At 55.1% G+C, this 113,988-nt stretch carries 107 protein-coding genes and 1 pseudogene (1 of these 108 only partly in view); 75 read left to right on the top strand and 33 right to left on the bottom strand.

Translation table 11 applies throughout. The annotated features are described in order from the left end of the window. From livK to ugpQ, 12 genes and pseudogenes are all read left to right on the top strand, one after another. Positions 1-1,046, top strand: the 3' portion of a protein-coding gene (gene livK, locus AAIG26_RS16300; protein WP_343180971.1) for a high-affinity branched-chain amino acid ABC transporter substrate-binding protein LivK. It extends 64 nt beyond the left edge of the window; 1,046 of the gene's 1,110 nt are visible here — the last part of the coding sequence; the start codon falls outside the window, past its left edge; its stop codon occupies positions 1,044-1,046. A gap of 54 nt (positions 1,047-1,100) precedes the next feature. Continuing rightward, a complete protein-coding gene (gene livH, locus AAIG26_RS16295) occupies positions 1,101-2,027 on the top strand; it encodes a high-affinity branched-chain amino acid ABC transporter permease LivH (RefSeq protein ID WP_020455590.1) in 927 nt (308 codons plus the stop codon). After that, positions 2,024-3,301 carry a high-affinity branched-chain amino acid ABC transporter permease LivM gene (locus AAIG26_RS16290; protein WP_045507767.1) on the top strand — a complete coding sequence of 426 codons (1,278 nt, stop codon included), beginning with the start codon at positions 2,024-2,026 and terminating at the stop codon, positions 3,299-3,301. Before livH ends, AAIG26_RS16290 begins: the two co-directional genes overlap by 4 nt. Beyond that, on the top strand, positions 3,298-4,065 hold the full coding sequence (gene livG, locus AAIG26_RS16285) for a high-affinity branched-chain amino acid ABC transporter ATP-binding protein LivG (RefSeq protein WP_020455588.1): 768 nt from the start codon (positions 3,298-3,300) through the stop codon (positions 4,063-4,065). The genes AAIG26_RS16290 and livG overlap by 4 nt, the downstream gene beginning before the upstream one ends. A 1-nt stretch (position 4,066) precedes the next feature. After that, positions 4,067-4,780: a high-affinity branched-chain amino acid ABC transporter ATP-binding protein LivF gene (gene livF, locus AAIG26_RS16280; protein ID WP_044489515.1), complete on the top strand. Its 714-nt coding sequence runs from the start codon at positions 4,067-4,069 to the stop codon at positions 4,778-4,780. Positions 4,781-5,068: 288 nt separating this feature from the next. Continuing rightward, positions 5,069-5,137, top strand: a pseudogene (locus AAIG26_RS16275) (DUF5431 family protein); the annotation flags it as partial. Continuing rightward, on the top strand, positions 5,106-5,204 hold the full coding sequence (locus AAIG26_RS16270; RefSeq protein WP_231943034.1) for a Hok/Gef family protein: 99 nt from the start codon (positions 5,106-5,108) through the stop codon (positions 5,202-5,204). The pseudogene AAIG26_RS16275 and the gene AAIG26_RS16270, both read left to right, overlap by 32 nt. Positions 5,205-5,511: 307 nt before the next feature. Beyond that, the gene (gene ugpB / locus AAIG26_RS16265) at positions 5,512-6,828 is read left to right on the top strand and encodes a sn-glycerol-3-phosphate ABC transporter substrate-binding protein UgpB (protein ID WP_017459565.1); all 1,317 of its coding nucleotides are present in this window, start codon (positions 5,512-5,514) and stop codon (positions 6,826-6,828) included. Positions 6,829-6,927: 99 nt separating this feature from the next. Beyond that, a complete protein-coding gene (gene ugpA / locus AAIG26_RS16260; protein WP_020455584.1) occupies positions 6,928-7,815 on the top strand; it encodes a sn-glycerol-3-phosphate ABC transporter permease UgpA in 888 nt (295 codons plus the stop codon). Further along, complete coding sequence (gene ugpE, locus AAIG26_RS16255) at positions 7,812-8,657, top strand: sn-glycerol-3-phosphate ABC transporter permease UgpE (RefSeq protein ID WP_045507774.1); 846 nt, start codon at positions 7,812-7,814, stop codon at positions 8,655-8,657. The genes ugpA and ugpE overlap by 4 nt, the downstream gene beginning before the upstream one ends. Before the next feature lie 269 nt (positions 8,658-8,926). Beyond that, positions 8,927-10,000, top strand: coding sequence for a sn-glycerol-3-phosphate import ATP-binding protein UgpC (locus AAIG26_RS16250; RefSeq protein ID WP_017459562.1), 1,074 nt, complete (start codon positions 8,927-8,929; stop codon positions 9,998-10,000). Then, entirely contained in the window at positions 9,997-10,737 is a 741-nt protein-coding gene (gene ugpQ / locus AAIG26_RS16245) for a glycerophosphodiester phosphodiesterase (RefSeq protein ID WP_343180970.1), read from the top strand. The genes AAIG26_RS16250 and ugpQ overlap by 4 nt, the downstream gene beginning before the upstream one ends. Here ugpQ and AAIG26_RS16240 read toward each other — a convergent pair. Next, entirely contained in the window at positions 10,734-11,147 is a 414-nt protein-coding gene (locus AAIG26_RS16240; protein WP_343180969.1) for a DUF2756 family protein, read from the bottom strand. The two genes, ugpQ and AAIG26_RS16240, sit on opposite strands and share 4 nt — an antisense overlap. 120 nt (positions 11,148-11,267) lie before the next feature. Between AAIG26_RS16240 and ggt the strand changes: the two genes are divergently transcribed. Next, positions 11,268-13,028: a gamma-glutamyltransferase gene (ggt, locus tag AAIG26_RS16235; RefSeq protein ID WP_343180968.1), complete on the top strand. Its 1,761-nt coding sequence runs from the start codon at positions 11,268-11,270 to the stop codon at positions 13,026-13,028. Positions 13,029-13,062: 34 nt separating this feature from the next. Here the strand turns inward: ggt and yhhY are convergent, their stop codons facing one another. Beyond that, complete coding sequence (yhhY, locus tag AAIG26_RS16230) at positions 13,063-13,554, bottom strand: N-acetyltransferase (protein WP_020455578.1); 492 nt, start codon at positions 13,552-13,554, stop codon at positions 13,063-13,065. 320 nt (positions 13,555-13,874) lie between these two features. On the opposite strand from yhhY, the gene AAIG26_RS16225 reads away from it, so the two are divergent. From AAIG26_RS16225 to gntU, 5 genes are all read left to right on the top strand, one after another. Further along, positions 13,875-14,912 carry an oxidoreductase gene (locus AAIG26_RS16225; protein WP_020455577.1) on the top strand — a complete coding sequence of 346 codons (1,038 nt, stop codon included), beginning with the start codon at positions 13,875-13,877 and terminating at the stop codon, positions 14,910-14,912. A 123-nt stretch (positions 14,913-15,035) separates the two neighbouring features. Continuing rightward, on the top strand, positions 15,036-15,731 hold the full coding sequence (locus AAIG26_RS16220) for a pirin family protein (RefSeq protein ID WP_343180967.1): 696 nt from the start codon (positions 15,036-15,038) through the stop codon (positions 15,729-15,731). 102 nt (positions 15,732-15,833) lie between these two features. Next, entirely contained in the window at positions 15,834-16,829 is a 996-nt protein-coding gene (gene gntR, locus AAIG26_RS16215; RefSeq protein ID WP_045507789.1) for a gluconate operon transcriptional repressor GntR, read from the top strand. Between the two features lie 136 nt (positions 16,830-16,965). Beyond that, entirely contained in the window at positions 16,966-17,499 is a 534-nt protein-coding gene (gene gntK, locus AAIG26_RS16210; RefSeq protein ID WP_343180966.1) for a gluconokinase, read from the top strand. Continuing rightward, complete coding sequence (gene gntU / locus AAIG26_RS16205; RefSeq protein ID WP_045507792.1) at positions 17,496-18,836, top strand: gluconate transporter; 1,341 nt, start codon at positions 17,496-17,498, stop codon at positions 18,834-18,836. Before gntK ends, gntU begins: the two co-directional genes overlap by 4 nt. A gap of 36 nt (positions 18,837-18,872) precedes the next feature. Here the strand turns inward: gntU and AAIG26_RS16200 are convergent, their stop codons facing one another. Then, positions 18,873-19,466, bottom strand: a complete 594-nt coding sequence (locus AAIG26_RS16200; RefSeq protein ID WP_017459552.1) for a YhgN family NAAT transporter — start codon at positions 19,464-19,466, stop codon at positions 18,873-18,875. A gap of 172 nt (positions 19,467-19,638) precedes the next feature. Here AAIG26_RS16200 and asd point away from each other — a divergent pair, with 172 nt between their 5' ends. The 6 genes from asd to glgP all read left to right on the top strand — a co-directional run bounded on the left by asd (position 19,639) and on the right by glgP (position 30,454). Next, a complete protein-coding gene (gene asd, locus AAIG26_RS16195; RefSeq protein ID WP_020455572.1) occupies positions 19,639-20,745 on the top strand; it encodes an aspartate-semialdehyde dehydrogenase in 1,107 nt (368 codons plus the stop codon). A gap of 259 nt (positions 20,746-21,004) precedes the next feature. Further along, positions 21,005-23,191 (top strand): 1,4-alpha-glucan branching enzyme, encoded by a 2,187-nt coding sequence (glgB, locus tag AAIG26_RS16190; protein ID WP_045507795.1) that lies wholly within the window; start codon positions 21,005-21,007, stop codon positions 23,189-23,191. Beyond that, positions 23,188-25,164, top strand: a complete 1,977-nt coding sequence (gene glgX / locus AAIG26_RS16185; RefSeq protein WP_343180965.1) for a glycogen debranching protein GlgX — start codon at positions 23,188-23,190, stop codon at positions 25,162-25,164. Before glgB ends, glgX begins: the two co-directional genes overlap by 4 nt. A 14-nt stretch (positions 25,165-25,178) precedes the next feature. Further along, a complete protein-coding gene (gene glgC, locus AAIG26_RS16180) occupies positions 25,179-26,471 on the top strand; it encodes a glucose-1-phosphate adenylyltransferase (protein WP_020455569.1) in 1,293 nt (430 codons plus the stop codon). Positions 26,472-26,553: 82 nt separating this feature from the next. After that, positions 26,554-27,987: a glycogen synthase GlgA gene (gene glgA, locus AAIG26_RS16175; RefSeq protein ID WP_017459547.1), complete on the top strand. Its 1,434-nt coding sequence runs from the start codon at positions 26,554-26,556 to the stop codon at positions 27,985-27,987. Positions 27,988-28,006: 19 nt separating this feature from the next. Further along, positions 28,007-30,454, top strand: a complete 2,448-nt coding sequence (gene glgP / locus AAIG26_RS16170) for a glycogen phosphorylase (protein ID WP_020455568.1) — start codon at positions 28,007-28,009, stop codon at positions 30,452-30,454. A 114-nt stretch (positions 30,455-30,568) separates the two neighbouring features. Here the strand turns inward: glgP and glpD are convergent, their stop codons facing one another. Next, on the bottom strand, positions 30,569-32,074 hold the full coding sequence (gene glpD, locus AAIG26_RS16165; RefSeq protein WP_020455567.1) for a glycerol-3-phosphate dehydrogenase: 1,506 nt from the start codon (positions 32,072-32,074) through the stop codon (positions 30,569-30,571). Positions 32,075-32,263: 189 nt separating this feature from the next. Between glpD and glpE the strand changes: the two genes are divergently transcribed. Genes glpE through AAIG26_RS16150 form a run of 3 tightly spaced genes read left to right on the top strand, consistent with a single transcriptional unit; the run spans position 32,264 to position 34,257 of the window. Continuing rightward, entirely contained in the window at positions 32,264-32,593 is a 330-nt protein-coding gene (gene glpE / locus AAIG26_RS16160) for a thiosulfate sulfurtransferase GlpE (RefSeq protein WP_017459544.1), read from the top strand. A 57-nt stretch (positions 32,594-32,650) separates the two neighbouring features. Beyond that, on the top strand, positions 32,651-33,481 hold the full coding sequence (gene glpG, locus AAIG26_RS16155; RefSeq protein ID WP_020455565.1) for a rhomboid family intramembrane serine protease GlpG: 831 nt from the start codon (positions 32,651-32,653) through the stop codon (positions 33,479-33,481). 17 nt (positions 33,482-33,498) lie between these two features. Then, positions 33,499-34,257 (top strand): DeoR/GlpR family transcriptional regulator, encoded by a 759-nt coding sequence (locus AAIG26_RS16150; protein ID WP_017459542.1) that lies wholly within the window; start codon positions 33,499-33,501, stop codon positions 34,255-34,257. Between the two features lie 18 nt (positions 34,258-34,275). Here AAIG26_RS16150 and malT read toward each other — a convergent pair whose 3' ends face one another. Then, positions 34,276-36,981 (bottom strand): HTH-type transcriptional regulator MalT, encoded by a 2,706-nt coding sequence (gene malT, locus AAIG26_RS16145; RefSeq protein WP_020455564.1) that lies wholly within the window; start codon positions 36,979-36,981, stop codon positions 34,276-34,278. A gap of 605 nt (positions 36,982-37,586) precedes the next feature. Here malT and malP point away from each other — a divergent pair. Together malP and malQ are read left to right on the top strand one after the other, a co-directional pair. Continuing rightward, a complete protein-coding gene (gene malP / locus AAIG26_RS16140; protein WP_020455562.1) occupies positions 37,587-39,980 on the top strand; it encodes a maltodextrin phosphorylase in 2,394 nt (797 codons plus the stop codon). A gap of 9 nt (positions 39,981-39,989) precedes the next feature. Continuing rightward, positions 39,990-42,080 (top strand): 4-alpha-glucanotransferase, encoded by a 2,091-nt coding sequence (malQ, locus tag AAIG26_RS16135; protein ID WP_343180964.1) that lies wholly within the window; start codon positions 39,990-39,992, stop codon positions 42,078-42,080. 43 nt (positions 42,081-42,123) lie between these two features. Here malQ and gntT read toward each other — a convergent pair whose 3' ends face one another. The 4 genes from gntT to gntX all read right to left on the bottom strand — a co-directional run bounded on the left by gntT (position 42,124) and on the right by gntX (position 45,117). Further along, entirely contained in the window at positions 42,124-43,440 is a 1,317-nt protein-coding gene (gene gntT / locus AAIG26_RS16130; protein ID WP_020455560.1) for a gluconate transporter, read from the bottom strand. 3 nt (positions 43,441-43,443) lie between these two features. Beyond that, the gene (locus AAIG26_RS16125) at positions 43,444-43,665 is read right to left on the bottom strand and encodes a hypothetical protein (RefSeq protein ID WP_147271695.1); all 222 of its coding nucleotides are present in this window, start codon (positions 43,663-43,665) and stop codon (positions 43,444-43,446) included. Positions 43,666-43,799: 134 nt separating this feature from the next. Beyond that, positions 43,800-44,375, bottom strand: coding sequence for a Fe-S biogenesis protein NfuA (nfuA, locus tag AAIG26_RS16120; RefSeq protein WP_017459535.1), 576 nt, complete (start codon positions 44,373-44,375; stop codon positions 43,800-43,802). Positions 44,376-44,433: 58 nt separating this feature from the next. Beyond that, positions 44,434-45,117, bottom strand: coding sequence for a DNA utilization protein GntX (gntX, locus tag AAIG26_RS16115; RefSeq protein WP_045507819.1), 684 nt, complete (start codon positions 45,115-45,117; stop codon positions 44,434-44,436). A 38-nt stretch (positions 45,118-45,155) separates the two neighbouring features. On the opposite strand from gntX, the gene bioH reads away from it, so the two are divergent. Next, positions 45,156-45,929 (top strand): pimeloyl-ACP methyl ester esterase BioH, encoded by a 774-nt coding sequence (bioH, locus tag AAIG26_RS16110; protein WP_343180963.1) that lies wholly within the window; start codon positions 45,156-45,158, stop codon positions 45,927-45,929. Here bioH and feoC read toward each other — a convergent pair. The 5 genes from feoC to greB form a co-directional block, all read right to left on the bottom strand. Beyond that, positions 45,926-46,165 (bottom strand): [Fe-S]-dependent transcriptional repressor FeoC, encoded by a 240-nt coding sequence (gene feoC, locus AAIG26_RS16105; RefSeq protein ID WP_020455557.1) that lies wholly within the window; start codon positions 46,163-46,165, stop codon positions 45,926-45,928. The two genes, bioH and feoC, sit on opposite strands and share 4 nt — an antisense overlap. 12 nt (positions 46,166-46,177) lie before the next feature. Continuing rightward, positions 46,178-48,496: a Fe(2+) transporter permease subunit FeoB gene (gene feoB / locus AAIG26_RS16100; RefSeq protein WP_343180962.1), complete on the bottom strand. Its 2,319-nt coding sequence runs from the start codon at positions 48,494-48,496 to the stop codon at positions 46,178-46,180. A gap of 33 nt (positions 48,497-48,529) precedes the next feature. Continuing rightward, entirely contained in the window at positions 48,530-48,757 is a 228-nt protein-coding gene (gene feoA, locus AAIG26_RS16095; RefSeq protein WP_017459530.1) for a ferrous iron transporter A, read from the bottom strand. A gap of 493 nt (positions 48,758-49,250) precedes the next feature. Further along, positions 49,251-51,590 (bottom strand): Tex family protein, encoded by a 2,340-nt coding sequence (locus tag AAIG26_RS16090; protein WP_343180961.1) that lies wholly within the window; start codon positions 51,588-51,590, stop codon positions 49,251-49,253. Positions 51,591-51,685: 95 nt separating this feature from the next. Beyond that, positions 51,686-52,159 carry a transcription elongation factor GreB gene (gene greB, locus AAIG26_RS16085; RefSeq protein ID WP_017459528.1) on the bottom strand — a complete coding sequence of 158 codons (474 nt, stop codon included), beginning with the start codon at positions 52,157-52,159 and terminating at the stop codon, positions 51,686-51,688. Positions 52,160-52,386: 227 nt separating this feature from the next. Here greB and ompR point away from each other — a divergent pair, with 227 nt between their 5' ends. Both ompR and envZ read left to right on the top strand, forming a co-directional pair. Next, positions 52,387-53,106, top strand: a complete 720-nt coding sequence (gene ompR / locus AAIG26_RS16080; protein WP_001157751.1) for a two-component system response regulator OmpR — start codon at positions 52,387-52,389, stop codon at positions 53,104-53,106. Continuing rightward, on the top strand, positions 53,103-54,455 hold the full coding sequence (envZ, locus tag AAIG26_RS16075) for a two-component system sensor histidine kinase EnvZ (protein ID WP_017459527.1): 1,353 nt from the start codon (positions 53,103-53,105) through the stop codon (positions 54,453-54,455). The genes ompR and envZ overlap by 4 nt, the downstream gene beginning before the upstream one ends. Before the next feature lie 45 nt (positions 54,456-54,500). Here envZ and pckA read toward each other — a convergent pair whose 3' ends face one another. From pckA to AAIG26_RS16050, 5 genes are all read right to left on the bottom strand, one after another. Then, positions 54,501-56,120, bottom strand: coding sequence for a phosphoenolpyruvate carboxykinase (ATP) (gene pckA, locus AAIG26_RS16070; protein ID WP_160268457.1), 1,620 nt, complete (start codon positions 56,118-56,120; stop codon positions 54,501-54,503). Between the two features lie 337 nt (positions 56,121-56,457). After that, positions 56,458-57,336, bottom strand: coding sequence for an Hsp33 family molecular chaperone HslO (hslO, locus tag AAIG26_RS16065; protein ID WP_045507837.1), 879 nt, complete (start codon positions 57,334-57,336; stop codon positions 56,458-56,460). Between the two features lie 24 nt (positions 57,337-57,360). After that, positions 57,361-57,762, bottom strand: a complete 402-nt coding sequence (gene hslR / locus AAIG26_RS16060; protein ID WP_020455549.1) for a ribosome-associated heat shock protein Hsp15 — start codon at positions 57,760-57,762, stop codon at positions 57,361-57,363. Then, entirely contained in the window at positions 57,762-58,439 is a 678-nt protein-coding gene (gene yrfG / locus AAIG26_RS16055; protein ID WP_045507969.1) for a GMP/IMP nucleotidase, read from the bottom strand. Before yrfG ends, hslR begins: the two co-directional genes overlap by 1 nt. A 60-nt stretch (positions 58,440-58,499) precedes the next feature. Then, a complete protein-coding gene (locus tag AAIG26_RS16050) occupies positions 58,500-60,638 on the bottom strand; it encodes an intracellular growth attenuator family protein (RefSeq protein ID WP_343180960.1) in 2,139 nt (712 codons plus the stop codon). A gap of 316 nt (positions 60,639-60,954) precedes the next feature. Here AAIG26_RS16050 and nudE point away from each other — a divergent pair, with 316 nt between their 5' ends. After that, positions 60,955-61,515 carry an ADP compounds hydrolase NudE gene (gene nudE / locus AAIG26_RS16045; RefSeq protein WP_343180959.1) on the top strand — a complete coding sequence of 187 codons (561 nt, stop codon included), beginning with the start codon at positions 60,955-60,957 and terminating at the stop codon, positions 61,513-61,515. A gap of 78 nt (positions 61,516-61,593) precedes the next feature. Here nudE and mrcA read toward each other — a convergent pair whose 3' ends face one another. Further along, positions 61,594-64,146, bottom strand: coding sequence for a peptidoglycan glycosyltransferase/peptidoglycan DD-transpeptidase MrcA (gene mrcA, locus AAIG26_RS16040; RefSeq protein ID WP_020455545.1), 2,553 nt, complete (start codon positions 64,144-64,146; stop codon positions 61,594-61,596). 119 nt (positions 64,147-64,265) lie between these two features. On the opposite strand from mrcA, the gene AAIG26_RS16035 reads away from it, so the two are divergent. The 12 genes from AAIG26_RS16035 to trpS all read left to right on the top strand — a co-directional run bounded on the left by AAIG26_RS16035 (position 64,266) and on the right by trpS (position 74,279). After that, positions 64,266-65,051, top strand: coding sequence for a DNA utilization protein HofM (locus tag AAIG26_RS16035; RefSeq protein WP_097406495.1), 786 nt, complete (start codon positions 64,266-64,268; stop codon positions 65,049-65,051). Next, complete coding sequence (locus AAIG26_RS16030) at positions 65,051-65,587, top strand: PilN domain-containing protein (protein WP_343180958.1); 537 nt, start codon at positions 65,051-65,053, stop codon at positions 65,585-65,587. Before AAIG26_RS16035 ends, AAIG26_RS16030 begins: the two co-directional genes overlap by 1 nt. Further along, positions 65,571-66,032: a hypothetical protein gene (locus tag AAIG26_RS16025; RefSeq protein ID WP_343180957.1), complete on the top strand. Its 462-nt coding sequence runs from the start codon at positions 65,571-65,573 to the stop codon at positions 66,030-66,032. The genes AAIG26_RS16030 and AAIG26_RS16025 overlap by 17 nt, the downstream gene beginning before the upstream one ends. Next, complete coding sequence (locus AAIG26_RS16020; RefSeq protein ID WP_343180956.1) at positions 66,022-66,369, top strand: HofP DNA utilization family protein; 348 nt, start codon at positions 66,022-66,024, stop codon at positions 66,367-66,369. Before AAIG26_RS16025 ends, AAIG26_RS16020 begins: the two co-directional genes overlap by 11 nt. After that, positions 66,335-67,570: a DNA uptake porin HofQ gene (gene hofQ, locus AAIG26_RS16015; RefSeq protein ID WP_343180955.1), complete on the top strand. Its 1,236-nt coding sequence runs from the start codon at positions 66,335-66,337 to the stop codon at positions 67,568-67,570. The genes AAIG26_RS16020 and hofQ overlap by 35 nt, the downstream gene beginning before the upstream one ends. A 287-nt stretch (positions 67,571-67,857) precedes the next feature. Next, positions 67,858-68,379, top strand: coding sequence for a shikimate kinase AroK (aroK, locus tag AAIG26_RS16010; protein WP_017459852.1), 522 nt, complete (start codon positions 67,858-67,860; stop codon positions 68,377-68,379). Between the two features lie 55 nt (positions 68,380-68,434). Next, on the top strand, positions 68,435-69,523 hold the full coding sequence (gene aroB, locus AAIG26_RS16005) for a 3-dehydroquinate synthase (protein ID WP_097406500.1): 1,089 nt from the start codon (positions 68,435-68,437) through the stop codon (positions 69,521-69,523). 88 nt (positions 69,524-69,611) lie between these two features. Further along, the gene (gene damX / locus AAIG26_RS16000; protein WP_343180954.1) at positions 69,612-70,913 is read left to right on the top strand and encodes a cell division protein DamX; all 1,302 of its coding nucleotides are present in this window, start codon (positions 69,612-69,614) and stop codon (positions 70,911-70,913) included. A 67-nt stretch (positions 70,914-70,980) separates the two neighbouring features. Then, a complete protein-coding gene (gene dam / locus AAIG26_RS15995) occupies positions 70,981-71,802 on the top strand; it encodes an adenine-specific DNA-methyltransferase (protein ID WP_020455537.1) in 822 nt (273 codons plus the stop codon). Between the two features lie 51 nt (positions 71,803-71,853). Then, positions 71,854-72,531, top strand: a complete 678-nt coding sequence (rpe, locus tag AAIG26_RS15990) for a ribulose-phosphate 3-epimerase (RefSeq protein WP_020455536.1) — start codon at positions 71,854-71,856, stop codon at positions 72,529-72,531. Further along, positions 72,524-73,282 carry a phosphoglycolate phosphatase gene (gene gph / locus AAIG26_RS15985; RefSeq protein WP_269232174.1) on the top strand — a complete coding sequence of 253 codons (759 nt, stop codon included), beginning with the start codon at positions 72,524-72,526 and terminating at the stop codon, positions 73,280-73,282. The genes rpe and gph overlap by 8 nt, the downstream gene beginning before the upstream one ends. Further along, entirely contained in the window at positions 73,275-74,279 is a 1,005-nt protein-coding gene (trpS, locus tag AAIG26_RS15980) for a tryptophan--tRNA ligase (RefSeq protein WP_020455534.1), read from the top strand. The genes gph and trpS overlap by 8 nt, the downstream gene beginning before the upstream one ends. A gap of 48 nt (positions 74,280-74,327) precedes the next feature. On the opposite strand, the gene cysG is transcribed toward trpS, so the two are convergent. The 4 genes from cysG to nirB all read right to left on the bottom strand — a co-directional run bounded on the left by cysG (position 74,328) and on the right by nirB (position 79,481). After that, positions 74,328-75,692 carry a siroheme synthase CysG gene (gene cysG / locus AAIG26_RS15975; RefSeq protein ID WP_343180953.1) on the bottom strand — a complete coding sequence of 455 codons (1,365 nt, stop codon included), beginning with the start codon at positions 75,690-75,692 and terminating at the stop codon, positions 74,328-74,330. A 17-nt stretch (positions 75,693-75,709) separates the two neighbouring features. Beyond that, the gene (nirC, locus tag AAIG26_RS15970; RefSeq protein ID WP_044489510.1) at positions 75,710-76,519 is read right to left on the bottom strand and encodes a nitrite transporter NirC; all 810 of its coding nucleotides are present in this window, start codon (positions 76,517-76,519) and stop codon (positions 75,710-75,712) included. A gap of 95 nt (positions 76,520-76,614) precedes the next feature. Further along, on the bottom strand, positions 76,615-76,941 hold the full coding sequence (gene nirD, locus AAIG26_RS15965) for a nitrite reductase small subunit NirD (RefSeq protein WP_020455530.1): 327 nt from the start codon (positions 76,939-76,941) through the stop codon (positions 76,615-76,617). Continuing rightward, a complete protein-coding gene (gene nirB, locus AAIG26_RS15960) occupies positions 76,938-79,481 on the bottom strand; it encodes a nitrite reductase large subunit NirB (RefSeq protein ID WP_020455529.1) in 2,544 nt (847 codons plus the stop codon). Before nirB ends, nirD begins: the two co-directional genes overlap by 4 nt. A 240-nt stretch (positions 79,482-79,721) precedes the next feature. Here nirB and AAIG26_RS15955 point away from each other — a divergent pair, with 240 nt between their 5' ends. The 6 genes from AAIG26_RS15955 (at position 79,722) to AAIG26_RS15930 (ending at position 84,510) form a co-directional block, all read left to right on the top strand. Next, positions 79,722-81,023 carry a cytosine deaminase gene (locus AAIG26_RS15955; protein WP_343180952.1) on the top strand — a complete coding sequence of 434 codons (1,302 nt, stop codon included), beginning with the start codon at positions 79,722-79,724 and terminating at the stop codon, positions 81,021-81,023. Between the two features lie 143 nt (positions 81,024-81,166). Continuing rightward, positions 81,167-81,739, top strand: coding sequence for a peptidylprolyl isomerase A (ppiA, locus tag AAIG26_RS15950; RefSeq protein WP_017459864.1), 573 nt, complete (start codon positions 81,167-81,169; stop codon positions 81,737-81,739). Positions 81,740-81,844: 105 nt separating this feature from the next. Next, positions 81,845-82,015, top strand: a complete 171-nt coding sequence (locus AAIG26_RS15945) for a YhfG family protein (RefSeq protein ID WP_017459865.1) — start codon at positions 81,845-81,847, stop codon at positions 82,013-82,015. Further along, positions 82,005-82,607: a putative adenosine monophosphate-protein transferase Fic gene (locus tag AAIG26_RS15940; RefSeq protein ID WP_020455526.1), complete on the top strand. Its 603-nt coding sequence runs from the start codon at positions 82,005-82,007 to the stop codon at positions 82,605-82,607. The genes AAIG26_RS15945 and AAIG26_RS15940 overlap by 11 nt, the downstream gene beginning before the upstream one ends. 31 nt (positions 82,608-82,638) lie before the next feature. Beyond that, on the top strand, positions 82,639-83,202 hold the full coding sequence (gene pabA / locus AAIG26_RS15935; RefSeq protein ID WP_343180951.1) for an aminodeoxychorismate synthase component 2: 564 nt from the start codon (positions 82,639-82,641) through the stop codon (positions 83,200-83,202). Between the two features lie 87 nt (positions 83,203-83,289). After that, complete coding sequence (locus AAIG26_RS15930) at positions 83,290-84,510, top strand: aspartate aminotransferase family protein (RefSeq protein WP_343180950.1); 1,221 nt, start codon at positions 83,290-83,292, stop codon at positions 84,508-84,510. Here AAIG26_RS15930 and AAIG26_RS15925 read toward each other — a convergent pair. Further along, positions 84,500-86,578 carry a YccS/YhfK family putative transporter gene (locus AAIG26_RS15925; RefSeq protein ID WP_343180949.1) on the bottom strand — a complete coding sequence of 693 codons (2,079 nt, stop codon included), beginning with the start codon at positions 86,576-86,578 and terminating at the stop codon, positions 84,500-84,502. The genes AAIG26_RS15930 and AAIG26_RS15925 overlap by 11 nt on opposite strands. 46 nt (positions 86,579-86,624) lie before the next feature. Next, positions 86,625-87,257 (bottom strand): cAMP-activated global transcriptional regulator CRP, encoded by a 633-nt coding sequence (gene crp, locus AAIG26_RS15920; RefSeq protein WP_000242758.1) that lies wholly within the window; start codon positions 87,255-87,257, stop codon positions 86,625-86,627. Positions 87,258-87,561: 304 nt separating this feature from the next. Here crp and AAIG26_RS15915 point away from each other — a divergent pair, with 304 nt between their 5' ends. Continuing rightward, on the top strand, positions 87,562-87,966 hold the full coding sequence (locus AAIG26_RS15915; protein ID WP_020455522.1) for an OsmC family protein: 405 nt from the start codon (positions 87,562-87,564) through the stop codon (positions 87,964-87,966). A 42-nt stretch (positions 87,967-88,008) separates the two neighbouring features. Here the strand turns inward: AAIG26_RS15915 and AAIG26_RS15910 are convergent, their stop codons facing one another. The 4 genes from AAIG26_RS15910 to AAIG26_RS15895 form a co-directional block, all read right to left on the bottom strand. Beyond that, entirely contained in the window at positions 88,009-88,878 is an 870-nt protein-coding gene (locus AAIG26_RS15910) for a phosphoribulokinase (RefSeq protein ID WP_020455521.1), read from the bottom strand. 54 nt (positions 88,879-88,932) lie between these two features. Next, positions 88,933-89,151: a YheU family protein gene (locus AAIG26_RS15905; RefSeq protein ID WP_017459872.1), complete on the bottom strand. Its 219-nt coding sequence runs from the start codon at positions 89,149-89,151 to the stop codon at positions 88,933-88,935. Beyond that, positions 89,148-90,167, bottom strand: coding sequence for a hydrolase (locus tag AAIG26_RS15900; RefSeq protein ID WP_343180948.1), 1,020 nt, complete (start codon positions 90,165-90,167; stop codon positions 89,148-89,150). The genes AAIG26_RS15905 and AAIG26_RS15900 overlap by 4 nt, the downstream gene beginning before the upstream one ends. Positions 90,168-90,259: 92 nt before the next feature. Then, the gene (locus tag AAIG26_RS15895) at positions 90,260-90,979 is read right to left on the bottom strand and encodes an NUDIX domain-containing protein (protein WP_343180947.1); all 720 of its coding nucleotides are present in this window, start codon (positions 90,977-90,979) and stop codon (positions 90,260-90,262) included. 195 nt (positions 90,980-91,174) lie between these two features. Here AAIG26_RS15895 and prs point away from each other — a divergent pair, with 195 nt between their 5' ends. From prs to mdcH, 10 genes are all read left to right on the top strand, one after another. Further along, positions 91,175-92,035: a ribose-phosphate diphosphokinase gene (prs, locus tag AAIG26_RS15890; RefSeq protein WP_343180946.1), complete on the top strand. Its 861-nt coding sequence runs from the start codon at positions 91,175-91,177 to the stop codon at positions 92,033-92,035. A 13-nt stretch (positions 92,036-92,048) separates the two neighbouring features. Continuing rightward, positions 92,049-93,539: a nicotinate phosphoribosyltransferase gene (locus AAIG26_RS15885; protein WP_343180945.1), complete on the top strand. Its 1,491-nt coding sequence runs from the start codon at positions 92,049-92,051 to the stop codon at positions 93,537-93,539. A 208-nt stretch (positions 93,540-93,747) separates the two neighbouring features. After that, complete coding sequence (mdcA, locus tag AAIG26_RS15880; protein ID WP_045507892.1) at positions 93,748-95,403, top strand: malonate decarboxylase subunit alpha; 1,656 nt, start codon at positions 93,748-93,750, stop codon at positions 95,401-95,403. Then, positions 95,403-96,260, top strand: a complete 858-nt coding sequence (locus AAIG26_RS15875; protein ID WP_343180944.1) for a triphosphoribosyl-dephospho-CoA synthase — start codon at positions 95,403-95,405, stop codon at positions 96,258-96,260. The genes mdcA and AAIG26_RS15875 overlap by 1 nt, the downstream gene beginning before the upstream one ends. A 9-nt stretch (positions 96,261-96,269) precedes the next feature. Then, positions 96,270-96,569 carry a malonate decarboxylase acyl carrier protein gene (gene mdcC, locus AAIG26_RS15870; protein ID WP_020455512.1) on the top strand — a complete coding sequence of 100 codons (300 nt, stop codon included), beginning with the start codon at positions 96,270-96,272 and terminating at the stop codon, positions 96,567-96,569. Then, positions 96,562-97,398 carry a biotin-independent malonate decarboxylase subunit beta gene (locus AAIG26_RS15865; protein WP_097406518.1) on the top strand — a complete coding sequence of 279 codons (837 nt, stop codon included), beginning with the start codon at positions 96,562-96,564 and terminating at the stop codon, positions 97,396-97,398. The genes mdcC and AAIG26_RS15865 overlap by 8 nt, the downstream gene beginning before the upstream one ends. Beyond that, positions 97,395-98,195: a biotin-independent malonate decarboxylase subunit gamma gene (gene mdcE / locus AAIG26_RS15860; RefSeq protein WP_343180943.1), complete on the top strand. Its 801-nt coding sequence runs from the start codon at positions 97,395-97,397 to the stop codon at positions 98,193-98,195. Before AAIG26_RS15865 ends, mdcE begins: the two co-directional genes overlap by 4 nt. Positions 98,196-98,316: 121 nt before the next feature. Continuing rightward, complete coding sequence (locus AAIG26_RS15855) at positions 98,317-99,276, top strand: AEC family transporter (RefSeq protein WP_020455509.1); 960 nt, start codon at positions 98,317-98,319, stop codon at positions 99,274-99,276. A gap of 2 nt (positions 99,277-99,278) precedes the next feature. Beyond that, entirely contained in the window at positions 99,279-99,899 is a 621-nt protein-coding gene (locus AAIG26_RS15850) for a malonate decarboxylase holo-ACP synthase (protein ID WP_343180942.1), read from the top strand. Further along, positions 99,896-100,798 (top strand): malonate decarboxylase subunit epsilon, encoded by a 903-nt coding sequence (gene mdcH / locus AAIG26_RS15845; protein WP_343180941.1) that lies wholly within the window; start codon positions 99,896-99,898, stop codon positions 100,796-100,798. Before AAIG26_RS15850 ends, mdcH begins: the two co-directional genes overlap by 4 nt. Here mdcH and AAIG26_RS15840 read toward each other — a convergent pair. Together AAIG26_RS15840 and AAIG26_RS15835 are read right to left on the bottom strand one after the other, a co-directional pair. Then, entirely contained in the window at positions 100,782-101,726 is a 945-nt protein-coding gene (locus tag AAIG26_RS15840) for a LysR family transcriptional regulator (protein ID WP_343180940.1), read from the bottom strand. The genes mdcH and AAIG26_RS15840 overlap by 17 nt on opposite strands. Positions 101,727-101,753: 27 nt before the next feature. Next, positions 101,754-103,658, bottom strand: coding sequence for an ABC transporter ATP-binding protein (locus AAIG26_RS15835; RefSeq protein WP_343180939.1), 1,905 nt, complete (start codon positions 103,656-103,658; stop codon positions 101,754-101,756). A 166-nt stretch (positions 103,659-103,824) separates the two neighbouring features. Here AAIG26_RS15835 and kefG point away from each other — a divergent pair, with 166 nt between their 5' ends. The 4 genes from kefG (at position 103,825) to slyD (ending at position 107,077) form a co-directional block, all read left to right on the top strand. Continuing rightward, complete coding sequence (gene kefG, locus AAIG26_RS15830; protein ID WP_071925236.1) at positions 103,825-104,379, top strand: glutathione-regulated potassium-efflux system ancillary protein KefG; 555 nt, start codon at positions 103,825-103,827, stop codon at positions 104,377-104,379. Beyond that, complete coding sequence (gene kefB, locus AAIG26_RS15825; RefSeq protein WP_045507920.1) at positions 104,379-106,184, top strand: glutathione-regulated potassium-efflux system protein KefB; 1,806 nt, start codon at positions 104,379-104,381, stop codon at positions 106,182-106,184. The genes kefG and kefB overlap by 1 nt, the downstream gene beginning before the upstream one ends. A gap of 10 nt (positions 106,185-106,194) precedes the next feature. Then, positions 106,195-106,395 (top strand): putative zinc ribbon protein YheV, encoded by a 201-nt coding sequence (locus AAIG26_RS15820; RefSeq protein WP_343180938.1) that lies wholly within the window; start codon positions 106,195-106,197, stop codon positions 106,393-106,395. A gap of 94 nt (positions 106,396-106,489) precedes the next feature. Beyond that, complete coding sequence (gene slyD / locus AAIG26_RS15815) at positions 106,490-107,077, top strand: peptidylprolyl isomerase (RefSeq protein ID WP_343180937.1); 588 nt, start codon at positions 106,490-106,492, stop codon at positions 107,075-107,077. A 157-nt stretch (positions 107,078-107,234) separates the two neighbouring features. Here the strand turns inward: slyD and AAIG26_RS15810 are convergent, their stop codons facing one another. Continuing rightward, positions 107,235-107,453 carry a protein SlyX gene (locus AAIG26_RS15810; RefSeq protein ID WP_020455503.1) on the bottom strand — a complete coding sequence of 73 codons (219 nt, stop codon included), beginning with the start codon at positions 107,451-107,453 and terminating at the stop codon, positions 107,235-107,237. Between the two features lie 237 nt (positions 107,454-107,690). On the opposite strand from AAIG26_RS15810, the gene fkpA reads away from it, so the two are divergent. From fkpA to AAIG26_RS15765, 9 genes are all read left to right on the top strand, one after another. Further along, positions 107,691-108,563, top strand: coding sequence for an FKBP-type peptidyl-prolyl cis-trans isomerase (gene fkpA, locus AAIG26_RS15805; protein WP_020455502.1), 873 nt, complete (start codon positions 107,691-107,693; stop codon positions 108,561-108,563). Between the two features lie 159 nt (positions 108,564-108,722). Beyond that, positions 108,723-109,445 carry a transcriptional regulator gene (locus AAIG26_RS15800; RefSeq protein ID WP_017459895.1) on the top strand — a complete coding sequence of 241 codons (723 nt, stop codon included), beginning with the start codon at positions 108,723-108,725 and terminating at the stop codon, positions 109,443-109,445. Next, on the top strand, positions 109,445-109,831 hold the full coding sequence (gene tusD / locus AAIG26_RS15795; RefSeq protein WP_160268495.1) for a sulfurtransferase complex subunit TusD: 387 nt from the start codon (positions 109,445-109,447) through the stop codon (positions 109,829-109,831). The genes AAIG26_RS15800 and tusD overlap by 1 nt, the downstream gene beginning before the upstream one ends. Continuing rightward, the gene (gene tusC / locus AAIG26_RS15790; RefSeq protein WP_097406529.1) at positions 109,831-110,190 is read left to right on the top strand and encodes a sulfurtransferase complex subunit TusC; all 360 of its coding nucleotides are present in this window, start codon (positions 109,831-109,833) and stop codon (positions 110,188-110,190) included. Before tusD ends, tusC begins: the two co-directional genes overlap by 1 nt. 7 nt (positions 110,191-110,197) lie before the next feature. Beyond that, positions 110,198-110,485: a sulfurtransferase complex subunit TusB gene (gene tusB / locus AAIG26_RS15785; RefSeq protein WP_343180936.1), complete on the top strand. Its 288-nt coding sequence runs from the start codon at positions 110,198-110,200 to the stop codon at positions 110,483-110,485. 124 nt (positions 110,486-110,609) lie between these two features. After that, positions 110,610-110,984 carry a 30S ribosomal protein S12 gene (gene rpsL, locus AAIG26_RS15780; protein ID WP_003023654.1) on the top strand — a complete coding sequence of 125 codons (375 nt, stop codon included), beginning with the start codon at positions 110,610-110,612 and terminating at the stop codon, positions 110,982-110,984. 97 nt (positions 110,985-111,081) lie between these two features. After that, the gene (gene rpsG / locus AAIG26_RS15775) at positions 111,082-111,552 is read left to right on the top strand and encodes a 30S ribosomal protein S7 (protein WP_007369802.1); all 471 of its coding nucleotides are present in this window, start codon (positions 111,082-111,084) and stop codon (positions 111,550-111,552) included. Positions 111,553-111,651: 99 nt separating this feature from the next. Next, positions 111,652-113,766, top strand: a complete 2,115-nt coding sequence (gene fusA / locus AAIG26_RS15770) for an elongation factor G (RefSeq protein WP_020455498.1) — start codon at positions 111,652-111,654, stop codon at positions 113,764-113,766. A 70-nt stretch (positions 113,767-113,836) separates the two neighbouring features. After that, a partial coding sequence (locus AAIG26_RS15765; protein WP_004208042.1) for a GTP-binding protein occupies positions 113,837-113,988 on the top strand: 152 nt, incomplete at its 3' end.

The following is a 113,988-nucleotide window of genomic DNA, read 5'->3' as shown; positions in this document are numbered from 1 at the left end:
TGGCGAAGGATATTAAGGTAGCGGTTGTCGGTGCGATGTCCGGTCCGGTTGCCCAGTGGGGCGATATGGAATTCAACGGTGCGCGCCAGGCTATCCACGATATCAACGCTAAGGGCGGGATCAAGGGCGATAAACTGGTCGCCGAGGAATATGACGACGCCTGTGACCCAAAACAAGCCGTTGCCGTGGCGAACAAAATCGTCAATGACGGTGTGAAATATGTAATTGGCCATCTTTGCTCATCATCAACACAGCCCGCATCGGACATCTACGAAGACGAAGGTATCCTGATGATCACGCCCGGTGCGACCAACCCGGAGCTGACGCAGCGCGGCTATCAACACATTATGCGTACCGCCGGGCTGGACTCCTCGCAGGGGCCGACCGCCGCGAAGTACATCCTGAACACCCTGAAACCGCAGCGTATTGCCATTATTCACGATAAGCAGCAGTACGGCGAAGGCCTTGCTCGCTCCGTGCAGGAAGGGCTGAAAGCGGGCGGTGCGAATGTGGTGTTCTTCGATGGCATCACCGCCGGTGAGAAGGATTTTTCTGCGCTGGTGTCGCGTTTGCAAAAAGAAAATATCGACTTTGTCTACTACGGTGGTTACTACCCGGAGATGGGACAAATCCTGCGCCAGGCGCGCGCCAGCGGTCTGAAAACCCAGTTTATGGGACCGGAAGGCGTGGGCAACGCCTCGCTGTCGAATATCGCAGGGGCTGCGGCAGAAGGCATGCTGGTGACGATGCCGAAGCGTTATGACCAGGATCCGGCGAACCAGAGTATTGTCGATGCGCTGAAAGCCGAGAAGAAAGATCCGAGCGGCCCGTATGTGTGGATCACCTACGCCGCCATGCAATCGCTGGCCACCGCGCTGGAACGCACCGGCAGCAGTGAGCCGCTGGCGCTGATTAAAGATTTAAAAGCCAACGGGGCTAAAACCGTGATTGGGCCGCTGAACTGGGATGAAAAAGGCGATCTGAAAGGATTTGAATTCGGTGTCTTCCAATGGCACGCCGATGGTTCGTCGTCCGTGGCGAAATAACTGTCATCCCTCTCCCGGGGCGCAATGTTCCGGGAGATTTTAGAAGGTTACGTTATGTCCGAGCAGTTTCTCTATTTCTTGCAGCAGATGTTTAACGGCGTCACGCTGGGAAGCACCTACGCATTGATCGCCATTGGTTACACCATGGTTTACGGCATTATCGGCATGATCAACTTCGCCCACGGCGAGGTTTATATGATCGGCAGTTATGTCTCCTTTATGATCATCGCCGCGCTGATGATGATGGGTATCGACTCCAGCTGGCTGCTGGTCGCGGCCGGTTTCGTCGGTGCCATTATCATTGCCAGCGCTTACGGCTGGAGTATCGAGCGAGTGGCCTATCGGCCGGTGCGCAACTCCAAACGCCTGATTGCGCTAATTTCCGCCATCGGCATGTCTATTTTCCTGCAAAACTACGTCAGCCTGACCGAAGGCTCCCGCGATGTGGCGCTACCAAGCCTGTTTAACGGGCAGTGGGTTGTCGGCAGCAGCGAAAACTTCTCTGCGGCGATCACCACTATGCAACTGGTTATCTGGATTGTGACCTTCGTTGCCATGCTGGCGCTGACGCTGTTCATCCGCTATTCCCGTATGGGGCGCGCCTGTCGCGCCTGTGCGGAAGACCTGAAAATGGCAAGTCTGTTGGGTATCAACACTGATCGTGTTATCGCGCTGACTTTTGTGATCGGCGCGGCTATGGCGGCGGTGGCGGGCGTGCTGCTTGGCCAGTTCTATGGCGTTATCAACCCGTATATCGGTTTTATGGCCGGGATGAAAGCATTTACCGCCGCGGTGCTGGGCGGTATCGGTAGCATTCCGGGCGCGATGATCGGCGGCCTGATCCTGGGTGTCGCAGAATCCCTCTCTTCGGCGTATCTGAGCACCGAATACAAAGATGTGGTGTCGTTCGCGCTGTTGATTGTGGTGCTGCTGGTGATGCCGACCGGCATCCTCGGTCGCCCGGAGGTTGAAAAAGTATGAAACCGATGCATTTTGCGATGGCGCTGCTCTCAGCGGCGATGTTTTTCGTCCTGGCGAGCGTCTTTATGGGCGTGCAACTGGAGCTGAACGGCACCAAACTGGTGGTCGATACCGCGGCGGATATCCGCTGGCAGTGGATCTTTATCGGCACGGCAGTGGTGTTTTTCTTCCAGTTGCTGCGGCCTGTATTCCAGAAAAGCCTGAAGGGTGTTTCCGGTCCGAAATTCGTGCTGCCGGCGATTGATGGCTCTACGCTCAAACAGAAGTTGTTCCTGTTGGCGCTGCTGGTGATTGCGGTGGCGTGGCCGTTTGTTGTTTCGCGCGGCACGGTAGATATCGCCACCATGACGATGATCTATATCATCCTTGGCCTCGGCCTGAACGTGGTGGTCGGGCTTTCCGGTTTGCTGGTGCTGGGTTACGGCGGTTTCTACGCCATCGGCGCATATACCTTCGCGCTGCTCAACCATTATTACGGTCTGGGGTTCTGGACGTGCCTGCCGCTGGCGGGGCTGGTTTCTGCCGCCGCCGGTTTCCTGCTCGGTTTCCCGGTGCTGCGTCTGCGCGGCGATTACCTGGCGATTGTGACGCTGGGCTTCGGCGAAATCGTCCGTATCCTGTTGTTGAATAACACCGAAATCACCGGCGGCCCGAACGGCATTAGCCAGATCCCCAAACCGACCCTGTTCGGTCTGGAGTTCAGCCGTACTGCCCGTGAAGGTGGCTGGGACACGTTCAGCAACTTCTTCCATGTGGAATACGATCCCAGTGACCGCGTGGTGTTCCTCTACCTGGTTGCGTTGCTGCTGGTGGTGCTGACGCTGTTTGTGATTAACCGTCTGCTACGCATGCCGCTGGGGCGCGCGTGGGAAGCGCTGCGTGAAGATGAAATCGCCTGTCGCTCGCTCGGCCTGAACCCGACACGCATTAAGCTGACGGCTTTTACCATCAGCGCCGCGTTCGCCGGTTTTGCCGGTACGCTTTTTGCCGCGCGCCAGGGCTTTGTCAGCCCGGAATCGTTCACTTTCGCCGAATCGGCGTTTGTGCTGGCGATTGTGGTATTGGGCGGTATGGGCTCGCAGTTTGCGGTGATCCTTGCGGCTATCCTGTTGGTGGTTTCCCGTGAGTTAATGCGTGATTTCAATGAATACAGCATGTTGATGCTGGGTGGTTTGATGGTACTGATGATGATCTGGCGTCCGCAAGGCTTGCTGCCGATGACCCGTCCGCAGTTGAAATTGAAAAACGGGCAAGCGAAAGGAGAGCAGGCATGAGTCAGCCACTGTTATCCGTAAACGGTTTGATGATGCGCTTTGGCGGTCTGCTGGCTGTCAACAATGTGTCGTTAGAGCTGCGCCCGCAGGAGATCGTTTCGCTGATTGGCCCGAACGGCGCGGGCAAAACCACCGTGTTTAACTGCCTGACCGGTTTCTATAAACCGACGGGCGGCACCATTATGCTGCGTGACCAGCACCTGGAAGGGTTGCCGGGGCAGCAAATCGCCCGTATGGGCGTGGTGCGGACTTTCCAGCATGTGCGTCTGTTTCGCGAAATGACGGTGATTGAGAATCTGCTGGTGGGGCAACATCAGCAGCTCAAAACCGGGGTTTTCTCTGGCCTGTTGAAAACGCCGGCGTTTCGTCGTGCGCAGAGTGAAGCGCTGGACCGCGCCGCAACCTGGCTGGAACGTATTGGTTTGTTAGCGCACGCTAACCGCCAGGCCAGCAACCTGGCTTACGGCGATCAGCGCCGTCTGGAGATTGTGCGCTGCATGGTGACGCAGCCGGAAATCCTGATGCTTGATGAACCGGCGGCCGGTCTGAACCCGAAAGAGACCAAAGAGCTGGACGAGCTGATTGTCGAGCTGCGTAACCATCACAACACCACCATCCTGCTGATCGAGCATGATATGAAGCTGGTGATGGGGATTTCCGACCGGATTTATGTAGTGAACCAGGGCACGCCGCTGGCGAACGGGACGCCGGAAGAGATTCGTAATAACCCGGACGTGATCCGCGCATACCTTGGTGAGGCATAAGATGGAAAAGGCGATGTTATCTTTTGACAAAGTTAGCGCTCACTACGGCAAAATCCAGGCGCTGCATGATGTCAGCCTGCATATTAACCAGGGCGAAATCGTGACGCTGATTGGTGCCAACGGCGCGGGGAAAACCACGTTGCTCGGTACGCTGTGCGGCGATCCGCGCGCCAGCAGCGGGCGCATTGTATTTGATGGCAAAGATATTACCGACTGGCAGACCGCGAAGATCATGCGCGAAGCCGTGGCAATTGTGCCGGAAGGTCGCCGTGTCTTTTCGCGGATGACCGTGGAAGAGAACCTGGCGATGGGCGGTTTTTTCGCCGATCGTGAGCAGTATCAGTCGCGTATTCAAAGGGTTTATGAACTGTTTCCACGCCTGCATGAGCGCCGCATCCAGCGGGCTGGCACCATGTCCGGCGGGGAGCAGCAGATGCTGGCGATTGGGCGCGCGCTGATGAGTCAGCCGCGTTTGTTACTGCTGGATGAACCCTCGCTGGGTCTTGCGCCGATCATTATTCAGCAAATTTTCGACACCATTGAGCAACTGCGAAAAGAGGGCATGACCATCTTCCTGGTGGAGCAGAACGCTAACCAGGCGCTGAAGCTCGCCGATCGCGGATATGTGCTGGAAAACGGCCATGTTGTGCTGGAAGACACCGGCGACGCGTTACTAGCGAACGAAGCGGTGCGCAGCGCTTACCTGGGCGGGTAACTTGTTGATGTAATAGCATTTAGACCGGTCTCGCAAGGGCCGGTTTTTTTGTCTTAAAAACGTTTTCCTGCGATGCGACCAGACGGCTTGATGGGATATGATGCGGGTGGCGCTTGAGGCTTTTTGCCTCATGACGGTAAAAAGTTGTGCGGCAGAAAGAAGAAAGCCCCGAAGGTCATTTTTCAATTAACCAACGAGGCCTGTCTATATGCTCGACACATGTAGAGTAGCCTCTTACCCGCCGAAAGGCAAGGAGCCGCAGGTTATGAAGCTACCGCAAGGAACCCTTATCTGGTGCGTATTTATCGTGTGTTTCACACTGCTGATATTCACTTATCTGACACGGAAATCGCTGTGCGAAATTCGTTACAAAGATGGGTTCCGCGAGGTCGCGGCTTTCATGGCTTACGAATCCGGTAAGTAGCAACCTGGAGGCAGGGAGAAATCCCTGCCTTTTCAGGGGAAACGGTAATGTGCATACCTCTAAGCGCCTTTACAAAGGGCTTCTCTGTTTAACAGGGAAGCCCTTTTTCCTTTCTAAAGCGCGACGGCCGCCCCATTAACCGCCATTTTTCCTTCACCGTACCATCATCCTGGCGACATTTTGCTGACGCCTGGCTGTCATCTATTTGTAATTAAATGGTTATTTTTCTGTAATTCGAGCATGTCATGTTACCTCGCGAGCATAAAAACGCGTGAAATCGCGCATCCGCATAACAAGAGAGAGCACAATGACAACGTTACGACATACAGCTTTGGGTCTGGCGATGGGGTTAGTCTTTGCAGGTAACGCCATGGCGGTAACCACCATTCCGTTCTGGCATTCGATGGAAGGGGAGTTAGGTAAAGAAGTTGACTCCCTGGCGCAACGTTTCAATGACACCCACCCGGATTACAAAATCGTACCGATCTATAAAGGCAACTACGAGCAGAGCCTGAGCGCGGGTATCGCTGCCTTCCGTACTGGTAACGCACCGGCGATTTTGCAGGTTTACGAAGTCGGTACCGCCACCATGATGGCGTCTAAAGCGATCAAACCGGTCTACCAGGTGTTTAAAGACGCGGGCATCAACTTTGATGAAAGCCAGTTTGTGCCGACCGTTGCGGGTTACTACACCGATTCTAAAACGGGTCATTTGCTCTCTCAGCCGTTCAACAGCTCTACACCCGTGCTGTATTACAACAAAGACGCCTTTAAAAAAGCGGGTCTGAATCCGGATCAGCCGCCGAAAACCTGGCAGGATCTGGCCGAATACACCGCCAAACTGAAAGCGGCCGGGATGAAATGCGGCTACGCCAGCGGCTGGCAGGGCTGGATCCAGATTGAGAACTTCAGCGCCTGGCATGGTCTGCCGGTTGCGACCAAAAACAACGGCTTTGACGGTACTGACGCGGTACTGGAGTTCAATAAGCCGGAGCAGGTGAAACACATCGCCATGCTGGAAGAGCTGAACAAAAAAGGCGATTTCAGCTACTTCGGGCGTAAAGATGAGTCCACTGAGAAGTTCTATAACGGCGACTGCGCCATTACTACTGCCTCTTCTGGTTCGCTGGCAGATATTCGCCATTACGCCAAATTCAATTATGGCGTTGGCATGATGCCGTATGACGCCACCGTGAAAGGTGCGCCGCAGAACGCCATTATCGGCGGCGCAAGCCTGTGGGTGATGCAGGGTAAAGACAATGCCACTTACAAAGGCGTTGCCCAGTTCCTCGACTTCCTGGCGAAACCGGAAAACGCAGCGGAGTGGCACCAGAAAACTGGCTACCTGCCGATCACTACCGCAGCGTACGATCTGACGCGTAAAGAGGGCTTCTATGACAAGAACCCGGGCGCAGATATCGCTACGCGTCAGATGCTGAACAAGCCGCCGTTGGCGTTCACCAAAGGTCTGCGTCTGGGCAACATGCCGCAGATCCGTACCATTGTTGATGAAGAGCTGGAAAGCGTATGGACCGGTAAGAAAACCCCGCAACAGGCGCTCGATTCCGCCGTTGAGCGTGGTAACCAGCTGCTGCGCCGCTTCGAGCAGTCCACCAAGTCTTGATGTAGTGTTTTGCCGGGAGAAAAGAGCTTATCCGGCAGACAAAGACGGCCTACTTAACGGTAGGCCGTTGCTATCCGGCCTATCTGAAAAGAGTTGCTTATGTCCTCATCCCGTCCGGTGTTTCGTTCGCGCTGGCTCCCATACGTGTTAGTAGCGCCGCAGCTGGCTATCACCATTATTTTCTTTATCTGGCCTGCGGCTGAAGCGCTGTGGTATTCGGTACAAAGTGTCGATCCGTTCGGCCTCTCCAGCCAGTTTGTTGGGCTGGATAATTTCGTCGCGCTGTTTCACGACAGCTATTACCTGGACTCTTTCTGGACCACCATGCGCTTTAGCGCGTGGGTGACGTTTAGCGGCCTGCTGGTTTCCCTGTTTTTTGCCGCGCTGGTGGATAACGTGGTGCGCGGCAGTCGCATTTATCAAACGCTCATGCTGCTGCCCTACGCCGTTGCGCCAGCGGTTGCCGCTGTGCTGTGGATTTTTCTCTTTAACCCCGGCCGCGGCTTGCTTACCCATTTTCTGGCGCAGTTTGGCTATGACTGGAACCATGCGCAAAACAGTGGCCAGGCCATGTTCCTCGTGGTTTTTGCTTCGGTATGGAAGCAGATCAGCTACAACTTCCTGTTCTTCTTTGCCGCTTTGCAGTCAATTCCGCGCTCACTGGTTGAAGCCGCCGCCATTGACGGTGCCGGGCCGATCCGTCGCTTCTTCAAATTGTCGCTGCCGCTCATTGCGCCGGTGAGTTTTTTCCTGCTGGTGGTTAACCTGGTGTACGCCTTTTTCGACACGTTCCCGGTGATCGACGCCGCGACAGCCGGTGGCCCGGTTCAGGCGACGACGACGCTGATTTATAAAATTTACCGCGAAGGTTTCGCCGGGTTGGATCTCTCCACGTCTGCGGCACAGTCGGTGGTGCTGATGTTTTTGGTGATAGTGCTGACGGTGGTCCAGTTCCGTTATGTTGAAAGTAAGGTGCGCTACCAATGATTGAGAATCGCCCCGGGCTGACATTATTCAGCCATATCATGCTTATTCTCGGGATTGCGGTGGTGCTGTTCCCACTGTATGTCGCCTTCGTAACGGCGACGCTGGATATCAACGCCGTGTACGACACGCCCATGACGCTGATCCCCGGCACCCACTTGTGGGAGAACCTGCGCAACATCTGGGTCAAGGGTATTGGCGCGAATAGCGCGCCGTTCTGGTTGATGCTGACCAACAGCTTCATCATGGCGTTTGTCATCACCGTCGGCAAAATCGCCGTATCGATGCTCTCTGCCTTCGCCATTGTCTGGTTCCGTTTTCCGCTGCGTAACCTCTTCTTCTGGATGATCTTCTGCACGCTGATGCTGCCGGTTGAGGTGCGTATTTTCCCAACGGTGGAAGTGATTGCAAACCTGAAAATGCTCGACAGCTACACCGGTTTGACGCTGCCGCTGATGGCCTCCGCAACAGCAACGTTTTTGTTCCGCCAGTTCTTTATGACCTTGCCGGACGAGTTGATGGAAGCCGCGCGAATTGATGGCGCATCGCCAATGCGTTTTTTCCGCGACATCGTGTTGCCGTTGTCAAAAACCAACCTCGCGGCGCTGTTCGTCATCACCTTTATCTACGGCTGGAACCAGTATTTATGGCCGCTGCTAATTATCAGCGACGTCAATCTTGGCACCGCCGTGGCGGGGGTAAAAAGCATGATTGCCAGCGGTGAAAGCACCACGCAATGGAACCAGGTCATGGCAGCGATGTTGCTGACGTTGATCCCCCCGGTCGTTATCGTTTTAGCCATGCAGCGCGCCTTTGTGCGTGGCCTGGTCGACAGTGAGAAGTAGGCTGTATCCCTTGATTGTGCGTGACGTCGACGCTGAGCCGAAACCGCGTAATCAAGGCGGAGGATGATGGACATAGTGGGCCTATGTCCAAATCCGACAACGCAGAGTACGCGGTTTCGGCACGCGTCCCGAAGGGCTGGGGCCATTTTTGCCCAAAGCTGCGTTACTCGCGTTTTATTTGGGCCCACCAAACTTCGCCGCTCGCGCCTTGCCTTGGGCAAAAATGGCCGCCAGCGACGTTCACGAACAATCAAGAGATGCAACCTTATATGGCAGGATTAAAATTACAAGCGGTCACCAAGAGTTGGGACAGCGGCAAAACCCAGGTGATCCAGCCGCTGACGCTGGATGTCGCAGACGGTGAGTTTATTGTGATGGTTGGCCCGTCGGGCTGTGGTAAATCAACGCTGCTGCGCATGGTCGCAGGCCTGGAGCGCGTAACCAGCGGGGATATCTGGATTGATACCCAGCGCGTCACCGAAATGGAACCCAAAGATCGCGGTATCGCGATGGTGTTCCAGAACTATGCGCTCTACCCGCACATGAGTGTGGAAGAGAATATGGCGTGGGGGCTGAAAATTCGCGGCATGGGTAAAGAGCATATCGCCGGGCGTGTCGCGGAAGCGGCGCGTATTCTTGAATTAGAGGGCCTGTTAAAACGCCGCCCGCGCGAACTCTCTGGCGGCCAGCGCCAGCGTGTGGCGATGGGCCGCGCGATTGTCCGCGATCCAGCGGTGTTTCTCTTCGATGAACCGCTTTCCAACCTTGACGCCAAGCTGCGTGTGCAAATGCGCCTTGAGCTGCAACAACTGCATCGTCGTCTGAACACTACTTCACTGTACGTTACCCACGATCAGGTGGAAGCAATGACGCTGGCGCAGCGCGTGCTGGTGATGAATAAAGGCGTGGCGGAGCAAATTGGTACGCCGGTTGAGGTGTATGAAAAACCCGCCAGCCGCTTTGTGGCGAGCTTTATCGGTAGCCCGGCGATGAACCTGCTTGATGGCCGTATCAGCAGCGCCGGTACGCACTTTGAACTGGAGAGCGGCATGGCACTGCCGATCAACTGGTACTATCGCGGGTATGCAGGCCGCAAGATGACGCTGGGTATCCGCCCGGAACATATTGCGCTAAGCTCACAGGCCGCAGGCGGTGTACCGCTGGTGATGGACACGCTGGAGATCCTCGGCGCGGATAACTTAGCGCATGGTCGCTGGGGCGAGCAGAAACTGGTGGTGCGTTTGTCGCATCAGGATCGCCCGACGGCAGGCAGCACGCTGTGGCTCCATTTGCCGGAAAATCACCTGCACTTATTTGATGGTGAAACAGGACAACGAGTATGAGCAACTGGCCATATCCCCACATTGTCGCCCATCGCGGCGGCGGTAAACTGGCACCGGAAAACACACTGGCTGCCATTGATGTTGGCGCGCGTTACGGGCACACGATGATTGAGTTCGATGCCAAGCTGTCGAAAGATGGGCAGATTTTCCTGCTGCATGACGACAATCTGGAGCGTACCAGTAACGGTTGGGGCGTCGCGGGCGAACTGGCGTGGAATGATCTGCTGAAAGTGGATGCAGGTGGCTGGTTCAGCGGTGAATTCAAAGGCGAACCGCTGCCGCTGCTCTCCCAGGTGGCCGAGCGCTGTCGCCAGCACGGCATGATGGCGAATATCGAAATTAAACCGACCACCGGCACCGGGCCGCTCACCGGTAAAGTGGTGGCGCTGGCCGCGCGCGAGTTGTGGGCCGGGATGACACCGCCGCTGCTTTCATCGTTTGAAATTGATGCGCTGGAAGCGGCGCAGCAAGCCGCGCCGGAACTGCCGCGCGGCCTGCTGCTCGATGAGTGGCGTGATGACTGGCAGGTGCTCACAGAACGGCTGGGCTGCGTATCGATCCATCTGAACCATAAACTGCTGGATGAAGCCCGCGTACGCATGTTGCGCGATGCGGGCTTGCGCATCCTGGTCTATACCGTCAACCAGCCCGCACGGGCGGCGGAACTGTTGCGCTGGGGCGTCGACTGTATCTGCACCGATAAAATTGACGATATCGGGCCGCACTTCCAGTACTAAGGTGTTGTCGACGGCGATGTGCTTTGCAGCATGTCGCCGTTTTGCGTTTGCGGCATCATATGTTGCTGCGTCATACCGCTGCTAGTTGTTCCCCCGCTGAGCATCCCGGGGCTGTTGTTGGGGAGCACTTGCTGGCCGCCGGGATTGAGCTCCCCCGGCTGCGCCTGCCTTACCCGTTGGGAATTGTTGTTCATCTGCATCTGCAATTGTTGCTGTTGCAGCTGGGTTTGCGTTTGCATCTGCTGTTTCAGCATTCCTTGATGCTGTTGCTGCTGGTTGAGCATCTGCGTCTGCATTCGCTGCTGGCTTGGGATCACATACCCCGGCTGGTGCGGATCATTGGTGGTGTTTAATGGCTGTGCGAAGGCGCTAAAGGGCAGCAGCGCCGCCAGAATCAGTAATCGTTTCATCGTCCTGTCCTCCATTGAGGTTTCCTATCAGTTTACTCGCTTTCATTCGTGACAATGCATTTTTAAGAGTTGTGAACCAGGCTTAAGCGGGGACTGTAGCCCTTACTCGGGAGAACGACGATGATGAAACAGAAGTTTGCGCGTTGGCTGGCGATTGCCGCGCTGATGGCGGGAGGATGTTTTGGCGTTGCGGCGGCGCCGCCAGAAGGGCAGGCGACCGCGCCGCCTCCGGTGTCTTACGGGGTTGAAGCCGATGTCTTTCATCCTGTTGTAGCGAAACAGGGCATGGTTGCCTCGGTGGATGAAACTGCCACGCGCGTCGGTGTCGATATTCTCAAGCAGGGCGGTAACGCGGTGGATGCAGCGGTGGCGGTTGGTTACGCACTGGCGGTCACGCATCCGCAGGCTGGTAACCTCGGCGGTGGCGGTTTCATGCTGATTCGTAGCAAAGAAGGGAACGTCACGGCGATTGATTTCCGTGAAATGGCCCCCGCTGGCGAGACACGCGATATGTTTCTCGACGATCAGGGCAACCCGGACAGTAAAAAATCCCTGACTTCTCATCTGGCGTCCGGCACGCCCGGCACCGTTGCAGGTTTCTCGCTGGCGCTGGAAAAGTACGGCACGCTGCCGCTGAACAAAGTGGTGCAACCGGCCATCAAGCTGGCGAAACAGGGCTTTGTGGTGAACGATGCGCTGGCGGGCGATTTGAAAACCTATGGCAGTGAAGTGTTGCCCAACCACGAAACCAGCAAAGCCATTTTCTGGAAAGATGGCGAGCCGCTGAAAAAGGGCGACAAGCTGGTGCAAAGCAATCTCGGCAAAAGTCTGGAGATGATTGCGGAGAAAGGTCCGGACGCCTTCTACAAAGGCGCGATTGCTGAGCAAATCGCCCAGCAGATGAGCAAAAACGGTGGGCTTATCACCAAAGAGGATTTAGCCAACTACAAAGCCGTGGAGCGCACGCCGATAAGCGGCAGCTATCGCGGTTACGAGATTTACTCCATGCCACCGCCCTCATCAGGCGGGATTCATATCGTGGAAATCCTCAATATCCTGGAAAACTTCGATCTGGCGAAGTACGGCTTTGGCAGTGCGGATGCGATGCAGGTGATGACCGAGGCGGAGAAGTATGCCTATGCCGACCGTTCGGAATATCTGGGCGATCCGGACTTTGTCAAAGTGCCGTGGCAGGCGTTAACCAACAAAGAGTACGCCAAATCGATCGCCGCGCAGATTGATGTCAACAAAGCGCGCCCCTCCAGCCAGATCCGCCCCGGCAAGCTGGAGCCTTACGAAAGTAACCAAACCACGCACTTCTCGGTGGTGGATAAAGATGGCAATGCGGTTGCGGTCACTTATACGCTGAATACGGTATTCGGCACCGGGATTGTCGCTGGCAATACCGGCATTCTGCTGAATAACGAAATGGATGATTTCTCTGCCAAACCGGGCGTGCCGAATGTCTACGGGCTGGTGGGCGGCGATGCGAATGCGATTGGGCCGGGCAAACGCCCGCTCTCTTCAATGTCGCCAACCATTGTGCTGAAAGATGGCAAAACCTGGCTGGTAACCGGCAGCCCCGGCGGTAGCCGTATTATCACAACAGTGTTGCAAATAGTGGTGAATAGCATCGATTTTGGTATGAATGTCGCCGAAGCTACCAACGCGCCGCGTTTTCATCATCAATGGCTGCCGGATGAACTGCGCGTCGAGAAAGGCTTTAGCCCGGACACGTTAAAACTGCTTGAACAGAAAGGGCAAAAAGTAGCAGTGAAGGAAGCGATGGGCAGTACGCAGAGCATTATGGTCGGGCCGGACGGTACGCTGTATGGCGCGTCGGATCCCCGCTCGGTGGATGATTTAACCGCCGGATACTGAACAATTCCTCTCCCCGTTTGGGGAGAGGAATTTCTTAGCCTTTCATTCGTGCCATATAGTACGAATCAACATACTCGCCGTTACGCAACGCATAACGCTTGCCTGTACCCTCAATCTCGAAACCAAATTTACGGTACACGGCGAGCGCGGGGGCGTTATCAGCAAACACCGTTAACTCAATGCGTTCGATGCGCAACCAGTTATCGCACAGGTTAATCATTTCACGCATCAGCGCACTGGCGACGCCCCGGTTCTGGAACGCCGATGATACCGCCATGCCAAAAAAGGCGACATGGCTACGGCGCGGATTTTGTTCCACCATTAACGTCAGGTTCCCGACAACTTGCTCGTCAATGCAGGCAACCAACTGGCGGCGGCCGGGTTGCGGCTTCAGGCGATCTTCCCACAGTTCAGCAGGGGGATGAGGTAGCTGTAGCAGGTTATGATACACCTCGGGTTGCGCATAAAACTGACGTAAAGATTCTGCATCGCGCGCTTCGGCATGGCGTACCACTATCTTGCTCATCCTGCTTCTCCTGTTGATGGGGTAGACAGCTACCTTCCTGGCTTTCTGGCGAAGCGTCAACTGCCATTTTTTGCAAAAAAAAGTGGACAAGTGCGAATGATAATGATTATTATTGCCATGCGTTCAGGGAAACCGTTGCGGTAATCCTGAAAGCACGACATTGCTCACATTGCTTCCAGTATTTCTTAGCCAGCCGCGTGCTGGCTTTTTTTTGCCTGCGATTTGCCTTCCCGTTTGCCGCCCTTTTGGGAAAAGGGTCAGGGACACGTCCTTTGCAGATGCGCTATGGTTGTGAGAGTCAACTTGATAAGGACTGGATTATGACGCTACATTGCGCCTTTATCGGCTTTGGTAAAAGCACCACCCGTTATCACCTACCGTATGTTCTGCACCGCAAAGACAGCTGGCATGTGGCGCATATTTTTCGCCGCCACCCGAAGCCGGAAGAGCAGCATCCGCAGTATCAACACATTCACTTCACCAGCGATATTGACGACATCTTTAATGATCCGCAGGTCAAACTGGTGATCGTTTGTACCCATGCCGACAGCCATTTCGACTACGCCAAGCGTGCGCTGGAAGCGGGTAAAAATGTGCTGGTGGAAAAACCATTCACCCCGACAATGGCGGAAGCGGTAACGCTGTTTGAGCTGGCAAAACGCAAAGGCCTGACGGTGACGCCGTACCAGAATCGTCGTTTTGACTCCTGCTTCCTCACCACGAAAAAGGCGATTGAAAGCGGCAAACTCGGCAACATCGTGGAAATTGAAAGCCATTTTGATTACTACCGCCCGGTAGCGGAAACCAAACCCGGATTGCCGCAGGACGGCTCATTTTATGGCCTTGGCGTGCATACGATGGATCAAATCATTTCGCTGTTTGGCCGCCCGGATCATGCCGCGTATGACATCCGCAGCCTGCGTAATAAAGCCAACCCGGATGATACTTTCGAAGCCCAGCTGTTTTATGGCGATTTAAAAGCCATCGTCAAAACCAGCCATCTGGTGAAGATTGATTACCCGAAATTTATCGTCCACGGCACCAAAGGGTCGTTTATTAAATACGGTATCGACCAGCAGGAAACCAGCCTGAAAGCCAATATCATGCCGGGCGAACCCGGTTTTGCCGCTGACGACAGCAAGGGCGTTCTGGAATATGTGAATGCGGCGGGTGAAACGGTGCGGGAAGAGGTCGCTCCGGAAACTGGCGACTATGGTCGCGTCTACGATGCGCTGTACGAAACGCTTTCAAACGGTGCGCCAAATTACGTCAAGGAATCTGAAGTTCTCACCAACCTTGAACTGCTGGAACGCGCTTTTGAGCAGGCTTCTCCTGCCACGATAACCCTCGCGAAATAACTGAAAAAGACTCCTCGCAACTTGTTCACTTTTTTTGAACAGAGGAGTCAATTTTCACCCTCTATGATCGTTGGTCAATTGCGTCCACACTTACTCCATCGAAAACATACGGGGGTAAACAAGATGATCTTCTTACGCAAAGCAAATGACCGTGGCCATGCAAATCATGGTTGGCTGGATTCCTGGCACACTTTCTCGTTTGCCAACTATTACGACCCAAATTTTATGGGCTTCTCGGCACTGCGTGTGATTAACGATGACGTAATCGATGCAGGCCAGGGCTTTGGCACTCACCCGCACAAAGACATGGAAATCCTGACGTATGTACTGGAAGGGGCGGTTGAACACCAGGACAGCATGGGCAACAAAGAACAGGTTCCTGCGGGCGAATTCCAGATTATGAGCGCCGGTACTGGGGTGCGCCACTCGGAATACAACCCGAGCAAAACCGACCGTCTGCGCCTGTACCAAATCTGGATCATTCCAGAAACTAACGGCATCACGCCGCGCTATGAACAGCGGCGCTTTGATGCGGTGCAGGGCAAACAACTGGTGCTATCGCAGGATGCGCGTGATGGTTCGCTGAAAGTGCATCAGGATATGGAGCTTTACCGCTGGGCGCTGCTGAAAGATGAGCAGTCTGTACACCAGATTGCCGCTGAACGCCGCGTGTGGATCCAGGTGGTGAAAGGCGAAGTCACTATCAACGGGACAAAAGCCACCACCAGCGATGGTCTGGCCATTTGGGATGAGCAGGCTATCTCGGTGCATGCCGATAGCGACAGTGAAATCCTGCTGTTCGATCTGCCGCCGGTATAATGTTGGTTAAATAAATGACGCAACCTCCTGGTTTTGGCCGGAAGGTTGCGTGTTGTCCGTGATAAACTGAGGAAATCTCTTACTCAGAAAAATGTCAGGACGATGAAAAAGAAAAGACCCGTACTTCAGGATGTGGCCGATCGCGTTGGCGTGACCAAAATGACCGTCAGCCGTTTTTTGCGTAACCCGGAGCAAGTTTCCGTCGCGTTACGGGGCAAAATAGCTGCTGCGCTTGATGAACTGGGTTACATTCCAAATCGGGCTCCCGATATTCTCTCCAACGCCACCAGCCGGGCGATTGGTGTGCTTCTCCCTTCCCTGACCAACCAGGTTTTCGCCGAAGTGTTACGCGGCATTGAAAGCGTGACCGACGCGCACGGGTATCAAACTATGCTGGCGCACTACGGTTACAAAGCCGAAATGGAAGAAGAGCGCCTGGAATCGATGCTCTCATGGAACATTGACGGCCTGATCCTTACCGAACGTACCCATACCCCGCGCACGCTGAAAATGATTGAAGTTGCTGGGATTCCGGTGGTGGAGCTAATGGACAGCCGCTCGCCTTGCCTCGATATTGCCGTTGGCTTTGATAACTTCGAAGCGGCGCGGCAGATAACGACCGCCATCATTGAGCGCGGCCACCGTCGGGTTGCTTATCTCGGCGCACGCCTGGACGAACGTACTATCATCAAACAGAAGGGTTACGAGCAGGCGATGCTGGAGGCAGGTTTAACGCCGTACAGCGTGATGGTGGAGCAATCTTCCTCTTATACCGCCGGTATTGAACTGATGCGCCAGGCGCGCCGCGAGTACCCTCAGCTTGACGGAATTTTTTGTACTAACGATGACCTTGCCGTTGGCGCGGCGTTTGAGTGCCAGCGTCTGGGGCTGAAAATTCCGCAGGATATGGCAATCGCCGGGTTCCACGGTCACGACATTGGCCAGGTAATGGAACCGCGTCTGGCAAGCGTGCTCACGCCGCGTGAACGCATGGGGCGAATTGGCGCTGAACGCTTACTGGCGCGCATTCGTGGTGAGTCAGTTACGCCGAAAATGTTAGATTTAGGTTTCACTTTGTCACCGGGCGGATCTATTTAGTCTGACAAATTTGAGCTAGCTCACACTTATTTATCTCTGGCACGAATGGATATTGCTTCTCCGTTACCCCAGCAGGACAATGTTACCGATAACAGTTACCCGTAACAATTCACTCTTGCACCAGTGGGGGCTACCCTTGAGCACGACTAACTTTGATCACCACGTTTATGTTCTGATGGGCGTTTCAGGCAGCGGTAAATCCGCTGTCGCCAGCGAAGTGGCGCATCAGTTACATGCCGCGTTTCTCGACGGCGACTTCCTCCATCCGCGCAGCAACATCACCAAAATGGCGTCCGGTGAACCGCTGAACGACGATGACCGCAAACCGTGGCTGCAGGCGCTGAACGACGCCGCTTTCGCTATGCAGCGCACCAACAAAGTGTCGCTGATTGTTTGCTCGGCGCTGAAAAAACACTATCGCGACCAGCTGCGCGACGGTAACCCAAACCTCTCTTTCATCTACCTGAAAGGCGACTTCGACGTGATTGAAGGCCGTCTGAAAGCGCGTAAAGGGCACTTCTTCAAAACGCAAATGTTGGTAACGCAGTTTGAAGCGCTGCAAGAACCGGGCGCGGATGAGCCGGATGTTCTGGTTGTGGATATTGACCAGCCGCTGGAGGGTGTTGTTGCCAGCACCATTGAAGTCATTACTAAAGGCAGTGCTAAGTGAGTACATTAACGCTTGTTTTAACAGCAGTAGGCTCGGTTTTGCTGCTGCTGTTTTTAGTAATGAAAGCGCGTATGCACGCTTTTGTTGCTTTGATGGTGGTTTCCATTGGCGCAGGGCTTTTTTCCGGGATGCCGTTGATTAAAATCGCGCAGACCATGGAAAAAGGGATGGGCGGTACGCTCGGCTTTCTGGCGATTGTGGTCGCGCTCGGCGCGATGTTCGGCAAAATCCTTCACGAGACCGGTGCGGTGGACCAAATCGCCGTCAAAATGTTGCGATCCTTTGGTCACAGTCGCGCGCATTACGCGATTGGTCTGGCGGGGCTGATTTGCGCGCTGCCGCTGTTTTTTGAAGTGGCGATTGTGCTGTTGATTAGCGTGGCGTTTTCCATGGCGCGTCATACCGGCACCAACCTGGTGAAACTGGTTATTCCACTGTTCGCAGGGGTTGCGGCAGCCGCGGCGTTCCTGCTACCGGGGCCTGCACCGATGCTGCTGGCATCGCAGATGCACGCGGATTTCGGCTGGATGATCCTGATTGGCCTGTGCGCGGCAATTCCGGGCATGTTGATTGCCGGTCCGCTATGGGGCAACTTTATCAGCCGCCATGTGGAGCTGCACATTCCTGATGATATTAGCGAGCCGCATCTGGGCGAAGGCAAAATGCCCTCGTTTGGTTTCAGCCTGTCGCTGATTTTGCTCCCGCTGGTGCTGGTGGGGATGAAAACTATCGCCGCGCGTTTCGTCACCGAAGGTAGCAATTTGTACGACTGGCTGGAGTTTATCGGTCACCCGTTCACCGCGATCCTCGTTGCGTGCCTGGTGGCGATTTATGGCCTGGCGATGCGACAGGGGATGCCGAAAGATCGTGTAATGGAAATCTGCGGTCAGGCGCTGCAACCGGCGGGCATTATTCTGCTGGTGATTGGTGCGGGCGGCGTGTTTAAGCAAGTGCTGGTGGATTCCGGCGTTGGCCCGGCACTGGGCGAAGCGCTGACCGGCATGGGCTTGCCTATCGCGATCACCTGTTTTGTGCTGGCTGCCGCGGTGCGCATTATTCAGGGTTCCGCCACGGTTGCTTGTCTGACGGCTGTCGGCCTGGTAATGCCGGTTATTGAACAGTTGCATTTCAACGGCGCGCAGATGGCAGCACTCTCTATCTGCATCGCGGGCGGTTCGATTGTGGTAAGCCACGTGAACGACGCCGGTTTCTGGTTGTATGGCCGCTTTACTGGCGCAACCGAAGCGCAAACGCTGAAAACCTGGACCATGATGGAAACCATCCTTGGCACCACCGGTGCGATTATCGGGATGATTGCGTTTTCACTGTTGAGCTAAGTTTGCCAACCCTCTCCCGTCGGGAGAGGGTTCGTTTTACCCCTTCATCCACACCCGAATCCCATCCAGGAACATCTGGGTGGCGAGCATCACCAGAATCAGCCCCATCAGCCTTTCCAGTGCGTTAACCCCTTTCTCGCCGAGCAGGCGCAAAAACAGCGACGATTGCAACAAGATAGCCACCGTGCCGCCCCAGGCAATCAGCAGCGCAATCACCAGGTGGCTCATTTGATTCGGATATTGATGGGAAAGCAGCATTAACGTTGCCAGCAGCGTTGGACCTGCCACCAGCGGGATTGCCAGCGGGACGATAAACGGCTCTTCGCCAGCGGGCAGGCCAGAACTGCTGCCGGATTCGCTGGGGAAAATCATCTTAATGGCAATCAGGAACAGAATAATGCCGCCGGAGATAGAAACCGTCTCCGCGCGTAAATTGAGTAGCGCGAGGATTTTTTCCCCGGCGAAGAGAAAGATAAACATCACCAGCAGCGCAATGAGCAGCTCGCGGATCATGATCGCCCGTCGGCGCTTCGGCTCGGTGTGTTTCAGTACCGACATAAAGATGGGCAGGTTGCCCAGGGGATCCATAATCAGGATCAACAACACGGTGGCGGAGATGATATCAGTCATTCACTCTTATCCCTGACGCAGTCGGCAAAATTACAGTAATTAGCTGCATTTCTGATACGTTCGCGATCATTGATTAATTTCACTTGCGACTTTGGCTGCATTTTGTAATGTGGCTATTCCCAGTGGGATACTGGTTCGTATACACAGCACACACCTTCGCAGGAACTTCGCTATGAAAAATGTTGGTTTTATCGGTTGGCGCGGAATGGTCGGCTCCGTTCTCATGCAGCGCATGATTGAAGAGCGCGATTTCGACGCCATTCGCCCTGTCTTCTTTTCCACTTCCCAGTTTGGGCAGGCTGCACCCGCGTTTGGCGGAAGTACAGCAGGCACGCTTCAGGACGCGTTCAATCTGGAAGCGCTGAAGGCACTCGACATCATTGTCACCTGCCAGGGCGGCGATTATACCAACGAAATCTATCCAAAGCTTCGTGAAAGCGGCTGGCAGGGTTACTGGATCGACGCGGCTTCCTCTTTACGCATGAAAGATGACGCCATCATTATCCTCGACCCGGTTAACCAGGCGGTGATCAACGACGGTCTGAACAACGGCGTGAAAACCTTTGTCGGCGGTAACTGCACCGTCAGCCTGATGCTGATGTCGCTCGGCGGGCTGTTTGCCAACGATCTGGTGGAGTGGGTATCCGTTGCCACTTACCAGGCCGCATCCGGCGGCGGCGCGCGCCATATGCGTGAACTGCTGACGCAAATGGGCCAGTTGCACAGCCATGTTGCCGCCGAGCTTGCCGATCCGGCGTCAGCGATTCTGGATATCGAACGTAAAGTGACCGCGCTGACCCGTAGCGGCGAGCTGCCGGTCGATAACTTTGGCGTACCGCTGGCGGGCAGCCTGATCCCATGGATCGACAAACAGCTTGATAACGGCCAGAGCCGCGAAGAGTGGAAAGGCCAGGCTGAAACCAACAAAATTCTCAACACCGCGAATGTGATCCCGGTCGATGGCCTTTGCGTGCGCATCGGCGCGCTGCGCTGCCACAGCCAGGCGTTCACCATCAAGCTAAAAAAAGATGTGTCGATTCCGACTATCGAAGAGCTGCTGGCGGCGCATAACCCGTGGGCGAAAGTGGTGCCAAACGATCGCGAAATCAGCATGCGCGAACTGACGCCTGCCGCCGTCACCGGCACGCTGACCACGCCGGTTGGTCGTCTGCGTAAACTGAACATGGGGCCGGAGTTCCTCTCAGCCTTTACCGTCGGTGACCAGCTGTTATGGGGCGCGGCCGAACCGCTGCGTCGTATGTTGCGCCAACTGGCGTAACAGAGTTCACCACCACAAGGGGCGCTACGGCGCCCCTTTTTTTGTGCTTTTTTGCCAGAAAGAAGCACAGATGTGTTTATTTTCTCAAGTGTTGAAAAGTGTTGGCTATGCTTTAGACAAGGTGTCGGAGCATCTTGCCTGAAGATGGGACGGAGCAGAGAGGATGCACATTTGGTGCTGCGCCGTTCAGGTCAAAAAAGTGTCGCAACCGGACTTACTACGGTGGAAGGTGCGATGCCACAACAACAGGATGAGAACCATGTCCGTTCGTGTTGATAAAGACGTCATTAACGCGCTTATTGCGGGTCATTTTGCTGATCCTTTTTCGGTGCTGGGGATGCACCAGACTGAAGCGGGTCTGGAAGTACGTGCGCTGCTGCCTGATGCCACCGAAGTGTGGGTTATCGAGCCGAAAACCGGGCGCAAAGTGGGAAAACTGGAGTGCCTGGATTCCAGGGGATTCTTTAGCGGCGTGATGCAACGCCGTAAAAATCCTTTTTATTATCAGTTCGCCGTTATCTGGCACGGCCAACAAAATCTGATTGATGATCCTTACCGTTTTGGCCCGTTAATCCAGGATATGGATGCCTGGCTGCTGAGCGAAGGCACGCATATGCGGCCTTACGAAACGCTGGGAGCGCATGCCGATACGGTCGATGGCGTGGTGGGTACCCGTTTCTCCGTCTGGGCGCCAAATGCGCAGCGCGTCTCCGTGGTAGGGCAGTTTAACTACTGGGATGGCCGCCGCCACCCGATGCGCCTGCGTCGGGAAAGTGGTATCTGGGAGCTTTTCATCCCCGGTGCGCTCAATGGGCAGCTCTACAAATTCGAGATGATTGATGCGCAAGGTAAGCTGCGTATCAAAGCTGATCCTTATGCGTTTGAGGCGCAAATGCGGCCCGACAGCGCGTCGCTGATTTGCGGCTTGCCGGGCAAGAAAACGCAGAGCGAAGAACGCAAACGCGCCAATGAATTCGATGCGCCAATCAGTATCTATGAAGTTCATCTGGGCTCCTGGCGTCGTCATACCGACAACAACTTTTGGCTCAGCTACCGCGAGCTGGCGGACCAGCTCGTGCCTTACGCGAAATGGATGGGCTTCACCCATCTTGAGTTGATGCCCGTGAATGAGCATCCGTTCGATGGCAGTTGGGGGTATCAACCTACCGGTTTGTACGCGCCAACCCGCCGCTTTGGTACGCGCGACGATTTCCTGCACTTTATTCACACCGCGCACGCGGCTGGTTTAGGGGTGATCCTCGATTGGGTGCCGGGCCATTTCCCGTCCGATGATTTTGGTCTGGCGGATTTCGACGGCACCAAACTCTACGAGCACAGCGATCCGCGTGAAGGCTATCACCAGGACTGGAACACGCTGATTTACAACTATGGTCGCCGGGAAGTGAGCAACTATCTGGTTGGTAACGCGCTGTACTGGATTGAACGCTTCGGTATTGACGCCCTGCGCGTGGATGCGGTGGCGTCGATGATCTACCGCGACTACAGCCGCAAAGAGGGGGAATGGATCCCCAATGAATACGGTGGTCGTGAGAACCTGGAAGCGATTGAGTTTTTGCGCAATACCAACCGCATTATCGGTGAACAAGCGCCCGGCGCCGTCAGCATGGCGGAAGAGTCTACCGATTTCGCTGGCGTGTCGCGCCCGCCGTCGCTGGGCGGGCTGGGCTTCTGGTACAAATGGAACCTCGGCTGGATGCATGACACGCTGGATTATATGAAGCTTGATCCGGTGTACCGCAAGTACCACCACGACAAGATGACCTTCGGTATTCTCTATAACTACACCGAAAACTTTATCCTGCCGCTTTCCCATGACGAAGTGGTGCACGGCAAGAAATCCATTCTTGATCGTATGCCCGGCGATGCCTGGCAAAAGTTCGCCAATCTGCGCGCCTATTACGCCTGGATGTGGGCGTTCCCCGGTAAAAAGCTGCTGTTTATGGGCAACGAATTTGCGCAGGGGCGCGAGTGGAACCACGATGCCAGCCTCGACTGGCACCTGCTGGAGGGCGGTGATAACTGGCATCACGGCGTGCAGCGTCTGGTGCGCGATTTGAACCAGGTTTATCGCCATCACAAAGCGCTGCACGAGCTGGACTTTGACCCTTACGGTTTTGAATGGCTGGTGGTGGATGATCATGAAGCCTCGGTGTTTGCCTTTGTCCGTCGGGATAAGCAGGGCAATGAAATTATCGTGGTCAGCAACTTTACCCCTGTCCCGCGCCCCGGTTATCGCATTGGTATCAATCAGCCGGGGCGCTGGCGCGAAGAGCTGAACAGCGACTCAATGCATTACCACGGTAGCAACACCGGCAATGGCGGCGTGGTACACAGCGACGCGATCGCCAATCGCGGACGTGAACACTCTCTGCTGTTGACCATACCGCCGCTGGCGACTATCTGGCTGGTGCGGGAGGGCGAATGAGCAAGCTGACGGCCGGAAAAGCGACACCTCACGGCGCACATGTGCAAAGAGACGGCGTGAACTTTACGCTGTTTTCCGCCCATGCAGAGCGCGTGGAGCTGTGCCTGTTCGATGATGAAGGTAATGAACAGCGCGTCGACTTACCTGGCCGCACCGGCAATATCTGGCACGGTTTTCTGGCAGGGGCGAAGCCTGGTTTGCATTATGGCTACCGTGTTCATGGTCCGTGGGAGCCCGCCCGCGGGCACCGTTTTAACCCGGCCAAATTACTGCTCGACCCTTGTGCGCGGCGTGTTGAAGGCGAAACGCTCGACAACCCGTTGTTTCACGGCGGTTATGACGCGCCGGATCCCCACGATAACGCCGCGCTCGGCTTACGCAGCGTAGTGGTGCATGACAACTACGACTGGGAAGAGGATGCGCCGCCGCGCATCCCCTGGGGTAACACCGTTATTTACGAAGCACATGTCAAAGGGCTGACGTGGTTGCACCCGGCGCTGCCGCAGGAAATACGCGGCACCTACAAGGCGCTGGGCCACCCGGTGATGATCAACTGGTTTAAACAACTGGGGATCACTGCGCTGGAATTATTGCCTGTTGCGCATTTTGCCAGCGAGCCGCGCCTGCAGCGGCTGGGGCTGTCTAATTACTGGGGTTATAACCCGCTGGCGCTGTTTGCGCTGGAACCCCGCTACGCCAGTAACCCGGCGCAGGCGATTAATGAGTTTCGCGATGCGGTAAAAGCGCTGCATCGGGCGGGCATCGAAGTGATCCTCGATATCGTCCTCAACCATAGCGCCGAAAGCGATCTCGACGGACCGACTTTTTCCCTGCGCGGTATCGACAACCGAAGTTATTACTGGACTCGTGAGGATGGCGATTACCACAACTGGACCGGCTGCGGTAACACGCTGAATTTGAATAACGCCGATGTGGTGGATTACGCACATGCCTGTCTGCGTTACTGGGTCGAAACCTTTCATGTGGATGGTTTCCGTTTTGATCTGGCCTCGGTGATGGGACGCACCCCGGAATTCAGCCAGCAGGCACCGCTGTTTAACGCCATTAAAAACGACCCGCTGTTACGCGTTCTGAAGCTGATTGCCGAGCCGTGGGATATCGGTCCCGGTGGTTATCAGGTGGGGAACTATCCGCCGCCTTTTGCCGAGTGGAACGATCATTTCCGCGATGCGACGCGCCGTTTCTGGCTCGAACAATCCCTCTCATTAGGGGAGTTCGCCGGGCGCTTTGCCGCTTCCAGCGATGTGTTCAAGCGTGATGGTCGTCTGCCATCGGCCTCGGTCAATCTGATCACCGCGCATGATGGTTTTACGCTGCGGGATTGTGTCTCTTTTGATCATAAACACAACGAAGCCAATGGCGAAGACAACCGCGACGGCACCAACAGTAATCACAGTTTTAACCATGGAACAGAAGGACTCAGTGGCAGCCTTGATGTGATTGAAAGACGGCGTGCGAGCATGCACGCGCTATTAACCACGTTACTGCTTTCGCAAGGCACGCCGATGTTGCTGGCGGGCGACGAAATGGGGCATAGCCAGCACGGCAATAACAATGCTTATTGCCAGGATAACGCATTAACCTGGCTTGACTGGAGCCAGGTGGATAGCGGGCTGGTGACTTTTACCGCCGCGCTTATCCATTTGCGCCAGCGTATTCCTGCGCTCACGCGTGACGCGTGGTGGGAAGAGGGTGACGGCAACGTCGCCTGGTTAAATGACGAAGGGCAACAGCTAACGCCGCAGGCGTGGCAAAACGGGGTGCACCGCTTACAGATCCTGTTATCTGACAGCGTGTTAATCACCCTTAATGCCACCGCAGAAGTTGCAGAAATGGCTTTACCCGCAGGTGAATGGTGCGCCATTCCGCCTTTTGCCGGAGAGGACAATCCGGTCATCGTCTCTGTCTGGCACGGGCCCGCGCATGGAGTGTGCGTATTTCAGCGGTCATAAAAAAGGAGTTAGTCATGGTGAGATTAGATAAGAACGACCCAACAATGCTGGCGCGCCAGTTGCCGCTAAAATCTGTTGCCCTGATCCTGGCGGGCGGCCGGGGGACGCGTCTGAAAGATTTAACCAAAAAACGCGCCAAACCAGCGGTGCACTTCGGTGGCAAGTTCCGCATTATCGACTTCGCGCTTTCCAACTGCATTAACTCCGGCATTCGGCGAATTGGCGTCATCACGCAGTACCAGTCGCATACGCTGATTCAACATATTCAGCGCGGCTGGTCGTTTTTTAATAACGAGATGAATGAGTTTGTCGATCTGCTGCCCGCTCAGCAGCGTGTGCATGGTGAAAACTGGTATCGCGGTACGGCAGATGCCGTCACGCAGAATCTCGACATCATTCGTCGTTATCGTGCGGAGTACATCGTCATCCTGGCGGGCGATCACATCTACAAGCAGGACTACTCGCGCATGCTGATTGACCATGTGGAAAAAGAGGCGCGCTGCACCGTTGCCTGCCTGCCGGTGCCCGTACATGAAGCCACCGCTTTTGGCGTAATGGCCGTTGATGAGAACGACAAAATAATCGACTTCGTAGAGAAACCCGCGTCGCCGCCCTGTATGCCAGGTGACGACAGCAAGGCGCTGGCCAGCATGGGGATCTATATTTTTGATGCGGAGTATCTGTACGACCTGCTGGAGCAGGACGATGAGAATGAAAATTCCAGCCATGATTTTGGTAAGGACATCATTCCGCAGATAGTGAAGTCTGGCATGGCGTATGCGCACCCTTTCCCGTTGTCCTGCGTGCAGTCCGATCCTGATGCTGGCCCATACTGGCGGGATGTCGGCACGCTCGAAGCCTACTGGAAAACGAACCTGGATTTAGCCTCGGTGATGCCGGAACTGGACATGTACGATCAAAATTGGCCTATCCGTACCTATAATCAATCTTTACCCCCGGCGAAATTCGTCCAGGACAGGTCGGGCAGCCACGGCATGACGTTGAACTCGCTGGTTTCCGGCGGTTGCGTTATTTCAGGATCGGTTGTTGTGCAGTCGGTGTTGTTCTACCGCGTGCGCGTCAACTCATTCTGCAATATCGACTCTTCGGTCTTGCTGCCGGAAGTGTGGGTGGGGCGCTCCTGTCGCCTCCATCGCTGCATTATCGACAGAGGCTGTGTGATACCGGAAGGCACGGTGATTGGTGAAAATGCGGAAGAAGATGCGCGTCGCTTTTACCGTTCCGAAGAAGGCATTGTGTTGGTCACACGAGAAATGTTGCGCAAATTAAAAGCTGAAAGCATCTGATTATAACCTTGCGCGGAAGGGGTCCGCGCGCTGTTTCCCCCTTTCTGGCGTCAAGGCCAACGGGTTTTGAACAGGAGCGATAATGCAGGTTTTACATGTATGTTCTGAGATGTTTCCGTTGCTGAAGACCGGGGGTCTGGCAGACGTGATTGGCGCGTTGCCTGCGGCACAAATTGCCGGTGGTGTTGATACTCGCGTTCTGTTACCTGCGTTCCCTGATATTCGTCGTGGCGTGAGCGATGCGAAAGTGGTGTCCCGGCGTGAGACGTTTGCCGGCCACATTTCGCTGTTATTCGGTCACTTCAACGGGGTGGGGATTTACATGATCGATGCGCCGCATCTGTACGATCGGCCCGGGAGTCCCTATCACGACACGAATTTGTTCGCCTATACCGACAACGTACTACGTTTTGCGTTACTCGGTTGGGTCGGCAGCGAAATGGCCAGCGGACTTGATCCATTCTGGCGCCCGGATGTGGTGCACGCGCACGACTGGCATGCAGGGTTGGCACCGGCGTACCTCGCGGCGAAGGGGCATCCGGCCAAGTCGGTGTTTACGGTGCATAACCTTGCCTATCAGGGCATGTTTTATGCACAGCATATGAATGACATCGAACTGCCATTGTCGTTCTTTAATATGCACGGGCTGGAGTTCAACGGACAGATTTCGTTTCTCAAGGCGGGGTTGTATTACGCGGACCATATTACCGCCGTCAGCCCGACGTACGCGCGTGAGATCACCGAACCGCAGTTCGCCTATGGCATGGAAGGGTTGTTGCGCCAGCGCCAGCAGGAAGGTCGCCTGAGCGGCATCCTCAATGGCGTGGATGAAAAAATTTGGGATCCGGCCACCGATTTGCTGCTCGGTGCGCGCTACACGCGCGATACGCTGGAAGAAAAAGCGGAAAACAAACGCCAGCTGCAAGTGGCGATGGGGCTGAAAGTGAACGACAAAGTCCCGTTGTTTGCGGTGGTGAGCCGCCTGACCAGCCAGAAAGGGCTGGATCTGGTGCTCGAAGCCTTGCCTGGGCTGCTGGAGCAGGGCGGTCAACTGGCGCTGCTCGGCGCGGGCGATCCGGTATTGCAGGAAGGGTTCCTCGCCGCCGCCGCGGAACACTCCGGGCAGGTGGGGGTGCAGATTGGTTACCACGAAGCGTTCTCGCACCGCATTATGGGCGGGGCGGATGTGATTCTGGTGCCGAGCCGCTTTGAACCCTGCGGCCTGACGCAATTGTATGGCCTCAAGTACGGCACGCTGCCATTAGTGCGCCGCACGGGCGGGCTGGCGGATACGGTTTCCGACAGCTCGCTGGAAAACCTGGCGGATGGCGTCGCCAGCGGTTTTGTGTTTGAAGATAGTAATGCCTGGTCGCTGCTTAGGGCCATCAGGCGTGCTTTCGTGTTGTGGTCCCGTCCATCGCTTTGGCGTTTTGTGCAACGTCAGGCGATGGCGATGGATTTTAGCTGGCAGGTCGCCGCGCAGTCATACCGCGATCTTTACTTTCGGTTGAAATAGTTTTCCAGGAATCACTTATATGAATGCACCTTTTACTTATGCTTCACCTACGTTAAGTATTGAGGCGTTAAAACATTCGATTGCCTACAAACTGATGTTCACCATCGGTAAAGATCCGGCTGTCGCCAATCGCCACGAATGGCTGAACGCCACGCTGTTTGCCGTGCGCGATCGGCTGGTGGAGCGCTGGCTGCGTTCCACCCGTGCGCAGCTCTCTCAGGAAGTGCGCCAGGTTTACTACTTGTCGATGGAGTTTCTGATTGGCCGCACCCTTTCTAACGCCTTGCTCTCACTCGGTATCTATGACGATGTGAAGAATGCGCTGGATGAAATGGGGTTCGATCTTGAAGAGCTGATTGATGAAGAGAACGACCCCGGCCTTGGTAACGGTGGGCTGGGTCGACTGGCGGCCTGCTTCCTGGATTCGCTGGCGACGCTCGGATTGCCCGGCCGCGGCTACGGCATTCGTTACGACTACGGGATGTTCAAACAGAACATCGTCGACGGGCGGCAGAAAGAGTCGCCGGATTACTGGCTGGAGTACGGCAACCCGTGGGAGTTTAAACGCCACAACACGCGCTACAAAGTGCGGTTTGGTGGGCGCATTCAGCAGGAAGGCAGAAAGAGCCGCTGGGTTGAAACCGAAGAGATCCTGGCGGTTGCCTACGATCAGATTATCCCTGGCTACGATACCGACGCGACTAACACGCTGCGTTTGTGGAACGCGCAGGCGAGTAGCGAAATCAACCTCGGCAAATTCAACCAGGGTGACTACTTTGCCGCCGTGGAGGATAAAAACCACTCGGAAAACGTCTCCCGCGTCCTCTACCCGGATGATTCAACCTACTCCGGTCGTGAGTTGCGTCTGCGTCAGGAGTACTTCCTGGTCTCCGCGACGGTGCAGGATATCCTCAGCCGCCACTATCAGTTGCACCAGACTTTTAGCAATCTGGCAGATAAAATCGCCATTCACCTTAACGACACCCACCCGGTGCTGTCGATTCCTGAGCTGATGCGTCTGCTCATTGACGAACATAAATTCGAATGGGATGACGCCTTTGAGGTGACCTGTCAGGTCTTCTCTTACACCAACCACACGCTGATGAGTGAGGCGCTGGAGACCTGGCCGGTGGATATGCTGGGTAAAATTTTGCCGCGCCATCTGCAAATCATCTTTGAAATTAATGATTATTTCCTCAAAACCTTGCAGGAGCAGCATCCGAATAACACCGATTTGTTGAGCCGCACATCGATTATTGACGAAGCCAGCGGACGACGGGTGCGTATGGCCTGGCTGGCGGTGGTGGTGAGCCATAAAGTGAATGGCGTTTCCGAGCTGCATTCCAATTTAATGGTGCAGTCGCTGTTTGCCGATTTCGCAGAAATCTTCCCGATGCGTTTTCTCAACGTCACTAACGGCGTGACGCCGCGGCGCTGGCTGGCGCTGGCGAACCCGTCGCTTTCGCATGTGCTGGATGAAAATATTGGCCGCACATGGCGTACCGATCTCAGTCAGTTGAGCGAGCTGGAGCAGCATATTGATTACCCGACGGTGAACCAGGCGGTGCGCCAGGCGAAGCTGGAGAATAAAAAGCGGCTGGCGGTCGTTATCGCCCAGCAACTTAATGTGGTAGTGAACCCGAAAGCGCTGTTCGATGTGCAGATCAAACGCATTCATGAATATAAGCGCCAGCTAATGAACGTGTTGCACGTTATTGTTCGCTATAACCGCATCAAGGCCGATCCCACGGCGCAGTGGGTGCCGCGCGTCAATATCTTCGCCGGCAAGGCCGCGTCTGCTTACTACATGGCGAAACATATTATCCATCTGATCAACGATGTCGCGCAGGTGATCAACAACGATCCGCAGATTGGTGACAAACTGAAAGTGGTCTTTATCCCCAATTACAGCGTCAGTCTCGCGCAGGTTATTATTCCGGCGGCGGATCTTTCCGAGCAGATTTCACTGGCGGGCACGGAAGCATCCGGCACCAGCAATATGAAGTTTGCCCTCAACGGCGCGCTGACGATTGGCACGCTGGATGGCGCGAATGTTGAGATGCAAGAGCACGTTGGCGAAGAGAATATCTTTATCTTCGGTAACACGGCGGATGAAGTCGAAGCGCTGCGGCGCAAGGGCTATAAGCCGCGTGAATACTACGAGAAAGATGAAGAGTTGCATCAGGTGCTGACGCAAATCGCCACTGGCTTATTCAGCCCGCAGGAACCCGGGCGCTACCGCGATCTCGTCGATTCCTTGATCAACTTTGGCGACCATTATCAGGTACTGGCAGATTTCCGAAGCTATATCGACTGCCAGGAAAAAGTGGATGAGCTTTATCGACACCCGGAAGAGTGGACTAATAAAGCGATGCGCAACATCGCCAATATGGGGTACTTTTCATCGGATCGCACCATTCAGGAATATGCTGATTATATCTGGCATATCAAACCGGTTCGGCTGTAATAAAAAACCTCTCCCGGTTGGGAGAGGTTTCTTCTCTCGCAATGCCACTCTCCCGGTTGGGAAAGGTTTCTTCTCTTGCGATGCCGCTCTCCCGGTGGGGAGAAGCGGATTCTGTTACGACGCCAGCGACAGTTCCGTTTTATGATGACGCGTTAACCATTGCGCCACGCGCGACTGCTCTTCCGCATTCAGCCACATGCCGAGTTTGGTGCGACGCCAGATCGCGTCGTCCAGGCGTCTGACCCATTCGTGTTCGACCAGGTAACGCAATTCGGCTTCATACAGTTCGTGGCCGAAATGCTCGCCTAACGCTTCCAGGCTGGTGGCATTCGCCAGTATCAGTTCGCTGTTGCTGCCGTAAGTGCGGGCATAGTGGCGCGCCAGCGATTCGCTGATAAACGGATAACGGCGGCGCAATTTGGCGGCGTAATCATCGCGGTCGCCTGCAATATCCCCGCCTGGTAACACACAGCTTTTTGTCCATGCCGGACCAATACCTTTGTAGTACGGCGTCAGTTTTTCCAGCGCATGTTCGGCCAGCTTGCGGTAAGTGGTCAACTTGCCGCCAAACACGGAGAGCAGCGGTGCTTTGCCGTTTTCGTCGTGGATATCCAGCGTGTAGTCACGCGTGATAGCCTGCGGCGAATCGGATTCGTCATCGCACAGCGGGCGTACGCCGGAGTAAGTCCACACAATATCCTCGCGGCTTAGCTGTTTCTTGAAGTGACCGTTATAGACTTTCAGCAGGTAATTGATCTCGTTTTCGTCGATCTCCACGTGCTTCGGATCGCCTTTATACTCCACGTCCGTGGTGCCGATAATCGAAAACTCATCCATCCACGGAATCACAAAGACAATACGCTTATCTTCGTTTTGCAGGATATACGCCTGTTTTTGCGCGTGTGCTCGCGGCACCACAATATGGCTGCCTTTGATCAGACGGATGCCGTAAGGGGATGGCAGATGCATACCGTCATCAAAGAACTCTTTCACCCACGGGCCGGTGGCGTTAACCAGACCGCGCGCCTGCCAGCTAAATTTTTCTCCGGTGTCGATATCTTCCGCTTCAACAATCCACATGCCATTTTCACGGCGTGCGCTGGTGGCGCGGGTGCGGGTCATCACTTTACCGCCTTTTTGTTCCACCATCTGCGCATTGGCGAGTACCAGACGCGCATCGTCCACCCAACAGTCAGAATATTCGAAACCGCGCACGATTTCCGGTTTCAGCACCGATTCTGCGCCAAAACGCAAACCGCGCGATGCAGGCAAACTGGTGCGTTTACCCAGATGATCGTACATAAACAGACCAATACGAATCATCCACGCCGGGCGCAGGTGCGGGCGGTGCGGCAGACGAAAACGCATCGGGAAAGCGATGTGTGGTGCCATTTTCAGCAGCACTTCGCGTTCGGCCAGCGCTTCGCTCACCAGGCGGAATTCGTAGTGTTCAAGGTAGCGCAGGCCGCCGTGAATCAATTTGGAGCTGTTGCTGGATGTCGCGCAGGCGAGATCCTGTGCTTCCAGCATCAGCACGGACAAACCACGCCCTGCGGCGTCAACCGCGATACCGGCACCATTAATGCCCCCGCCTATCACAATCAGATCTTTGGTTTCCATGCTGTCCTCATGCACTTTCGTTATAGCTCAAAAATGTTCGATATCGCTCATAATAGCAAAGGAACGCGCTTTTGGTAACATCAAAAAAACAATTTAGAGTGATATGCATAACATAATGGCGCTAACCCGCTGTCACGACGTACACTTGACGGCAGGATAGCCATTAACTGTGTCAATTAAGAGAACGTCATGGATCACTTTGAGTGTATTAACGTAGAAGAAGCCCACCAAAAATTGCACCAGCAGCAGGCCGTGCTGGTGGATATTCGCGACCCGCAGAGCTTTGCGATGGGGCATACGCCAGGCGCGTTTCATCTCACCAACGACACGCTGGGCGCGTTTATGCGTGATAACGACTTCGAAACGCCGGTGATGGTGATGTGCTATCACGGCAACAGCAGTAAAGGCGCTGCGCAATATTTATTGCAGCAGGGCTACGATCAGGTCTATAGCGTGGACGGCGGTTTCGACGCCTGGCATCGCCACTTTCCGTCTGAAGTGATGCACGGCGCGCTGTAGGCATTGCGCTCGTCTTCGGTATACTGTCTTTTTTGTAGGGACTAAACGACGCCTGCCATGTTGATGATTACCTCTTTTTCCAACCCTCGCGTCGCCCAGGCGTTTGTTGACTATATGCAGACCCAGGGTGTGATCCTCACCCTTCAACACCATCAGCAAAGCGATGTCTGGCTGGCAGATGAAAGCCAGGCGGAGCGCGTGCGCAGCGAACTGGCGCGTTTTATGGAAAACCCCGGCGACCCGCGTTATCTGGCGGCGAGCTGGCAATCAGGGCAAATCGATAGCGGCTTGCACTATCGCCGCTTTCCGCTGCGGGCGGCGCTGCGTGAGCGCGGCGGGCCATTAACGTTGCTGATGTCGGCGCTGTGCATCGTGGTGTTTGTGATGATGAGCATCATCGGCGATCAAACGGTCATGATGTGGCTTGCCTGGCCGTGGGACGCAAGCGTGCAGTTTGAAGTCTGGCGCTACTTTACCCATGCGGTAATGCACTTTTCGCTGGTGCATATCATCTTCAACCTTTTCTGGTGGTGGTATCTTGGCGGCGTGGTTGAAAAACGTCTGGGCACCGGAAAACTGGTGGTCATCACCCTCATTAGCGCTTTATTGAGCGGTTTTGTGCAGCACCAGCTTACTGGTCCGTGGTTTGGCGGCTTATCCGGCGTGGTTTATGCGCTGATTGGCTATGTCTGGCTGCGCGGTTTACGTGACCCGGAATCGCAGATTGCGTTACCTAACGGATTGTTTATCTTCACCGTTGTGCTGATGGTGGCGGAGTGGTTCGGTTTGACCGGTTTCGCGATTGCTAACGGCGCGCACACGGCGGGGATGGTGATTGGGCTGGCAATGGCGCTGGTCGACACGAAAAATGTGCGAAAACGAACATAATTATCCAGGGACAATTCATGAAACAAACACAGCGTCATGACGCAATTATTGAACTGGTTAAACAGCAGGGATACGTCAGTACCGAAGAGTTAGTCGAGCAATTTTCCGTTAGTCCACAAACGATTCGCCGCGATCTGAACGATCTGGCGGATCAAAATAAAATTTTGCGTCATCACGGCGGCGCGGCGCTGCCATCAAGCTCGGAAAACACCTCCTGGCACGATCGCAAAGCGACACAAACGGCGGAAAAAGAGCGTATCGCCCGCAAAGTGGCGGAACAGATTCCCAACGGCGCCACGCTGTTTATTGATATCGGCACCACGCCGGAAGCCGTCGCCCATGCGCTGCTCAACCACAGCGATTTACGCATCGTCACCAACAACCTGAACGTCGCCAATACATTAATGAAAAAAGACGATTTCCGGGTAATTCTGGCGGGCGGTGAGTTACGCAGCCGGGACGGTGGGATTGTGGGCGAGGCGACGCTCGATTTTATCTCTCAATTCCGCCTCGATTTCGGCATCCTCGGCATTAGCGGCATCGATGCCGATGGCTCATTGCTGGAGTTTGATTACCATGAAGTGCGCACCAAACGGGCGATTATTGAAAACTCGCGCCATGTGATGCTGGTGGTGGATCACTCGAAGTTTGGCCGCAACGCGATGGTCAATATGGGCAGTATTAGCATGGTGGACGCGGTTTACACCGATACCATGCCACCCGCCAGCGTGGTGCAGGTGATTACCAGCAACAACGTGCAACTGGAGCTGTGCTAAACCGCCTTGCGGCGGTTTTTACACCCCGTAGCCCATGATCTTCAGTAACTGCTGCGCATGCTGAACCGCATCCTGGCGATGGGCGACGCCGAGTTTCTGATAGAGATTGCGGATATGGGTTTTAATGGTCGTCGCCGCGACAGCCAGTTCGCCCGCAATCTGTTCATTACTGTAGCCAGAATAAATCAGCCCCAGCACCTGCCATTCGCGCTGGGTCAGCGGGCTGGTGCGGATCAATTCCGGTACTTCCGGGTGAGTTAGCAGCCGTTCGACAAAGTTCTCATCAAAATGCGCGAATTTATGCCGATGATGCTGATTAATGTCGCGCAGAATGCGCTGGGCGCGGTGCTGATCCAGCTCCGGCAGCGTGTTGAGCTGAATTAACTGACGCAACTGCTGCGCCATCGCTTCACCTTCAATCACGAAGTGGCTGATAAATCCGGTGCGATTAGCCAGTTGTAAGGCCTCCAGCAACACCCGCTGCGCGTCATTTTTACGTCCCGCCTGCCAGTAAAGCTGGTTCAACAGCAACAGGTTACGGTTGATATCACTCATCAGACGCAGGCTGCGCGCGTTTTCGTTTAGCTCTTCAAGCACCATCTCAGCCGGGTCGAAATCACCAAGCAGGATTTGCGCGCGGGCAATATTACGCCACTGGCTTTGCAGGAAGTGGTTATTGGCAAATTCTGGTTTAGGCGTCTGGCGCAGCCACTGAGCCGCCGCTTTTTTATCGCCGGTCATTTGCCAGTAGATCACCCGCACTTTGTCGGCGTTCGACACCCAGTCGCTATGGTACTGACCATTGCCGAGCAAGTTTTCCAGCCGGTGCAGGTGACTACGGGCATTATCGAGATCGCCACGCGCCAGCGAGTTTTGCACCAGCAACGCCAGACACTGCAACTGCTGCTGCGGTTGCAGGGCAGAAAGCACCTCCATGCCCTGGCGTGCCGCCGCTTCGGACTCGTCCAGCCGCGCCCACGCCCACAACAGTTGCGCGCGGATGCGCAGTAAAAATTCATGCATCGGCAGTTGTTCAAGATGCTGCTCACGGATAAGCGTGAAAGCCTTCTCTTGCATCTCCCAGGCCGCTTGCAGGAAGCCCTGGGCGAACAGAATTTCGCTTTGCTGAATAAGGCTCCACAACGCGTAGTGCCAGACATCGTGGCGACGCGCCATCTGCTCGGTTTGCTGCATAACCGACAGCGAATTAGTTAACTCGCCTTTGCAGTGCAGCACTTCGCCGTGAACCGAGGTGGCCACAATGCGGCTGTAGTAATTTGCCAGCGGCAACTCTTCGAGCGCCACCATCGCCAGCCGTTCGGCTTCCACCGGATCACCATCGTTGATAGCGACCTGCGCGCGCAACGCGTTGAAATCGCCATGCAGCGAGGCGTCCATTTGCGTGGTCATCTCCTGTTCGGCGCGCGCCAGCAGGGTGTTCACTTCGCTGTAGCGGTGCTGGCTTTGCATCAGCCAGGCTTGTAACAGCACCAGGCGAGGGTTTTCCAGCAGGCTTTCCCACGGCAGCGCTTTCAGCGACTCTTCCAGCACGCTCAGCTCGCTGTGGTTGAATAGCCCCCAGGCGTGATGCAGCAGAATATCGCGCAGCATAATGCCATCGCCCGCCGCCAGCGCATGGTGAATAGCTTCGCTCGGGAAGCCTTGCGCCATCCAGCTTTCCGCCGCCGCGCGGTGAATATCCGGTAACTCTGTCGCCAGTTCCCACTGGCAGCGCTGGCGCAGGAAGTTGCCAAACAGCGGATGGTAGCTAAACCATTCGCCGGAATCGTCCATCCGTTGCAGGAACAGGCCCTGGCGCTCAATCTCTTCCAGCCGCATCTGCCCGTTCTCTTCGCCGGTCACGCGCACAATCAGCGCATCGTTCATCGAACGCAGCAGCGCGCTTTTCAGCAGGAAATGACGGGTATCAACATCGACATTATCCAGCACTTCATCAACCAGATAATCCGAAAGATGGCTGGCGTTAATACCCGCCAGACGGCGCGCAGACTGGTGCGGTGCGCTGTGATTTTGCCGGGCAGAAAGCGCGATAAGCTGGAGCGCTGTTGCCCAACCGGCCACGTCGTCACACAGGCGGCTGCTCTCTGCCGCTTCAATAGGTGAGGTCAGGCGACAGTCAAAGAACTGTTTGGCTTCCTGGTGGGTAAAGGCAAGCTGGTGGCTGCCAATTTCCAGCAACTGCTCGCGCACACGAAGATTCGCGATGCCTAACTGCGGCAAGTTGCGCGACAGCACAATCAGCGTCAGGTTTTCTGGCTGATGGCGTAAGAAAAAGCGCATCGCATCGTGAATGACCGGGTTGGTGACGAGATGGTAATCATCAATCACCAGATACAATGGGCGCTGCCATTCGGTCAGCTCAATAAACAGCTGTGAAAAGAGTGACGGCAGGCTGGCGTACTGGCGCTTTTGCGCCATCACTTCACTGCTGACGCAATGCCCGCCCGTCGCCTGCTGGACGGCGGCGATAAAATAACTGGCAAAGCGTTCTTGCTGGTTGTCTCCTTCATCCAGCGAATACCAGCCAACGTCGTTCTTACCTGCCGCCCACTGCGAAATGAGCGTGGTTTTGCCGTAACCCGCAGGGCTGGTTACCAGCGCAAGCCGATAATTGTTGGCGCCGGAAAGTTTAGCCAGCAGCCGTTCCCGCACCACCGTGTGGTCGAGACGAACCGGGCGACTTAATTTGGACGGAATCAACATAGTTATCACTTCACTGTGCGAAAAACGGAGGGGACGATTTTTTTTGCGCTTCGTAATTAATAGTAATAAGGTCGGCCAGATGAAGAAATATTGCAAGTTATGTCCGAATCTGGCGATTGTGAATTTGCACCATGTCACATTTCTATTTATGTCGTGAATAAAGAAAGCACAATAATGGCAAAAGAGGGGGAGCCAGGACTGGCGGGCGATGCAGACCCGGTTATTAAATACTATTGGCAACTATAAGGTCTTTATTAGAAATATTAAGACATTGGCTGACATAAACGCACAAATAGCAAAAAACGAACAATTCCGCTCAGCGAAATATTATTTCGCTAAATTTTCACCGGCCAGCAATAGTTATTCTCTCCGAAACGACATTTCATTTTTCCTGCCCGCATGCGGAATTTCTCATCTTCTGTTGCTGCTTTTTTGATTGAGTAATGTTCAAAAAAGACGCTACCTTTAGGTGGCGGCGATCACACTTTTCGCTCATCCCCGCTACTCCTCCCCGGCTAATCCCTGGCAGGATGAGGAAGTCACCTGTTGAGCCAGGCACACTAGCGCAAACGTCGATTTACTTCATTACAGGACCCGGATTCTTTATGTCAAAGCCAACGTTTAATAAAGCGGAATTTGAAACGGCTCTTACGCGCCAGTGGCAGCGTTTTGGGGTTCAGGCCGCGAGCGACATGACAACCCGTCAGTGGTGGCAAGCGGTCAGCGGTGCGCTGGCAGAATTGCTGGCGGCGCAGCCCGCGCCGAAAACGGCGAAAAATCAGCGCCACGTCAACTATATCTCCATGGAGTTTTTGATTGGTCGCCTGACCGGCAACAACTTGTTGAATCTGGGCTGGTATCAGGACGTTGGCGAGGTGCTGCAACACCACAACATCAACCTCACCGACCTGCTGGAAGAGGAGATCGATCCAGCGCTCGGCAACGGTGGTTTAGGGCGCCTGGCGGCCTGTTTCCTCGATTCGATGGCCACCGTTGGTCAGTCGGCCACTGGTTACGGTCTGAACTATCAATACGGCTTGTTCCGCCAGTCTTTTGTTGACGGGCAACAACACGAAGCGCCGGACGACTGGCATCGCCGTAGCTATCCGTGGTTTAGCCATAACGAGCAATTAGATGTGCAGGTGGGCATTGGCGGGAAAGTCAGCAAAGAAGGCCACTGGCAACCGGCTTTCACGATTGTAGGCGAAGCCTGGGATCTGCCGGTTATCGGTTATCGCAATGGTGTCACTCAGCCGCTGCGTCTGTGGCAGGCGACCCACGCGCATCCGTTTAATCTCACTAAGTTTAACGATGGTGATTTCCTGCGTGCCGAACAAACGGGTATTGATGCGGAAAAACTTACCAAAGTGCTCTACCCGAATGACAACCATCAGGCAGGCAAAAAGCTGCGTCTAATGCAGCAATATTTCCAGTGCGCCTGCTCGGTGGCCGATATTTTGCGCCGCCATCACCTGGCCGGACGCAAGCTGGCGCAACTGCCGGACTATGAAGTCATTCAACTCAACGATACGCACCCGACCATCGCCATACCGGAGCTGCTGCGTGTGCTGATCGATGAACATCAGCTGAGCTGGGATGATGCGTGGGCGATCACCAGCCGCACTTTCGCCTATACCAACCATACGTTGATGCCGGAAGCGCTGGAGCGCTGGGACGAAACGCTGGTGAAAGCGCTGCTGCCGCGCCATATGCAAATCATCAAGCAGATCAACGACAAATTTAAAGTGCTGGTCGAGAAAACCTGGCCGGGCGATAAAGCGGTGTGGGAAAAACTTGCGGTAGTGCATCACAAGCAAGTCCGCATGGCGAACCTGTGCGTGGTTGGCGGTTTCGCGGTTAACGGCGTTGCGGCGCTGCACTCGGATCTGGTGGTAAAAGATCTGTTCCCGGAATACCACCAGTTGTGGCCGGGCAAATTCCATAACGTCACCAATGGCATCACTCCGCGCCGCTGGATCAAACAGTGCAACCCGCAGTTGGCCGCGTTGCTTGATAAGACGCTGAAAAAAGAGTGGGCCAACGATCTCGACCAGTTGATTAACCTGGAGAAATACGCCGACGACGCGGCGTTCCGTAAACAGTACCGCGAGATAAAACAGCACAACAAACAACAACTGGCGGCGTTTGTGAAAGCGCGTACCGGCATCGAAATCAATCCGCACGCGCTGTTTGATATCCAAATCAAGCGCTTGCATGAGTACAAACGCCAGCATCTTGGTTTGCTGCATATTATCGCGCTGTATAAAGAGATCCGCGAAAACCCGCAAGCTGACCGCGTGCCACGCGTGTTCCTGTTTGGTGCGAAGGCCGCGCCGGGTTACTACCTGGCGAAAAACATTATCTATGCCATTAATAAAGTGGCGGAAGTGATTAATAACGATGCCAGCATTGGCGACAAGCTGAAGGTCGTTTTCCTGCCGGATTATTGTGTATCGGCGGCGGAAAAATTGATTCCGGCGGCGGATGTTTCCGAGCAGATCTCCACGGCCGGTAAAGAAGCCTCCGGCACCGGCAACATGAAGCTGGCGCTGAATGGCGCCTTAACCGTCGGTACGCTGGACGGTGCCAACGTCGAGATTGCCGAACAGGTGGGCGAAGAGAATATCTTTATCTTCGGTAACACCGTTGAGCAGGTGAAAGCGCTGAAAGCGAAAGGTTACGACCCGCTGAAATGGCGCAAAAAAGACAAGCAACTTGATGCGGTACTGAAAGAGCTGGAAAGCGGTAAATACAGCGATGGCGATAAACACGCCTTCGACCAGATGCTGCACAGTCTCGGCAAGCAGGGCGGCGACCCGTATCTGGTGCTGGCGGATTTCGCCGATTACGTAGCCGCGCAAAAACGTGTCGATGTGCTCTACCGTGACCAGGAAGCCTGGACGCGTGCCGCGATCCTGAACACCGCGCGCTGCGGTATGTTCAGCTCCGACCGTTCGATTCGCGATTATCAAACCCGTATCTGGCAGGCGAAACGCTAAGGAAGGGTGATGGAGAGTAAACGTCTGGAACAGGCCGCGCTGGCGGCGGGGATCAGCCCGAACTACATCAATGCGCACGGTAAACCGCAATCCATTACCGTGAAAACCAAGCAGCGTTTGCTGGATGCGATGCATCCGGCGCCTGCGGTGGCGACCAGTGCGCCGCCAGTGCCCGTGGTACAGGTGTTTATCCATGGCAAGAAAAAGGTGCTGCCGGTTGTTGGTCAAGGTGATTTCCAGTGGCAACTCACCACGGAAACGGGCAAGCAGTACCAGGGCGAGGTGCGCGGTGGGGCGAATTTGCCGCTGCCCGCTGGCCTGGCGCTGGGTTATCACACGCTGAGCGTGACGCAGAAAAATCAACACTGGCAGTGCCGGGTGATCATCGCGCCAGCGCGGTGTTATGAACCTCAGGCGCTGCTCGACGGTAAGAAACTGTGGGGTGCCTGTGTGCAGCTTTACACCCTGCGTTCTGAGAGTAACTGGGGGATTGGCGATTTCGGCGATCTGAAAAAGATGCTCGGCGAGGTGGCCAGCCGTGGCGGTGCGTTTATCGGGCTTAACCCGATTCACGCGCTCTATCCGGCGAACCCGGAGAGCGCCAGCCCGTACAGCCCGTCATCGCGCCGCTGGTTGAATGTTATCTATATCGATGTCAATGCGGTGGCGGATTTCCGCGACAGCGAAGAGGCGCAGGCGTGGTGGAATTTACCCACCACGCGCGAAACGCTACAGGCCGCCCGCGATGCACAATGGGTGGATTACGCCACCGTCACTGCGCTGAAACTGGAGGCATTGCGCATGGCGTGGCAGCGCTTTCGCCAGCGTGCGCAGAGCGATGAACAGGCTGTGGCGTTCCAGCGTTTTGTGCAGCAGGAAGGCGAGAGCCTTTACTGGCAGGCGGCGTTTGATGCGATTCACGCTAATCAGGTGAAAGAAGATGTGCTGCGCTGGGGCTGGCCGGTGTGGCCGGAAGGGTATCAGAATACGAACAGCCCGCAGGTGAAAGCGTTCTGCAAAGAGCATGAGGATGAGGTCAATTTCTACCTCTGGCTGCAATGGCTGGCTTACACCCAGTTCGCCGAATGCTGGCAAACCAGCCAGGGTTACGCGATGCCGATTGGTTTGTACCGCGACCTGGCCGTGGGTGTGGCGGAAGGTGGTGCAGAAACCTGGTGCGATCGCGAGTTGTATTGCCTGAAAGCATCCGTTGGCGCGCCGCCGGATATTCTCGGCCCGTTGGGGCAAAACTGGGGCTTGCCGCCGATGGATCCGCATGTGATCCACGCCCGCGCTTATGCGCCATTTATCGATCTGCTGCGTGCCAATATGAAAAACTGCGGTGCGCTGCGGATTGATCATGTGATGTCGATGCTGCGTCTGTGGTGGATCCCGTATGGTGAAACGGCGGATCACGGCGCGTATGTGCAGTACCCGGTCGATGACCTGCTCGCCATTCTCGCGCTGGAAAGCCAGCGTCATCAGTGCATGGTGATTGGTGAAGATCTGGGAACCGTACCGGTGGAGATCGTCGGTAAACTGCGCAGCAGCGGTGTGTACTCTTACAAAGTGCTCTACTTCGAAAACGATCATGAAAAAACGTTCCGCGCGCCGCAGGCGTACCCGCAACAGTCAATGGCGGTGGCGACAACGCACGATCTTCCAACCCTGCGTGGTTACTGGGAAAGCGGCGATTTGACGCTCGGTAAAACGCTGGGGCTCTATCCGGATGAAGTGGTTTTGCGCGGGTTGTACCAGGATCGCGAACTGGCGAAACAGGGGCTGCTTGATGCGCTTCATCAGTACGGTTGTTTGCCGCAGCGGGCCGGACATAAAGCGTCGCGTATGCCAATGACGTCGGTACTCAACCGTGGAATGCAGCGTTATATCGCCGACAGCAATAGCGCGCTGTTGGGGCTGCAACCGGAAGACTGGCTGGATATGGCCGGGCCGGTGAATATTCCGGGCACCAGTTATCAGTATAAAAACTGGCGGCGGAAGCTGGCGGTGTCGCTGGAGGCGATGTTTGCCGATGAAAAGGTCAATAAGTTATTAAAAGACCTCGATCGACGCCGTAAAGCGGCGGCAAAGCGGAAATAAAAAAGGCCCGGTTATCCGGGCCTTTTTACGTGCAGCGACTGAATTAAACCACCATGCCCAACAGCAGGCAGCCAACCAGACCGCACACGGAAATGATGGTTTCCAGCGCCGACCAGGAGCGCATGGTCTCGCCGATGGTCAGGTTGAAATACTCTTTGAACAGCCAGAAACCCGGATCGTTAACGTGAGAGAAAATCACGCTACCGGAACCGACTGCAATCACCATCAACTCCGGGCTTACGCCGGTGGTGGCAATCAACGGCGCTGCAATACCACCTGCGGTGATTGCCGCAACGGTGGCGGAACCCAGCGCGATACGCAGCACTGCGGCAATTGACCACGCCATAAACAGCGGGGAGAGATTGGTGGAATGCATCATTGAAGCGATGTATTTATCGACGCCGCTATCAACCAGAACCTGTTTGAACGCACCACCACCACCGATGATCAGCAGCATCATGGCAATGATTTTGATGGAGCTGGTCAGCGTTTCGTTGATGTCGTCCATCGAACGGCCACGGTTCAGGCCGAAGGTGAATACCGCAATCAGCACCGCAATCATTGTTGCCATGACCGGGTCGCCGAAGAATTCAGCGTAAGGCAGCAGCGCATGGCCTTTCGGCAGCAGCATTTCTGCTACCGCGCGCAGTGCCATCAGGATCACCGGTACCAGCGATGTCCAGACGCTGACGCCAAAGCCCGGCATCTCTTCTTCGGTGAAGGTTTTCGCGTTGTAGAGACCATCCGGGATCGGTTTATCAATGCTTTTCAGGAAACGGGCATAGACCGGGCCAGCAAGGATAACGGTTGGGATACCGAGCAGTGTTCCGTAGAGCAGCGTTTTGCCCATATCCGCATGGAAAATGGTCGCAATCGCTGTTGGGCCCGGGTGTGGAGGCAGAAAGCCGTGCGTCACTGACAGCGCTGCCGCCATCGGCACACCCACATACAGCAGCGGAATACGTGCGGATGCCGCAATGGTAAACACCAGCGGCAGCAGCAGTACGAAGCCGACTTCGTAGAACAGCGCGAAACCGACGGTAAAACCGGTCAGCACCACTGCCCACTGAATGTACTGGCGACCAAATTTTTCGATAAGCGTGGTGGCAATGCGCTGTGCGCCGCCGCAGTCCGCCAGCAGTTTGCCGAGCATGGCACCAAAACCCATGATCAGCGCAAGGCTGCCGAGCGTACCGCCAACACCATTTTTAATGGATTTAATAACGGCATCGAGCGGCATGCCCTGCATCATCCCCACGGCGAGCGCCACAAGGATCAGGGCGATAAATCCGTTCAGTTTGAAGCGGATCATTAACAGGAGTAAGAGAGCAACACCGATAGCGACTATGACTAATGGCATGATTTACCTGGCCTTTAATTTGTTATGGGTAACGTCAGTATTTCTGGCAGCCGCTGAAAATTCCCGAAAGAGGAAGGAGCGAGCTGCGGCACCGTTGCGGCTGACATCCATTGCTAAAAATTGTAGTCGGATGTTTTTTAAGTTGTCAGTGCTGGCAGGAATGATACGGGTAACATCCACGAAAAGAGAATCACTCTGGCGATCTAAATGTAAGATCTGAGACATGCGTCATATTAACGCCAGGAAACTAAACAGGTATGAAAAGAGAAATGTGGGCGGGGAGATACGGGTAACACAGGATTAACGTTGTAGACCCGGCAAGCAGAACGCCGCCGGGCAATCTACAGCAGAAATCAGGCTTAGTAGTAAGAGTGCTCGCCGCGCTGGTGTTCGGTCAGATCGCGCACGCCTTTCAGCTCCGGGAACTCGGTCAGTAACTGCTTTTCGATACCCTCTTTCAGCGTCACGTCGACCATGGAGCAACCGTTACAGCCGCCGCCAAACTGCAGAATGGCGTAGCCTTCATCGGTGATCTCCATCAGCGAAACACGGCCGCCGTGGCCGGCTAACTGCGGGTTGATTTGCGACTGCAGCAAATACTCAACGCGCTCCATCAGCGGCGCGTCGTCGGACACTTTACGCATTTTGGCGTTCGGCGCTTTCAGCGTCAGCTGGGAACCCAACTGGTCGGTGACAAAATCGATTTCCGCATCTTCCAGATACGGCGCGCTCAGCTCATCGACATAGGCAATCAGTTGTTCAAATTTCAGCGCGGTGTCGGTGGCTTCAACCGCGTCCGGCGGGCAATAAGAGACGCCACACTCAGCGTTGGGTGTGCCTGGGTTAATCACAAATACGCGGATTTGTGTCCCTTCTTCCTGATTTGCCAGCAGTTTGACAAAGTGCGCTTGGGCAGCGTCGGAAATACGGATCATAGCAATGGCCTAATAGTTGACTATTTTACTTGGTTATAATACGCCCATCATCGAGGGTCTACAAGGTTCGACACAGGCACCAGACCTGAACAGTTGCTGCGCCGCTGCGTAATAGCAGCCGGGTGATTTCCGCAACGGTGCTGCCGGTCGTGACGACATCATCCACCACGACGATATGGAGACCGGCAACGGGCAATTCAAGACGAAAGGCATTTTTCAGGTTCTGCTTGCGCAAACGGGCATTGAGTTGATGCTGCACAGGCGTTGCCCGCACCCGGCGTAGAGCGCCGGAAGAGTATGGGCATTGCAACCAATGCGCCAGCGCCCGGCACAGGAGATCGCTTTGATTAAAGCCTCTGCGCCACTGGCGACGCGCATGTAGCGGTACGCTGAGGATAATATCCGGCGTCTGCCAGTTTCCGCTGCGGCGTGCGTTTAATACGGCTAACAGCAGCAGACGGGCCAGCGCGCGGGCGATTTCCGGGCGAGGCATAAATTTAAACTGCTGCACCAGCGGACTAAGCGGTGGTGCATAACGGCTGACGGCAATCAGCCGCTGCCAGGGCGGCGGTTTTTGCAGACAGCGCCCGCAGGCAATGTCGTCGCGAGCGGCAGGTAAACCGCACAAAGGGCAAACTTTTTCGCGCACTTCCATGGCGCGCGTGCAGCCGGAACAGACTCCCCACTGGCTCAGCATCAATGGCATTCGACATAGCCAGCATAAGCCTGGCACTGTTAGCATGTGCCACCTCCTTGTGTGAAAGAAGAGAACGATAGCTGATGAAGAACATCTGGTGGCAAACCAAAGGCGAAGGAAATTGTCATCTTGTGCTGCTGCACGGATGGGGGATGAATGCGCAGGTCTGGGATTGCATTACACCGGAACTGAGTTCGCAATTTACGCTGCATTTAGTGGATCTGCCGGGCTATGGCAGAAGTGAAGGGTTTGGCGCGTTGGCGCTGCAACAGATGGCGGATATCGTGTTATCTCACGCGCCACAAAAGGCGATATGGCTGGGCTGGAGCCTGGGCGGGCTGGTGGCGAGCCAGATTGGGTTGCAATCACCTGAACGCGTCAGTGCGTTGGTTACGGTTGCTTCATCGCCCTGTTTTAGCGCGCAGGGCGATTGGGCGGGTATCAAACCTGAGGTGCTGGCCGGTTTTCAACACCAATTGAGTGAGGATTTTCAGCGTACCGTTGAGCGTTTCCTGGCATTGCAGACGCTCGGCACCGAAACCGCAAGGCAGGATGCGCGCGAGCTGAAAAACGCGGTGTTGTCGCTTCCGATGCCGCCAACGGAAGTGCTGAACGGCGGGCTGGAGATTTTAAAAACGGTAGATTTACGCGAAGCACTGAGTGGACTGACGCTGCCGTTTTTACGTATGTATGGCCGTCTTGACGGACTGGTGCCGCGTAAAATCGTTCCGTTACTGGATGATATGTGGCCGCAGAGCGAGTCGTTGATTTTCCCGAAAGCGGCACATGCGCCGTTTGTTTCCCATCCTGCCGCGTTCTGCGAGGCGTTGCTGGCGCTGAAAGCCAGGCTTGTTTAACGCAGCGCCCACCACTCGCGAGAGCAGGCGCTTTTCCCTTCCGGGCACTGCTTGCAGCTACCGGTTAAACAACCGGTAGCCTCTTCCTGAATACGCACGGCTTTACCCATGGCTTCCATGCGAGCGAGCATGGCGTCGATCATCGCGCGCGGCGTATGCAGCGCGGCGCTCAGTTGCTGAGCCTCCATCCGGCCTTGCAATGCCAACAAATCACGCACTTCAATTAACGACGCCATCGTTGTTGCTCCTTAGTGACAATCGCCCGCCGGGCTGTCGCAGCAGCTGGCGACGGTTTTACGCGTTGCCAGCAGGCTGACATCCACCCGGCTTCTGGCGCGACGAAGGGCGCCAATTACCACCACGTTAAACAGCAGAACCGCCAGAATACAGGTCAGGCTGTAGACCGGGTGCTCGCTGAAGGTCGCCGTCTGGTAAAAGAGCGTGGCGAGCGAGTAAGCGATATTCAGCCCCCACAGCACCGAGAAGCCCATCCAGCCACGGCTGGATTCGCGGGCGATAGCGCCCATCGCGGTGATGCACGGCACATAAAGCAGCACAAAAATCAGGTAGCTGTAAGCGGCTGCTGCACTGCCAAATTTTTCGCTCATCACGCCCATGGTGCCGGTCGCCATTTCGCCATCGCCTTTGCTGGCTTCGATTGGGTTAGCCAGTACGCTCAGGCTGAACGTCTCTTTCACGCTTTTCGCCGTGTCTTCCAGAGCGGCAATCAGCTCACCCGTCAGGCTGAATTCCGCCGGGTTAAAGGCTTCCTGCTCAATATTTTCCGCGGTGTAAAGTGAGTTCAGCGTACCGACGACCACCTCTTTCGCCATTGCGCCCGTAACAAGACCCACGGTGGCTTGCCAGTGGTCGCCATGCACGCCAATCGGCTCCAGCAGCGGGGTAAAGACGCGGCTGACTGAGGCCAGTGCAGATTCATCAATTTTGTGTACGGTACGACCATCCAGCGAGAAGCTGTTCATCGCGCTGAGGAAAATGCTGACGATGATAATCACTTTACCCGCGCGGATGACAAAGCCTTTCAGACGCTGCCAGGTTTGCAGCAACAGGCTTTTCAGATGCGGCACGTGATACACCGGCAGTTCCATCACAAACGGCGATGCTTCGCCGCGCAGCAGCGTATGTTTCAGCACCAGACCGGTAAGGATCGCCATCACGATACCAATCACATACAGCGAGAAGACGGTGAGCGCTCCTTGCTGGCCGAAAAAGGCGGCAGCGAACACCGCGAAAATGGCCAGACGCGCACCGCAGGACATAAACGGCGCCATCATGATGGTGATCAGACGTTCACGCGGCGCGTCTAATGTGCGTGCGCCCATCACTGACGGTACGTTACAGCCGAAACCGACAATCAGCGGTACGAAAGATTTGCCTGGTAGCCCCAGCGATTGCATCAGACGATCCATCACAAACGCGGCGCGCGCCATATAACCGGAGTCCTCAAGAAAGGACATAAACAGGTACATCATGCCGAGCTGCGGCACCAGCGGCAGCACGGTATTCACGCCGCCACCAAGCCCTTGTGCGAGGAATACGGTCAGCCATTCCGGGAAGTGCAGCGTATAACCCAGCCACTGAATACCGTGAATGAAGATCGCGACTGAGCCTGCGTCGAAAATCGGCTGGAACGCGCCGCCGATGTTAATCGCGAACAGGAACATCAGATACATGACGAACAAAAAGATCGGCAACCCTAAAAAGCGGTTAATGATGATGCGATCAACCGCGGCGGTGAACTGGCTTGGCTCGGCGGTGAGCGTGTTGCTGACGGTATCGCAAATCGCCGCAATTGACTGATAACGCGCATCAGCAATATGCAACGCAGGGTCGTCCATTTCCGCTCCCAGGCGAGCGAGCGAGGCAGCCAGTTGCTGTTCGTTTACGCCAGAATTGGCGCGGCTGTAGATATCACCTTCCAGCATTTGCAGGCCCATCCAGCGGCGTTGCTGTAATGGCACATCATCGGCCATTTGCTGCGCCAGCGCGTCTGCTTCGCGGGAAAGGGGTTGGGCGTAATGCACCAGTTCTACGTTGTCGTTGTGTTGGTGACGGTCGACAGCCATTTTAAGCGCTTCAATCCCGCGACCACGCGTGGAAACCAGCGGTATCACCGGACAGCCCAGGCGTGCGGCAAGACCATCGATATCAATACGGACTTTCTGTTTTTCCGCGATATCCAGCATGTTGAGGGCGATAATGCACGGCACGCCCAGCTCCAGTAATTGCAGCGTCAGGTAAAGGTTGCGCTCAAGATTGGAGGCATCGACCACGTTGATCACCAGATCGGCGTCACCGCTTAAAATGTAGTGGCAGGCGATTTGCTCATCGAGCGACGTTTGCGCGGAAATGGTAGTGAGCGAATAGGTGCCGGGAAGATCGACCAGCGTCACCTGGTGGTCGGTCGTGTTGAACTGTCCCTCTTTGCGCTCAACGGTTACGCCGGACCAGTTTCCCACCCGCTGACGCGCGCCGGTGAGCTGATTAAATAACGTTGTCTTGCCAGAATTAGGGTTACCAATTAAGCCAATGGTCAATTTTTTCATTTTTACTTAGCACTCTTTGTAACAACTGGCTGATTAACGAGATACCGCTTCCAGTTCAAGGAACGCGAGATCTTTTTTCCGTAACACTAAATTAACGCGGCGGGTTTCAATATGAATGGGGTCACCCAAAGGGGCGACGCGCACCACATTAAAAGAGGAACCGGGCAACATCCCTAATGACAGGAGTTTCTGTCGCCAGGCCGGACTTATTTCTTGGGAGAAACCGGTAATTTTCCACGCACTGTCTGGAGAGAATTGCATAGAGCCTACTTATTTACGCTGCGAGTCAAGAGTTTCCACGCGCCGTCTGGCGCACTGTTCATCATCGAAGGAGTGGAGAAATAATCTACTGATCCAATGATAATGAGAATAGTTTTTATCATCAATCATAAAAATGCGTTTGCCGGGGGCAGAAATGAGAATTTGATTCTCTTTTGACGTAGCTCAAAAATTTGTTGGGTTGTGTATTACCAGCGCAAAACGAGAAAATATTACCGCCAGGTTAAAAAGGTAATTTTTATTTTACAAAGTTAATTCGCGTTTAATGTTTGTAATATGCGCCGCGCAAGGAAAATAACGCCGATGCCGATTGCGTAATTAAATACAGGTAGTGATTAGTTAATAATTTTGAATAGTAAATAACAGCTGAAATAACGAGTTAATTGCTTTTCGTTCATCATTTGACAGATTTAATCTGGACTTTTTCGAACGTGTTTGCAAAAAATACCCCTCCCGGTGAAGGGAGGGGTAAAGATTAACGTTTTTTACCCATTGCCGCAGCGAGTGCATCCATCATTGCACTGTTGCCACCTGGCGGGTTGTCGCGACCGCGTGGCGCTTTCGCCGGACGAGCCGCGTTGCGGTTCGCGTTATCGCGATTGCCTGTGCTACCAATCCCTCTACGGGAATTGGTCTCGCCTGGCTGTTCGTCCAGACGCATGGTCAACGCGATTCGTTTGCGCTGTAAATCCACTTCCAGCACTTTGACCTTCACGATATCGCCCGCTTTCACCACGGTATGCGGATCTTCGACGAACTTATCCGCCAGCGATGAAATATGCACCAGACCATCCTGATGCACACCGATATCAACGAAGGCGCCAAAGTTCGTCACGTTGGTGACCGCGCCTTCAAGCACCATGCCCGGTAGCAGGTCATTCATCGTTTCCACGCCTTCGGCAAAGGTCGCGGTTTTAAACTCCGGACGCGGGTCGCGGCCTGGTTTTTCCAGTTCTTTGATAATGTCAGTGACCGTCGGCACACCAAACTGCTCATCGGTAAAATCGCTGGCTTTCAGCTTACGCAACTCCGCGCTATTGCCCATCAGATCGCGCAGTGACTGCTCGGTTGCCGCCAGAATACGTTCAACTACCGGGTAGGTTTCCGGGTGAACGGTGGATGCGTCCAGCGGGTTGTCGCCGTGGTTAATACGCAGGAAGCCCGCGCACTGCTCAAAGGCCTTCGGCCCCAGACGGCTCACTTTCAGCAACTGCTGGCGGTTCTGGAACTGACCATTTTCATCGCGCCAGGCGACAATATTCTGCGCCATCATGCGGGTTAAACCGGCGACGCGCGTCAGCAGCGGCACAGAGGCGGTATTCAGGTCGACGCCGACGGCGTTCACGCAATCCTCCACAACTGCATCCAGTTTGCGCGCCAGTTGCGTCTGGCTGACATCGTGCTGGTACTGGCCGACACCGATAGATTTCGGATCGATTTTCACCAGCTCCGCCAGCGGGTCTTGTAAGCGGCGGGCAATAGAGACCGCACCGCGTAGCGAAACATCCAGATCCGGGAATTCGAGCGCCGCCAGTTCGGAAGCGGAATAAACCGATGCGCCCGCTTCGCTGACAATCACTTTCTGCGCGGTCACGTTCGGGAACTGTTTCTGCACATCGAGGTAGAAGCGTTCTGTTTCGCGCGAGGCGGTGCCGTTACCAATCGCCACCAGTTCAACATTGTGTTTTTCACACAGCGCTGCGACGGCTACCGCCGCTTTTGCCGCTTGCCCGGTATGCGGATAGATCGTGTCGGTGGCGACCAGTTTGCCGGTGGCATCCACCACCGCGACTTTCACACCGGTACGCAAGCCCGGATCAAGACCCATCGTGGCGCGCAGCCCGGCAGGGGCGGCCATCAGCAGATCGTGCAGGTTACGGGCGAAAACATTGATGGCTTCGTCTTCAGCGCGTTCGCGCACCGTGCCCATCAGCTCCGTTTCCAGATGCATCAACACTTTGATACGCCACGTCCAGCTCACCACGCCTTTACGCCAACTGTCCGCTGGCGCGTTGTTCAGGCGCAGGCCGAGGTGGTCGATAATAATTTGCTCGCAGTGGCTCTCTTTTGGCGGCTCATCAAACTGCGGATCGGCGTTCAGCGCCAGTTGTAGCACACCTTCGTTACGCCCGCGAAACATCGCCAGCGCGCGGTGCGAAGGGACAGTCGAAATCGGTTCGTGATGATCGAAATAGTCGCGGAATTTCGCGCCTTCATCCTCTTTGCCGCTAACCACGGTGGAGACGAGATGGGCGTTTTTCCACAAATAGTCACGCACTTTTGCCAGCAACGCGGCATCTTCCGCGAAGCGTTCCATCAGGATATAGCGCGCGCCATCCAGTGCCGCTTTGCTGTCGGCGACGCCTTTGTCGGCATCGACAAACGTTGCGGCCAGTGTTTCCGGATCTTGCGACGGGTCATTCCAGAGGGAATCTGCCAGCGGCTCCAGCCCGGCTTCAATGGCGATTTGCCCGCGCGTGCGGCGTTTTGGTTTGTACGGCAGGTAGAGATCTTCAAGCTCGGTTTTGCTCAGCGTACCGTTAATGGCTTTTGCCAGCTCATCGCTGAGTTTGCCCTGTTCGCCAATCGATTTCAGAATCGCCTGGCGGCGCTCTTCCAGCTCGCGCAGATAACCAAGGCGGGTTTCGAGCTGACGCAATTGCGTGTCGTCCAGACCGCCGGTGACCTCTTTACGATAGCGCGCGATAAACGGCACTGTGTTCCCTTCATCAAGCAAGCGAACGGCGGATTCCACCTGTTCGGTTCGTGCCTGAAGTTCACCCGCAATAATGCGGCAGAGCGAATCATTCATCATGTCATTTCATCTTCTGAACAAAAATCAGGGGATAGTTATACGGACTGGCATCGCAAAATGCCAGCCGCACAGGGCTTCTCGGACGGTTCTGGGGGTTATTTCACGTATTCAATTTGATTGACGTACCAGGTTGCTTCACCGCCGGGCGTTTGCACTACCGCCACGTCGCCTTCCTCTTTCTTGAGCAGGGCGCGCGCCATCGGCGAATCGATAGAGATGTAATCTTTGCGGCCGAAAATTTCGTCATAACCCACAATGCGAAAACGCAATGTATCGCCGTCGTCGTTTTCGATTTCCACCCAGGCGCCAAAAAAGACTTTGCCTTCCTGCTGAGGGGAGTAATCAACGATTTTGAGATTTTCCAGGCATTTGGTGAGATAGCGCACGCGGCGGTCAATCTCGCGCAGGCGCTTTTTGTTGTACTGATAATCAGCGTTTTCGCTGCGGTCGCCGAGGCTGGCCGCCCAGGTGACTTTTTTAGTGACTTCCGGGCGCTCCTGACGCCAGAGAAAATCGAGTTCCTGCTTCAGTTTTTCATAACCTTCGCGGGTAATCAGGGGCGTTTTCATTCTTGGGCCTTATTTCCGTGACGTTCTTGCCTGCACACACGTTACAAACGCGATAGTGTAAGGTGCAGATTAATCATGCTTTCTGTGATGACATATGCATATAAGCTGCTGTTAAATATGCTTTGTAACAATTTCGACTAGAATGTATACCAGATTTCGCTGGTCGTGAACGCGCACTTTTCTAGAATACGGAAACATTATTGTCGGAACCTTTGGGAGTATAAACAATGCAAGAGAATTATAAGATTCTGGTCGTGGATGACGACATGCGCCTGCGCGCATTGCTTGAGCGTTACCTTACCGAGCAGGGCTTCCAGGTTCGCAGCGTGGCTAACGCTGAGCAGATGGATCGTCTGTTAACCCGTGAATCTTTCCATTTGATGGTGCTGGATCTAATGCTTCCAGGCGAAGATGGCCTCTCTATCTGCCGCCGTTTGCGCAGCCAGAGCAACCCGATGCCGATTATTATGGTGACGGCGAAAGGCGAAGAAGTGGACCGTATTGTGGGTCTGGAAATTGGTGCCGACGATTATATTCCCAAACCGTTTAATCCGCGTGAGCTGCTGGCGCGTATTCGTGCTGTGCTGCGCCGCCAGGCGAATGAACTGCCGGGCGCGCCGTCTCAGGAAGAAGCGGTAATTGCGTTTGGTAAGTTCAAGCTGAATCTTGGTACGCGCGAAATGTTCCGCGAAGATGAACCGATGCCGCTGACCAGCGGTGAATTCGCGGTGCTGAAAGCACTGGTGAGCCATCCGCGTGAGCCGTTATCGCGCGATAAGCTGATGAACCTGGCGCGCGGGCGTGAATACTCGGCGATGGAGCGTTCTATTGACGTGCAGATCTCGCGCTTGCGTCGCATGGTGGAAGAAGATCCGGCGCACCCGCGCTATATCCAGACCGTTTGGGGTCTTGGCTACGTTTTTGTACCGGACGGCTCTAAAGCATGATGCGAGTGCGTTTCTCGCCGCGCAGTTCTTTTGCCCGCACCCTGTTACTTATCGTCACCTTGCTGTTCGCCAGCCTGGTGACGACCTACCTGGTGGTGCTGAACTTCGCCATTCTGCCCAGCCTCCAGCAGTTTAATAAGGTTCTCGCCTACGAAGTGCGTATGTTGATGACCGATAAACTGCAACTGGAGGACGGCACGCAGCTGGTGGTGCCTCCGGCGTTTCGCCGTGAGATTTACCGCGAGCTGGGCATTTCGCTTTACTCCAACGAGGCCGCAGAAGACGCCGGTCTGCGTTGGGCGCAGCATTACGAATTCTTAAGTCAGCAAATGGCACAGCAGCTTGGCGGCCCGACCGAAGTGCGCGTTGAGGTGAATAAAAGCTCACCGGTGGTGTGGCTGAAAACCTGGCTGTCGCCCAATATCTGGGTGCGCGTACCGCTGACCGAAATTCATCAAGGGGATTTCTCCCCACTGTTCCGCTACACGCTGGCGATTATGCTGCTGGCGATAGGCGGTGCCTGGTTGTTTATCCGCATTCAGAACCGACCACTTGTTGACCTGGAACACGCCGCGCTGAAGGTGGGGAAAGGGCATATTCCGCCGCCGCTGCGTGAATATGGCGCGTCGGAAGTGCGCTCGGTTACCCGCGCCTTTAACCAGATGGCCGCCGGGGTGAAGCAGCTTGCCGACGATCGCACGTTATTGATGGCGGGCGTCAGCCACGATCTGCGTACGCCGCTCACGCGTATTCGCTTAGCGACGGAGATGATGGCGGAAGAAGATGGCTATCTCGCTGAATCCATTAATAAAGATATTGAAGAGTGCAACGCGATTATCGAGCAGTTTATCGATTATCTGCGTACCGGGCAGGAAATGCCGATGGAAGTGGCCGAACTGAACGCAGTACTTGGTGAAGTCATCGCGGCGGAAAGCGGCTACGAGCGTGAGATCGATACCGGGTTGAAAGAGAGCGAGATTTTCGTGCGTATGCACCCGCTTTCCATTAAACGCGCGGTTGCCAATATGGTGGTTAACGCGGCGCGCTACGGCAATGGCTGGATCAAAGTCAGCAGCGGTACCGAGCACAATCGCGCCTGGTTCCAGGTCGAAGATGACGGCCCGGGCATCAAACCGGAGCAGCGCGAACATCTGTTCCAGCCGTTTGTCCGCGGTGACAGCGCGCGCAGCACCAGCGGTACGGGCCTGGGGCTGGCAATCGTGCAGCGTATTGTGGATAACCATAACGGCATTCTTGAATTGGGTACCAGCGAGCGGGGCGGGCTCTGTATTCGCGCCTGGCTGCCGATCCCGATTGCCCGGCTGAGCGGGCAGAATAAAGAAGCGTAAAAAAACCCGCCATCTGGCGGGTTTTGTTTCTCTTGCGTAGCCAAATTACACTTTTGGCCCGGCGCTGACTAACGCGGCACCGGCGGCGGTATCGGTGTACTTCTCGAAGTTTTCAATAAACAACGTTGCCAGCTGCGCAGCTTTCTCCTGCCACTGCTCCGCAGACGCGTAGGTATTGCGCGGGTCGAGAATGCGCGTATCTACGCCCGGCAGCGAAGTCGGGATGGCCAGGTTGAACATCGGCAGGGTAAAGGTTTCCGCATCGTCCAGCGAGCCATTAAGGATCGCGTCGATAATCGCCCGCGTATCCTTGATAGAGATGCGTTTACCGGTGCCGTTCCAGCCGGTATTGACCAGATACGCCTGCGCGCCTGACGCCTGCATTCTTTTCACCAGCACTTCCGCATATTGCGTTGGATGCAGTGATAAAAACGCGGCACCAAAACAGGCCGAGAAGGTGGGTGTCGGCTCGGTGACGCCGCGTTCGGTTCCGGCAAGTTTAGCGGTAAAACCGGAAAGGAAATGGTACTGCGTCTGGCTGGCGGTCAGGCGTGAAACCGGCGGCAGCACGCCGAACGCATCTGCCGTAAGGAAGATAACTTTCGTGGCGTGGCCTGCTTTGGAGACCGGTTTTACGATGTTCTGAATATGGTAAATCGGGTACGACACCCGGGTGTTTTCCGTTTTCGACGCATCATCATAATCAATGCTGCCGTCGGCGCGGACGCTGACATTTTCCAGTAGCGCATCGCGACGGATGGCGTGGAAGATATCCGGTTCAGCCTCTTCCGAAAGCCGAATAGTTTTGGCGTAGCAACCGCCTTCGAAGTTGAAAACGCCGTCATCATCCCAGCCGTGTTCATCGTCGCCAATCAGGCGGCGTTTCGGGTCGGTGGAGAGGGTGGTTTTGCCGGTACCGGAAAGCCCGAAGAACACGGCAACATCGCCTTTTTCACCGACGTTTGCTGAACAGTGCATTGAGGCGATGCCCTGTAACGGCAGCAGGTAGTTCATGATTGAGAACATACCTTTCTTCATCTCGCCGCCGTACCAGGTTCCGCCAATCAACTGGATGCGTTCGGTGAGATTAAAGGCGACAAAGTTTTCCGAGTTGAGACCTTGCTCTTGCCATTGTGGGTTGGTGCATTTCGCGCCATTCATCACGATAAAGTCTGGCGTAAAGCTTGCCAGCTCTTCTTCGGTCGGGCGAATGAACATGTTCTTCACGAAGTGCGCCTGCCAGGCCACTTCGGTGATAAAACGCACCGAGAGACGCGTGTCCGGGTTTGCGCCGCAAAAGGCGTCAATAATAAACAGACGCTTGCCGGAAAGCTGCCTGGTGACCAGGCCTTTTAGATGTTGCCAGACCTCAGGCGAGATCGGCTTGTTGTCGTTCTTGCCTTTGCCTTTATCGGACCACCACACGGTATCGCGGGTGGTGTCATCACGCACAATATACTTATCCTTCGGCGAACGGCCGGTAAAAATACCGGTGTCGACGGCGACAGCACCAGAATTCGTCAGCACACCACGCTCATATCCTTCCAGGTCTGGACGGAGCTCCTCCTGATACAGCGTATCGTAATCGGGGTTGTAGACGACATCCTGAACATCGTTGATACCATAAGCCTTGAGATCCTGCGGGGTTAAGCTCTTAACGCGCATGTCACTGCTCCTTAGCCAATATGTACTGCCTGAAATTGTAGGGTTGTTTTTTACCCGCTTACCGGGACGAGGCTCATAGATTTACCTAACTCGACAAACCCAGACTGACGGAAAACACTGTGATTGTGGTCACGTAACGAGACGGATTATGGCAAAAATAGTCTCATTTATGGGGTAAATGTTCCAAAAATGGCGTAAGACGACATTTTTAACCGCGGCTTTGTGACTGTAATCGCTTTCATGAAAGTAAGTTACGTAACACTTTCATTGAGGATTTTAGCGGAAACGTGACGAGTCATGCAAAAGCGCCGCCCGCAGGCGGCGTGAGGAAGGAGGTTTAATGCACCTGTGGATCGGCAGGGGAGGCGTTGTTGCGGATCTCGGCAATATCCATCGCGTTAAACAGATAGTGGCTGCCGCAATAGTCGCAGTGCATGTCGATTTCGCCCTCTTCAGCGAGGATGCTATCCACTTCTTCGTCCGGCAGTGTCTTCAGCGCACCCGCGCAGCGTTCGCGCGAGCAAGTGCATTTGAATTCCACATCTTGCGGATCGTACAGCGTGACTTCTTCTTCGTGATACAAGCGCCACAGCACATCTTCCGCCGCCAGCGTCAGCAACTCTTCCGCTTTGATGGTTTCCGTCAGCACGGCCAGATGCTCAAAATCTTCGGCCTGCGTTTCCTGTGCCGGTAATACCTGCAGTAGCATGCCGCCCGCCGCGGGTTGGCCATCGACCTCGCCGGTGCGGATAAACAAGCGTGTTGGCAACTGCTCTGAACGCATAAAGTAATCTTCCAGACAAGCCGCCAGCGTATCACCTTCAAGACCCACAACGCCCTGATAACGCTCGCCCTCTTCCGGCGTAATGGTGATAACCAAATAGCCGTTACCCACCAGCGTTTTCAGATCCGCATTTTCCGGCACATCGCCCTGAACACGCGCCACACCGCGCATTTGCTGGCGATTGTTACCGTTGATCACCGCCAGGCTCATCGGGCCGTCACCCTGCAACTGCACGGTGATATCACCGGCAAATTTCAGCGTTGCGGTCAGCAGGCTGGTGGCAACCAGCAACTCGCCGAGCACCGTTTTTACCGGCAGCGGATAGTTGTGGTTTTCGAGGATCTGTTTCCAGGTATGGGAAACGGTCACCAGCTCGCCGCGAACAGCGTAGTTTTCAAAAAGGTAGCGGTGTAATTGGTCTTGAATGGCCATGATTATCTCTCTTGCGGGTGGGCGTTATTCGCTGTCACCCAATTTAAATTTTATTAGATCGCGACGTTCTTTCTTATCCGGGCGGCGATCGGGGTGGGGCATGGTGAGCGCGTTAAGTTTGCGGGCCAGCGCCATTTTTTCGCGTTTCTCGATGCTTTCTGCCGTCTCTTCATACAGCTCGACAGCTTCATTTGCCGGTCGGCGCTGCTCCGTAATGCCTTTAATGATCACGGTTCGCTCATCATTTCCCTGACGCAGCGTGAGCGTGGCGTTCAGCTCGACGATTTTACTCGGCTTGCTGCGCTGCCCGTTGTAATGCACTTTGCCGCCGTCAACCATTTCGCGGGCAAGGGCGCGAGTTTTATAAAAACGCGCGGCCCACAGCCACTTATCCAGACGAACCTCTTGCGCAGGCTGCTGTTTCATCACATCTCCTTGAGAAGTGAGGGGATCATGCCGCGGTAGTCATTAGTGCCTGGATGGCGCAGATAACGTTTTTCCGCAAGCCCGGAATCCGGGTTGGTGACGCCCAGGCAATAGCGGATGCCAAATTTCGCCGCTGCATCAAGAATCGGTTCGCTGTCATCGATAAACAGCGTCCGTTCAGGATTAAGCCCGGTTTCCTGCGCGACAGCCTGCCACAGGCGCTGATCCTCTTTCGGATAACCAAATGTATGGGTGGAAAGTAATAAATCAAGGTGCGACGCAAGACCCGTGTGCTCAAGTTTGACCGCCAGATTATGCGGATGCGCATTGGTCAGTAAAATGCGGCGTTTACCGCTTTTTTGTAACGCATCCAGAAACGGCACCGTATCTTCACGCAGCACCGCGCGCGGCCCCTGCTGGGTGGTCATGGCGCAAATATCCAGGCCCAGGCGTTCGCTCCAGTAATCCAGACAGTACCAGTTTAGCGTATGCTGCACGGCGTGATACTCCTGACGGAGAACGTTCTGCGCTTCTTCTGGCGTTAAGCCTTGTTTGACGCCAAAGGTTTCCGGCACCAGTTTTTGCCAGAAGAAGTTATCAAACGCGAGATCGAGAAGCGTGCCGTCCATATCCAGCAAAACGGTATCGACGTCCTGCCATGCGATATCAAGGTGCATTAAAAACTCCAGCCAGAGAAAACGTGCGCGACAGGTTAACACAGCTCGCACGACAGATCGTTAGCTGCTGAGGCTATCCTGGGTGGGCAGAAACTGGGGGTTCAGACAGCTTGCGTAATACTGCTGAATCTCTTCGATACGTGTGCGATTGCGCTGGTAACGCCGAAGCGCCAGCACTCCGTTGTAAAGGCTGCAAATCACCATCGCGACCAGCAGAAGTGTTGTTCCCGCATAACGCCACAGACCGCTGGCATCCGGCATGCGGTGCAGGCTGATGTGCCTGGTGCCGTTAGCATCGGTATAGATATTAGTAATGATCCCTTCCGCGCGAAACGGCGTCTGCATCAGCATTTGCGCCAGCCGCTGAAATTCCTTCCATTGTTCCTGCGCAGGGTAGTCATACAGCGCAATCGGCGGCCAGGGTTGATCAACCAGCTCGCTACCTTCTTCACTGCTAATCACAAAACCGCCCGGTGCCGGGCTGTTCAGCGACTGCGCGGCGCGGGTCGTTTCCCGCATAATGAACGGCGCGGTGGAGGTGGTAACCAGATTATCCAGCGACTCGGCGCTTACCGGGCGCAGCAAGACGTTCACGCCGGTGAGTTTCCCGTCGCTGGCGCGTTTGGTCAGAGTTTCCCAGTCTTTACTGTTTCCGAGGTTGACCAGCGCGTTTTTCAACCGCAAACACTCATCCTGGGCGGCACACAAATCCTGAGTTTTCAGTACGATATCGGCGAAATCATCCAGCAGCACCATGCCGGATTTCTGAATGGCTGAGCGCAACACCGGGCTCACGCGGGAATCTTCTTCGGTAGTGGGATGAAGCTGGCGGCTGACCGCCTGAGCAAGCGCGGTGGCTTTGTTCACAATATCGGATTCTGGCAACGGCAGGGGTGGGGCGTTGTTCCAGATAATTTGCGAGCAGTCGAACGGCGTAAACGGCGACGTCTGGCGCGAGGTCCAGTTATTTTGCATGTGAATATTACACATGCCGGTACCGCTGATGCGCAACGTGTCACCAATCCGCAACCCGGCAGCTTCAAGCTGATTCACACTGCTCGCTTCAACGGTCTGCGCGCCTTTAATCCACGACACGGTAAATTTGATCGGCATATCCAGCGGCACCCAAATCAACAACATCGCCAGCACCACCAGCGAACCGATGGAAATGACGGCGCTGCGCACCCAGTGCTGCAGCGGGAAATTTTTCACTTCATCGTGCAGGGAGAGAAAACGCCCCTGGCGCACAACGTGGCGATCGAGGTAGATATCAATATCGGTTTGCTGGCCCAAATCCTGTGTGACGAAGGGCTGCCAGTGACGCGGATAAATCAGGTCGATAATACCTAACGAGATATTATTCATTTGCTCCTGATTATTCTCACCGAACAGCCCCCAGCGCTTTGGCGTGCCACGCAGACAATGAATCTCCCGCAGTGTGTTTTTAGCCGGTGGCGCATATAACCCCCAGAGCCCGGCAGCAAGCAACATCACGCCGCCGCCCGCCAGCCACGGGATAAAGACATCGGGCGAGGCCAGACAGAAGAAAAACAGTAAAAACGAGACCGAAATCAGCAGCGCTTCGCGCATGCCGTCCGGGCGGCTTAATGCATATTCTTCCGATGTTTCCCGGCGAATATTCAGCAGCTCAATTTGCTCGCTTTCTTCGCCACGGATGGCGGATTGACTCGACGAGACGCGTTCCAGTTCACCGCCGCGCTCTTCGCTCATGTATTCGCTAAGCGTATGCCCATTAAGCGAAATAACCAGCGGCATTGAGTCGGTGCGGATCAGTTCAACATTGTTTTCGTCGGTAATGTACTGCTCCCATGAAGGGGGCAAGTGCACTTCGACGGAATCAAGGTAGTAGCGCCATTTATTCGGGGTGTCAGTGGTGATGCCATAGCGGGTGATCGGGTGCGTGACATACAGCACCGTGTTGCTATGTGCGTTAAGGCTGATGGAGACAGGGGCGGCAGTCGCGCCCGTCGGGGCGAGATTGTTTTGCGTGCGGGAGAGCGTTTCCAGATAGCGTTCCGCCGTTTCACGCTCTTCAGGTGTTAATTTACGGGTAGTCGCGCCGGTGAATGCCTGCAAATAAGGCAGTCGATACCGACGTTGCGACCTGAACCTGAAAATCCATCCGGCGAGGAATGCGCAGGCCAGCATAGCAGCGAAAAAAATCAAAATGGTGCTCATGCTTTCCCCATCTTACTTTTTCTAACAGGTGTAGTCAGTTGCACCCTTCCCGTAACAATCTAATGTGGTTGGCCTTTTAAGCAAGCAATTAACTTGAGTATTTTTAAGCGCATACCAATGTCAAAGAGAATAGCAAAACCACCCTAACGGGAATATCAGCAAATTCTTAGTTTTATTTCAAGCTATTGACTTTTGGGTTAAATTGGGAATTGATTTCGAAGAGGTTGCAGGAATGTAAATTAGCGGCAAAGTACATTGCCCAAACAGTGCGTAGTGTCGCACAATAACGAAAGTTTCTCTGCAAAGACCGATAATAATGAGCGAATCATTGCAAAAACCCACCATTCTTAACGTAAAAACGGTCGCGTCTTCACGACTTTTTAACGTAGAACGTGTGGATCTGGAATTCAGTAACGGCGTGCGCCGTGTTTATGAACGTATGCGCCCCTCTACGCACGAAGCCGTGATGATTGTGCCAATTGTTGACGATCACCTGATCCTGATCCGCGAATATGCGGTTGGCACTGAATCCTACGAACTGGGATTTTCCAAGGGTCTTATCGATCCGGGTGAGAGTATATACGAAGCGGCGAACCGTGAACTAAAAGAAGAAGTCGGATTTGGCGCAAAAGAGCTTACTTTTCTGAAAAAACTCAGTATGGCGCCTTCTTACTTCTCCAGCAAAATGAACATTATCGTGGCAGAAGATCTCTATCCTGAGTCGCTGCCGGGTGATGAACCAGAACCGCTACCGCAGGTACGCTGGCCGCTGAAGCATTTGATGGACCTGCTGGAAGATCCTGATTTCAACGAAGCCCGCAATGTCAGCGCGCTGTTTTTGGTTCGCGAATGGCTAAAAGGCCGGGGGCGGCTCTGAACGCACAAAAGAATAAATGAAAAGGGCGCATTCGCGCCCTTTTTGCTGTCTGTCAGCCGGGACAAGCCCGGCGCAGAATTAAAACAGCTCGTGAGACTCACCGTTATCCATTAACGTGGTCCCCACTTCATGGACGGCTTGCTGCGTTGGCTGCGTCCCTTCGATAAAGTACTCCTGGCGGCTGCTACCACCGTTCGCCAGTTGGCCGGTGCTGCGGTCGATATTCACCGTCACTATGCCCGGTGGCGGGGTTAATGGCTCTTCAGGAACCCCATCCAGCACGACTTTCATATACGCATCCCAGGCAGGTTGTGCGCTTTTCGCGCCGCCTTCGTAGCCGGAAATCTGATCTTTAATCGCGCCGGAGGCGGTAGTACGCCCCAAATCCCTGCGATGATCGTCAAAGCCGATCCAAACGGAGGTCACCACACCCGGGCCATAACCCGAGAACCAGGCATCTTTCGAACTGTTCGTGGTCCCGGTTTTACCGCCAATATCATTGCGTTTGAGATCGCGACCTGCGCGCCAGCCTGTGCCCTGCCAGCCGGGCTCGCCAAAGATGTTACTGTTCAGCGCGCTTTTGATCAAAAACGACAGCGGGGTGCTAATAACATGTGGCGCGTACTCTTCGGCGCCGCTTCTTTGCACCAGCGCCTGGTTGGCTTGCTCAAGCTGCGGCTGCGGTACGGCTGCGTTCTGCTGCTCTTGTGAGGTGGCGACGTTTTCCATGTCTTTGTTTTCCAGCACGTTCGATTTCGGCGTATCGCCGTAAATCACCGGAATATCACAATCGGCACAGGCGATTTTCGGACGTACTTCAAACAGCACGTTGCCCTGATCGTTTTCGATTTTGGTAATGAAATACGGATCGATCAGGAAACCACCGTTCGCCATCACCGAATAACCGCGGGCAACCTGCATTGGTGTAAAGGAAGCAGAGCCCAACGCCAGCGATTCGGTGTGAACAATGTTTTGCGCCGGGAAGCCGAAACGCTGCAGATATTCCGCCGCGTAATCCACACCCATTGCGCGCATTGCACGCACCATCACCACGTTTTTAGACTGCCCCAAACCCTGGCGTAAACGAATCGGACCGGCATACTCGTCCGGCGAGTTTTTTGGTCGCCAGTCGGAGCCTGCGCCCGCGTCCCAGCGGGAAATTGGCGCATCATTCAGAATGCTCGCCAGCGTCAGGCCCTTATCCATTGCTGCGGTGTAAAGGAACGGCTTGATGTTAGAACCCACCTGGCGCAGCGCCTGTGTCGCGCGGTTAAACTTGCTTTGGTTGAAATCGAAGCCGCCCACCAGCGCCAATACGGCGCCGTTACGTGGGTTAATGGAAACCAGCGCCGAGTTAACGTCCGGCACCTGTGCCAGCCACCACGCGTCATCCACCTGGCGAACCCAAATCTGCTGTCCGGCCTGCACCACGTCGGTGACTTTGCGCGGCGTTGCGCCTTGTTGCGTATCGGAACGATAAGGACGCGCCCAGCGCATGCCTTCCATGCGCAAAGAGACCGAGGTGCCATCGGCCATCATCGCCGTCGCTTCTTGCGGATTGGCACTGGTCACCACTGCTGGCGAGAGCGGGCCATAAGACGGCAGCGTTTTCAGGGAATCGGTGATTTTTTTACTGTCCCACGCCGCTTCGCCCACTTTCCACAACACATTCGACGGGCCGCGATAACCATGGCGCATGTCGTAATCCATCACGTTATTACGCACGGCGGCCTGCGCGGCTTGCTGCACTTTGCGGGTGATGGTGGTGTAAACGCGGTAGCCATCTTCGTAGGCTTTATCGCCATAGCGATTGACCAAATCCTGGCGCACCATTTCGGAAAGGTAAGGCGCGGAAAAAGCGATTTCCGGCGCATGGTAATTGGCATCGATAGCTTCACCGCGCGCTTGATCATACTGCTGCTCGGTGATGTAGCCTTCGCTCTCCATACGTGCCAGCACCACATTACGGCGCGCGGTAGCGCGATCAAGTGAATAGAGCGGGTTAAACGTAGACGGTGCCTTTGGCAGACCGGCAATCACCGCCATTTCACTCAGTGTTAACTGATCGACCGATTTCCCAAAGTACACCTGTGCTGCAGCGCCCACGCCGTACGCACGGTAACCGAGGTAGATCTTATTGAGATAAAGCTCAAGGATCTCATCTTTGCTCAGCAACTGTTCAATGCGGATCGCCAGGAACACCTCTTTAAGCTTACGCATCAGCGTGCGTTCCGGACTTAAGAAAAAGTTACGTGCCAGCTGTTGGGTAATCGTACTTGCGCCCTGCGACGCACGTCCGGAAAACATCGCCACGCTGGCGGCGCGGAAAATCCCCACCGGGTCAACACCGTGATGTTCATAAAAACGGCTATCTTCCGTGGCGATAAACGCTTTAACCATTTCAGGCGGGATTTGATTCAGCGTCAGCGGAATACGGCGTTTTTCGCCATATTGCGCGATCAATTCGCCGTCAGCGCTGTAGACCTGCATCGGAATTTGTAGCCGCACGTCTTTCAGCGTGGCGACGTCAGGTAGCTGTGGCTCAATATATTTGTACAGACCGTAAATCGAGCCTGCTCCCAGCAGAATGCAACATACTGCAAGGATGAATAAATACTTTACGAACTTCACTGGAGATTTCCCATTTAGAGTCATTTGGGCAGTTTATAAACAACCGCGCGGTAGTATAAAGGCAAGCCTGATGCATTGATATAGCGTCATCCAGCGAGACGATAAGGAGATCGGGAATTATGGCATTCAGGCACTGGCAAATTGGTTTGCATATTCAACAAGATGGCATCTTCATTGTCGCCCTTGCCGCCGGGCGTCGCGGCCAGGCGCTGCGCCGTTGGTGGCACCTTCCGCTATCCCCTGGCGTCGTGGTGCAGGGGCGAATAAAAGCGCCAGAAGAACTGCTCAATGTTTTGCGGCCCTGGCGGCAAACCCTACCGCAACGCCATTGCGTACGCATGGCATTTCCTGCGGGGCAAACCCTGCAAAAAAAGCTGCCGCGACCGGCAGTCACGCTGCGCGAACCTGCTTTAACAAGCTGGGTTTCGCAGGCAATGGCGCGTGAACTGGAGATGGCAGAAAACGATCTCTGTTTCGACTTCACCGAAGATGAACCCGGCAAAGCGTACGGCGTTACTGCTGCACAAAATAAAGATGTGGCGTCACTGCTGGAGATAGCACAGACATTATCTCTTCATCTTTCCTCTATTACCCCGGATGCCAGTGCATTACAGCCATTATTACCCTGGCTTACTCCACCGGCTCGTTGTCTGGCGTGGTGTGATGAGCGCCAGTGGCTGTGGGCCACGAGAGAGAGCTGGGGGCGACGTGCGCGCGAAGAGGCTGAAAATGCCGCCCGGCTTGCCGCCGTGCTTGGACTGCCCGCAGACGAAATCGCGCAGTGCGGCGGGATGCCCGGAGGATTTGACTGCTGGAGCGCGGTCCCGTCGCGCCAGGCACCATTACCCGATAGCGGAGAACGCTACGCGATAGCGCTGGGACTGGCTGTTGCCAGGGGATACTGATGCAGCCCGTCGTGAATTTTCTCCCCTGGCGGCGTCAAAAGCGGTTGCGCTGCATTCGTCGCTGGTGCGCGGTTTTTATCGCAACAGCGGTGGTGATTGTGCCTGGCGGCGCATTATGGCGGGCATCCGCTGTGGCTGGTCTGCGCCAGGCCACGCTGTGGCAGCAATCTGATGCCGCCTTACTTGCAGGGTTGCACGCCGCCGAGCAGCCGTTGCAGCTTCGACACCAGCGCTGGCAGCAGGAGCAGGCGCAGCGATTACGGTTTCAGCGTACCGAAGCGTGGCGACAGACGTTGCTTACCCTGGCGGAAAATTTGCCGCCCAATGCCTGGCTTACTGCTCTGCGCTGGCAGCAAAACCAGCTTGAAATCACTGGCCTGGCCGGCTCTTTTAACGCATTAAGCGAGCTTGAGCAACGGTTGCAGAAAACGGCAGGGTTTCAGCTACAACCCGCAGGCACCGTAGAGCGTGATGCGCAAGGGCGCTGGCAATTCCACTACCAACTGAACCGGGAGCGTGATGATGCTCAACCCTGATGTCTGGTTTGCTTTATCACTACGAACGCGGGTGCTTTGTTGGCTACTCAGCTCACTTTGCGCGCTGGCACTTTTATGGTGGCTGGCGATAAGTCCAGTCAAAGAGACGCAAATGCGGCTGGTTGATCAACAACAGCAACAACACATGAAGCTGCGCGCGCAGTGGCAAAAGTTACATGCGCTGGTGCCGCCGTCAGAATCCGTGATCTTGCCGCAACGTCGGGCATTTAGCCCGCTGGATTTTCAGTCGCAGGGGCGCCAGCTTGCCCGCTGGCAGCCTGCCCAGGGTGGTGGAGAGTTAGTGCTTGCGACCGGCTGGGAAGGCGTGGTTGAGACATTTTCACTGCTAACGGCGAGCGGCATGCAGGTTCCTGCGTTTTCATTAATGGCTGGTGAAGGCGCGCTGAATTTTACGTTGCGAGTGGAGCAGGACAATGCGAATTAGTCGTCTGTTACTGGCCGCGCTGCTCAGCCTGTTTCTGTGCGGCATGCGCGACCCTTTCCAGCCACCGCAGGATATCTGCCGAACTGCCCAGCTCAGCAACTGGCATTTTCACGGCGCGGTGGCGGGGGATCAACCGATAGGGATCGTGCGTGATACCACCGGGCGCTGGTATCGCTTTATTGTCGGCGAAACGCTGCCCACCGGATGGCGCGTTGTCGCCATCCAACAGGATGAAATGCTGATTGAGATTGGCGAAGAGTGCACACCAGCGCAATGGCGCTGGCAACGAGAAGGAACTCAACATGCGAAAATGGATAGCGAGCGCGATGCTCTTTAGCCTGCCGCTTGCCGGCGCGCAGACATCACGTGTCGTCACAATGACCGTCGACGACGTGCCAGTCACCCAGGTATTGCAGGCGCTGGTTGCGCTGGAGAAGCAGAACATGGTGATTTCACCTGAGGTCAGCGGCACGGTGTCGCTGAATCTCAAAGAGGTCCCCTGGCAGCAGGCGCTCCAAACCGTTGCCGCCAGTGCCGGATTAACGTTACACCAGCAGGGCAACATCTGGCAGGTCTATACGACGGCATGGCGGCAGCAAAAGCAGGCGGAGCAGGAGGCCGCTCAGCGCCAGCGCAAGCAGAATATACCCTTGCAAACACGCAGTTTTGTGTTGCGCTATGCCGACGCGGTAGAGCTGGCAAAAGCCGGAGAAAAACTGCTCAGCCCACAAGGGGCGATGACGGTTGATGTGCGGCTTAACCGGTTACTGGTGCGTGATAATAAAGAAGGGCTCGCCGCACTGGAAAAATGGGTCACACAGATGGATCTACCGGTCGAGCAGGTAGAGCTGGCGGCTTATATTGTCACCATCAATGAAAAAAGCCTGCGCGAGTTGGGGGTGAAATGGGGACTGGCGCAGGATAAACCCGCAGCGCGTGGGCGACTTAGCGGTGTTTCTGCCGATCTCTCGGTTCCGGATGCCAGTACGCGCGTCAGCTTTAATATCGGCAGTATCAACGCCCAACTGCTGGAGCTGGAGTTGTCAGCCCTTGAGCAAAAACAGCAGCTTGAAATTATCGCCAGCCCACGCTTGTTGGCTTCTCACCGCCAGCCGGCGAGTATTAAGCAGGGGAGCGAAATACCTTATCAGGTTGCCAGCGGCGATAGCGGTAGCACGGCGGTAGAATTTAAAGAGGCGGTGCTGGGGATGGAAGTTACACCGACGGTGCTGCCCGATAACCGTGTGCGGCTGAAGCTGCGCATTAGCCAAAATATGCCAGGCCAGGTGCTACAGCAAGCAGGGGGCGAGGCGATGGCGATTGACAAGCAGGAAATTGAAACGCAGGTAGAGGTTAAAAGCGGCGATACGCTGGCGCTTGGTGGGATCTTCTCACAAAAGAACTCCGCCGACAGGGCGCAGGTTCCTGGTTTAGGCTCAATTCCAGGTATCGGCAGGTTATTTCGCCAGGACGCCAAAGATAATGAGCGGCGCGAGCTGGTGGTGTTTATTACGCCCAGGCTGGCGGCGGTACATTAAATCTGCCGTAACTCCCCCTTTTTCAATGGAACTTGGTTCATGTGTTTGACGTGAGACATGATTTAGCTTACAAGGAGTACCGATTTGAGCGTCAGTGGTCTCCGTCGAACAATGAGCAGCATGAAGGATTGCGTGTTTATTCAGTTGCCAAACAAGCCGGAGTACTGAGATAATTTTCGATCTGACTCTCGCACTATCGCATATGAGGTTTCAGTTCATGTCCTGCTACGCCGAGTCTTTGCGAAGCGGGTTTATCATCAACGAATAGTCTTAGTAGTACCGAAAAAATGGCAGAGAAACGCAATATCTTTCTGGTTGGGCCTATGGGTGCCGGCAAAAGCACTATTGGGCGTCAGTTAGCTCAACAACTCAATATGGAATTTTACGATTCTGATCAAGAGATTGAGAAACGAACCGGAGCTGATGTGGGCTGGGTCTTCGATGTTGAAGGTGAAGAAGGCTTCCGCGATCGCGAAGAAAAAATCATCAATGAGCTGACGGAAAAACAGGGCATCGTACTGGCGACCGGCGGTGGCTCTGTGAAGTCTCGCGAGACCCGTAATCGTCTCTCCGCCCGTGGCGTAGTGGTTTATCTGGAAACCACTATCGAAAAGCAATTAGCTCGCACTCAACGTGACAAAAAACGCCCGCTTCTGCAGGTGGATACACCGCCGCGCGAAGTACTGGAAGCGTTGGCCGACGAACGTAATCCGTTGTATGAAGAGATTGCCGACGTGACCATTCGCACCGACGATCAGAGTGCTAAAGTGGTGGCAAACCAGATTATTCATATGCTGGAAAGCAACTAATTCTGGCTTAATTCACACGCCTGCGGGTTTAAGCAACTAAGGTGGATGTCGCGTCATGGAGAGGATCACAGTCACTCTCGGGGAACGTAGTTACCCTATCACCATCGCGGCTGGTCTGTTTAACGATCCAGCTTCCTTCTCGCCTCTGAAGTCTGGTGATCAGGTTATGCTGGTCACCAATGAAACACTGGCTCCGCTCTATCTTGATAAAGTCCGCCATGTTCTTGAACAGGCTGGCGTGAAAGTGGATAGCGTGATTCTGCCGGATGGCGAGCAGTACAAAAGCCTTGCGGTGATGGACACGGTCTTTACCGCATTGTTGCAAAAACCCCATGGGCGCGATACCACACTGGTCGCGCTGGGCGGTGGAGTGGTGGGCGATTTGACCGGCTTTGCGGCCGCCAGCTATCAGCGCGGTGTGCGCTTTATTCAAGTGCCGACCACGCTCCTTTCTCAGGTTGATTCCTCTGTTGGCGGCAAAACAGCGGTGAACCACCCCCTCGGCAAAAACATGATCGGCGCGTTTTATCAGCCTGCGTCGGTGATTGTCGATCTTGATTGTCTGGCTACGCTTCCTGCCCGCGAATTATCGTCCGGCCTCGCGGAAGTGATCAAATACGGCATTATTCTCGACGGCGAGTTCTTTGACTGGCTGGAACAGAACATGGATGCGTTGCTGCGCCTTGATGGTCCGGCGATGGCGTACTGTATTCGTCGTTGTTGTGAGCTGAAAGCAGAAGTTGTTGCCGCCGATGAGCGGGAAACAGGCTTACGTGCTTTACTGAATCTGGGGCATACCTTCGGCCACGCTATTGAAGCGGAAATGGGCTACGGGAACTGGTTGCACGGTGAAGCTGTCGCGGCAGGTATGGTGATGGCGGCGCATGCATCTGAACGTCTTGGCCAGTTCAGCAAAGCGGATACGCAGCGTATAAAAGCGCTGCTGAAACGAGCAGGTTTGCCGGTACAAGGCCCGCAGGAGATGTCCGCGCAGGCTTATTTACCGCACATGATGCGCGATAAAAAAGTGCTGGCGGGAGAGATGCGTTTAGTGCTCCCGTTGGCAATAGGGAAGAGTGAAGTTCGCGGCGGAGTGCCGCACGACGTAGTACTTGGCGCTATTGCTGATTGCCAGCAGGCGTAACTATTAGAAAGGTCTGGTCACGCACCGCGTGGCGTTTAACTTCGGGCGGGATGCATGATGTGGCATACGCCTTTGTGTGGGGTGTTAAATGGATGAATTCAAACCAGAAGACGAGCTGAAACCCGATCCCAGCGATCGTCGTACTGGTCGTTCTCGCCAATCTTCCGAGCGTGTCGATGAACCGCAGATCAACTTTGATGATGTTGATGTCGATGCGGACGAACGCCGCCCTTCTCGCAGCCGCCGGGCGCGTGATGAGCGTGAAGAAGAGAGCTATGAAGAAGATGAAAACGCGTATGACGAGGAGCGCGAAGAGCGCCGTCCGCGTAAACGTAAGAAAGCGGCAGCCGCGAAACCCGCTTCCCGTCAATATGTGATGATGGGCGTCGGCATTCTGGTTCTGCTTCTGTTAATCATCGGCATCGGTTCCGCGCTGAAATCCCCCGCACCGACAACGAGTAATGAACAAAACGCACCGGCGGAGAAAAGCATCGATCTCTCTGCAGGCAATAACAACGCCAGCAATACCGGTGCCGCAGATCAGGCAAATGGCGCACAGCCAGCACCTGCTCAGCAACCCACTTCAGGCAATGCACCTGCGCAGCAGGATGTCTCGCTGCCACCAATTTCTTCTACGCCATCACAAGCTGAAGCTCCTGCCGCGCCTGCGGGCCAGCAGCGTGTTGAAGTGCAGGGCGATCTGAATAACGCACTGACTCAGCCACAAAATCAGTCGCAGATTGATAACGCGGTGAATTCGACGCTGCCAACTGAACCTGCAACAGTTGCGCCGGTACGTAACGGCAATGGCGCTGCTGCGCGTCAGCAACAATCTGCTGCAGCTCAAAGCCATACCGCTGCGCCGCGTGCCGAACGCAAACAGATGGTGATCGAGCCGAAGGCGGTTGCTAAAGAGCCAGTGGCGAAAGCAGAACCGAAAGCCGAATCCAAACCGGTTGCTCAGCCGCCGAAACGCACTGAAACCGCCGCGACCTCGCCGGTAAAAGCGCCTGCGGTAACATCGTCACCAGTGCAAACTCAGGCTAAAGCCGCGACTGCACCTGCAGCCAGCGCCGCGCCTGCGGCAAGCGCTGCTGCCGCCACCGGGAATGTTGGAGCGTTAAAATCTGCGCCGGGTAACCACTACACGCTGCAGTTGAGCAGTTCCTCGAACTCTAACAACCTGAATGCATGGGCGAAGAAAGAGAATCTGAAAAACTTCGTGGTTTACCAGACAACGCGTAACGGTCAGCCGTGGTACGTGCTGGTGAGCGGTGTGTACGCATCTAAAGACGATGCGAAACGCGCTGTCGCGGCGTTGCCGGCAGACGTACAGGCGAAAAATCCCTGGGCCAAACCGATACATCAGGTTCAGGCCGATCTGAAGTAATGTATAAAGCGCAGGATGCTGTCGGAGCTTTCTCCACAGCCGGAGAGAGTGTAAGTAATCAGTCAGCATGAAAAAGAATCGCGCTTTTTTGAAATGGGCAGGGGGGAAATACCCCCTGCTGGACGATATCGGAAGGCATCTGCCGCAGGGTGAATGCCTTATCGAGCCGTTCGTCGGCGCGGGTTCGGTGTTTCTCAACACGTCGTTCTCCCGCTATATCCTCGCTGATATCAACAGCGATTTGATTAGCCTCTATAACATCGTTAAAGACCAGCCTGACGAGTATGTGCGCCAGGCGCGGGCGTTGTTTGCCCCTGCGACAAACCAGTCCGTGGTTTACTATCAGCTACGCGAAGAGTTTAACCAGTGCCAGGATCCTTTCCGGCGTGCGCTGCTGTTTTTATACCTCAATCGCCATGGCTACAACGGCCTGTGCCGCTATAATTTGCGCGGTGAATTCAACGTGCCTTTCGGGCGTTATAAGAAACCCTATTTCCCGGAAGCGGAGTTGTATCACTTCGCCGAAAAAGCGCAGAATGCCTTTTTTTACTGCGAGTCTTACGCAGATAGCATGGCGCGCGCGGACGAGAACTCCGTGGTCTACTGCGATCCGCCTTACGCCCCGCTGTCGGCGACGGCCAATTTTACGGCGTATCACACCAACAGTTTCAGTCTTGAGCAGCAGGCGCATTTGGCGGCGATTGCCGAAAGCCTGGTGCAAAACCGGATCCCGGTATTGATTTCCAACCACGACACGCTATTAACGCGTGAGTGGTACAGTCAGGCAAAATTGCACGTGGTAAAAGTGCGGCGCAGTATCAGCAGTAACGGTGGTACACGTAAAAAGGTGGATGAGCTGCTGGCACTCTATCGCCCGGCTCCGCGATAATTCGCATTCACCGCGCTGCCTGCCGAACCCTACTTTCTCAAGGAGATGCGGATGAAACAGTATTTGATTGCCCCTTCGATTCTGTCGGCTGATTTTGCACGCCTCGGCGAAGATACCGCCGCCGTACTGGCTGCAGGTGGTGACGTGGTGCATTTCGACGTGATGGATAACCATTACGTGCCGAATTTGACCATTGGCCCGATGGTGCTCAAAGCGCTGCGTAATTATGGCATCACCGCGCCTATTGATGTTCACCTGATGGTGAAACCGGTTGATCGGCTGATCCCGGACTTCGCCGCCGCTGGCGCAAGCATTATCACCTTTCATCCCGAAGCCTCCGAACACGTCGATCGCTCCCTGCAGCTCATCAAAGAACACGGTTGTAAAGCGGGACTGGTGCTTAACCCGGCAACACCGCTCAGCTACCTGGATTACGTGATGGATAAACTGGACGTGATCCTGCTGATGTCGGTAAACCCCGGCTTTGGCGGCCAGTCTTTCATTCCACACACGCTGGATAAGCTGCGTGAAGTGCGTCGTCGCATTGATGCCTCAGGCTTTGACATCCGTCTCGAAGTCGACGGTGGTGTGAAGGTGAGCAATATCGGTGAAATTGCCGCAGCGGGCGCGGATATGTTTGTCGCAGGCTCGGCAATTTTCGATAAACCGGATTACAAACAGGTTATTGATGAAATGCGTAGTGAACTGGCAAAGGTAAGTCATGAATAAAATGCAGTCGATTCAGGGTATTGCTTTTGATCTCGACGGTACGCTGGTGGATAGCGCACCGGGTCTGACCGCTGCTGTTGATAGCGCGCTGTATGCGCTTGAGTTACCGCAGGCGGGCGAAGCGCGCGTGGTGACCTGGATTGGTAACGGCGCGGATGTGTTGATGGAGCGGGCGTTTAACTGGGCTCGCCAGGAGCGCACCAGCCAGCGCGCGGCGCAAGGTAAGCCGGATGTGGGTCACGATATTCCGCAAGAAGAGCAGATACGCATGCTGCGTAAGTTGTTCAACCGATATTACGAAGAGACGGTGGAAGAGGGCAGTTTTCTCTTCCCGGACGTGGCACAAACGCTGGCAGCTCTGCATGCTAAAGGCTTGCCACTGGCGCTGGTGACCAATAAGCCGACGCCGTTCGTGGCACCGCTGCTGGAGGCGCTGGGTATTGCGCAATATTTCACCTTTGTGGTCGGCGGCGATGATGTGGTAAACAAAAAGCCGCACCCGGAACCGTTGCTTCTGGTGTGCAAAAAGCTCAATATTCAACCTCATGAATTGCTCTTCGTCGGTGATTCGCGCAATGACATCCTGGCGGCAAAAGCGGCTGGAAGCGTCTGTGTCGGTATGACTTACGGTTATAACTACGGCGAAGCGATTACCGCCAGTGAGCCGGACTACGTGTTCGATCACTTCAAAGATTTACTGCCCGCACTCGGGCTTTCGCACAGTGAAAATCAGGAAACGAAAAATGACTAAGCCCATCGTCTTTAGTGGCGCACAGCCCTCAGGTGAATTAACCATTGGTAACTATATGGGTGCGCTGCGTCAGTGGGTGAACATGCAGGACGACTATCACTGTATCTACTGCATCGTTGACCAGCACGCGATTACCGTGCGCCAGGATCCGCTAGCGCTGCGTAAGGCGACGCTGGACACGCTGGCTCTTTACCTGGCGTGCGGCATCGATCCGCAAAAAAGCACCATCTTCGTTCAGTCCCATGTGCCGGAGCATGCACAGCTCGGCTGGGCGCTGAACTGCTACACCTATTTCGGTGAACTGAGCCGCATGACCCAGTTCAAAGACAAATCTGCGCGCTATGCGGAAAACATCAACGCCGGTCTGTTTGATTACCCGGTGCTGATGGCGGCAGACATTCTGCTGTATCAAACCAACCAGGTGCCGGTGGGTGAAGACCAGAAACAGCATCTGGAACTGAGCCGCGATATCGCACAGCGTTTTAACGCGATTTATGGCGATATCTTTAAAGTGCCTGAGCCGTTTATTCCAAAATCTGGCGCACGCGTGATGTCGCTGCTGGAGCCGACCAAGAAGATGTCCAAGTCGGACGATAACCGCAACAACGTTATCGGCCTGCTGGAAGATCCGAAATCGGTGGTGAAAAAAATCAAACGCGCGGTGACCGACTCCGACGAGCCGCCGGTGGTTCGCTACGACATCGCCAACAAAGCCGGTGTTTCCAACCTGCTGGATATTCTCTCTGCCGTAACCGGCCAGAGTATTGCCGAGCTGGAACAGCACTTTGAAGGCAAAATGTATGGTCATCTGAAAGGGGAAGTGGCGGATGCCGTTTCCGGCATGCTGACCGAGCTGCAAGAGCGTTATCATCGCTATCGCAATGATGAAGCCTTCCTGCAACAGGTGATGAAAGACGGCGCGGAAAAAGCCAGCGCGCGGGCATCGGAAACCCTGAAGAAAGTCTACGAAGCGATTGGTTTCGTTGCTAAACCGTAATCGTTGGCACCATTAAAAAGGGCAGGTTTACCTGCCCTTTTTCTGTTTTTAAAACCATTTAAGCTTATCGCGCAGTCCCACCACGCGACCAACGATGATCAGCGCCGGGCTTTGCACCTGCTGCGCCAGTTCGCCCAGTTGCGTCAAATCACCACTCACGACTTTCTGTTGTACCGAGGTGCCGTTTTCCACCAGCGCCACCGGCATATCTGTCTGCATTCCATGCTCTATTAATTGCGCCTGAATCGTCGCCGCCTGATTCAGCCCCATATAGAACACCAGCGTTTGCTTTTCCGCAGCCAGATTGGCCCAGTCCAGCTCACCACCGGTTTTCAGGTGCCCCGTCACCAGCCGCACGCTTTGTGCGTAATCTCGGTGGGTTAACGGAATGCCGGAGTAGGCCGAACAGCCGGATGCCGCTGTGATGCCTGGCACCACCGAAAAAGGGATACCCGCGTGGCAGAGCGTTTCCAGCTCTTCGCCGCCGCGACCGAAAATAAACGGGTCGCCGCCTTTGAGCCGGACAACCCGTTTACCGCTTTGCGCTTCGCGCAGCAGGATCTGATTGATCTCCTCCTGCGGTACACAGTGATAGCCCGCGCGTTTGCCAACAAACACCCGGTCAGCGTCGCGGCGCACCAGGTTCATGATCTCATCGGAAACCAGCCGGTCATACACCACCACATCGGCTTGCTGGATCTGCTGCAAACCTTTTAAGGTCAGTAGCCCGGCGTCGCCAGGCCCCGCGCCAACCAGTACCACTTCACCACGATTATCCAGTGGCTCGGCCAGCAGTTGTTCGGTTATTTTTTCCACGGCGTTGGTGTCCTGGTTCGCCAGGGATTGCGCCAGTCGGTCATTGACGAACAATTTTTCCCAGAAGCGGCGACGCTCGCTCATACTGGCGAACTGTTTCTTGACCCGGCTGCGTAGTTTGCCTGCGTAATGGGCGACGTGGCCCAGATGCTGCGGCAACAGCGATTCGAGTTTTTCACGCAGCAGACGCGCCAGCACTGGCGATGTGCCGCCGGAAGAGACTGCCACCATCAACGGCGAGCGGTCAATGATTGACGGCATGATAAAGCTCGCCTGTTTGGGCGCATCGACAACGTTACAGAAGATACGGCGCTGCTCTGCGGCATCGCTGACGCGCTGATTAACCGCTTCGTCATCCGTTGCGGCAATCGCCAGCCAACACGCGTCTAACAGCGTTTCGCTAAATTCGCCTTCAACCAGCGTCAGCATGCCTTCTTCGGCCCAGACGGTGAACTGAGGAACAAACGTGAGCGCGTTAACGGTAAGCCGTGCACCCGCATCCATTAACAGCCGGGCTTTACGTTCTGCGACATCGCCTCCACCGACAAGCAGGCACCGGCGATCGCGTAGCTGGCAAAAAATTGGCAAATGGTCCACGACATTACCTCAACATTTTAGTTATTCGCTGTAGCCTGGCTTGCCACGCGGGTGACCGCAGAAGGACGCTCAGATTTCGGCGTAGCATACCAGTAACCTAACCCCATAAATACCGCACCAGAGAGAGTATTGCCAAGCGTTACCCACAGCAGGTTATGACCGATACCGGAGAGGGTATACGCCTCGCTGTGATGACCAAACCAGGAGAGGGCAAAGAGCGTCATATTGGCGATGGAGTGTTCGTAACCCGAGGCGATAAACGCCAGCAGACACCACCAGATAGCGAGGAATTTTGCTGCGCCTTCGGTACGGATTGCCATCCAGATAGCCAGGCACACCAGCCAGTTACACAGCGCGCCCTTAAAGAACAGCACCGTTGCTGGCGCACTGGTTTTCGCCAGCGCTACCGCATGCACCAGACTCGTATCCACCGGTAACAAACTGCCACCGCCCCAGCTGTACAGCAGCGCGACGAACACTGAGCCGAGCAAATTACCGAGCCAGGTTTGCGGCAAAATAGCCCACATTTGCCCGTGGCTGATGGTGCCCGCTTTGACGCCCAGCGTCAGAAACATGGTGTGACCGGTAAACAATTCAGAACCGGCGATAATCACCAGCGTTAAGGCGATACCGAACGTCGCGCCCATCACCAGCGGGCGCAATGTTGGATCAAGCAGGTTACCAAGGGTAAAAATCAGGATGATGCCGAGGCCAACATAAGCGCCCGCCATGGCAGAGCTTATCCAGAAACCCAGCGGATTTTGTGAAGAGAGGCGAGCGATACGCGCAGCGTTAGCCGCGCACTTATTAATAGTGTCGGTAAACATGATGTTGATTATCCAAAGTTAAAAGAAAATGTTTAAAAGGAAAAAATGAAAACGAAAAAGTGAAACAGCGGGAGCATTGCGCCCCCGCAGGGGTATTACGCTTTAATCTGTACTTCGCCGTCTTTCACGCGCGCATCGAAATGCGCGACAGAGCGGCTTTCATCTTCCATGCATACGCCGTCGCGCAGGCGGAAGCGCTGTTTTTTCAGCGGGCTGGCAACCCATAACTCGCCCTGATGTTCAGCGATAAGGCCGCGAGAGAGCACGCTGGACTCAAAAAACGGGTCGATATTGCTGATGGCATACACTTGATCATCATGGCGCGGGCGGAAAATCGCGACTTGCTGACCTTTCACCAACGCACACACACCGGTCGCCGGGATGATGTCGTCGATTTTGCAGACGGTGTTCCACTGGCTCATGCGTTATCCTCCACTAACACCACCGGAATTCGTTCATACGGGGTTGCCGGGCGATGTTGCTGACGCTCTGGCACTACCTGCACGTTCGGATCGCGGCGGTCGCTGTTGATAAAGTGTTTGAAGCGAAGCTGCGCAGAAGGCGTGTTCACCGTTTCAGTCCATTCGCAGACTACCGCTTCACGCAGGCGGGTCATCTCTTCTTCAAGCTGCGCGTCAAAGCCCAGTTTGTCATCGATAATCACGCTCTTCAGATATTCGATGCCGCCTTCCATGCTGTCGAGCCAGGAGGCGGTACGCGTCAGTTTGTCGGCGGTACGGATGTAGAACATCATAAAGCGGTCAAGATAGTGCAGCAGGGTTTCGCGATCGAGATCCGCCGCCAGCAGATCCGCGTGGCGCGGCTTCATGCCGCCGTTACCGCACACATACAGGTTCCAGCCTTTTTCCGTGGCGATGATCCCCACGTCTTTACCCTGTGCTTCGGCACATTCACGGGTACAGCCAGAAACGCCGAACTTCATTTTGTGCGGGGTACGAATCCCTTTGTAGCGGTTTTCCAGCTCAACGCCGAAGCCCACACTGTCACCCACACCGTAACGGCACCAGGTCGAACCGACACAGGTTTTCGCCATACGTAATGCTTTGGCGTAGGCGTGCCCGGTTTCAAAACCCGCGTTAATCAACTGACGCCAGATTTCCGGCAGGTCGTCTTTTTGCGCGCCAAACAGGCCAATACGCTGAGAACCGGTGATTTTGGTGTAGAGATTGAATTCACGGGCAATACGGCCCACTTCCATCAGCCCTTCCGGGGTGATTTCGCCGCCTGCGGAGCGCGGGATCACGGAATAGGTGCCATCTTTCTGGATGTTGGCGAGGAAGTTGTCGTTGGTATCCTGCAACGGTGTGTGCTGCGGTTTCAGGATGTACTCATTCCAGCAGGAAGCCAGCAGTGAACCGATGGTCGGTTTACACACTTCGCAACCATAACCTTTGCCATATTTTGCCAGCAGTTCGTCGAAGGATTTGATGCCTTCCACGCGGATCAGGTGGTACAGCTCCTGGCGTGAGTAAGCGAAGTGCTCACACAGATTATTGGTTACTTCGATACCCTGTTTCGCCAGTTCGGCGTTCAGCACCTGGGTTACCAGTGGGATACAACCGCCGCAGCCCGTACCGGCTTTGGTTTCTGCTTTCAGTGCCGCAACGGTGTGACAGCCTTTGTTAATCGCGGCAATCAGGTCGCCTTTGGTGACGTCGAAGCAGGAGCAGATCTGCGCGCTGTCCGGCAGCTTATCCACGCCGATAGAGGGTTTACCGCCTGCCGCATGGGCCGGCAGGATCAGCGCATCCGGGTTTTCCGGCAGTTCAATAGCGTTCAGCACCAGTTGCAGCAGGTTGCCGAAATCACTGGTGTCACCCACCAGTACTGCGCCGAGCAGGGTTTTGTTATCCGGGCTGACAATCAGGCGCTTGTAAACTTCTTTGCTTTCGTCGAGATAGACATAGCTGCGTGCGCCTGGCGTACGACCATGCGCGTCGCCGATACCACCAACATCGACGCCGAGCAGTTTCAGTTTGGCGCTGAGGTCTGCACCTTCAAAGGCGTTGGCGGTGCCGAGGATATGATCCACTGCCACCTGCGCCATTTTGTAACCTGGCGCGACCAGACCGTATACGCGGTTGTTCCAGCTGGCGCATTCGCCGATGGCATAGATATTCGGATCCGAGGTCTGGCAGCTATCGTTGATCACGATACCGCCGCGCTGCGCCACTTCCAGGCCGCACTGGGTCGCCAGTTTGTCGCGCGGGCGAATACCGGTGGAGAAGACGATAAAGTCGACTTCCAGTGCGCTACCATCAGCAAAATGCATGGTTTTACGCGCTTCGGTGCCTTCCTGCACAATCTCTTTGGTATTTTTGCTGGTGTGCACGCGCACACCCATGCTTTCAATTTTGCGCTTCAGTTGCTCGCCGCCCATCTGGTCGAGCTGTTCTGCCATCAGCATTGGCGCAAATTCAATGACGTGGGTTTCCACGCCTAAGTTTTTCAGCGCTCCGGCCGCTTCCAGACCGAGCAAACCGCCCCCGACGACCGCGCCGCGGCGGCTGCGACGGGCGCAGGATTCAATGGCGTTCAAATCTTCAATGGTGCGATAAACGAAGCAGTCTTGTGTTTCGGAACCTTTGATCGGCGGGATCCACGGATAGGAACCGGTAGCCATGATCAATTTGTCGTAATAAACCGTGCGTCCGGCGCTGGAGTGGATCACTTTTTCCTGACGGTTGATAGTGATAGCACGCTCGCCGACCAGCACTTTTACGCCGTGTTTCTCGTAAAAGCCTTCGCGAACCAGCGACAGCTCTTCAGCCGTATGGTGGGAAAAATAGGAAGAGAGGTGGACGCGGTCGTAGGCTTTACGCGGCTCCTCACAGAAGACGGTAATATCGAACTGGCTGGCGTCGGCTTTATCGAGGAGATCCTCAATAAAACGGTGACCGACCATGCCGTTACCGATAATAGCGAGTTTGACTTTGCTCATTTTTGCCTCGATTTCTTTTCTACTACCACCTACCTTAACGATTCAGCTACCCGGCTTATTGATGTACATCAAATACACCTTCGCATACCACTTAATGGGTAGATATTTGATTTTTATTGGTTTTTATAAGTCGCGGATATCACTGGTTTTTATGGTTTGCGGAATTTGTGTACAAAAAAAGAGGGTTTTTGCACGCACGTCTGATACAAATTATCGGAGGGAAACAGAGGGAGTCACACTATGTCGGCAGCACCGATTTGGTTAGTTCAGAATGTGCATTTACCCGATCGCGAAGGGTTATGGCAAATCGCGATTGAGAATGGTCGCTTCGGTGAAATCACTCCGATGAATGAAACACACAGCGATAGCCTGGAAGTGCTGAATGCGCACGGTGGGCTGGCGCTACCGCCGTTTGTCGAACCGCATATTCACCTGGATACCACGCAAACTGCCGGAGAGCCGAACTGGAATCAATCCGGCACGCTGTTTGAAGGCATTGAGCGTTGGGCGGAACGCAAAGCGCTGCTGAGCCACCAGGATGTCAAAGCGCGCGCCTGGCAAACATTGAAGTGGCAAATGGCCAACGGCGTGCAGCATGTACGGACCCATGTTGATGTTTCCGATCCCAGCCTGACGGCGCTGAAAGCCATGCTGGAAGTAAAAGTCGAGGTCGCGCCGTGGATTGATCTGCAAATCGTCGCTTTCCCGCAGGAGGGAATTCTTTCCTATCCCAACGGTGCTGCATTGCTGGAAGAGGCGCTCCAGCTTGGCGCGGATGTGGTTGGCGCGATCCCGCACTTTGAATTTACCCGCGAATATGGTGTTGAATCGCTGCACATTGCGTTCGCACTGGCGCAAAAATATGACCGCCCGTTGGATATTCACTGTGATGAAATTGACGACGAGCAGTCGCGCTTTGTCGAAACCGTTGCCGCGCTGGCGCTGAAGATGGGCATGGGCCCGCGCGTCACCGCCAGCCATACCACGGCGATGCACTCTTACAATGGCGCGTATACCTCGAGGCTGTTCCGTTTGTTAAAGCTTTCCGGCATTAACTTTGTCGCTAACCCGCTGGTAAACATTCACTTGCAGGGGCGCTTTGACGATTATCCAAAGCGCCGGGGAATTACGCGGGTGAAAGAGCTCCTGGCAGCGGGAATAAATGTCTGCTTTGGCCATGACGATGTGTTTGATCCCTGGTATCCGCTTGGCACCGGCAATATGTTGCAGGTGCTGCATATGGGGCTGCACGTTTGTCAGTTGATGGGCTACCAGCAAATTAATGATGGGTTGCGTCTTATCACGCATAACAGCGCCAGAACGTTTGGTTTAACGCAATACGGGATTGAAACGGGTAACCCGGCGAACATGGTCATTTTGCCCGTTGAAAGCGGTTTTGATGCGGTGCGCTGCCAGTCGCCGGTACGCTGGTCGATTCGACAAGGGCGGATCATTGCCAGCACGCAACCTGCGCAAAGGTGGATTCAGATGGATAACGGTGGTGAAGCGGTGATTTTTAGCCGTTATCGTTCAGGTATGTAGCCTTCGTGAAGCGGGTTGTGAGCGGTCTGGCGTTACATCTGTTACTAAATACGTAAAATTAAGTAAAAGGCTGGCCTGCTGGCTGACTGCTCTTTAGAATCAAGCCACTCGCTTTCTTTACTGCTCTTCGTTAAGGAAACCTTATGGTTAAATCGACTCTGGCGGCTGTTGCGGCTGTGTTTGCCCTTTCTGCTTTCTCTTCTGCTGCGCTGGCGGCAAAAGGCGATCCTCATGTTCTGCTCACCACTTCCGCCGGTAACATTGAACTGGAGCTGAACAACCAGAAAGCCCCTGTGTCGGTGAAAAACTTCCTTGATTACGTAAATAACGGTTTCTATAACAACACCACGTTTCATCGTGTGATCCCGGGATTTATGGTGCAGGGCGGTGGTTTCAACGAACAAATGCAGCAAAAGCAGCCTAACCCGCCTATTAAAAACGAGGCTGACAATGGCTTGCGTAACACGCGTGGCACCATTTCGATGGCGCGCACTGCCGATAAAGACAGCGCAACCAGCCAGTTCTTTATCAACGTTGCTGACAACGCTTTCCTCGATCATGGCCAGCGCGACTTTGGTTATGCGGTGTTTGGTAAAGTGGTGAAGGGCATGGATGTCGCCGACAAAATTTCCCAGGTACCGACGCACGATGTCGGGCCTTACCAGAATGTTCCGTCAAAACCGGTCGTTATTCTCTCCGCGAAAGTGCTGCCGTAAGTTTCTCCCGCACGGGGTGTTCACCCCGTGCTTCCTGAGCTTCCCTGCGTAACCTGTCATTTCTGCTTATAATTTGGGCACCGACATGTGAAACAGGGAGGCGCTATGGCCAAAAAACTCACCGACCGGCAAAAATCCCGTCTCTGGGAACAGCAGCGCAATGCCAATTTTCAGGCCAGCCGGCGGCTGGAAAATGTCGACAGCGAACTGGTGACGCTAAGTAGCGCGGAAGCCGATGCGCGCCTTGAAGAACTGCGGAGGCACTATGAGCGATAAATTCGGCGACGGGCGCGATCCGTACCTCTATCCTGGCCTGAATGTGATGCGCAATGAGCTGGGGCTTCGCCAGGCGCAGAAACTGGAGCAGGCGGCTTATCAGTTCACCGCCTTACGCGCCGCCACACTCGATCTTGGCCCGATGGTACGCGGTCTTCCTCATTTATGCGCCATTCACCACCATCTTTATCAGGATGTGTTCGACTGGGCCGGACAGATCCGTGAAGTGGATATTTACGAAGGCGATACCCGGTTTTGCCACTTCGAGTATATCGAGAAAGAGGGCAATGCATTGATGCAGCAACTGGAAGATGAAGAGTGGCTGTGCGGGCTGGAAAAAGCAGCGTTTATTGAGCGGCTGGCGCACTACTACTGTGAAATCAATGTGCTGCACCCGTTTCGCCTTGGCAACGGCATCGCTCAGCGCATTTTCTTTGAACAACTTGCGCTGCACGCGGGTTTTTCGCTCGACTGGCGTGGCATCGATCCTGATGAGTGGCGCGAGGCAAACCAGGCAGGCGCAATGGGCGACTTAGCGCCGCTTTGCACCATCTTCAGCAAAGTGGTGAGCGAAGCGGTCGAAAGCGAGTAAACTAGCGCGGTTTCCGACACCAGAGGCCGCTATGATCCTGCTTATCGACAATTACGACTCCTTTACCTGGAACCTGTATCAATATTTTTGTGAACTGGGGGCAAGCGTAGAGGTGCGGCGTAACGATGAGATCGCGCTTGCCGATATTGCTGCGCTGGCACCGGAAAAGATCGTGATTTCGCCCGGTCCCTGTACGCCGGATGAGTCCGGCGTTTCGCTGGCGATTATCCGCCATTACGCGGGGAAATTGCCGCTTCTTGGCGTTTGTCTTGGTCATCAGGCGATTGCGCAGGTCTTTGGCGCGACTATCGTTCGTGCGGCAAAAGTGATGCACGGTAAGACATCGCCTGTCACCCACAACGGCACTGGCGTATTTAGCGGGCTTAATAATCCGTTAACCGTCACCCGTTACCATTCCCTGGTTATCGATCCGCCTACGTTACCGGCATGCTTTGAGATTACCGCCTGGAGCGATAGCGGCGAGATCATGGGCATTCGCCACCTGGAGTGGAATCTGGAAGGGGTGCAATTTCACCCGGAAAGTATCCTGAGCGAGCAGGGACATCAGTTATTGAAAAACTTCCTCGAACGCTGATTTGTGGTTGCCATTAACTGATTTTTTATGCATATTTCGTGATTATATTTTCACAATCAATGCAACGTAAAACTGGATGGGCAAGCCATGGCAACTCAGCAAGACGCGGTAACGCGTGCAAACTTCGATGACGTTATTCTGCCAATTTACGCACCGGCCGAGTTTATCCCGGTAAAGGGTAAAGGCAGCAGGGTGTGGGATCAGCAGGGTAAAGAGTACGTTGATTTTGCAGGTGGAATTGCGGTTACTGCGTTAGGGCACTGCCATCCGGCGCTGGTGGAGACGCTGAAAACGCAGGGCGAAACGCTGTGGCACACCAGCAATGTTTTTACCAACGAGCCTGCTCTGCGCCTGGCGCGTAAACTCATTGACGCCACGTTTGCCGAGCGTGTGGTGTTTATGAACTCCGGCACTGAAGCTAACGAAACAGCATTCAAGCTGGCGCGTTTTTATGCATCTACGCGTCACAGTCCATACAAAACAAAAATCATCGCGTTTCATAATGCCTTCCACGGCCGTTCGCTGTTTACCGTAAGCGTGGGCGGCCAGCCGAAGTATTCCGATGGCTTTGGCCCGAAACCGGCGGACATTATCCATGTGCCGTTTAACGATCTGCACGCGGTGAAAGCAGTGATGGACGATCACACCTGCGCGGTAGTGGTAGAGCCTATTCAGGGCGAAGGCGGCGTTACTGCCGCCACACCGGATTTCCTGAAAGGTTTGCGCGAGCTGTGCGATCAGCACAACGCTCTGCTGGTGTTCGACGAAGTGCAGTGCGGCATGGGCCGCAGCGGAGAGTTGTTTGCTTACATGCACTATGGTGTGACGCCGGATATTCTGACCAGCGCCAAAGCGCTCGGCGGCGGTTTCCCTATCAGCGCGATGCTGACTACACATGAAATTGCCAGTGTCTTCCACGCCGGTTCACACGGCTCTACTTACGGTGGCAACCCGCTGGCCTGCGCCGTCGCAGGAACCGCATTCGACATTATCAACACGGCGGAAGTGCTCAGCGGCGTGAATGAAAAACGTCAGTTTTTCGTTAAACATCTGCAGCAAATTGGCGAGAAGTTTGACCTGTTTAGCGATATTCGTGGCATGGGGCTGCTGATTGGTGCTGAGCTGAATCCGCAATATAAAGGCCGTGCGCGCGACTTCCTCTACGCCGCTGCCGATGCGGGCGTCATGGTGCTGAATGCCGGCCCGGACGTCATGCGTTTTGTGCCTTCGCTGATTATTGACGCGCAGGATATCGAAGAAGGGATGAAGCGCTTCGCGAATGCGGTGGCGAAAGTGGTCAACGGTTAAGGCGGCGGTTTAACCAAATGCCATGATGCGGGCGTTGACGCCATGCTACCGACGAAATGGTGTGCATGGTGTTCAGATGCCCGATAATCCGCTGTAAATGCTGCTCCAGCGTGCTCATTGGCCCGTGCGTTAATGCTTCCGGGGCTTCGAGAATATTCACATCGCCGGATCCTCCCGGCCCGTCATACTCCAGCCGCTGCTGGCAGCGCTGCAGGGCAATTTCGCAGGATTGCAAATAACGTTGCGCCAGCTCCGGCGTCAACATCGTATGTTCACGTGCCAGCGTCGTCATCGCATTAATATGCTCAACGATAAACTGGCTGTGCGTTACCCACAGTTTCATATCTTCCAGATAACGCGTATTGAAGCCCGGTTCCTGCATCGCCTGGTTTAGTGAATTAAACAGGGCGTTATGCGCCTGGTTTACGCGCATGCGCTGCCAGGCAAGCGGAGTGGGCTGCGGGTTATCGCTTAAGATCAGGCGAATCGCTTCCTGATCTGTTTCCAGCGCATCGTGCGCATTCTGGCGCAGCAAGCCACTTTGCCACTGCGGCCACAGCCAGACCATGCCACCGAAAGCAATCAGACAACCAATCAACGTGTCGATAAGGCGAGCGACAATAAACTCCTCACCATTTAGCGTCAGCAGCTGCAAGGTGTAGACGGCGGTAATGGTAAAACCCACCATTGCCCAGCCGTAGCTTTTCCGAATAATGAGATAACTGACCAGCGTAATCATCAGCATCGCGGCCAGCGTAAAACCGAGTGGAACATGAAAGTGCAGCGTCGCCCCGGCAATCACCAGCCCCGCAATGGTGCCCGCCGCCCGGTGGACAATGCGAACGCGCGTTGCGCCATAACCGTTTTGCGTGACAAACATCACCGTCATCATGATCCAGTAGGGTTTCGGTAAATGCAGGGCGCTGCCCATCAGGCTGGCGATACTGAGCATGACGCTGATTCGTGCGGCATTACGCAGCGCCGCAGATTTCAGTGATAAATAGCTTTTCAGCGCCGGGAAAAGGGGCAGACGACGCTGCTTTTCCGCCATCAGATCGCGGGCATAGAGAGGGCGCTGAGTGCGCAAGACGCGCGCGATACGGCTAAAATGCCAGGCGCAGAACTGCCCGACCGGGTTATCCGGGTGCTGGCGGGCGATTTTTTCCAGCGCGCCAATCTGCTTATCCATGTTGAAGCGCGTGGGATAGCGGTGATAGAGAATGTCGTCTGCCAGCACGCGCAGGCGAGCGGCGACGGTTTGCGCGTTCCAGCGGATCACCTGTTCGGCGTGGGTTTGTTCCACCAGTTTTTGCACTTCTTCCGGCTGGTGCAAACTCACCGAAATGTGCTCTTGCAAATCAATCCCTACCTGGAAAACCCGCAGTAGCCGTTTGTAATCGTTATGTTTATTGGCAGCCAGCATATGCAGTTGTTGATAGCACTGGCTTATCATATCCACCGCTTTTTGCTGGCGGGCAAGCAAAGGTGGCAGCGCTTTTTCCGGGTCGGCATGCTGCGTCAGCAGGCTGTATTTCGCCTCGCAGTAATCCGCCAGTTGCCGGTAGAGCAGGCTGAGCGATTCGCGCAGCGGTTGCTCGCGCCACATCCAGAACCAGAACCAGTTGAACAATCCGTACCACAGCGTGCCCAGCGCATAGATAAGTATCGGCTCCCATACCGGCATGTTACCGGCGAGGCTGAGCGTAAAGATGGCGGCAATGAGCGAAGCCGGGAGCAGGCGACCGTGCAGCGCACTGATTTCGGCGGTTACGCCTAAAACCAGCGTCAGCCCGGTGAGGATCAGCGGCAATGGAAGATCTTTCGCCAGCAATAGCTGCACCGCCAGGCTGCTGCCTGCAAACAGCGTTCCGCCAATGATCAGGCGTTTGAAAAAACGTTTATGTGGCGTATCAAGCCCGGCAATGTTGCAGCAGGCGGGAACGAGGGAAAACAGCAGACCTTGTTGCAGATGACCAGTAACCAGACCAATGGCCACAGGTAAACATAACACCAGCGTTTGTCGCAGTGCGTAGTTGATTTCGGGGTGATAAATCAGCCTGCGCCACATGAGGGAAGAAAAACGACGCAGCGCGTAAGCTGCGCCGTTTTACAGATTAACGCGTTCCGTATACGACGATGGTTTTACCGTGGGCGGAGATCAGGTTCTGATCTTCGAGCATTTTGAGAATGCGGCCCACTGTTTCACGGGAACAACCGACGATCTGACCAATTTCCTGGCGAGTAATTTTAATTTGCATGCCGTCCGGATGGGTCATTGCATCTGGCTGTTTCGCCAGGTTTAACAGCGTTTGCGCGATACGGCCGGTTACATCCAGGAAGGCGAGGTTACCCACTTTTTCTGAAGTGACCTGCAGGCGACGCGCCATTTGCGAGGAAAGACGCATCAGGATATCCGGGTTAACCTGGATTAACTGACGGAATTTTTTGTACGAGATTTCAGCCACTTCACAAGCAGTTTTAGCGCGTACCCATGCACTGCGCTCCTGACCCTCTTCGAACAGGCCCAGTTCACCGATAAAATCTCCCTGGTTCAGGTAGGAGAGGATCATCTCTTTACCCTCTTCGTCCTTGATCAGCACTGCCACTGAGCCTTTAACGATGTAGTACAGCGTTTCCGCTTTTTCACCCTGGTGAATCAGCGTGCTCTTCGACGGGTACTTATGAATGTGGCAATGAGACAAGAACCATTCAAGCGTCGGGTCTGTTTGTGGTTTGCCAAGCACCATGCGCGATTATCCTCTGTTATAAGCTGTCTCAGACACAGGATGAGCCCCTACGTCTGGGGTTGCAATCTAAGCTTCCCGCATCCAGGGAAGTGGACCGTCAGCGTCATCTGCGGTCTCTAAAGTATGATGTCATGCATACATGCGTAACATCCATTTATCTCTGTAGCATCCAGAGTGTTTTAGCATAGCTTTTACCGCCTGTCTCCTGGTGTCTCGCTTCAGCATGACGCAGGTCGCCTTCCGTTGCGAGTTTTGTTATGTACGCGTAATCTGTAAAGAAAATTGCCACTCCGGAGTGAAGAAAATGCAGGCACGTGTGAAATGGGTTGAAGGGTTAACGTTCATCGGTGAGTCCGCATCGGGCCACCAAATCCTGATGGACGGCAACTCCGGCGACAAAGCGCCAAGCCCGATGGAAATGGTGCTGATGGCGGCGGGCGGATGCAGCGCCATTGATGTGGTTTCTATTTTACAAAAAGGGCGTCATGACGTGACTGACTGCGAAGTGAAGCTGACCTCAGAGCGCCGTGAAGAAGCGCCGCGCCTGTTTACCCACATCAATTTGCACTTTATCGTCACCGGTAAAGATCTGAAGGATGCTGCGGTTTCCCGCGCGGTGGATTTATCCGCGGAGAAGTATTGCTCCGTGGCCTTGATGCTCGAAAAAGCGGTGAACATTACCCACTCTTACGAAGTTATCGAAGCCTGATGCGAAAAGCCCGGTAAGCAGCACATCACCGGGCTATCTGCATTATTTGATCTTTTTGCCTTCCATCAGCCGTTGCACCAGCGGCGTCATAATCAGCTCCATCGCCAGCCCCATTTTTCCGCCAGGCACCACCAGCGTATCCATATGCGAGATAAACGAGCCTTGCAGCATTGCCAGCAACCACGGGTAATCAATCCCTTCCAGATTGCGGAAATGGATCACCACAAAACTCTCGTCCAGTGAGGGAATGCCTTTCGCGGCAAACGGATTGGACGTATCCACCGTTGGCACGCGCTGGAAGTTAATGTGCGTACGGGAAAACTGCGGCGTAATAAAATTGATGTAATCCTCCATCGAACGCACGACAGAATCCATTACCGCTTCCCGCGAATGCCCGCGCTCGCTGGTATCGCGGACAAGTTTTTGAATCCATTCCAGATTGACGATCGGCACCACGCCCACCAGCAAATCCACATGACGCGCGACATCGTTTTGCGGCGTCACCACGCCGCCGTGCAGACCTTCATAAAACAGCACATCGGTCGGCTCCGGCAGCGGTTGCCACGGCGTAAACGTGCCCGGTACCTGGTTCCAGGGAACGGCTTCATCGTAGGTATGCAGGTATTTGCGCGCCTGGCCTTTGCCGGTTTGGCCATATTCGATAAACGTCTGTTCCAGCAGGCCAAAATCATTGGCTTCCGGGCCAAAATAGCTGATATGCCGCCCAAGATCGCGGGCCTTACGGATAGCCATATCCATTTCCGGGCGGGTATAGCGATGGAAGCTGTCCCCTTCCACTTCTGCCGCGTGCATATTGAGCTGGGCGAAGATCTTACGAAAGGCGAGGCTGGTGGTGGTGGTTCCCGCGCCGCTGGAGCCTGTAACGGCGATAACCGGATGTTTGGCGGACATAGCAACTCCCTGAATAAACGATTATTTCAGTATAGCCAGCCGCCATGTACCTGTTCAGTCGTGGAACTGCCCGCGCGGCATTATATTGACCGTCTCGTGCAGTTCCGACCACACCAGTACGGCTTCGCCGCGTTGCAGCTGCCGTTTAACGTCGGCGACCTTTTGCTCAAGTGAACGCTCATGTTCACCATAATCAGTGCCTTCGCGCAAGACAAAGCTCTCAATCAGATTGTCCAGCGTCTGCGCATCAATCTCTTGCCAGGGAATAATCATCGTCTTTCCAGGTAAGCGGATAACCAATCCGGAATACGCTTTTCCAGCCACATTTCCGGGTGGCGCAAGGTTCCGCCAACAAACCCGACATGGCCGCCGTGTTCCGTCAGTTGGTATTCAATATTCGCCGGCAAATGTCCGGCATCCGGGATCACATTGTGATCCATAAACGGGTCATCTTTCGCGTGGATAATCAGCGTCGGTTTACGAATATCCGGCAAAACCGGCATCGCGCTACAGCGGCGATAGTAATCCAGCGCGTCGGCAAAACCGTGGATTTTCGCGGTGATCAGATCGTCGAACTCGCGAATACGGCGCAGCTTACGCAGCGCCGGCAAGGTGGTTGGCAGCGAACCAGGATAAGCGCGTAATTTGCGCGCGGCGTTCGCTTTCAGCAAATTCAACAAATAGCGCTGATAAACACGGGAAAATCCCTTATCCATATGATAACTACAGGCTTCCAGCACCAACGGAGCAGAGACAATCACCGCTGCATCGACGGGCAAGTCATCATCGGCTTTTGCCAGCAAACAACCGAGCATGTTCCCGCCGAGCGAATAACCCACCGCTGCGGTTGGCGCGGGCCCGAATTCCTGATGTAACCAGTGCAAGAACCAGGTGCCATCTTCGGTTTCGCCCGAGTGATAAATGCGGTTCAGACGATTTGGGATGCCGCTACAGCCGCGAAAATGCATGACCACGCCAAGCCAGCCGCGCTGTTTCGCCGCATGCACCAGTCCATGCGCATATGGGCTGTGCAGGCTGCCCTCCAGTCCATGGAAAACCACCAGCCGCGGTTTATGTTTCGCCTGATTCGGCTCTTCGCTCCAGGCCAAATCAACAAAGTCACCATCCGGCAGCTCAAGGCGCTGCCACCAGGGTTCAAACTGGAGGCGGCGTCGAATCAGCCGTGGCAGCATGGTCTGCAAATGCGGGTTACGCACGCCGCGCATCGGGCGAAAGTCATGCGTATCATCTGCAATTTCCGAAAGTTGTGAAGGTGTGATTTCAGCCATAACACAGAAAAAAATAGAGTAGGTATGGGACAACTATAACCGCGCAAGGGCATTCCGTTTGTTCATTTTACGGGACTTAGCACGATCGGGCATTAATCTGTTAGCAAATTCCGCGAAAACAGATGGATGTCGACGCCAGGTTTGCGCCGCCATAAACGCGCTTTACGCGCGCCGGTCGCCACGCTTTCGCCGGTCTCTTCAAACATGCCGGAGGCTTCAAAGCGGCGAATCAAACTTTTACGCTGAATCGGCTGACCAAGGATTATCTCCGTCGCTTCCTGCAATTGCGCCTGGGTAAAGCTCTCTGGCAAACAGTAAACCGGCAGTAACGAATACATGGTTTTCTGCCGCAGCCGGTGCAGCGCCGCCTGAATAATTGCCCGATGATCAAAAGCCAGCTCAATGGTATCCAGCTCACTCACCGGCACCCATTTCGCATCGCTAACGCTTGCGATATGCGGCGCGCAGGAGACCCACGAAATCAGCGCAAACCAGGCAATGGTCAGGCTCCAGCCGCGCGGGTCGCGCTGCGGGCCGGAAAAGGTATCCAGCTGTTCCAGCCACGATGGGGAAACGCCAGTTTTTTCCGTCAGTTTGCGCAGCGCCGTGGCGCGCGTGGAATCATCCTGCGCCATATCGATAAACCCGCCGGGTAATCCCCAGCGCCCTTGCTGCGGCTGGCTGGCTCGCTGAACCAATAACACGCAAAGCACCTGCTGATGCAGCGTAAACAGCACGCTATCCACCGTCACCAGCGGTGAGGGGAAACGTCTGGCATCATACGTTTTCAGATACTCTGCTTCACTGATCATCGCTTACTCGCTCCTTTTTACACGCCACAAGTTTATCAGCCTGCCCTGGTGCGGCAAGTTAACTTTTATCTGATTAATTTTCAAAGAGTTAACTATTTAATTTATGAATACATAAAAAAACGCTTGCCTAATAAGTGTCTTATGGACAATATTAAAAGTGTCCAAGGGACATTAATTATTGCGTCGAGGTGAAAGATGGCGAGCAGAATCGAATTATTCATTGATAACGAGCAGGTTGCACTGAGCCATGGCGTCTTTCCGGACGGGGCCGTCTGGCTCAAAGTGACCGGTAAACTTCCTTCATTCGGCCAACAGATGCGGGTGCGTGTTGCGGCGATGCGCGATATGAACGACTTTATGCTGCTGGCACAACTGGTGGACGCTGTTCGTCACGCCACCGATATCGCCGTGAGCCATCTGGAACTGGCGTGGTTGCCATGGGCGCGTCAGGACAGGCATATGATGCCCGGCGACAGTTTCGCGCTGAAAGTGTTCGCCAACTTCCTCAACACACTCAATTTCAACAAAGTTTTTATACTTGACCCGCACAGCGACGCCGCTGCCGCAGCCATCACTAACTGCGTAGTCATTGCGCAGGAAAGCTGCTTAATGCAGAGCGAAACCCTGCATCGCGCCATTGGCAAAGGCGAGCTGATGCTGGTCGCGCCGGATGCCGGTGCGCTGAAGAAAATCCATAACGTGGCAAAAGCCAGTGGCGCGCAAGAGTACGCCATCCTCACTAAAGAGCGTGATGTCGCCACCGGAAACCTGACCGGCTTTGCGTTGGTGGCTGGTGATGTGGCGGGAAAAGATGTGCTGATTGTTGACGACCTTTGCGATGCAGGCGGCACATTTATTGGTTCAGCCCAGGTGCTACGCGATGCCGGTGCCCGCAGTGTTAGCCTGTATGTCACGCACGGTGTCTTTTCCAAAGGGGTTGAGAACCTGCTCAATAACGGTATCGACGCGATTTACACCACCACATCCTTCACCTCGCCTGCGCTTGCGGATCCGCGAGTTGAACTGATCGACATTGACGCTATTTTTCGCGCCTGAGGGAGACAACATCATGAATATCAATCCGATTCTGGCTATCGACGGTTACAAAGTTTCACACCGCGTGCAGTACCCGCAGGGGACAACGCAGGTTTACTCCAATTTCACGCCGCGCAGCGACCGCTTTTTCCAGTCGCCGGTAGCCGACGGCAAGCTGGTGTTCTTTGGTCTGCAGGGTTTCCTGAAGTGGTTTATGGTCGATCTGTTCAACGACGGCTTTTTTGCCCGCCCGGAAGAGGAAGTCGTTAACGAATACAAGCAGGTGATGGATAACTATCTCGGCAGGGACGCCGTGGCGGTCGATCACATTCGCGCGCTGCACCGTTTGGGCTATCTGCCGCTGCACATTAAATCGCTGGATGAAGGCAGCAAAGTGCCGATGAAAGTGCCGGTTCTGACCATTACCAATACCCGCGAGGAGTTTTTCTGGCTGGTGAACTACCTGGAAACGGTGCTTTCCGCCGAGCTGTGGAAAACCTCCACCAATGCCACCATTGCGCACCACTACCGGAAAATTTGCGAACAATGGGCGGCAAAGACCTGCACGGATTTGTCGCACCTAGATTTCCAGTGCCACGACTTCTCGTTTCGCGGCATGGCTGGCCTGCACGATACGGCGCAGGCGGGCGCGGGGCATTTACTGAGTTTTAAAGGCACCGACAGCATTCCCTCACTGCTGTATGCCCGCGATCACTATACCGATGGAGATGCGTATTTTATTGGCGCCAGCATTCCGGCGACCGAGCACAGCGTGATGTGCATGGGCGAACACGACCACGAAATCGAAACGTTCCGCCGTCTGATTGCCGACATCTACCCGCAGGGATTTGTCTCTATCGTCTCCGATACCTGGGACTACTGGCGCGTATTGACGGAATATACCCGCGAACTGAAACAGATCATTCTGGGTCGTGACGGGCGCGTGGTGTTCCGTCCGGACAGCGGTGATCCGGTAGAGATCCTTTGTGGTACAGGCGCGGATGATGACACGCGGGCAGAACGTAGCCCGGAGGAGAAAGGCTCGGTCGAAGTGCTGTGGGAAATCTTTGGCGGCACGGTCAATGAGAAGGGCTACAAAGTGCTGGATCCGCATGTCGGCCTGATTTACGGCGACTCCATTACCCTGGCGCGCGCCAATGAGATCCTGCGTCGTCTGGAAGCCAAAGGCTTCGCCAGCTCTAACGTGGTGTTCGGCGTCGGCTCGTTTACCTATCAGTACAACACCCGTGACACGTTTGGTTTTGCGATGAAAGCGACCTGGGGTGCGGTCAACGGTGAAGGGCGGATGATCTTCAAAGAGCCGAAAACCGATAACGGCCTGAAACGTTCGGCGCGCGGGTTATTGCGCGTGGAGCGCGATGCGCAAGGCGAACTGCAACTGCACGATGAGCAGAGCTGGGAGCAGGAAAAAGGCGGGGAGCTGAAAACCCGCTTCCTCGACGGCAAGCTCTACCAGACCGAACATTTTGAACAGATTCGCCAGCGCCTGGCGAACCAGCGTTAATCCTCAGCTGGCGGTACGCTCGTACCGCCAGCGCCATAAGCCTTTCTTTCGATGTCGAAATTGACGCACATCACAATTACTTTCCTTTGATTATTACTCTCAGGCTAATGATTTAATCGCCTCCTTAATTGATGACTTTCTCATCACGGCGCACACTGAGTTCAGTGTTAAGCAAGTCAAAATGATGAGCTGAATCAGGAGGTTAATAATGTTATCTGGGCAAACGCCAGCACAGGTATGGAACACGCGGCGCAGCGAGAAACAGCGCCGCCTGGCGTCCATTCCCGTGCAGGGCAAGGTACTGCCGACCGGCGACCTTGTCGCCATGCTGGAAAAGCTGATTGCACCGGGCGACCGTGTGGTGCTGGAAGGGAACAACCAAAAACAGGCGGATTTCCTCTCGCGAACACTTGCCGAAGTCAATCCGCAGAAAGTCCACGACCTGCATATGATTATGCCGAGCGTCGGGCGCAGCGAACATCTGGATATTTTTGAAAAGGGCATTGCCCGCAAGCTGGATTTCTCCTTCTCCGGCACCCAGAGTTTGCGCATCTCGCAACTGCTGGAAGATGGCCTGCTGGAAATCGGCGCGATCCATACTTACATCGAACTTTACTCCCGCCTGTACGTTGATCTGTGCCCGAATGTGGCGCTGATTGCCGGTTATAAAGCGGACCGCAAAGGCAACCTTTACACCGGCCCAAGTACGGAAGATACCCCGGCGCTGGTGGAAGCCGCCGCCTTCCGCGACGGCATCGTTATCGCCCAGGTCAATGAGTTGGTAGATGACGAATGTGACCTGCCGCGTGTTGATATCCCCGGTTCCTGGATCGACTACGTAGTGGTCGCCGACAAACCGTTCTTTATCGAGCCGCTGTTTACCCGCGACCCGCGCCTCATCAAGCAAGAACACATTCTGATGGCGATGATGGCGATCAAAGGCATCTACGCCGAGCATCAGGTGCAGTCGCTCAACCACGGTATCGGCTTTAACACCGCGGCGATTGAATTGCTGCTGCCGACCTACGGTGAGCAGCTCGGCCTGAAAGGCAAAATCTGCAAACACTGGACGCTGAACCCGCACCCGACGCTGATCCCGGCGATTGAAAGCGGCTGGGTGGAAAGTGTGCACTGCTTCGGCGGCGAGTTGGGGATGGAAGAGTACATCCGTGCCCGCCCGGACGTGTTCTTCACCGGTTCCGACGGCTCCATGCGTTCCAACCGCGCGTTCTGCCAGTTAGCGGGTCAGTACGCGGTCGATATGTTTATCGGCTCGACGTTACAAGTCGATGGCCTGGCAAACTCCTCGACCGTGACGCGCGGTCGTCTCTCAGGCTTTGGTGGTGCGCCAAATATGGGCCATGACCCGCACGGTCGCCGCCACGCAACACCGGCCTGGCTGAACATGATCACCGAACCTGACCCGATGCAGCGCGGTAAAAAACTGGTGGTGCAGATGGTGGAAACCTTCCAGGCCGGTGCGAAACCCACATTCGTGGAAAAACTCGACGCCGTGGACGTGGCGAAAACCTCCGGCATGCCGCTGGCTCCGGTAATGATTTATGGCGATGACGTGACGCACGTGCTGACCGAAGAGGGGATTGCTTACCTCTATCGCGCTGAAAGCCTTGAAGAGCGCCGGGCGATGGTCGCGGCGGTGGCGGGGATCACCGATATCGGTCTGGGCGTTGACGCCAAACGTGTCGCCCAGCTTCGCCAGAGCGGCAAAGTGGTCTACCCGGAAGATATGGGCATTCGCCGCACTGACGCCACCCGTTCACTGCTGGCTGCCAGCAGCGTAGCGGATCTGGTGGAGTGGTCCGGCGGGCTGTACAACCCACCTGCGAAATTCCGGAGCTGGTAATGAAACTTCTGCCACGGATTGACGCTGAAGGCGGTGCCGAATGGTTGGCGCGAACCGCCACACTGTGTCTGATTGACGAAGCACGATTAAGCCCGAAGCCCGGTCTGGTGGACAGCCGGGGGAACGGCGCGCATCACGATTTAACGCTCGAACTGATGGAGCGTTCCGCGCATAGCCTGACCCCCACGTTTCAGGCGCTGGCGCAACAAAGCTGGCGGCGGCCAGCGGATGTGGCGCTCAGACAAACCATTGGGCGATTAGGTCGGGAAGGTGAGCAGCAGATGATGGCGGCCACCGGTGGCGTGAATACTCATCGCGGCGCGATCTGGGCATTGGGGCTGCTGGTGAGCGCGGTCGCCATGTTGGGCGGTAGCGCACCAGCACAGGCGATTGCCGCCACGGCCGCGAAGCTGGCGCAACTGCCGGATGACGCAGCGCCGAAGCTCTTCAGTAAAGGGCTGCGCGCCACGCACCGTTACCGGGTGCCGGGCGCACGTGAGGAGGCGCAACAAGGCTTTCCGCACATCATCAAGCTGGCGCTACCGCAGTTACAGCGCAGCCGCCAGCGCGGCAGCAACGAAGCGCAGGCCAGGCTTGATGCGCTGATGGCCATCATGACCTCGCTCAGCGATACCTGCGTGCTTTCCCGCGCGGGTCTGGAGGGGCTGGATGCGATGCGCCAGGGCGCGAGCGCGGTGCTGCAAGCCGGGGGCGTTGCGTCGAAGGCCGGTCAGCAAGCGTTAGCCGAACTGGATGCGCGGATGCTGGCGCTGAACGCGTCGCCGGGCGGCGCGGCAGATTTACTCGCGGCGACACTGTTTCTCGATCGCATGACCACGCCTTATTTAGCGAATTAAGAGGAAGTTATGGAACACATTACGATAACCGTGCCTGCTGGCCGCGCATTACGCGGTAAAGCGCTGGCGGGCGTTGTGGGCTCCGGGGATATGGAGGTGTTATTCACCGCCGACCAGGGGCAAACACTGACAATTGAGATCACCACCTCCGTGGATAACAGCCGTGGACGCTGGGAAGCGTTGTTCAACCGTCTCGGTCTGGTAAGCACGCTGCCTGCGGGCCAGCTTGTGATCCACGATTTCGGCGCGACGCCCGGTGTGGCGCGCATCCGTATCGAACAGGTATTCGAAGAGGTGAGCTATGCGTGACGATCGCAGTTTTATCGAACTCAAAGCGCGCCAGCGCGCACAGGCACTGCTCGATGACGGCAGCTACCGCGAATTGCTGGATCCGTTTGAAGGCATTATTTCGCCGTGGTTAGGCCCGCAGGGCATTGTGCCGCAGGCCGATGACGGCATGGTGGTCGCCAAAGGCACCATCAACGGTCAGCCGGCGGTTGTGGTGGCGATTGAAGGCGCGTTCCAGGGCGGCAGCATGGGCGAAGTTTCCGGCGCGAAAATGGCGGCGGCACTTGAGCTGGCGGCGGAAGATAACCGTAACGGCATCCCGACCCAGGCGGTGCTGTGCCTCGAAACCGGCGGCGTGCGCTTGCAGGAAGCCAACCTTGGACTGGCGGCGATTGCTGATATTCACGCGGCGATTGTTGACCTGCGCCGTTACACGCCGGTTATCGGCATCGTTGCCGGTACGGTTGGCTGCTTCGGTGGGATGTCTATCGCCGCTGCGCTCTGTAGCTACCTGATTGTGACGCGCGAAGCCCGTCTTGGTCTGAACGGCCCGCAGGTTATCGAACAGGAAGCCGGGATTGAAGAGTACGACTCCCGCGACCGTCCGTTTATCTGGAGCATGACCGGCGGCGAAGTGCGTTATCGCAGCGGGCTGGTGGATGCGCTGGTCGGCGATGGCATCCATGCGGTGAAACAGGCGATGAATGAGGCGATTGCCAAAGGCGTACCGGCCAAACATCGCACCGATAACTACGACGATTATCTGCAACGTCTGACCCACTTCGACACCCGCAAACAAGCGGATGCCGAACAGATCAGCGCGTTGTTTGCCGGGGAGGGGAAAGCATGAGTACGACAGTAAGCCGCGGCGCGTTATGGCTGGAAAAACTGGCGCCGAATGCAACACGTCTGAGCGGGCTGTGCCCGTCTGTGCAGGCAGCCGATGGCAAGGTTAATGGCGAAGCGGTGCGTTTCATTGCCGTGGTGCCGGATGCCAACAACCATTATCCGCGTGCGGCAAAAGGTGAAGTCGGTCTGCTGGAGGGCTGGACGCTGGCGAAAGTGGTGAGCGAAACCGTTGCCGCCGATGCCAACAACAGCGTGAAGCGCCCAATCATTGCGGTGATTGATGTGCCAAGCCAGGCCTATGGTCGTCGTGAAGAAGCCTTTGGTATTCACCAGGCGCTAGCCGGTGCGGCTGCGGCTTACGCCAATGCGCGGCTGGCGGGGCATCCGGTGATTGGTTTGATCGTCGGTAAAGCGATGTCCGGGGCGTTTCTGGCCCACGGCTACCAGGCGAACCGCCTGATCGCCTTTAACGATGCCGGTGTGCTGATCCACGCCATGGGCAAAGAGTCGGCGGCGCGCATTACCTTGCGTACCGTGGAAGCGCTGGAAAAACTGGCGGCCACCATTCCGCCGATGGCTTATGACATCAGTAACTACGCGACACTGGGGCTGCTTGCCGATCTGCTGAATATCAGCAACCCGGACGCGCCGTCAGACGCCGACCTGGCGCAGGTGCAGAGCACCTTGCACCGGGCCATCAACGACGCTCGTCAGGACACCACGTTGAAAAACCGTCTGGGTGCCGACAACCGCCGCAGCTCCGCTCTTGTGCGCGAACGCATGAAAGCGAGCTGGTAAGTAAAAAGAAACCTGCCAGATAGCAACGCATGGGCGCGCACGCCGCGCTCATGCGCTACTGAAAATAATAACCATCGCGCTAGTGCTATTTCTTTTCCTTTTAAAGGCTTACAGGTGATTTATGACTTACGTAATTGTTCATGCCCTCGCACCGATATTTGTCATCATGTTGCTGGGTTTCTGGGCGGGAAAGGCCAAAATGGTCGACAACAAAAACGTTTCCCTGCTGAATATCTTTGTAATGGATTTTGCTCTGCCCGCTGCGCTGTTTAGCGCTACCGTGCAGACGCCGTGGACCGGGATCATCGCGCAGTCACCGCTGATTCTGGTGCTGACCCTCTCCATGTGGATTACCTATGCCGCCATCTATTTTCTGGCGACCTCGGTTTTCAAAAAATCGCCGCAGGATGCCGCCGTACTGACGCTGACTGTCGCGCTGCCGAACTACGCCGCGCTCGGCCTGCCAATTCTGGGCAGCGTGCTGGGTGAAGGCCCGTCGACATCGCTCTCCGTTGCAGTTTCCATCGCCTGTGGTTCCGTGCTGATGACGCCGTTCTGCTTACTGATCCTTGAGCGTGAAAAAGCGCGAGCCGCGGGTGATAACACCGGTTCTACGCTGGGCATGCTGCCGGTACTGATGTGGCGCTCGGTGAAAAAACCGATTGTCTGGGGGCCGCTGCTGGGCGTGGTGCTCTCCGCTATCGGTATCAAAATGCCGGAACTGGTACTGGCATCCATCAAACCGCTTGGTCTCGCTGCGACGGCTGCGGCGCTGTTCCTGACCGGTGTGATCCTCTCGGCGAGAAAACTGGCGATTAACACCATGGTTATTTCTGCCACCATCACCAAGCTGCTGATCCAACCAGCGATTGCGTGGGGGATTGTGCTGGTGTTGGGTCTGCACGGTTCAGTGGCAATCACCGCTATCCTGATGATTGCCCTGGCGGCAGGTTTCTTCGGTGTGGTATTTGGTAACCGCTTTGGCGTGCAATCGCCGGATGCAGAAGCCGTGCTGCTGTTGAGCTCTGTGCTCTGTATCCTGTCGCTGCCGCTGTTTATCTCGCTGACTTCAGGAATGTAATCATGACCGCAACATTACGCCCGCACGATCTGCTCTGGCTTCGCGCACAAGATGCGCTGGAAGGGGTAACCGAACCCTGGGTCGCAGAGATCTGGCACGCCGGTTTACCGGTGGTGGTGCGGCGTGATGTTGCCCAAAACGGACGCATCCCCGTTGGCGTGCGCGGCCTGCGCCGCGACCAGCGCGCGGCGGGGTGGGTAAAGCCTGAACAGGTTATCCGTGTGGTCTCACCCGAACAACTGGTCGCACCGCAAGAACTGCCGCGTTCGCCGTTTATCTCCCAGCCGCCGGTACAACTGGCGCTGCAACTGGCGCAGTTTAGCTGGCCATGGACGTGGGGAGTGACCGGCAGCAGCGGTTATGCGCTGGCGACCGGCATTCCGGTTATCCATGCGACCAGCGATCTCGACTTGCTGATCCGCGCGCCGGAACCGCTCTCCACCCGCGATCTGGCCCGCTGGCAACAGCAGCTTAGCGGCGGGCTTTGCCGGGCGGATACCCAGGTGGAAACGCCGAACGGCGGCTTTGCCTTAGCCGAGTGGCTGCGTGACGGGCGGGTGATGCTGAAAACCAACCACGGGCCGCGTATGGTGAGCGATCCGTGGCAAAGGGAGGATTCATGAAAATCATCTTTACTTTTCCGGGGCAGGGGACACAACGCCCGGGAATGTTACAAGCGCTTCCCGGCAGTGAAATGGACCAGGCCTACGACGTCTTGGGTGCGGAAATCGACACCCTCGATACCGCCGAATCGCTAAAACATACCCGCGCGGTTCAACTGGCGCTGCTGATTGCCGGTGTCGCCTGGGCGCGCGAATTACAGCGGCGGGGCGTGCAAGCGGATATCACCAGCGGCCTGTCGATTGGCGCGTATCCGGCGGCGGTCGTGGCCGGCGCGCTCGATTTTCAGGATGCGCTGCGCCTGGTGGCCTTGCGTGGTGATTTGATGGAACAGGCGTATCCGCACGGTTACGGGCTGACGGCGATCATGGGGCTGACGTTGCCCACGGTGGAAACGCTGATCGAAGGCAGCGGAGCCTATATTGCTAATCTCAATGCCGAAACGCAGATTGTTATTGCCGGCAGCGATGAGGCGATGGCGCAGGTGGCGCAACGGGCATTAGCAAAAGGGGCCAGCAAGGCGCAGCGCCTCGCGGTCAGCGTACCTTCCCACTGCGCATTGCTGGAAAAACCCGCCGAAAAACTGGCGCAGGCGTTTGCAGATGTGACGCTTCGCCGCCCGCAGTGCGCTTATTTAAGCGGTAGCACCGGGCGCGTGTTGTGGCAGCCGGAGAAAATCGCTGACGATCTGGCGTGGAATATGGCGCGCACCGTGCGCTGGCAGGAGGCGGTCGTTGCCGCTAACGAACGTGACGCGCGGCTGGCGATTGAAATGCCGCCGGGCGGTATTCTGACCTGCCTGACCCGGCAAGCCGCGTGGAACGGCGAAAGCATTTCGCTGGAGCGCAGCGGTGTGGAGGTGGCGGTACATCTGGCGAATCGCCTCAGGGTGCAGGTGTAATGTTTTCTTGCAGGCTGCGGGCGTACATGCGGCCTTCCGCCGCCAGCGCCAGCAAGTTGGGATCGCGCTCGCGATTGCGGGAAAAGACAATGGCGATCAACTGCTGCATTTGATACGGCTCGGCGAGGCGCAACATTTGCACTGATCCTTCGTAGACTTTCTTCATTCTTCCCGGTATCAGCGTAAAGCCGACGCCCGCCTGCACCAGGCTCAGCATAGAGAAGATGTCATTGACGCGGGTGACAATTTCCGGCTCAAAACCGGCAATATGAAACGCTTCCTGAAAACCGGCATAGGTGGCGAAGCCTTCGGCCAGCGAGACAAATTTTTGCGTGCGGTAGTCGCGCAGATCGGCCAGCGTATCGGTTTCAAGCGTGGCGCTCGCTGGTGCGGCAAGGAAGATGTCGTCATGAAACAGCGGCAGAACTTCGAGGTTGTTGCGGTCGATTTCGCTTTCTGAAATGGAGATCAAAATCGCGTCGAGCCTGCCTTCCTCAAGCATCTGCAACAGCGCTTCGTTCGAGCCCATCGTCAGATCCATCTCCAGATCCGGACGCCGCAATTTCATTCCCATTATCAGCCGCGGTACGGTTTCCAGCGTCAGGGAGTAGAGCGTGCCAACGCGCAACCGCCCCTGGCCAACGCCGGCAGTTTTACGCGCCTCATCCAGCCCACGCTCCATTAACTGCGTCACTTCCTGGCAATACTCCAGCAGCGTCCACGCGGCAGGCAGCGGGATCAGGTTACGGCCTTTGTGGGCAAACAGCGGACAACGGACATTTTCTTCCAGCGTGTGCAGCGCACGGTGTACGCTCACGCCGCTGAGATTGAGCGCTTCGGCGGCACGCGCAATATTGCCTTTTTCCATAAAGGTCATGAAGATGCCCAGCTTGCGAAACGTAATGTCGTTGGTGATATCCAGATTCATAAGCTCTCCCGCCGCCGTTGTTGCGTGTTACTCCCCTTGCAACATGGCTTCCAGTTGCTCGTGCGCTTCCAGCCAGGCCATCTCGCACGCTTCGAGACCCGATTTTGCCGCCGCCTGCTGTTGCAGACAGGTGGTTAGCTCTGCTTTACGGCTTTGATCGTAAAGCCCGCTATCGCCGAGTTTCTCTTCGGCCTGGGCAAGCTGGGTGTTGAGTTTTTCCATCTCTTTTTCCAGCCGGGCAATCTCTTTTCGCAGCGGCTGAGTTTGCGTGCGCAGCTCGGCTTCCCGGCGCTTCTGATCTTTGCGCGCCTGAGCGCTGTTGGCGCTCTCTTTTACCGTATCCGTAGGCTGGCTCTCCTGTTTTTGCACGTCGCTCAGCCACTGCTGATAATCTTCCAGATCGCCTTCGAACGGCTCTACTTTGCCGTCGTGCACCAGGTAGAGATCGTCTGTGGTGGAGCGAATCAGGTGGCGGTCATGCGACACGACCACTAACGCGCCTTCAAACTCAATCAGCGCTTCGGTCAGTGCCTGGCGCATATCGAGATCGAGGTGGTTGGTTGGTTCATCGAGCAGCAGCAGGTTTGGACGCTGCCAGACGATCAATGCCAGCACCAGACGCGCTTTTTCGCCGCCGGAGAAGCGCTCGGTTATTTCCGTGACTTTATCGCCCTGGAAACCAAAGCCGCCCAGGTAATCGCGCAGTTTCTGCTCCAGCTCCTGCGGTGCGAGGCGCGCCAGGTGCTGCAACGGCGACTCGTCGGCGCGTAAAAATTCCAGTTGATGCTGGGCGAAGTAACCGAGCTTAATACCTTTTGCCAGCCCGATTTCACCGCTCTGCGCCGCCAGCTCACCGGCCAGCAGTTTGATAAGCGTGGATTTACCTGCGCCGTTACGCCCCAGCAGGCCAATGCGCGAACCCGGCACCAGGTTGAGCTTAATGGCGTTCAGGATGGTGCGATCGCCGTAACCGGCGCTCACTTTTTCCATCTTTAATAGCGGGTTAGGCAGACTTTCCGGCGGGCGGAAACTGAAGTGGAACGGGTTATCAACATGCGCCGGGGCAATCAATTCCATGCGCTCGAGCATTTTGATACGGCTTTGTGCCTGCTTCGCCTTGCTGGCTTTCGCTTTGAAGCGGTCGATAAAACTTTGCAGATGGGCAACGCGCTGCTGCTGGCTTTCATAAGTGGCCTGCTGCTGAGCAAGGCGTGTGGCGCGCTGGCGCTCAAACGAGCTGTAGTTGCCGGTATATTCGAACAGGCTTTGCTGCTCAATATGCAGAATTTTGTCCACCACCGGATCGAGAAAATCACGGTCGTGGGAAATCAGAATCAGTGTCCCCTGGTAGCTTTTCAGCCATTTTTCCAGCCAGATCACCGCATCGAGATCGAGGTGGTTGGTCGGTTCATCAAGCAGCAGTAAGTCGGAGCGGCAAATCAGCGCCTGTGCGAGGTTTAAACGCATACGCCAGCCACCGGAGAAGTCGCTTACCGGGCGCTCCAGTTGCTCGTTGCTGAAACCCAGACCGTGCAGCAGACTGGACGCGCGCGCGCGAATGGTCCACGCGTCGATGGCGTCGAGCTTTCCGTGCACGGTGGCGATGGCGTGACCATCGTTACGTTCGTTGGCGGCGTTCAGTTCGGCTTCAAGCTGGCGGTATTCGCGATCGCCATCGATTACATAGTCTATAGCCGCTTCATTCAGCGCTGGCGTTTCCTGGTTCACCCATGCCAGTTGCCAGGTGCCGGGAAACGTGAAGCTGCCGCCGTCGGCACCGATCTCGTTTTTCAATAGCGACAGCAGCGTTGATTTGCCGCAGCCGTTTTTACCCACCAGGCCTACTTTCTGGCCCGGGTTAATGGTGGCTGTGGCGTTATCCAGCAGGACACGCACGCCGCGACGAATTTGTAACGAGGAGAAAACAATCATAAGGCGCCGTATGTTCAGACTATGTTAATTTGTCATTATGATAATGTAAGAGTGCGGCCAAAAGACGCACCGGGGCCGCAATGGTAGCCCAAAATGAAGATGATAGACAAAATCATTCTGGCAGCGCCCACAGGCCGCTCGCCAGAGTTTGACACCCGGGAGGGGAATGATGTCGCAGACAGCGAAAGTGTTGCTGCTGTATGCCCATCCGGAATCACAGGACTCGGTGGCTAACCGGGTTTTGCTTAAGCCGGCAACGCAGCTGCAAAATGTCACGGTGCACGATCTTTATGCCCGTTACCCTGACTTTTTTATCGATATTCCTTATGAACAGGCGTTGCTGCGTGAGCATGACGTCATTGTGTTTCAACATCCGTTATATACCTACAGTTGCCCGGCGCTGCTCAAAGAGTGGCTTGATCGTGTGTTAAGCCGTGGCTTTGCCAGCGGCATTGGCGGGAACCAACTCGCGGGAAAGTATTGGCGTAGCGTGGTCACCACCGGGGAACCGGAGGCCGCGTATCGCCACGATGGGCTTAACCGCTACTCCATGAATGATATTTTGCGCCCTTTTGAGCTGACTGCCGCCATGTGCCGCATGCACTGGTTAAGCCCGATTATTGTGTACTGGGCGCGCCGGCAACAGCCGCAGGAGTTGGCGAGTCACGCCAAAGCGTATGGTGACTGGCTGGCGTCACCGTTGCCTGTGGGAGGCCGTTAATGGAAGGTTCCGCGCTTTTACTGGCCGGTGTGTTATTTCTTTTTGCGGCGGTGGTCGCTGTTCCGCTTGCCGCGCGTTTAGGGATTGGCGCGGTGCTCGGCTACCTGCTTGCGGGTATCGCGATTGGCCCGTGGGGGCTGGGGTTTATCAGCGATGTTGATGAAATCCTCCATTTCTCCGAGCTGGGCGTGGTGTTTCTGATGTTTATCATCGGGCTGGAGCTGAACCCGCGAAAACTTTGGGAACTTCGGCGCTCCATCTTTGGCGTCGGCGCGGCGCAGGTGCTGCTGAGCGCGGCGATCCTCGCCGGGCTGCTGATGCTGACGCAATTTTCCTGGCAGGCGGCGGTGATTGGCGGTATCGGCCTGGCGATGTCTTCCACCGCGATGGCGCTGCAACTGATGCGCGATAAAGGCATGAACCGCAGCGAATCCGGCCAACTGGGATTTTCGGTGCTGCTGTTTCAGGATTTAGCAGTGATCCCGGCGCTGGCGCTGGTGCCGTTGCTGGCGGGTAATGGTGATGAGCATCTCGACTGGATGAAGGTTGGCATGAAAGTGCTGGCGTTCGCGGGCATGTTGATTGGCGGGCGTTATTTGCTGCGGCCTGTGTTCCGCTTTATTGCCGGTTCCGGCGTGCGTGAAGTGTTTACCGCCGCGACTTTACTGTTGGTGCTTGGCTCGGCGCTGTTCATGGATGCGCTGGGGTTATCGATGGCGCTGGGAACCTTTATCGCCGGTGTGTTGCTGGCTGAAAGTGAATATCGCCACGAGCTGGAGATCGCCATCGAGCCTTTTAAAGGGCTGTTGCTGGGGCTGTTTTTTATTTCCGTTGGCATGGCGCTGAACCTAGGGGTGCTCTATACCCATCTGTTATGGGTGGTACTGAGCGTTGCAGTACTGGTGGCGGTGAAATCACTGGTGTTGTACGGGCTGGCGCGAATATACGGTTTGCGCAGTTCGGAGCGTATGCAGTTCGCCGGTGTGTTAAGCCAGGGGGGTGAATTCGCGTTTGTCTTGTTCTCCTCGGCGTCTTCTCAGCGCTTGTTCCAGAACGATCAAATGGCGCTGCTGCTGGTCACCGTCACGTTGTCGATGATGACCACACCGCTGCTGATGCGTGGCGTGGATAAACTTCTCTCCCGGCGTTTTAACACCCCGGAAGATGAAGATGAGACCCCATGGGTGGAAGACGACAAACCACAGGTGATTGTGGTGGGGTTTGGGCGTTTTGGTCAGGTGATTGGCCGCTTGTTAATGGCGAACAAGATGCGCATTACCGTGCTTGAGCGCGATATCAGCGCCGTCAACCTGATGCGTAAATATGGTTATAAGGTCTATTACGGGGATGCAACCCAGGTGGAGCTGCTGCGCTCGGCGGGCGCGGAGGCGGCGCAATCGATCGTCATCACCTGTAATGACCCGCTGGATACGATGAAGCTGGTGGAGATTTGCCAGCAGCATTTTCCGAACCTGGCAATCCTGGCTCGCGCCCGTGGGCGTGTGGAAGCACATGAACTCCTGCAGGCCGGTGTGACGCAGTTTTCCCGCGAGACCTTCTCCAGTGCGCTGGAGTTAGGACGCAAGACGCTTATTTCGCTGGGGATGCATCCGCATCAGGCTCAGCGTGCGCAACTGCACTTTAAACGTTTAGATATGCGTATGCTGCGCGAGCTGATGCCGGTGCATACCGATACGATGCAAATTTCCCGTGTCCGCGAAGCGCGGCGCGAGCTGGAGGAGATTTTCCAGCGTGAAATGCAGCAAGAGCGTCGCCAGCTGGATGGCTGGGACGAGTTTGAATAAGGGGAATCGAATGGCTGTACGAAAACGTTTTATCGCCGGGGCGGTTTGCCCGGCATGCCAGGCGAAGGACTCAATGACAATGTGGCGTGAGAATAATGTTGATATTGTTGAGTGCGTTAAGTGTGGGCACCAGATGCGTGAAGCGGATAAAGAGGCCCGCGAGCATGTTCGCAAAGATGAGCAAGTGATTGGCATTTTTCATCCGGACTAGCGAGATCGGGCAGCTTTTTTTAAGCTAAAGGGTACACGGGTGCAGAATTCCGCTACAATCTGCGCCAGTAATTTTCCCACGCTCAGGAGATATCATGAAAGTAGCAAAAGACCTGGTGGTCAGCCTGGCCTATCAGGTACGTACAGAAGACGGTGTATTGGTTGATGAGTCTCCGGTGAGTGCGCCGCTGGACTACCTGCACGGTCACGGTTCCCTGATCTCTGGTCTGGAAAACGCGCTGGACGGTCACGAAGTCGGCGACAAATTCGATGTGGCTGTTGGCGCGAACGACGCTTACGGTCAGTACGACGAAAACCTGGTGCAGCGCGTACCGAAAGACGTCTTTATGGGCGTTGATGAGCTGCAGGTTGGCATGCGCTTCCTGGCGGAAACCGACCAGGGCCCGGTACCGGTAGAAATCACCGAAGTGGAAGACGATCACGTTGTTGTTGACGGTAACCACATGCTGGCTGGCCAGAATCTGAAGTTCAACGTTGAAGTTGTCGCTATCCGCGAAGCAACCGAAGAAGAGCTGGCTCACGGCCACGTTCACGGTCCGCATGGTCACGATCATGACCACGACCACGATCACGAAGGTTGCTGCGGCGGCCACGGTCACGATCACGGCCATGACCACGGGAAAGGTGGTTGCGGCGGTAACGGTGGCTGCGGCTGCCACTAATACGCGTCGTCTTTCGCGTCGCAGGGGCGTTGGCTTCGCTTTTAAACCCCGGTCGCATAGTTTTCTGTGCTCCCGGGGATTTTCAAGTTTGCCGCCTGCCTGCAACACGAAATCCATAGCGTCAGTGATGAGCGGGGAAACCCGCTTTTTTTACGCCTTAATAATGGGGCGGCGGCGTCTCTTCGGAAGGGGATGCCATGTGCGAAGGCTGGCTGGCTTTGAGCTTTTCTGCCATTAACCGCAGATGTTCGCGCAGCTTCGCCATTTCCAGTTCATGGGCGACAACCGTCTGGTTTAATTCCTCAATGGTCTTCTCCTGAAAAGCCAACCGGCTTTCCAGTTCCGCCAGTCGCGCTTCTATTGTTAACTCATGCATACATCACCTCTGGATTGCGTCCGGCCCGATTTTCATTAAACGGGCGAATTTTACTGAACTTTGCCGCCAGGTACAGCTCTGGCAAAGAAAAGCAGAAACTTATTTAAACAAAAATAGTCAGAAAACAGGTGAATTCAGGTGGTGTCCTTATGTTGATTTCCACCGCAACGCTTTATAGTACGTCTCTTACTTTTTGTTTAACCCTGGGGCGAGATGCCCCGGCCCCTGGAGAAATGGATGAAATCACTGTTTAAAGTCACGCTGCTGGCGACCACGATGGCCGTCGCCCTTCACGCACCGATCTCTTTCGCTGCCGATGCTGCTGCAAAGAAAGAACCGGCTGCAGCAGCTGACAGCAAAGCGGCATTTAAAAATGACGACCAGAAATCCGCCTATGCGCTGGGCGCTTCGCTGGGCCGCTACATGGAAAACTCGCTGAAAGAGCAGGAAAAACTGGGCATTAAACTGGATAAAGCTCAGCTGATCGCTGGTGTTCAGGACGCGTTTGCCGATAAGAGCAAACTGAGCGACCAGGAGATCGAACAAACCCTGCAAGCGTTTGAGACCCGTGTGAAAACTGCCGCGCAGGATCGCATGGAAAAAGACGCTGCTGACAACGAAGCGAAAGGCAAAGCCTTCCGTGACACCTTCGCTAAAGAGAAAGGTGTGAAAACGTCCGATACCGGTCTGCTGTACAAAGTAGAGAAAGAAGGTACCGGCGATGCGCCGAAAGACAGCGACACGGTTGTTGTGAACTACAAAGGTACGCTGATCGACGGTAAAGAGTTCGATAACTCTTACACCCGTGGTGAGCCGCTCTCTTTCCGTCTTGATGGTGTTATCCCTGGCTGGACTGAAGGCCTGAAAAACATCAAAAAAGGCGGCAAGATCAAACTGGTTATCCCGCCGGCACTGGCTTACGGGAAAACTGGCGTTCCGGGTATTCCGGCTAACTCCACGCTGGTATTCGATGTAGAGCTGTTGGATATCAAGGCCGCGCCGAAAGCCGATGCTGCAGCACCGAAAGCTGACGCCCCGGCGGCAGATGCTGCTCCGGCAGCCGGTGATAAAGCTGCAGACGCGAAAGCCGCAGACACCAGTAAGAAATAAAATTTGCAATAACGCCGCCTTCGGGCGGCGTTTTTTTTTGCAGCAGGGATATAATTCTGGAAAGCTTAACCTACGATGTATTAATTTATATCCCCATATAAATACTGAGCCTGCCCTGAAAACATAACGACAGGTTCCTGAAAAGGAGTGTTTTTTTTCATGTCCAGGTCGCTATTAACCAACGAAACCAGTGAGCTTGATTTACTGGATCAACGTCCTTTCGATCAGACCGACTTCGATATCCTGAAATCCTATGAAGCGGTGGTGGACGGGTTAGCGATGCTCATTGGCAGCCACTGTGAAATCGTTTTGCACTCCCTGCAAGATTTGAAATGTTCCGCAATCCGTATTGCCAATGGCGAACACACAGGGCGTAAAATTGGCTCGCCCATCACCGATCTCGCCCTGCGCATGCTGCATGATATGACCGGTGCCGACAGCAGCGTATCGAAGTGCTACTTCACGCGTGCGAAAAGCGGTGTGCTGATGAAGTCCGTCACTATTGCTATCCGTAACCGCGATCACCGCGTGATTGGCCTGTTATGCATCAACATGAACCTTGATGTGCCGTTCTCACAGATCATGAGCACCTTTGTGCCGCCGGAAACGCCTGATGTTGGCTCTTCGGTGAACTTTGCTTCCTCGGTGGAAGATCTGGTCATGCAAACGCTGGAGTTCACCATTGAAGAGGTCAACGCGGATCGTAACGTTTCCAACAACGCCAAGAATCGCCAGATCGTACTGAACCTCTATGAGAAGGGAATCTTTGATATCAAAGATGCTATCAACCAGGTCGCCGATCGCCTCAATATTTCCAAGCACACCGTTTACCTCTATATCCGCCAGTTCAAAAGCGGCGATTTTTCCGTACAGGATCGTTAATGCGTTTTGCCCTGATGGTCACCGGCCCGGCGTATGGTACGCAACAGGCCAGCAGCGCGTACCAGTTTGCGCAGGCGCTACTGGATGCCGGGCATACACTAGCCAGCGTCTTTTTTTATCGCGAAGGGGTGAGCAATGCCAACGCGCTCACTGCGCCCGCCAGTGATGAATTTGACCTGGTTCGCGCCTGGCAACGCCTGCATGAGGAGCATCAGGTCGAGCTGCATATCTGCGTTGCCGCCGCATTGCGTCGTGGCGTTATTGATGATGCCGAAGCACAACGTCTGGCGCTGCCTGGTGCAAACCTGCAAGCCGGTTTTTCACTGACCGGCCTTGGCGCGCTGGCGGAAGCCGCGCTCTCTTGCGATCGGGTGGTGCAATTCTGATGCAACGTATCGCCTTTGTGTTTACTTCAGCGCCGCATGGCTCCTCTTCTGGTCGCGAAGGGCTGGATGCGTTGCTGGCGACTTCTGCGTTTACCGACGATATCGGCGTGTTTTTTATTGGTGATGGTGTATTCCAGTTGCTGGCCAATCAGCGGCCGGATGCGGTATTAGCGCGCGATTACATCGCGACGTTTAAAGTTCTGCCGCTTTATGACATCGAACAGTGCTGGCTGTGTGCAGATTCGCTACGTGAGCGTGGGTTAGGCGAGGAGACAACCTTCGTCTTGCCGGCTCAGCGCCTGGAAGCGGACGCGCTGCGCGAAAAGCTCGATAGCTACACCGTCGTTCTGACCTTTTGAGGCATTTATGCTGCATACCTTGTCCCGCTCTCCCTGGCAGTGTGATATGGCGTCGATGCTCCGTTTGCTGCACCCCGGCGACGATCTGCTGCTGCTTTCAGATGGCGTAACGGCGGCCTTGCAAAATGGGCGCTATGTTGAGTTATTGCTAAACGCCCCCATAACTGTGCACGCGCTGAAAGAAGATATCGATGCCCGCGGTCTGGGTGGTCAAATTTCAAGCAGCGTTGTCAGGGTTGGCTATACTGATTTCGTTAGCCTGACGGTGAAAAACGCTGTTCAGATGCATTGGTAATGTGTGATCGCTGTATATTTCTTGACACCTTTTAAGCACAGCCATAAAATTCTGCGTCCTCATATTATATGAGGTCGTTTTATTACGTGTTTACGAAGCAAAAGCTAAAACCAGGAGCTATTTAATGGCAACAGTTAACCAGCTGGTACGCAAACCACGCGCTCGCAAAGTTGCAAAAAGCAACGTGCCTGCGCTGGAAGCATGCCCGCAAAAACGTGGCGTATGTACTCGCGTATATACTACCACCCCGAAAAAACCGAACTCCGCACTGCGTAAAGTATGTCGTGTTCGTTTGACCAACGGTTTTGAAGTGACTTCCTACATCGGTGGTGAAGGTCACAACCTGCAGGAGCACTCCGTGATCCTGATCCGTGGCGGTCGTGTAAAAGACCTCCCGGGTGTTCGTTACCACACTGTACGTGGCGCGCTCGACTGCTCCGGTGTTAAAGACCGTAAGCAATCTCGCTCCAAATACGGCGTGAAACGTCCTAAGGCTTAATGGTTCTCCGTTAAGTAAGGCCAAACTGTTTTAACTTTAATGTCAAACTAAACTCTTAGAGTTTTGGACAATCCTGAATTAACAACGGAGTATTTCCATGCCACGTCGTCGTGTTATTGGTCAGCGTAAAATTCTGCCGGATCCGAAGTTCGGATCAGAACTGCTGGCTAAATTTGTCAATATCCTGATGGTAGACGGTAAAAAATCTACTGCAGAAGCAATCGTATACAGCGCGCTTGAGACCCTGGCTCAGCGTTCTGGTAAAAATGAACTGGAAGCTTTCGAAGTAGCTCTCGAAAACGTGCGCCCGACTGTCGAAGTTAAGTCTCGCCGCGTTGGTGGTTCTACTTATCAGGTTCCGGTTGAAGTTCGTCCGGTTCGTCGCAATGCTCTGGCAATGCGTTGGATCGTTGAAGCTGCTCGTAAACGCGGTGATAAATCCATGGCTCTGCGCCTGGCGAACGAACTTTCCGATGCTGCGGACAACAAAGGTACTGCAGTTAAGAAACGTGAAGACGTTCACCGTATGGCCGAAGCCAACAAGGCGTTCGCACACTACCGTTGGTAATCCCTTCGGAGTTTTAGTCACATGGCGGGCGCTTCAAGCAAGTGGCCCGCCGTTTGGCAACTTAAATCTGAACGCCTAAAGAGACAAACGAGGAATCAAATGGCTCGTACAACACCCATCGCACGCTACCGTAACATTGGTATCAGTGCGCACATCGACGCCGGTAAAACCACGACTACCGAACGTATTCTGTTCTACACCGGTGTAAACCACAAAATCGGTGAAGTTCATGACGGCGCCGCAACCATGGACTGGATGGAGCAGGAGCAGGAGCGTGGTATTACCATTACCTCCGCAGCGACTACTGCATTCTGGTCTGGTATGGCGAAGCAGTATGAACCGCATCGCGTAAACATCATCGACACCCCGGGGCACGTTGACTTCACCATCGAAGTAGAACGTTCCATGCGTGTTCTTGACGGTGCGGTAATGGTTTACTGCGCCGTTGGTGGTGTTCAGCCGCAGTCTGAAACCGTATGGCGTCAGGCAAACAAATATAAAGTTCCGCGCATTGCGTTCGTTAACAAAATGGACCGCATGGGCGCTAACTTCCTGAAAGTTGTTGGTCAGATCAAAACCCGTCTGGGCGCGAACCCGGTTCCGCTGCAGCTGGCAATTGGTGCTGAAGAAGGTTTCACCGGTGTTGTTGACCTGGTGAAAATGAAAGCCATCAACTGGAACGATGCAGACCAGGGCGTTACCTTCGAATACGAAGATATCCCGGCTGAGATGCAGGATCTGGCTGACGAATGGCACCAGAATCTGATCGAATCCGCTGCTGAAGCTTCTGAAGAGCTGATGGAGAAATACCTGGGTGGTGAAGAACTGACTGAAGAAGAGATCAAAAAAGCTCTGCGTCAGCGTGTTCTGAACAACGAAATCATCCTGGTAACTTGTGGTTCTGCTTTTAAGAACAAAGGTGTTCAGGCGATGCTGGATGCGGTAGTTGACTACCTGCCGTCCCCGACTGACGTACCTGCGATCAACGGTATCCTGGACGATGGTAAAGATACTCCGGCTGAGCGTCACGCAAGTGATGAAGAGCCGTTCTCTGCGCTGGCGTTCAAAATCGCTACCGACCCGTTCGTTGGTAACCTGACCTTCTTCCGTGTTTACTCCGGTGTGGTTAACTCTGGTGATACCATCCTGAACTCCGTGAAAGCTGCACGTGAGCGTTTTGGTCGTATCGTTCAGATGCACGCTAACAAACGTGAAGAGATCAAAGAAGTTCGCGCTGGCGACATCGCTGCTGCTATCGGTCTGAAAGACGTGACCACTGGTGACACCCTGTGTGACCCGGATCATCCGATCATTCTGGAACGTATGGAATTCCCGGAACCGGTAATCTCCATCGCGGTAGAACCGAAAACCAAAGCTGACCAGGAAAAAATGGGTCTGGCTCTGGGCCGTCTGGCGAAAGAAGACCCGTCATTCCGCGTATGGACTGATGAAGAATCTAACCAGACCATTATCGCCGGTATGGGTGAGCTGCACCTCGACATCATCGTTGACCGTATGAAACGTGAATTCAACGTTGAAGCGAACGTCGGTAAACCTCAGGTTGCTTACCGCGAAGCGATTCGTGCGAAAGTTACCGATATCGAAGGTAAACACGCTAAGCAGTCTGGTGGTCGCGGTCAGTACGGTCATGTTGTTATCGACATGTACCCGCTGGAGCCGGGCTCTAACCCGAAAGGTTACGAGTTCATCAACGACATCAAAGGTGGTGTAATTCCTGGCGAATACATCCCGGCCGTTGATAAAGGTATCCAGGAACAGCTGAAATCTGGTCCGCTGGCGGGTTACCCGGTAGTTGATCTCGGTGTGCGTCTGCACTTCGGTTCTTACCACGACGTTGACTCCTCTGAACTGGCGTTTAAACTGGCTGCGTCTATTGCCTTTAAAGATGGCTTTAAGAAAGCGAAACCAGTTCTGCTTGAGCCGATCATGAAGGTTGAAGTAGAGACTCCGGAAGAGAACACCGGTGACGTAATCGGTGACCTTAGCCGTCGTCGCGGTATGCTGCGCGGTCAGGAATCTGAAGTTACTGGCGTTAAGATCCACGCTGAAGTTCCGCTGTCTGAAATGTTCGGATATGCAACTCAGCTGCGTTCTCTGACCAAAGGTCGTGCGTCTTATACTATGGAATTCCTGAAGTATGATGATGCGCCGAACAACGTTGCTCAGGCCGTAATTGAAGCCCGTGGTAAATAAGCCGCAGGGTTAAAACCAAAGTCCCGTGCTCTCTCCAAAGAGGGAGAGCACTATAGTAAGGAATAAAGCCGTGTCTAAAGAAAAATTTGAACGTACAAAACCGCACGTCAACGTCGGTACTATCGGCCACGTTGACCATGGTAAAACTACTCTGACCGCTGCAATCACTACCGTTCTGGCTAAAACCTACGGTGGTTCTGCTCGCGCATTCGACCAGATCGA

This window comes from Kosakonia sp. PSU_27 (assembly GCF_039409795.1).
GTDB lineage: Bacteria > Pseudomonadota > Gammaproteobacteria > Enterobacterales > Enterobacteriaceae > Kosakonia.
This window is presented reverse-complemented; position numbering and strand designations above follow the sequence as displayed.

Excerpts from the sequence above, each read along its gene's own strand:
- crp (WP_000242758.1), bottom strand. The coding sequence starts at position 87,257 with ATGGTGCTTGGCAAACCACAAACAGACCCGACGCTTGAATGGTTCTTG.
- AAIG26_RS16030 (WP_343180958.1), top strand. The coding sequence starts at position 65,051 with ATGCAGCCCGTCGTGAATTTTCTCCCCTGGCGGCGTCAAAAGCGGTTG.
- AAIG26_RS15810 (WP_020455503.1), bottom strand. The coding sequence starts at position 107,453 with ATGCATGAGTTAACAATAGAAGCGCGACTGGCGGAACTGGAAAGCCGG.
- pabA (WP_343180951.1), top strand. The coding sequence starts at position 82,639 with ATGATCCTGCTTATCGACAATTACGACTCCTTTACCTGGAACCTGTAT.
- dam (WP_020455537.1), top strand. The coding sequence starts at position 70,981 with ATGAAAAAGAATCGCGCTTTTTTGAAATGGGCAGGGGGGAAATACCCC.
- AAIG26_RS15875 (WP_343180944.1), top strand. The coding sequence starts at position 95,403 with ATGAAACTTCTGCCACGGATTGACGCTGAAGGCGGTGCCGAATGGTTG.
- AAIG26_RS16225 (WP_020455577.1), top strand. The coding sequence starts at position 13,875 with ATGACGCTACATTGCGCCTTTATCGGCTTTGGTAAAAGCACCACCCGT.
- glgB (WP_045507795.1), top strand. The coding sequence starts at position 21,005 with ATGTCCGTTCGTGTTGATAAAGACGTCATTAACGCGCTTATTGCGGGT.
- envZ (WP_017459527.1), top strand. The coding sequence starts at position 53,103 with ATGATGCGAGTGCGTTTCTCGCCGCGCAGTTCTTTTGCCCGCACCCTG.
- AAIG26_RS16220 (WP_343180967.1), top strand. The coding sequence starts at position 15,036 with ATGATCTTCTTACGCAAAGCAAATGACCGTGGCCATGCAAATCATGGT.
- rpe (WP_020455536.1), top strand. The coding sequence starts at position 71,854 with ATGAAACAGTATTTGATTGCCCCTTCGATTCTGTCGGCTGATTTTGCA.
- tusC (WP_097406529.1), top strand. The coding sequence starts at position 109,831 with ATGCAACGTATCGCCTTTGTGTTTACTTCAGCGCCGCATGGCTCCTCT.
- AAIG26_RS15885 (WP_343180945.1), top strand. The coding sequence starts at position 92,049 with ATGAATATCAATCCGATTCTGGCTATCGACGGTTACAAAGTTTCACAC.
- malP (WP_020455562.1), top strand. The coding sequence starts at position 37,587 with ATGTCAAAGCCAACGTTTAATAAAGCGGAATTTGAAACGGCTCTTACG.
- AAIG26_RS15855 (WP_020455509.1), top strand. The coding sequence starts at position 98,317 with ATGACTTACGTAATTGTTCATGCCCTCGCACCGATATTTGTCATCATG.
- gntX (WP_045507819.1), bottom strand. The coding sequence starts at position 45,117 with ATGCTAACAGTGCCAGGCTTATGCTGGCTATGTCGAATGCCATTGATG.
- fusA (WP_020455498.1), top strand. The coding sequence starts at position 111,652 with ATGGCTCGTACAACACCCATCGCACGCTACCGTAACATTGGTATCAGT.
- pckA (WP_160268457.1), bottom strand. The coding sequence starts at position 56,120 with ATGCGCGTTAAGAGCTTAACCCCGCAGGATCTCAAGGCTTATGGTATC.
- ompR (WP_001157751.1), top strand. The coding sequence starts at position 52,387 with ATGCAAGAGAATTATAAGATTCTGGTCGTGGATGACGACATGCGCCTG.
- ggt (WP_343180968.1), top strand. The coding sequence starts at position 11,268 with ATGATGAAACAGAAGTTTGCGCGTTGGCTGGCGATTGCCGCGCTGATG.
- AAIG26_RS16025 (WP_343180957.1), top strand. The coding sequence starts at position 65,571 with ATGATGCTCAACCCTGATGTCTGGTTTGCTTTATCACTACGAACGCGG.
- hslR (WP_020455549.1), bottom strand. The coding sequence starts at position 57,762 with ATGAAACAGCAGCCTGCGCAAGAGGTTCGTCTGGATAAGTGGCTGTGG.
- AAIG26_RS15895 (WP_343180947.1), bottom strand. The coding sequence starts at position 90,979 with ATGATCAGTGAAGCAGAGTATCTGAAAACGTATGATGCCAGACGTTTC.
- mdcE (WP_343180943.1), top strand. The coding sequence starts at position 97,395 with ATGAGTACGACAGTAAGCCGCGGCGCGTTATGGCTGGAAAAACTGGCG.
- glgC (WP_020455569.1), top strand. The coding sequence starts at position 25,179 with ATGGTGAGATTAGATAAGAACGACCCAACAATGCTGGCGCGCCAGTTG.
- aroK (WP_017459852.1), top strand. The coding sequence starts at position 67,858 with ATGGCAGAGAAACGCAATATCTTTCTGGTTGGGCCTATGGGTGCCGGC.
- AAIG26_RS15945 (WP_017459865.1), top strand. The coding sequence starts at position 81,845 with ATGGCCAAAAAACTCACCGACCGGCAAAAATCCCGTCTCTGGGAACAG.
- AAIG26_RS15835 (WP_343180939.1), bottom strand. The coding sequence starts at position 103,658 with ATGATTGTTTTCTCCTCGTTACAAATTCGTCGCGGCGTGCGTGTCCTG.
- ugpA (WP_020455584.1), top strand. The coding sequence starts at position 6,928 with ATGTCCTCATCCCGTCCGGTGTTTCGTTCGCGCTGGCTCCCATACGTG.
- gntT (WP_020455560.1), bottom strand. The coding sequence starts at position 43,440 with ATGCCATTAGTCATAGTCGCTATCGGTGTTGCTCTCTTACTCCTGTTA.
- livF (WP_044489515.1), top strand. The coding sequence starts at position 4,067 with ATGGAAAAGGCGATGTTATCTTTTGACAAAGTTAGCGCTCACTACGGC.
- nudE (WP_343180959.1), top strand. The coding sequence starts at position 60,955 with ATGAGCGAATCATTGCAAAAACCCACCATTCTTAACGTAAAAACGGTC.
- nirC (WP_044489510.1), bottom strand. The coding sequence starts at position 76,519 with ATGTTTACCGACACTATTAATAAGTGCGCGGCTAACGCTGCGCGTATC.
- rpsG (WP_007369802.1), top strand. The coding sequence starts at position 111,082 with ATGCCACGTCGTCGTGTTATTGGTCAGCGTAAAATTCTGCCGGATCCG.
- AAIG26_RS15925 (WP_343180949.1), bottom strand. The coding sequence starts at position 86,578 with ATGTGGCGCAGGCTGATTTATCACCCCGAAATCAACTACGCACTGCGA.
- livG (WP_020455588.1), top strand. The coding sequence starts at position 3,298 with ATGAGTCAGCCACTGTTATCCGTAAACGGTTTGATGATGCGCTTTGGC.
- feoA (WP_017459530.1), bottom strand. The coding sequence starts at position 48,757 with ATGCAATTCTCTCCAGACAGTGCGTGGAAAATTACCGGTTTCTCCCAA.
- AAIG26_RS16250 (WP_017459562.1), top strand. The coding sequence starts at position 8,927 with ATGGCAGGATTAAAATTACAAGCGGTCACCAAGAGTTGGGACAGCGGC.
- AAIG26_RS16035 (WP_097406495.1), top strand. The coding sequence starts at position 64,266 with ATGGCATTCAGGCACTGGCAAATTGGTTTGCATATTCAACAAGATGGC.
- AAIG26_RS15865 (WP_097406518.1), top strand. The coding sequence starts at position 96,562 with ATGCGTGACGATCGCAGTTTTATCGAACTCAAAGCGCGCCAGCGCGCA.
- glpD (WP_020455567.1), bottom strand. The coding sequence starts at position 32,074 with ATGGAAACCAAAGATCTGATTGTGATAGGCGGGGGCATTAATGGTGCC.
- rpsL (WP_003023654.1), top strand. The coding sequence starts at position 110,610 with ATGGCAACAGTTAACCAGCTGGTACGCAAACCACGCGCTCGCAAAGTT.
- yrfG (WP_045507969.1), bottom strand. The coding sequence starts at position 58,439 with ATGCACCTTGATATCGCATGGCAGGACGTCGATACCGTTTTGCTGGAT.
- AAIG26_RS15850 (WP_343180942.1), top strand. The coding sequence starts at position 99,279 with ATGACCGCAACATTACGCCCGCACGATCTGCTCTGGCTTCGCGCACAA.
- AAIG26_RS15840 (WP_343180940.1), bottom strand. The coding sequence starts at position 101,726 with ATGAATCTGGATATCACCAACGACATTACGTTTCGCAAGCTGGGCATC.
- glpG (WP_020455565.1), top strand. The coding sequence starts at position 32,651 with ATGTTGATGATTACCTCTTTTTCCAACCCTCGCGTCGCCCAGGCGTTT.
- AAIG26_RS16240 (WP_343180969.1), bottom strand. The coding sequence starts at position 11,147 with ATGAAACGATTACTGATTCTGGCGGCGCTGCTGCCCTTTAGCGCCTTC.
- glgP (WP_020455568.1), top strand. The coding sequence starts at position 28,007 with ATGAATGCACCTTTTACTTATGCTTCACCTACGTTAAGTATTGAGGCG.
- malQ (WP_343180964.1), top strand. The coding sequence starts at position 39,990 with ATGGAGAGTAAACGTCTGGAACAGGCCGCGCTGGCGGCGGGGATCAGC.
- hslO (WP_045507837.1), bottom strand. The coding sequence starts at position 57,336 with ATGGCCATTCAAGACCAATTACACCGCTACCTTTTTGAAAACTACGCT.
- nirB (WP_020455529.1), bottom strand. The coding sequence starts at position 79,481 with ATGAGCAAAGTCAAACTCGCTATTATCGGTAACGGCATGGTCGGTCAC.
- feoB (WP_343180962.1), bottom strand. The coding sequence starts at position 48,496 with ATGAAAAAATTGACCATTGGCTTAATTGGTAACCCTAATTCTGGCAAG.
- asd (WP_020455572.1), top strand. The coding sequence starts at position 19,639 with ATGAAAAATGTTGGTTTTATCGGTTGGCGCGGAATGGTCGGCTCCGTT.
- AAIG26_RS16200 (WP_017459552.1), bottom strand. The coding sequence starts at position 19,466 with ATGACTGATATCATCTCCGCCACCGTGTTGTTGATCCTGATTATGGAT.
- nfuA (WP_017459535.1), bottom strand. The coding sequence starts at position 44,375 with ATGATCCGTATTTCCGACGCTGCCCAAGCGCACTTTGTCAAACTGCTG.
- ugpE (WP_045507774.1), top strand. The coding sequence starts at position 7,812 with ATGATTGAGAATCGCCCCGGGCTGACATTATTCAGCCATATCATGCTT.
- AAIG26_RS16050 (WP_343180960.1), bottom strand. The coding sequence starts at position 60,638 with ATGAGCACCATTTTGATTTTTTTCGCTGCTATGCTGGCCTGCGCATTC.
- AAIG26_RS15820 (WP_343180938.1), top strand. The coding sequence starts at position 106,195 with ATGGCTGTACGAAAACGTTTTATCGCCGGGGCGGTTTGCCCGGCATGC.
- malT (WP_020455564.1), bottom strand. The coding sequence starts at position 36,981 with ATGTTGATTCCGTCCAAATTAAGTCGCCCGGTTCGTCTCGACCACACG.
- tusD (WP_160268495.1), top strand. The coding sequence starts at position 109,445 with ATGCGTTTTGCCCTGATGGTCACCGGCCCGGCGTATGGTACGCAACAG.
- fkpA (WP_020455502.1), top strand. The coding sequence starts at position 107,691 with ATGAAATCACTGTTTAAAGTCACGCTGCTGGCGACCACGATGGCCGTC.
- AAIG26_RS15910 (WP_020455521.1), bottom strand. The coding sequence starts at position 88,878 with ATGTCCGCCAAACATCCGGTTATCGCCGTTACAGGCTCCAGCGGCGCG.
- AAIG26_RS16090 (WP_343180961.1), bottom strand. The coding sequence starts at position 51,590 with ATGATGAATGATTCGCTCTGCCGCATTATTGCGGGTGAACTTCAGGCA.
- AAIG26_RS15905 (WP_017459872.1), bottom strand. The coding sequence starts at position 89,151 with ATGATTATTCCCTGGCAAGAGATTGATGCGCAGACGCTGGACAATCTG.
- slyD (WP_343180937.1), top strand. The coding sequence starts at position 106,490 with ATGAAAGTAGCAAAAGACCTGGTGGTCAGCCTGGCCTATCAGGTACGT.
- ppiA (WP_017459864.1), top strand. The coding sequence starts at position 81,167 with ATGGTTAAATCGACTCTGGCGGCTGTTGCGGCTGTGTTTGCCCTTTCT.
- AAIG26_RS15915 (WP_020455522.1), top strand. The coding sequence starts at position 87,562 with ATGCAGGCACGTGTGAAATGGGTTGAAGGGTTAACGTTCATCGGTGAG.
- AAIG26_RS16290 (WP_045507767.1), top strand. The coding sequence starts at position 2,024 with ATGAAACCGATGCATTTTGCGATGGCGCTGCTCTCAGCGGCGATGTTT.
- nirD (WP_020455530.1), bottom strand. The coding sequence starts at position 76,941 with ATGAGCCAGTGGAACACCGTCTGCAAAATCGACGACATCATCCCGGCG.
- kefG (WP_071925236.1), top strand. The coding sequence starts at position 103,825 with ATGATGTCGCAGACAGCGAAAGTGTTGCTGCTGTATGCCCATCCGGAA.
- hofQ (WP_343180955.1), top strand. The coding sequence starts at position 66,335 with ATGCGAAAATGGATAGCGAGCGCGATGCTCTTTAGCCTGCCGCTTGCC.
- ugpB (WP_017459565.1), top strand. The coding sequence starts at position 5,512 with ATGACAACGTTACGACATACAGCTTTGGGTCTGGCGATGGGGTTAGTC.
- glgX (WP_343180965.1), top strand. The coding sequence starts at position 23,188 with ATGAGCAAGCTGACGGCCGGAAAAGCGACACCTCACGGCGCACATGTG.
- AAIG26_RS16020 (WP_343180956.1), top strand. The coding sequence starts at position 66,022 with ATGCGAATTAGTCGTCTGTTACTGGCCGCGCTGCTCAGCCTGTTTCTG.
- tusB (WP_343180936.1), top strand. The coding sequence starts at position 110,198 with ATGCTGCATACCTTGTCCCGCTCTCCCTGGCAGTGTGATATGGCGTCG.
- AAIG26_RS15940 (WP_020455526.1), top strand. The coding sequence starts at position 82,005 with ATGAGCGATAAATTCGGCGACGGGCGCGATCCGTACCTCTATCCTGGC.
- gph (WP_269232174.1), top strand. The coding sequence starts at position 72,524 with ATGAATAAAATGCAGTCGATTCAGGGTATTGCTTTTGATCTCGACGGT.
- mdcC (WP_020455512.1), top strand. The coding sequence starts at position 96,270 with ATGGAACACATTACGATAACCGTGCCTGCTGGCCGCGCATTACGCGGT.
- mdcA (WP_045507892.1), top strand. The coding sequence starts at position 93,748 with ATGTTATCTGGGCAAACGCCAGCACAGGTATGGAACACGCGGCGCAGC.
- AAIG26_RS16125 (WP_147271695.1), bottom strand. The coding sequence starts at position 43,665 with ATGTCTCAGATCTTACATTTAGATCGCCAGAGTGATTCTCTTTTCGTG.
- trpS (WP_020455534.1), top strand. The coding sequence starts at position 73,275 with ATGACTAAGCCCATCGTCTTTAGTGGCGCACAGCCCTCAGGTGAATTA.
- prs (WP_343180946.1), top strand. The coding sequence starts at position 91,175 with ATGGCGAGCAGAATCGAATTATTCATTGATAACGAGCAGGTTGCACTG.
- kefB (WP_045507920.1), top strand. The coding sequence starts at position 104,379 with ATGGAAGGTTCCGCGCTTTTACTGGCCGGTGTGTTATTTCTTTTTGCG.
- AAIG26_RS15800 (WP_017459895.1), top strand. The coding sequence starts at position 108,723 with ATGTCCAGGTCGCTATTAACCAACGAAACCAGTGAGCTTGATTTACTG.
- glgA (WP_017459547.1), top strand. The coding sequence starts at position 26,554 with ATGCAGGTTTTACATGTATGTTCTGAGATGTTTCCGTTGCTGAAGACC.
- AAIG26_RS16150 (WP_017459542.1), top strand. The coding sequence starts at position 33,499 with ATGAAACAAACACAGCGTCATGACGCAATTATTGAACTGGTTAAACAG.
- AAIG26_RS15930 (WP_343180950.1), top strand. The coding sequence starts at position 83,290 with ATGGCAACTCAGCAAGACGCGGTAACGCGTGCAAACTTCGATGACGTT.
- feoC (WP_020455557.1), bottom strand. The coding sequence starts at position 46,165 with ATGGCGTCGTTAATTGAAGTGCGTGATTTGTTGGCATTGCAAGGCCGG.
- glpE (WP_017459544.1), top strand. The coding sequence starts at position 32,264 with ATGGATCACTTTGAGTGTATTAACGTAGAAGAAGCCCACCAAAAATTG.
- livH (WP_020455590.1), top strand. The coding sequence starts at position 1,101 with ATGTCCGAGCAGTTTCTCTATTTCTTGCAGCAGATGTTTAACGGCGTC.
- gntR (WP_045507789.1), top strand. The coding sequence starts at position 15,834 with ATGAAAAAGAAAAGACCCGTACTTCAGGATGTGGCCGATCGCGTTGGC.
- AAIG26_RS15955 (WP_343180952.1), top strand. The coding sequence starts at position 79,722 with ATGTCGGCAGCACCGATTTGGTTAGTTCAGAATGTGCATTTACCCGAT.
- greB (WP_017459528.1), bottom strand. The coding sequence starts at position 52,159 with ATGAAAACGCCCCTGATTACCCGCGAAGGTTATGAAAAACTGAAGCAG.
- damX (WP_343180954.1), top strand. The coding sequence starts at position 69,612 with ATGGATGAATTCAAACCAGAAGACGAGCTGAAACCCGATCCCAGCGAT.
- ugpQ (WP_343180970.1), top strand. The coding sequence starts at position 9,997 with ATGAGCAACTGGCCATATCCCCACATTGTCGCCCATCGCGGCGGCGGT.
- bioH (WP_343180963.1), top strand. The coding sequence starts at position 45,156 with ATGAAGAACATCTGGTGGCAAACCAAAGGCGAAGGAAATTGTCATCTT.
- mdcH (WP_343180941.1), top strand. The coding sequence starts at position 99,896 with ATGAAAATCATCTTTACTTTTCCGGGGCAGGGGACACAACGCCCGGGA.
- yhhY (WP_020455578.1), bottom strand. The coding sequence starts at position 13,554 with ATGAGCAAGATAGTGGTACGCCATGCCGAAGCGCGCGATGCAGAATCT.
- AAIG26_RS15900 (WP_343180948.1), bottom strand. The coding sequence starts at position 90,167 with ATGGCTGAAATCACACCTTCACAACTTTCGGAAATTGCAGATGATACG.
- aroB (WP_097406500.1), top strand. The coding sequence starts at position 68,435 with ATGGAGAGGATCACAGTCACTCTCGGGGAACGTAGTTACCCTATCACC.